This is a genomic window from Actinomadura xylanilytica (genome assembly GCF_030283145.1).
Classification (GTDB): Bacteria; Actinomycetota; Actinomycetes; order Streptosporangiales; family Streptosporangiaceae; genus Spirillospora; species Spirillospora xylanilytica.
Genome location: NZ_JASNWE010000002.1, coordinates 1 through 112,255 on the forward strand (window position 1 = coordinate 1; position 112,255 = coordinate 112,255).

Here is a 112,255-nt window from a genome sequence, read left to right on the forward strand (position 1 = left end):
ATCCCTGCCACCAACCCGAAGGACAGTGGCACGGGGTGGTCCAGCCAACTAATGACCGAACCGATTAAGGCACTGGCTTTTAACACGCTGTTGAGTTCTCAAGAAACGGACACCCACCGCGCTGGACTCGCTTTCGCGTTTCCCGCCCCGGGGCGACTCTTAAACTTTATCAGGTCCTTCCGGCTTGTCAATTCGGCCGGTCTTTCCTGATTCCGCCTTTCCGGTTCCGCTTTCGCGGCGCCTTCCGGGCGGTGGTGCTATTTCATCAGATCCGGCGCGATTGTCAAAATCGGCCCTTTCCGACCCACCACAGCACAGCAGGCACGGCAGAGCCGCGTCGGCTGTATCCTCAGTGGTTTCCCCGCAGGCCGGCCGCCTTTCGGCGTCCCGCTCCCTGTGGGGCGAAGAGAACAGTATGCCCGAGCGGGGTCGGCGTCAAACTGGTCGGTGCACCCGGGCGCGGCGCGCCGCCGGTTCCGGGTTGTTCGGGCGAACTGCGGGCCCGCTACCTCGGCTTTTACCGCGAAGTATCCGTTCTGGCGGGGTCAGGGCTTGGCCAGGTATCCGCCGAGGAACAGGATTCCCTCGGCCAGCACCAAGCCGAAGGCAGCGACCGTGAGCAGCGCGTCCAGGCGTTGCGGGCGGCTCCGCAGCCGGGGCGTCGACCACGCGGTCAGCACCGCCACCGCGGCCAGGAACGCGACGGGTGCGGAGAGCGCCACGGTGTTCTCGAAGTCGGCGGCGCACCCGGCGTCGCGCGCATCGGACTCGCCGCAGAACGCGGCCTCGCCCCAGCCCCCGTAGGCGGAGAACCCCCAGAGCGCGGCCAGTGCACCGTTCGCGATCGTGGGAACGGCCGGTGAGATCCACCAGCCGTTCGGACGTCCGGGCATGGCCTGCACGCTCGGAACGTACCTCGGGACCGTGCCGCCTTAAAGCCCCTTGCGCGTTGCGGTGGTGTCACTGGGGGGGCCGGAGCGAGACGAGGAGCGGGCCGCGCAGAGCCGGGCGGATCAGGTGATCTCTTTGGACTCGTGGAGGCTCAGGTCCATGACGATCGCCGTCATGACCGCCATCGTGCGCAGCGGTTCGGGTACGGGGTCGGCGATCTGCACGGCGTACTTGTCCGCGGTCGTCAGGAGGTGGGTGGCGACGCCGGCGAACTTCTTGCGCACGTGCGCGACGGCCTCGCCGGCCGTGTCGTTCACCGTGAAGTTGTTCCGGGCGAGGTCCACCCGCACCTCGCCGAGAGCGTTCCCCTTCGCGCCGAGGATCAGGTAGTGGCGGCCGATCCGCTCGGTGCGGAACGTGCCGACGAGCTCGTCCTCCGGGGTGCGGACCTCGGTGAGCGAGCGTCCGGTCTGCTTGTCCACGATCATCAGCGGGGTGCCCTCGGGGGTGGTCAGCAGCACCGCCCGGGCGTGCAGGTCGGACTTCCCGGGGAAGAGCGTCTGCAACCTCTCGGCACGGGTGTGGTCACCGGTCTCGGCGGCGACCGCGAGCAGCGTGCCGTCCCCGTCCATGACCTTGTACCGGGATTTGGCGAACGGCCCCCTGCGCGGCTGCTCGACTCTCAGCACCGGGGAGTTGAATGGTTCGCTCACGTGTCCTCCTGCCTGATCGGCCACGCTCACGGCCGCCTCTGATGTCCATTGGTCGCGCCGCCCCCTTCGTGGCGGTACGACGCTCAACCGGCGATCCTGCCAAGCTCTGCCGGGGAGCGGAAGGTTCCCTGCCATGCCGCGAGGCCGAAATCATCTGACGGCCGGGTGACACCCTCGCGCCGGAAGCGGAAGGTTCACGCCCCCGCGCCCTTCAGGGGCCGTGCGCGGCCGAGCGAGGCCGTGGGCACGACAAGAGGGGCGGCCCTGTACGGGACCGCCCCTCTGTGTCGTACGACGTTATGGACCTGCTCAGAAGTCCATGCCGCCGCCGTCCGGCATGCCGCCGGCCGGCGCGGGGTTCTTCTCGGGCTTCTCGGCGATGACGGCCTCGGTGGTGAGGAACAGCGCCGCGATCGACGACGCGTTCTGCAGCGCCGAGCGGGTCACCTTGGCCGGGTCGAGGATGCCCGCCTCGAACATGTTGACGTACTCGCCGGTCGCGGCGTTGAGGCCCTCACCCGGAGTCAGGTTGCGGACCTTCTCCACCACGACGCCGCCCTCGAGACCGGCGTTGACCGCGATCTGCTTGAGCGGCTCCTCCAGCGCCCGCTTGACGATGGTGGCACCGGTGGCCTCGTCGCCCGACAGCTCCAGCTTGTCGAACGCCTTGGTACCGGCCTGGAGCAGCGCCACGCCGCCGCCGGGGACGATGCCCTCTTCCACAGCCGCCTTGGCGTTGCGGACGGCGTCCTCGATGCGGTGCTTGCGCTCCTTGAGCTCCACCTCGGTCGCGGCGCCGGCCTTGATGACGGCCACGCCGCCGGCCAGCTTCGCGAGGCGCTCCTGGAGCTTCTCGCGGTCGTAGTCGGAGTCGGTGCTGTCGATCTCGGTACGGATCTGGTTGACCCGGCCCGCGATCTCGTTGGCGTCACCGGCGCCGTCGACGATCGTGGTCTCGTCCTTGGCGATGACGACCTTGCGGGCCCGGCCCAGCATGTCCAGGGTCGTGTTCTCCAGCTTCAGACCCACGTCCTCGCTGATGACCTGGCCGCCGGTCAGGGTCGCGATGTCGCCCAGCATCGCCTTGCGACGGTCGCCGAAGCCCGGCGCCTTCACCGCGACGGACTTGAAGATGCCGCGGATCTTGTTGACGACCAGGGTGGCCAGGGCCTCGCCCTCGACGTCCTCGGCGATGATCAGCAGCGGCTTGCCGGACTGCATGACCGACTCGAGGATCGGCAGCAGGTCCTTGTTCGCCGACACCTTGCCCTGGTTGATCAGGATGTAGGGGTCCTCCAGGACCGCTTCCATCCGCTCGGGGTCGGTGACGAAGTAGTGCGAGATGTAGCCCTTGTCGAAGCGCATCCCCTCGGTGAGCTCGAGCTCCAGACCGAAGGTCTGGCTCTCCTCGACCGTGATGACGCCTTCCTTGCCGACCTTGTCCATCGCTTCGGCGATCATCTCGCCGATCTGCGGGTCGCCCGCGGAGATGGAGGCCGTGGAGGCGATCTGCTCCTTGGTCTCCACGTCCTTGGCGAGCTTGGACAGCTCCTCGCTGACGCGCTCGACGGCCGACTCGATGCCGCGCTTGAGCGACATCGGGTTGGCGCCGGCCGCGACGTTGCGCAGACCCTCGCGCACGAGCGCCTGGGCCAGCACGGTCGCGGTGGTGGTGCCGTCACCCGCGACGTCGTCGGTCTTCTTCGCTACTTCCTTGACCAGCTCGGCGCCGATCTTCTCCCACGGGTCCTCGAGCTCGATCTCCTTGGCGATCGACACACCGTCGTTGGTGATCGTGGGGGCGCCCCACTTCTTCTCCAACACGACGTTGCGGCCCTTGGGCCCGAGGGTCACCTTTACGGCGTCTGCGAGCTGGTTCATGCCGCGCTCGAGACCGCGACGGGCCTCTTCGTCGAACGCGATCATCTTTGCAGCCATAGGCTCCAGTCCTCCCGGAACAAGGTGGCTAGAAGGATCGAGCCGACGCCCGCGACGGACGGCCCCTGCCGACGGCTGCCATTCCGCCGCCGAACTGAGGCCTCATCGCCTCGACCCAGACTGTGGGATTGTCACTCTCCACAGTAGAGTGCCAACCGTTTTTTAGCACTCTACATGCTCGAGTGCAAGCGCCGTACATCCTCACCCGACAGGGTGTCGTCCACCTGGCGATACTCGCTCTGACCAGGGGCGTTGTCACTCGAAGCCCGCTCAGGGGCCGCGCCCGCACTCCGCCGCGCGACGTGGCGCGACGCCGTCCTCCACTGTTCACGGAACGTTCGCGGACCGCTGAAAGGGCCGGAGGGGGCGGTTCGTGGGAGCCGGGCCCGGCCTAGGGAAGCCGGACCCGTTCACGGTCTCGGCTCAGACGGCCCGGACCGCGTCGGCCTGCGGGCCCCGGTCGCTCTGGGTGATCTCGAACTCGACCCGCTGCCCCTGGTCGAGGCTGCGGTACCCGTCCATCTGGATCGCGGAGTGGTGGACGAACACGTCCCGCCCACCGTCCACCGCGATGAAGCCGTAGCCCTTGTCCGCGTTGAACCATTTGACTGTGCCCTGCGCCATACCTGAACCTGCCGCTCGCCCGTGGCCCGTGGACCACGGTGGTGCCTTCGGGCCCCACCCCTTCTACCGCGGGGCCCGCCGACCACTTGCGCGTCTCCATGACCCTTCGGGAGAGGGCCGCGGCGGGGTCGACCCGGCGTGATCGGGGTCGACGATATTCAACTCCCGACGCGGGCGACAGTCCCTGGGAGGGAGGACCGGTCGGCCGGTAGCGGTCACCCTGAGCAGCCTGGACGCGAGGGAGGACCTCGGCCCCGAGGCGCCTCGGAACGCACTCCATGGACGACCTCGTACTCGCTCCATCCAGGACAAAGCCCCCTCCCCGCCGGCAACTCGTGCGGCGGGAAGGGGGCTGGGCCCGGATCGGTCCCGGTCAGCCGCCGGCGACCGCGGGGATGATCGAGATCTGCGCGCCCTCGGGGGTCGCGGTGTCCAGCCCCTCGGCGAACCGCACGTCCTCGTCGCCCACGTACACGTTCACGAACCGGCGGATCTTGCCGTTGTCGTCGAGGATGCGGGCGGAGATGCCGGAGTACCCGGCCTCCAGGTCGGCGACGACCGCGCGCAGCGTCGCGCCCTCGGCCTTCACCTCCGCCTGGCCGTCGGTGTAGGTCCGCAGGATCGTCGGGATCCGCACAGACACGCTCATGGGTGGCTCCTCACATGCTCTGGTCGTTCGGCGCTGGGAAAGGGGAACCGGGAATCGCGCCCTCGCGGGGCGGTCATCGCGGTCCGGCGGGACGGGTCAGACGAGACCGGCGGCGCGGAACGCCTCCAGGGTCGGCGCGATGTCGGCGGTCGGCGCGACCACCGGGGCGACCGCGTCGAGGGTCTTGAGCCCGTCCCCGGAGTTGATGATCACCGTCTCGGCGGCCGGGTCGAGCGCCCCGTTCTCGATCAGCTTGCGCAGGGACGCCACCGTGACGCCGCCCGCGGTCTCGCCGAAGATGCCCTCGGTCTCGGCCAGCAGCCGGATGCCCTCGACCACCTGCTCGTCGGTGACGTCCTCCACCGCGCCGCCCGTCCGGCGCGCGACGTCCAGGACGTACGGGCCGTCGGCCGGGTTCCCGATGGCCAGGGACTTGGCGATGGTGTCCGGCTTGACCGGCCGCACGACGTCGTGCCCCGCCTTGAACGCGGCGGCCACCGGGTCGCAGCCCGCCGCCTGCGCGCCGAAGACCTTGTAGGGACGGTCCTCGACCAGGCCAAGCTTGATCAGCTCCTGGAACGCCTTGTCGATCTTGGTGAGCTGGGAGCCGGACGCGACCGGGATCACGATCTGGTCGGGCAGCCGCCAGCCGAGCTGCTCGGCGATCTCGTACCCGAGCGTCTTGGAGCCCTCGGCGTAGTACGGCCGCACGTTGACGTTGACGAACGCCCAGTCCTCCTGCTCGCCGGCGATCTCGGAGGCGAGCCGGTTGACGTCGTCGTAGTTGCCGTCGACCGTGACGAACGTGCCGCCGTACACGGCCGTCGTGATGATCTTCTGGGACTCCAGGTTGGACGGCACGAACACCGCGCTGCGGATCCCCGCGCGCGCCGCCGCCGCCGCGACCGCGTTGGCCAGGTTGCCGGTGGACGGGCAGGCCAGCACCTTGAAGCCCAGCTCGCGCGCGGCGGCCAGCGCCACCGCGACCACCCGGTCCTTGAACGAGTGCGTCGGGTTGCCGCTGTCGTCCTTCACCCACAGCCGCTGCATGCCGAGCGACTCGGCCAGGTGGTCGGCGCGCACCAGCCGGGTCAGGCCGGGCTCGGTGTTGGGCGTGTCGGCGATGTTCTCCGGAACGGGCAGCAGCCCCCGGTAGCGCCAGATGTTGCGCGGCCCGGCCTCGATGTCGGCGCGGGTGATCCCGCCGAAGTCGTAGGCGATCTCCAGGGGCCCGAAACACTCTTCACAGGCGTAGTGCGGGCCGAGATCACGGGTGTGGCCGCATTCGCGGCAGACCAGCCCGGTCGCGGGGCCGAGGTTCGCGGCGGGCGTGCGTTGCGTGCCGGCAGGATCGAGTGCCATGAAGCGAGGCCTTTCCCCATCTTCCCTGCGCCACCTTGGTCGCAGGCCGGAGTTGGCACCATCTCCCGACAGGCCCCGCAGGATCGCGAGTGCACACATGCCGGGTGGTTGCCGGGGCTTCGCAGGGCCGGTCCCTCCACCCCTCTGGATGAGCGGTATTAAGTTAGACGGGCCCACCCGCGAACGGGTTCTTTCGGCTCGTATGGGTGACTTTACCTGACCTGACCGGATGCCAGACAGGTGGGTCCCACCGGTTGAGACGTTACCCGAGGGTGGTCTTGATCACGCGTTCCGCGGCCGGACGGGCCCGCCCGGAACGTGTGTCCAGAACGTCCCGATCCCTCGGGCCCCTTTGATGCGCCTCGGTCTCACTGAGACCCTGCCGGTATGAGCCAAGTGCTGGTGGCGTCCAACCGTGGCCCGGTGTCCTTCTCCCTATCCGACGATGGAGCGCTGACCATGCGGCGCGGCGGTGGCGGCCTGGTCTCCGGACTGGCCGCCGTGACCGGTTCTCCGGAGGGGCCCGGTACGGCCGAGGACGTGCTGTGGGTGTGCGCGGCGCTGAGCGACGGCGACCGTTCGGCCGCCCGCGCGGTCACGGACGGGCGGCTCGACCGGGCCGGGCACGACACCGGCGGCGCGGCCGTACGGATGCTCGACATCCCGGCCGCCACCTTCCAGCGCGCGTACAACGCGGTGGCCAATTCGACGCTGTGGTTCGTCCACCACCTGCTGTACGACACCCCGCGCAGCCCGCACTTCGACGCGCGCGCACGAAGGGACTGGCAGTCCTACGAGGCGTACAACGCGGCGTTCGCCGACGCGCTCGCGCGGGACGCGGCGCAGGGCGCCAAGGCCGCGGTCCAGGACTACCACCTGTCGCTCGCGCCGCGGATGCTCCGCGACCGCCGCCCCGATCTGAAGATCGTGCACTTCTCGCACACCCCCTGGGCCCCGCCGGAGTACTACCGGCTGCTGCCGGACGACATCGGCGAGCAGATCCTGGACGGGATCCTGGGGGCCGACCACGCCGGATTCCTCACCGAGCGGTGGGCGGCCGCGTTCCTCGACTGTTGCGAACACCTTCCGGGCACGAAGGTCGACCGGCTCGCCCAGACGGTCACGCGCGGGGGCCACGTCACCCGGATCGGCGTGCACGGTCTCGGCGTCGACGCGGACGCGCTACGGCGGCGTGCCGCGGAGGAGGACGTCGCCGCTCGCGTGCGGTCACTGCGCGAGCAGGTCGGCGGACGGCAGCTCATCGTCCGCGTGGACCGGACCGAGCTCTCCAAGAACATCGTGCGGGGGCTCGCCGCCTACCGCGAGATGCTCGTCAACCATCCCGAGTGGCGCGGCCGGGTGGTGCACCTGGCGTTCGCGTATCCCTCGCGCTACGACCTGCCGGAGTACCGCGCCTATACGGCGGCGGTGCAGCAGGCCGCCGAGCAGATCATCGACGAGTTCGGCACGCCGGACTGGGACCCGCTGATCCTTCAGGTGAACGACGACTATCCGCGTTCGCTCGCCGCCTACCGGATCGCCGACGTGCTGCTGGTCAACCCGATCCGGGACGGCATGAACCTGATCGCCAAGGAGGGCCCCGTGCTGTCGGACCGGGGCTGCGCCCTGGTGCTGTCGCGCGAGGCGGGCGCGGCGGCCGAGCTCGCCGAGGACGCGCTGATGGTCAACCCGTACGACGTGTCGCAGACCGCCGAGGCCCTGCACCGGGCGCTCCTCATGCCCCCCGGCACGCGAGAGGAGCGCTGCCGCCGCCTGGCGGTCGCCGCGACCGCGCTCCCCCCGCAGCAGTGGTTCGCCGACCAGCTCGCCGCACTGGACTGACCAGGCCCGCCGCCCCGCCCTCGACAATCCGGGCGGCCGTCCGGCCCGGGGCGGATTCGGTCAGCTCGATGCGGACGGGAGGGCCCGGGTAGAGGCAGGAGGGTCCAGGTGGAGGCGGCACTCGACGGGACCCGGTTCGCGGCGGCGTTGCAGGCGATCGCGGATCTCGGCCTTGCGCCGTGCCAGCCGGCGATGCGTGACGGTCGTGGTGAACCGGGTGAACTGGGCGGCGGACGGACGGGGCGCGCCGCTCGGCTCGTACCCGTAGTCGGTGAGACGGCCGCCGAACGCCGCCTCGGCCAGGCCGAGTTCCCAGGGCTCCAGACGGTCCGTCCAGGAGCCGACGCGTCCGGCGGTGACCGCGTCGTGAGTGAGCTTGTGCCACTTCTTCCGCGTCGGGACGGTGCGCTGGGCAAGGGCCTGCGGTTCGGTCATCGCCGGGTCGAACTCCTCACCGAGGAACGCGCAGAGGCCGGTCAGTTCCTTGGCGGGGTCGGCGACGAGCCGTTCGTACTGCACTTCGTAGTAGGCGCCGGGGCCCAGCCGCGCCGCGTTCCGCCTGCCCGCGTCGATCGCCTCGCGCCAGTAGGACACGGCGTGGTGCACGTCGTGCTTGAACCAGGGCATCTCCTTGAGGGACGCGACGCAGTCACGTCCGTCCCGGATGAGATGCACGAACTGCGCCTGAGGGAACAGCCGCAGCAGCGGAACGACGTGCTGGGAGTAGCTGGGCCGCTTGTCTCCCCAGCGCGGCTTGCCGGTCTTCCGCGCGTACGCCCGGAAGACGATGCCGAGCGCGGAGCCCAGGGTGGGCGGCCCGGCGACGATCTCGTCGACCACCTCGGCGGCGTCGAGGCCGAGCTCGCGGAACTTGGTCGCCTTGCGGCCGGTGATCCACTCCGCCAGCGCCCGTCTGTTGTCGGTGTCCTGGAGGTCACCGAAGTCGCACCTGGCCGTATAGGCCGGGAGCAGGAAGCGCGTCTCGGCGGGGACCGCGATCCGGCGATGCGAGTGCAGCATCAACTGGAGCAGGGTCGTGCCCGAGCGCGGGCAGCCGATGACGAAGAACGGCCGGTTGGAGTCCGCGGGCAGACCTGGCGACATGTCCGGATACTGGCCACCGCCCCCGCCGCCCAACCCCGGCCCGGCCGCACTCTTGCCCAGCCGTTACCGAGCTTTGACGGCCCCTGACCTGCGCGTTCGCCCGATGCACGGCGAGCGTCCGCAGATCGCACCCGGCACCGGGCAGCGGTGGGCGGGCGCCGGGCAGCGGGCACCGGCGGGCGGCGCCGCGGATGAGTGCCCGCAGGCGAGTGCCCGCGGGCGGGGCCGGCCACCAACGGGTGGCCGGCCGCCGTCCGGTCAGGTGTAGGACTCCCCCAGGGTCTGGCGCACCTGCTTGCGCGCCTCGTGGATCCGCGACTTGACGGTGCCGAGCGGCAGCTTGAGCTGCTCGGCGATCTCCGCGTACTCCAGCTGGGAGACGTCGCGCAGCACCAGGGCCTGGATCAGGTCGGGCTTGCGCGCCTCCAGGTCCTCCATCGCGTCCAGGATGTCGACCCGGGAACCCGCGATGACGCTCGTCCGGCGCGGGTCGGGGCGCTGCTGTGGGAGCTCGCCCGCCTGCTCGACCGACCGCCGCTTGAGCGACCGGTAGGTGGACCGCGCCGAGTTGGAGACCACGACATGCAGCCAGGTGCTGAACCTGGACCGCCCCTCGAAGCGGTGAATGTTCCGCGCGACCTGCAACAACGCGTCCTGGCACGCCTCCTCGGCATCCTGCCGGCAGGGCAGGAACCGGGAGCTGTGCCGCAACACGTCCGGCTCGATCTTGCGGAGCAGTTCGTTGAGGGCAGCCTGATCCCCCTGAGCGGCCTTGACGGCCAGCTCCTCGGTCCTTTCATCGAATGCCATCGCCGCGCCTCTTGCTCGTCCGCACACACACCCCGTTTGTTGGGCATGATACGGGAGTGTCCTTTCCACCAACTGTCGGCCGTTACCGAATCGATCGCGTCCTGGGTTCCGGGGCGTTCGCGTCTGTGTGGCTCGGGCACGACGACGCCCTCGACTCCCAAGTCGCGATCAAGGTGCTGTCCGGGAGCCTCCTCGACGACCTCGACGTGCGCAATCGCTTCCTCGAGGAGGCCCGCATCCTGCGCCGGGCCGACTCCGCGAGGCTGGTGCGGGTCCACGATATCGGCGAGCTGCCGGACGGCCGCCCGTATTTCGTGATGTCGTACGCCGACCGCGGCACGCTCGCGGACCGGATGAACGAACGGCCACTTCCGGTCAATACCGCACTGGCCCTCGCCGAGGAGATCGCGCACGGCGTCGAGGTGATCAACACCCTCGGGGTGATCCACCGCGATCTCAAGCCGTCCAACGTGCTGTTCCAGTCCGCGCCGGACGGCGGCGAGCGGCTCCTCATCGCCGACCTCGGCCTCGCCAAGGCCCTCGCGCACGCCTCCGGCGCGTTCACGCTGCCGGTCGGCACGCCCGGATACATGTCGCCCGAGCAGGCGCGCTTCGGCGGCGGGCTCGACGTCCGCGCCGACGTGTACGGGCTGGGCGCGCTGAGCTATCACATGCTCACCGGCCGCGCCCCTGGCCCGGTCCCGGTCAGGACCCCGCCCAGCGAGCTGCGCGACGATCTGCCGCCCGCGCTCGACCAGGTGATCCTCCGGGCGCTGGAGGTGGAGCGCGAGCGGCGCTGGCCGACCGCCTCGGCGTTCGCCGAGGCCCTCGCCGCCCTGCGGCCCGACACCCCGCCCGCCCCCGCTCCCGCACCTGATCCGATGTCCGCCCCCGCTCCGTACAACCCGGTGTCCGGGTCCGACCCGGACGCGACCGTGATGGACAGGCCCCAGCCGGGCCCCGCCTCGGCCCCGCCGTCGCACACGGCCCAGGGCCCGCCGTCGCACGGCCCACCGCCGCCGCTGCCGGCGCCGCCGTCCGGTCCCGGTCCCGGGTCGTCGGAGTTCCCGACCCAGCTGGACGAGCCCGTCCCGGGGAACGACCGCACTTCGGAGATGCACACCCCTCCCGCGCAGCAGCCCTCCGACAGCGGGGAATCGACGATCATCGACCAGCCCAGCCCGGCCCATTACCCGGGTGCGCACGACGCCACCGAGCCCGGCGGAGACCAGACGGTCGGGTTGCCGACGCCCCCGCCGCCGCCTCCGGGCGGAGGCCGGGAGCCGGTCGACAACAAGACGGCGGTCTTCCCACTGCCCCCGTCCCAGCAACCACAGCAGCCCCAAGCCCCGCAGCCGCAGCCGCAGCCGCCGCTCGGAGGGAACGGCCCCGGCGCGACCGGGCCCGGTGGTCCGGGTGGACCGGCAGGGCCCGGCGTTGGGCAGCCGCCGTATCCGGCGCACCAGAGTCCGCCGCCCACCGGCTTCCAGCCCCCTCCGCCCGGACCTGGCGGAGGGGCCGCGGCCCGGTCCGGAGGCCCGGGAGGGCAGGGCGGCGGGGAGAAGCCGAAGAAGTTCCTGACGCCGCTGATCATCACCGCGGTGGTGCTGGCGGTCGCCCTGGCCGGCGGGCTCGCGCTCGGCACGCTGTTCTCCAAGGACGACGGCGGTGGGGGCGGGGGGGAGAAGCTGCCCGCCGTCCCGGCCGACTTCGCACCCGTCTCCGACCAGGCGGGCAAGATCAAGGTGTCGGCGCCCAAGGCGTGGCCGGCTCAGCAGGCGCAGACCTGGAAGCCCTCCTCCGTGGGGCTGAAGGCCGACCCGACCATCCGGCCGGTGCTGCGTGCGACGCCGAGCGTCCCCGGTTTCCTCGGCGACGGGAAGAGCCCCGGCGTTTTCATCGGCATGACCACCGATCTGACCGCCGGGCAGCTCCCCCCACCCTTGGCCGCCAAGCACAGGGGCTGCACGCCGGCGACTCCGGAGAACTACACCTCCCCCGACAAGGCCCTGTCCGGCACGATCACCCGCTACACCGGCTGCACCAGGGGCACCCCCTCGGTCACCGAGGTCGGGCTGAAGGACAAGACCGGGAAGTTCGGCGCCTGGGTCCGGGTCAAGGAGACCGACGACCGGAACCTGACCAAGGCCATCCTCAACACCCTCAAGCTCACCGCTCCCTGACCCACCCCTCCCGTCCGTCCACGCAGGGGGGGTGGTGTCCCCCACGTGGACGGACGGATCAGCCGCGCCCCACCGTCTCCTTTAATTCATCGTTCGGTGAAATCCAGGTCGATGCCATCAAGAGTTGCATCGCGACCGTCTTCCGATATATCGTTAATGCATCGCAACCGATCACTAGACAAGGAGACTGCGATGCGCGACCACCCTCACCCGAGGCGCGGAGGATTCCGCGCCCCCGAGGAACGACAGCGGCGCGGCGACCCGTTCGGGCCCTGGGGATCCGGTCCCGGCTTCGGCCCGGGCCGTCCCGGAGAGCGCGGCGGGCACGGACGCGGCGGACGCGGCCGGCGCACCCGGCGCGGCAACGTGCGGGCCGCCCTGCTGGCGCTGCTCGCCGAACGTCCGATGCACGGCTACGAGATGATCCGGGAGCTCGACAACCGCACCGGCGGCGTCTGGCGGCCCAGCCCCGGCTCGGTCTACCCGACGCTCCAGATGCTGGAGGACGAGGGCCGGGTCAGCAGCGAGGAGCAGGGCGGCAAGCGGCTGTTCGCGCTCACCGACAGCGGACGCGAGGAGACCGACGCCCAGACCACCGCCCCCTGGGACGAGGTCACCGAGGCCGCCGGCGAGAACGTCCTGCGCGGACGCGAGGCGGTCGGCCAGCTCATGGGCGCGCTGCACCAGGTCATGGCCGTCGGCAGCGAGACGCAGAAGGCGCGCGCTCTGGACGTCGTCAACGACGCCCGCCGCCGCCTGTACGGGATCCTCGCCGATGACCCCGAGGCGGAGTGACCCACCCCGGCGGACGCCCGCACTCCGGGCGTCCGCCGACCCCGCCGGTACGCGGTGACCGGTATGCGGTGACCGGTATGCGGGCGATCATGACGGCGGTCGTCATCGACGGCCGGCGCGCGAAGCTCCCGTCAGCGCGGGAAGGGAGCCTCCTTGGCCAGATGGTCGGCCATGTAGAGCTGCTTCCACACGTACAGGTGCAGGTCACGTCGGGCGACCTGCTTGTCGACCGGCACCGCGACGGTGGCCCGCACCAGGTACGAGGCGCCCGGCGGCATGAACTTGTCGCCGCCGTCCCCCGAGACCAGGGCCGCACCCGCCAGCCTGCGCACCACGTCGCTCTTGATGGGCGGCGTGCACATGTCCTCGGGCACGCCCGCCTGGGGCATGCACCTCCCGCGCGCACGCGCGGACACGAGGCTTCGCTTGAGGAACACGTCCCCCGGGAAGTCGAGCAGGACCTGCCGGTCCGACGGGTTGCTCAGCACGTACTCGACATAGGCGCCCGCCGCTCCTGACGACTGCGCCGACGACTGCGGGGCCGTGACGCCGCCGCCCGTCCCGCCGGTCACCGCCTCGATCCGGTACTTGGAGCCGTCGGCCGTCCCGACGACCACGGGCTTCCCCCTGCGGGGCAGCGGTGCGCCCGCCGCCCGGCCGGCCGGGGCGCCCGTCTGCGCGCTGACCGGCGCGCCCCCGGCGTTGTCGTCCCCCGACGCGGGGAGCAGGAGCAGCCCGCCCGCGACCGCCGCGGCGAGGCCGAGGACCCCGGCGGCGATCAGCCCGTTGCGGCGCCCCGCGCGCTCGCGCTCGCGGCGTTCGCGGTTGCGCGAGCTGCGGGACCCCAGCCGCACCTCGACGCCGCTGGTCTCCCGCACGCCTATCGGCCCGGTCGTCGTGGACGGGGACGGGGCCGCGCCCGTCCCGTACGGCGCTCCGGACCGATCCGGCGGCCGGTCGAACGGCCCGGTCCCGGGTCCCCCGGTCCCGTGTCCCCCGTACTCGTCGGGCCTGCGTGGGATGTCTGGCTCTCTCTCCACCGTGAACGCTCCCCGTTCTCAGTACCCGGTCCCCCGCGAAGCACCGAGTCGCCACATTCCCCACATTTTGGCGCAATTGACTGTCAAGTCCACACATGACCCCGGAGTCTCTCCGAAACCCACAATCCCCGCGTCCCCGTTTGTCACCCGCGAGAGTGGCGCGACGCCGCGCGGAGACCCGCGGGCCGGGGCGGGGTCAGGCCGGCGGGTCGAGGAGGGTGCCGAGGAACGCCACCACCCCGGCCGGGCCGTCGACGATCACGTCGGCGCGGTCGGCGAGCGCGGTCACCTCGGCGGACCCGCTGCACACCTTCACGCCCGGTACGCCCCGCGCGCGGAACCCGTCGACGGCGTCGTAGGCCGCCAGATCGCCCAGATCGTCGCCGGCGAACAGCACCGCGCCCGGAAGACCGGCAGGGGCGCCGGGGGCGGCGCGGCGGGCGTCGACGAAGGAGCGCAGAGCCATGCCCTTGTCCATCCCGGGCGGACGCAGTTCCAGCACCAGCCGTCCGGGCTCCACGGCGAGCCCGGTGCGCTCGGCGAGCGCGGCGAGGAGCCCGCGCAGCCGTTCGAGCGCCACCTCGGGTTCGGCGCAGCGGCGGGTGTGGACCGCGAGCGCCTGCCCCTTGTCCTCGACGAAGACCTCGGGGGGCGCCCCGGCGGCCTCCAGCACACCGGGCAGCTTGGCCCGCGCCTCCGCGACGCCCGGAGGCGGCTCGGGGACGGTCAGCACGCCCGACTCCCAGCGTTCGAGCCCGTACTGCCCGAGGACGACGAGCCCGTCGATGCCGGCGAAGCCCCCGTACTCCACCGCCAAGGCGGCGGGCCGGCCGGTGACGATCACCAGCGCGCCGACCAGCGGGACCAGCCGGGCCAGCGCCGCCGCCGCCGCGGGATGGGCACGGGCCGCGGCCGGATCGTCGACGATCGGCGCCAGCGTGCCGTCGAAGTCGAAGCCGAGCACGGCCGCGGCGGGGTCGGCGCGGATCGCGTCCAGGCCGTCGGTACCGGCGGCCGTCACACTTCGGGGAGAGTTCACACCGGCAATGGTGGCCGGTTCAGGGCCGGAGGCCGAGTCGGCGCGCGGCACGCTGCCGCTGCCGCTGCGTGCGCATCCGGCGGAGGCGCTTGACCAGCATCGGGTCGTGCGCGAGCGCCTCGGGCCGGTCGATCAGGAGGGTGAGGAGCTGGTAGTACCGCGTCGCCGACATGTCGAACAGTTCGCGGATCGCCTGCTCCTTGGCCCCGGCGTACTTCCACCACTGCCGCTCGAAGGCGAGGATCTGGCGGTCACGCTCGGACAGGAGGCCGGAGGGGAAGGCGCCATCGTCTTCCAGGTCCCCGTCCGGGCCTTCCTTCGGCCCCTCGTTCAGACCCTCGCTCGGGCCCTCGCTCGGGCCTTCGTTCACCGGTTGGAGCGCTGAGCCATCGTCCATGCTTCCGTCCTGTTGGGGGCCGGCACCGGGGGCGTTCGCCTCGCGCATGAGGTCCCCTCTGTGGTTACTAGTCCCGGGTCGTCCGGGTTCGGCCGGTGCCATGCTACGCGTCCCCACCGACAAGTTCCGGTGGTTCCGGCGGAACGACAGACCCCTCGCCGGACCGGGCCGCAAACCGCGCTCCGGTGCACCACGACCGCGCCGACCTGCGGACCATCACACACTGTCACAGCACTCGACCGGAGCCCCCGGCCGCACATCCGCCGCTCGCGTCACGCTCCGGACCACCGGGGCGACGTCGTCCCGGCCGTCCCACCCAGTGCGCCTGGACGGGTTCGGAACGGCGCGTCCGGGGTGCCGGATCACCCCAGGTGGGGCACCCTGGAAGGGAGTCGGAACCAAAACACATGCATGCTACATGCGTTAAAGTGTGTACATTGCAACATACCGTCCGGTATCCGAGATGACCGGCAGCGAACGGGAGACCTGTGCATGGTGACGGAGACCTCCTCCACGGAACGGCCCCCGGGAACCGACCCCGCCCCGCGCGCGGCGTCCGACACGTCCGGACGGTCCGGCAGGTCCGTGGAGCCCGGTGACCTCTCCGACCCGTTGATCAACGACATCGCCGTCGCGCTCTTCCACGTCCGGCGGGTGTGGGGCAAGCCCGACCTGATGAAGCGGATCCGCGCGCAGACCTCCAGCGGTCCCGGCGGGCAGCCGCTCCAGGTCTCCAACCTCATGGTGGTGCACGCCGTCGCCGCGCTGACCGTCGCCTGCGCGGCGGAGGCCGCCGGCGAGGTCACCGTCGGCGCCGTCGCCGAGCGGCTGGAGATCGACCCCTCGACCGCCAGCCGCCTCGTCGGGCACGCGATCGACGCCGGGCTGATCTCACGCCGTCCCTCCCCGAACGACGCCCGCCGCGCCAACCTCGGGCTGACCGACGCCGGACGGCGGGTCAAGCGGGTCGCCGAGCGGTACCGCCGCGCCTACATCGCCGAGCTCATGTCGGGCTGGACCACCGAGGAGCGCGCCGACTTCGCCCGCCTCTTCACCCGCTTCGCGGACGCCGCCGCCCAGGCCCCCATGGAACTGGACGGCGTCGACAAGATCTTCGAAGAGGCCGAGGCCGACTGACCGGCCGCGCGGCGGCCCGCGCGGGCCGCCGCGCGGACCGGCCCGGACGGACGGGCCGTGGGCCGACGCGCGTCAGCCGCCGTGCCGCAGCCCCGACATGCGCATGTGGTACTCGTCCTCGTCGATCTCTCCACGGGCGAAGCGCTCGGCGAGGATGGTCAGCGCGCTGCTCATCGGGTCCGTCGCCGACGCGGCCCCGGCGGTCGCCGCGCCGCCCGGCCCGTTCGTCCTCCGGCGCACCAGATAGAACCCGAGCCCGATCACGGCCAGCCAGAACAGCCCGAACGTGATGGGGAAGACCGGCCAGAAGGCGGGCGCGTCCCCGCCGTCGTGCCAGCCCGGGTGAGCCTGTGCGGCCTGCACCACTGATGTCGTCATCATGGTCATCGACCTCCTGGTTGCGGATGAGTCAATGCTCGGCGACGGGTCCGGGGGCCGTCATCGTACGGCCGGAGGCTCCCGCGCTACGCCGGACGGAGTAGCGGACGCGACGCGATCACCACCAGGGCGGACGGAAGTCGTCGTCCTCAGACGGGCGCGGACGCCTGGTCACGTGCCCCAGAGCGTCGTCCTGCAACGGATCGGCCGGGGGGAGCGCGCCACGGGACGGTCTCCCACCGACACCTCCCGGAGGCGCGCCCAGCGGCGGAGACGCCGGAAGGGCGCCCGTGGGCCGCTCATCCGCAGGAGGGAGGACCGGCGGGGGCCGGCGGTCATCGGGCGGCTCCTGCGGCGGTGGCGGCGCGGTCGGGAGGCCGGACGTGTCGCCGTTCTCCTGTTGGCCCGATTCCTCCAGAGCGCTCCGCCGGAACCTCTCCCACTCTTCGTCATCGAACGCGCCGCCGTCCTCAAGCGCGTTCCCGTTGAGGCCGCCGCTCCCGTTCAGCCCGTTGAGGCCGCCGCTCCCATCGAACGCGCCGTGCCCGTTGAGGCCGCCACTGCCGTTGAGCGCGCCGTTGCCGTTGAGGCCGCCGCTCCCCTCGGGCACGCCGTTTCCATAGGACGCGTCGCCTTGGCCGAACGGGCCGCTCCCATTGAGCGCGTTGAGCGCGCCACCGCCGTTGAGCGCGCCACCGCCGTTGAGCGTGCCGCTGCTGTGCTCGGAGGCGCGGTCGGCGATCGGAGTGCCCGGGGAGTCGGTCGAGTCGCTCGTCGCGAGGAGGCCGTCCACGCCCAAGGGGTCGTTCGTGTCGAGCGGGCTGAGCGGCTGGCGCGACTCACGGCCGTTGACGCGGTCGTCACGGTTGAACCAGGTGTTGTCGGCTGGACCCGCACCGTCAGGCTCGCTGCCGTTCACCTGGTCGGCGAGGCCGGTGTCCTCCGGTGCGCGGTGTGCCCCGACACCGTCGCCGGAGGCGTCCTCGCGGCCGTAGGGGGACGGGGAGGCATAGTGCTTCCCGTTCGGGAACTCCCCGGCTCCCAGCGGACCGCCAACGCCGTTGAGCTCAGGCGCGGACGTCTCGTCCGGACTGGCGGGCGGGGCCGCGTGCCGTGCGGGAGGCGGAGGGTCTGTGGGAAAGGACCCTCCGGAGGACGCGTCGGTGCTCTGCCAGAGGGGCGCGTTCACCGGTGACATGGCCGCGATCGACTCGCGCGGCCTGGGCGGCAGGGCGCCGTACTCCGGGAGAGCGGCTTCGGGCTCGGGCTCGTCCTCCTCATCGGGCCGCCGCCGCTGGAGCCAGCCGAGGAGCAGGCCGATCGCCACCAGCACGCCGCCGCCCGCGAGGACCGCGATCAGCAGCAGGTGGGAGTCGTCCTCGGAGGCCGGGGCGGACGCGGGGGCCGGAGTCGCCTTCTTCGCGACGGCGCCGGGCCCGTGCGCCACCTTGTTGATCTTGTTCGCGGCGGTCACGGCGCGGACCGCGTCGAGCGGTCCGGTGCAGGTGTCGGAGCCGGTCGGCCGGCGGCGGGCAGGTGAGCCCTGGACGAGCGCCTGCCGGACCTCGTCGGGCGTCAGCTCGGTGTAGCGGGACCGGATCAGCGCGACGACCCCCGCGACCATCGCGGACGCGGGACTGGTGCCCGTACCGACGACGTAGCCGTTGCTGGCGTCGGCGCTGACGACCTCCACGCCGGGCGCGCACACCGCGACGTAGGGCCGCCGGTTGCTGTCCTTCCAGAGCCGCATCCGGCGGTCGAGGGCGCCGACGGCGATGACCCCGGGATAGGCGGCGGGGAAGTTCTTGCGGTTGGCGCCCGAACCGTCGTTGCCCGCCGACGCGATCAGCACCACGCCCTTGCTCAGCGCGTACTTGATCGCGGCGGCCTCGGTCGAGCTGCCGTCGTAGAACTGCTTCCCGCCGCCGAGCGACATGTTGATGACGGTCGCGCCGTGGTCGACGGCGTACCGGATGCCCTGCGCGACCGCGTCCCGGTTGCGTCCGACCTGGCCGCCGTTCTGCCGCAGCGGGTCGTCGTTCTCCCACGTCACCCGGATCGACAGGACGCGGCTTTGCGGCGCCACCCCGATGACGCCGCGCTGGAGGCCGGGGCCGTTGCCGTGGCCGGCGATGATGCTCGCCATGGAGGTGCCGTGCAGGCCCCAGTACCGTCCGCCGGGACGCCGGGTCCCGCCGGTGAGGTCCGGGCCGGTGATGACGCGCCCGGAAAGGTCGGGGTGGCGCTTGTCGACCCCGGTGTCGAGGACCGCGACCGTCACCCCGGAGCCCTTGGACCACTTCCAGGCGCGGGGGACGCGCATCGCGTCGAGATGCCACTCGCGGGCGCGGATCTGGTCGGTCGGCGCCGCCAGCAGCGCTCCGGCCGCCGCGCCCCGCACGGCGCGCTCCCTCGGCGGCGGCCCGTCCGGGACCATCGCGGCGGGCACCGCGACGGCGGCGGTCAGGGTGAGCGCGGTGAGCGCCGCGGCGACGCGCGAGGCGGAGCGGGACGGCCTGCGGACGCCGAACCGGGACGCCGGGGACGGGGACGGCACCTGGGCGCCGAAGCCGGCCGGCGTACGGGCAGGCCGCGAACGGCCTCGGCCGGCATGGGACACGCCGCCGCACCTCCTCCCGGCAGTCGGCCGTGGTCGGTCCGGGCCGCTCCCCCGCCGGCGTGCCGCCCACGGAGAACGCGAGCAGCCCGTCCGTCCCGGCGGACCCTCCGGGCCCGGCTCCTCGACCCGCCCCACCCAACCCGTGGGGCGCGGCCAACATTGTGCCACGCGATCCCGCCACGGCTCGGTCACTCGTCCCATTCGGGGACGGGATGGGACAGCGCGCCCGCCCGCGCGCGTCCGGGCGGAACCCGCGCGCGTCCGGGCGGAACACCGACGGGTCCCCTCTCCGGCCCGGAGAGGGGACCCGCACGGACACCGCTCAGTGGGAGCCGACCCCCGTCAGCGAACGGACCTTCAGGTCGTCGTACCGGCTGTCGCCGGCGTCCGCCCGTCCGACCAGGGCGCCGATGACGGCGCAGAGGAAGCCGATCGGGATCGACACGATCCCGGGGTTCTCCAGGGGGAACAGGTGGAAGTCGACGCCCCGCGGGAACAGCGACAGGCTCGCGCCGGTGACCGGGTCGACCTTGCCGGACACCACCGGCGACAGGACGACCAGCACCAGCGAGCTGATCAGCCCGCCGTAGATGCCGGAGACGATCCCCGCGCTGTTGAACCGCTTCCAGAACAGGGTCAGCACGATCGCCGGCAGGTTGGCCGCCGCCGCCATCGCGAACGCCAGCGCGACCAGGAACGCCACGTTGAGGTTCTTGGTGATCACCGCGAGCACGATCGCGAGGGTGCCGACGAGGAACGTCGAGAAGCGGGCCACTCCCATCTCCTGCGACTCCCGCGACCGGCCGAACATCAGCACCTGGCCGAAGTAGTCGTGCGCCAGCGAGGTGGAGGACGCCAGCACCAGCCCGGACACGACCGCGAGGATCGTGGCGAACGCGACGGCGGCGATGAAGGCCAGCAGGATGTCGCCGCCGAACTGCCCGCCGACGTGCTCGCCGAGGGACTGCGCGAGCTGCGGCGCCGCGGTGTTGCCCGCCGGGTCCTGGGCGACGATCGCGTCCCGTCCGACCAGGGCGGCGGCGCCGAAGCCGAGCGCGAGCGTCATCAGGTAGAACACCCCGACCAGCCCGATCGCCCAGGACACCGACTTACGGGCGGCCCGCGCGTCGGGCACGGTGTAGAACCGGGTGACGATGTGCGGCAGGCCCGCGGTGCCGAGCACCAGCGCGAGCGCCAGGCTGACGAAGTCGAGCTTGTTGACCATCGTCTGGTACGGGTCGCCGGCGACCTCCCGCCCGTAGTGCAGGCCGGGTTCGAGGAACTCCCGGCCCTTGCCGCTGGCGTCGGCCGCGGCACCGAGCATGGAGCTGACGTTGAACCCGAAGCGGGCCAGCACCAGCACGGTCAGCACCAGCGCGCCGGCCATCAGCAGCACGGCCTTGATGATCTGCACCCAGGTGGTGGCCTTCATCCCGCCGAACATCACATAGAAGATCATCAGGGTGCCCACCACGATGATCGTCACGACCTGCGCGGTACCCGCCGACATCCCAAGGAACGCCTGCCCGCGGTGGATGCCGAGCAGCAGTGAGACCAGCGCGCCCGCCCCGACCATCTGCGCCAGCAGGTAGAACACCGAGACGGTGACGGTGGAGATGACGGCGGCCGTGCGGACCGGCGCCTGCTCCCGGACCCGGTGCGCCAGCACGTCGGCCATCGTGAACCGGCCCGCGTTGCGCATCAGCTCCACCAGCAGCAGCGTGAGCAGCCACGCCACCAGGAAGCCGATGGAGTAGAGGAATCCGTCGTACCCGGACAGCGCGATGATGCCGGCGATGCCGAGGAACGACGCCGCCGACATGTAGTCGCCGGCGAGCGCGATCCCGTTCTGCGGGCCGGAGAACATCCGGCCGCCGGCGTAGAAGTCGTCGGCGCTCTTGGTGTTGGCCCGCGCCCAGACGGTGATGCCGAGCGTGATCAGGATGAACGCGATGAACAACCCGAACGTGAGGATCCGTCCGTCCGGGCTGCCGTGCCCCTTTCCCAGGGCGGTGACGACCGCGCTCATCCGAGCCCGCCCAGGTCCGGCCGGACCCCGGCGCCCGGCCAGGAGTCGCGCCGCTCGGCCGCCGCCCCCGGCCCCTGCTCCGGCGCCTGCCCGTGGACGGGCCACCGCTGCGTGTCGAGATCGCCCGCCGTCCGCGGCACCGGCGCGGCGCCGCCCGCGGCCACGGCCCGGAGCTCGGCCGCCAGCGGATCGAGGGTCTGGCGCGCGAACGCGGCGTAGGCCCAAGCCAGCAGGAACGTCGAGACGATCTGGAGCACCCCCAGCAGGATCGCCACGTTGACGTTCCCGGCCACCGGCCGGGCCATGAACCCCCGAGCAAACGCAGAAAGACCTACATATAGGAAATACCACCCCAGAAATGAGGTGGCGATCGCCAGAGCAAGCCGATGCGACTTCTTCTTGAGCAGCTGGAATCTCTCATCGCGCGCGAGAGGCGCATAATGTCCGGGAGGAACCCTTTTCCCCCGATCGGTCCCCTGACGCGGCGATGGCTTCGAGTCCCAGACCATAGGGCCCTCCCCTGACTCGCCGTAACTCTGTGTAGTGATTACACTCCACTATGAGATCAAAGAACCCTGCCCGGCCGTGGCCACTTGGCGAGAATGCATGAAATTCCGTGCCGCCGGACAGTACGAAAAGGCACTGATTTCCCGGCCATTACGACACCTCCCGATTATCGAATATCCGCGCCGATGCACCGCGTCCCGGCCGATTCCGCCGAAACATCGGCGAACGACGCCCACCGCCGCCTGATGTCCGGTTCCACGGGCCCCATCCCCGACGACCCCCAGGCCGCCTCCCCTGCCCCCCGGTCACCGTCACCACCGACCCGCCGCACGGCGGTAAAGTGATGCCCATCGGCACCCAGTGCCGCAGGCCCCTGTAGCTCAGTTGGCCAGAGCAGCCGCCTTGTAAGCGGCAGGTCGCCGGTTCGAATCCGGCCGGGGGCTCAGGACGATCGCGGCCATCTGCTTCTCGTCGAGTAGGTGGCGGCGGTATCCCAGACCTCGTCGTTCACCGCGTCGGGACGGTCGGCCGGCCGCGTGGCGGCCTCGGCCAGCGCGAGCGCCGCCCGCTCCTCGTCGGTGAAGTACGGGGCCTCCCGCCAGGCGGCGGGCTGGACCGTGGGCATCCTCGTCGAGCGGATGGCGGAGGGCGGCACCGAGTTCGACACCGCGTTCGCCATGCCCGTGGGTGAATGGTGCGAGCCGGGCGGGCCGTCCGGCGCGGTGGCCTACGGGGTGACGATGTCGAAGTTGTGGTCGACGTCGTCGAGGAGGCCCATCAGGGTGGTGAGCGCCCCGCTGTCGCCGTCGGACCGGATGCCGCCGAGGTCTCCGGTGGCGACCAGGCCGAGCAGTTGCGGCTTGGTCAGGGTCAGGACGAGGTCGGCCGAGGTGCCGTCGTGGGAGCGGGTCTGGGTGAGGACGCCGTTGGCGAGGCTGAGGCGGACCTCTTCCTTGAGGTCGGTGAAGTTCCAGTCGATGGTCAGGCGGGTGTCCCAGGCCCGCGGCGCGTCGATGCGGATGGCGATGGAGTCGAAGACCTGGTCGATTCCGAGGGCCCGCACGACGTCGGGTGAGGCGCTGTCGAGGCTGATGGAGGGCTTGTTGCCGCGGAGCTCGGCCGCGCCCTGGAGATAGAAGTTGCGCCAGGTTCCGTTCTCGCTGCCGTGCCCGAGCTTGTCGTAGACGCCGGCGAGCATCTCGCGCGCCTCGGTGCTGCCGGGATCGGCGAACACGACGTAGTTGAGGAGCTGCGTCGCCCAGCGCATCTCGCCGGCGTCCACGGCGGCCCTGGCCTTGGGCAGGATCGCGTCGGCGCCCCCCATGATCTCCACGTGCCTGGCGGCCGACTCCGCGGGCGGCAGCTCCCACAGGTGGGCCGGGTTGCCGTCGAACCAGCCCATATAGCGCTGGTAGATCGCCTTGACGTTGTGCGAGACCGACCCGTAGTAGCCGTGGGTGTGCCAGGCGCGTTCCAGCGCGGGCGGCATCTGGATCATCTCGGCGATCTCGACGCCGGTGTACCCCTGGTTGAGCATCCGCAGCGTCTGGTCGTGCAGGTAGGCGTACAGATCGCGCTGCTCGGACAGGAACCCGGTGAGCTCGGCGGTGCCCCAGGTCGGCCAGTGGTGCGAGGCGAACAGCACGTCGGCGCCGGCGGCGAACAACTCGATCGCCTCGGTGAGGTAGCGCGCCCACAGGTGCGGGTCGCGCACCAGCGCGCCGCGCAGCGTCAGCACGTTGTGCAGGTTGTGGGTGGCGTTCTCGGCCATGCAGAGGGCGCGCCGGTCGGGAAAGGCGAAGTTCATCTCCGACGGAGCCTCGGTGCCGGGGGTGAGCTGGAAGACGATCCGGACGCCGTCCACCACCTCCTCCTGCCCGGTCTCGGTGATCGGCAGGTTGGGCTCGATCAGCGAGATGGTGCCGGTGGAGGTGGTCTGGCCGAGGCCCGCGCCGATGTGACCGTCCGGCCCCTTGGGCAGCTCCGCCCCGTACATGAAGACCGCCCGGCGGTTCATGGCGGCGCCGGCATAGACGTTCTCGGCGACGGCGTTCTCCAGGAACCCCGCTGGAGCGATGATCGGGATGACCGCGCCGTCGGGCACCACGCCGCGCACCCCGCCGAAGTGGTCGGCGTGCGAGTGGCTGTAGATGACCGCCGTGACGGCGCGGTCGCCCCGGTGCTCGCGATAGAGCGCGAGCGCGGCCTCCGCGCACTCGCCGGACAGCAGCGGGTCCACGACGATGACGCCGGTGTCGCCCTCGATGAAGGAGATGTTGGACAGGTCGAACCCGCGCACCTGGTAGACACCCGCGGCCACCTGGTACAGGCCGTGTTTGGCGGTCAGCTGCGACTGCCGCCACAGACTGGGGTTCGCGGTGTCCGGGCACGCGCCGTCCAAGAACGTGTAGGCGTCGAAGTTCCAGACCGTCCGCCCCGAGGCGTCCGTGATCGTCGACTGCGACGTGGTGCCGAGGTAGCCCTTGTCGGCGTTCTCGAAATCGGTCCGGTCCTCGAACGACGGCATGGCGTCCACGGCATCTCCTCGCCTGCTCACGATCTTCGCTCCCCCTACCTGCCCACCCGCCGGCAAGGCCGGCGCTATCTGGTGATCAAGAAACCCGGAGGCGACCGCGAAATACGGGAGGCAGGCCAGCCATGGCGAAGCGGGGCCGAGGGGTGGCCTCGGCCCCGCTTCGGGGGTCATCTCAGGTGATCAGCGATCGATCAGTGGAAGCTGAAGGACGCCGAGTCGACGGTCGCGGTGCCCGGGCACAGGAAGCTGCCCGAGGTCTTGGAGGCCGTGAACGGGCCGCCGGTGTAGGTCCGGGTCGTCCCCTGGCGGGCGAGCGAGAGGTTGCTCACGGAGTAGCCGCAGTTGAGGCCGCTCACGGTGGCGGTGACCCCGACCGACGGGGAGGTGGCGGTGCCGGCGGTGTCGTTGAAGGTGACCGTCGGGGAGTTGCTGAGGCCGACGGTGACGCCGCCGCCGCAGCTCGCGCTGATCGTGGTGTGGTCGACCGTCAGGGTGTTCGGGGGGGTGTTGCTGGTGGTCGCGTTGGTCCACGTGCAGGTCGTGCCGACCGCGGTGACGGAGCCGTCGACCTTGCCGGCTGCGGCGTAGGCGGGGGCTACCATGAGGCCGGTGGTGGTGAGGGCGGCGAGTCCTACGATCAGGCTGGCGGTTCTCATGCGGGGGGGTCCTTCCTCCTCGGACACTACGGCGGTCCTTCCGCCGTCGTCCGACGCGGCGCCGGTCTTCGCGGCGGGCTGGGTGGGAGCCCGGTGCCGGGTCGAACGTGAATCTCTCTCATAGTCACCGGATCGCCCGGCGGATGCCCCGTCCGATCAGGACAGGTTTAATCGCCGACCGCACCGTCCGCAGCGGCAGACGTGCGCGCCGTCGCCCGGACCCTCCGGTTCGAGGGCGTCGCGCAGCTCCCGGCGGCCGTTCACCTCGAGCTTCCGCATGGCGTTGGTCAGGTGGTACTTGACCGTCCGGTCCGAGATGCACAGGTCCGCGGCGATGTCCCGGTTCGTGTGGCCCGAGGCCGCCAGGTCGGCGATCTCCCGTTCCCTCGGGGACAGCCGGTTGCCGTAGCCCGGCCGGCCTCGCCGGTGCGGGACGGGCAGGCCGGTCTCCCGCATCAGCTCCTTCACCCGGTCGGCGTCCCAGGTGAGGCCGAGACCGGTGAACGTGCTCCAGGTGTCGCGCAGCAGGCCCGCGTCCGGTGCCTGCCCGGCGGAGATCCGGGAGCGCGCCTCGGCCGCGCAGGCATGGGCCGCCATCCGGGGGTCGGGCAACGCGGCGTATCCGCGGCGGGCGGACTCGTAGCCCTTCCACGCCAGGGCCATGTCGCCGTCCCGCTCGTTCAGCCGCGCCTCGGCGAAGACGAGCGCGGCGCGGGCGAGCGGCACGTCCCGGTCCGCCAGGGCACCGCGGTACCAGGGCAGCGCCGCGGACAGCAGATCGAGCGGAGCGAAGGGCAGCAGCGGTGCCGCCAGGACCCAGACCTGCTTGCGCGCCACCTCCTCCAGGACCCGGCCGGCCAGTGCGTGCCCGAGGCGCCGGCGGCCCGCCGTGAGCGCCACCCGGTTGACGTCCGCGGCGGCGTGGGCCGCGATGGCGAGCTCACCGATCCCGAGCGCGTCCTCGGCCACCGCCCGCAGCGCGCGCCGCGCGTCGTCCAGCCGGCCCTGGCCGGTGCGGACCTGCGCCGGCAGCAGCCGCGAGGCCGGCGGCCCGTCCGACGGAGGCTCACCGGCCGGAGGCTCATCGGCGGGGCCGCGCGCCTGCCTTGTGAAGCCGGTGTCGCCCATCGCCCAGCGGGCCCTCGCCGCAGTGGCCCGGAGCCGCGCGTCATAGGACCGCACGCCCGCGGCCAGCCCCCGCTCGACCAGTTCCAGGCTGCGCGGGTAGTGCCCGAGGTGCAGCGCCGCCTCGGCCAGGTCCGCCAGCCCCCGGACGAGGCGGACGTCCACGTCCGGCCGTCCGCCGCGAGCGGGCAGGGCGGCGACCGCGGCCCACGCCTCGGGGCTGCCGATCGTGAGGAGCAGGTGCGCGGCGGTGGTCAGCACGACCGCCCGAGCCATCGGATCGCCGGTTCGGGAGAGCGCCGTGCGGGCCCGTTCCAGGGAGGCCATCTGCGCGGGCAGGTCCCGGCCGGGCTGCCTGTTCGGCGTCGCGAGGAGGGCGTGCGCGATCGCCTGGAGGTCGGGGCGCGGAGCGAGATCTTCGAGCGCGGCGCACAGCGCGGCGGCGGTGTCGCGGGCCTCCCCGCCGGTCCCGGCGGACTCCAGCGCGAGCCAGGCCCGGAGCAGGAGCAGCTCGCCCCGCTGTACGGGAGAGGCGCCACGTTCGAGCGCCGCCGCTAACAGCGAGGCGGTCTCCGTGTTCCGTCCGCTGTCGCCCGGCCCGGTGCGTTCGGGCCCGGTGTCGGGGAGCGCGGTGTCAGCAAGCGCGGCGTCGGGGAGCGCGGTGTCGGCGAGCGTGGCCCAGCCGAGCTCGATCGCCAGCTCCGGCCACCGCTCCGGCGCGACCGCGTCCGACTGGAGGATCTCGCGCAGGTGGGTTCGAGCGGTCCCGAAGGAACCGGTGGCGGCGGCGACCGCGGCGACGGCCTCGGCGCTGGCCGCCCACCCGCGGACGTCGCCGGCCCGCCGGTGATGGTCGACCGCCTGCTCGACCATGCCGCGGCGGATCAGCTCCCGCGCCGCGGTGCCGTGCAGTTCGCGCCGCCGGTAGCCGGGAATGGACGCGTACAGGGCGATCCGGGCCAGTTCGTGGCGCGGTCTCACGGTGCCGCCGTCCTCACGGAGGAGCCCACGGCGGACCGCGTCCGCAAGCGCGGCGGCCGTCTCCTCGCCGCCCGTCCCGGCGACCGCGGCCACCAGGTCGGGTTCGGCCGGTCCGGCCAGCACGGCCGCGGCCTCCAGCACGGCGCCGCCGGTGGCGCCGAGGCTCCCGGCCAGCGCGACGATCTCCGCGGCGACCGCCTTCGGCGCCACGGCCCCGGCCTCCCCTCCCCCGACGAGGGCCCAGGCGCCGTCCAACGGACGGAGCAGGCCGAGGTCCCGGAGCAGCAGCGCGTCCTCGTGTACCGCGCGCGGTACGCCGCCGCTGCGCTCGTGAAGCCGTTCCGCCAGTTCAGGGGGGACGGCCGCCGTCCTGCCCAGGCTGTCGGCCGCCAGCCGTCCGGCGGCGGGCACCGACAGCGGCGCGAGCTGGATCCGGTCGGCGGCCGGCCCCGGCTCCGGCGGGTCCGCCGGGAACCCGCGGGTGAGCACCACCGACAGCTCCGGCGGCGGCCGGGCACTGATCATCCGGAGCAGTTCGACCGTGGCCTCGTCGGCCCACTGGAGATCCTCCAGTACCAGCACGGTCGGGCCGAGCTTGCCGAGCAGCTCGGCGGCGGCGCGCACCAGCCGGTGCCGGAGCAGCCGCGGTTCGCCCGGCGCCACGGGCGGCGGCGGCGGCAGGATGCCGGCCAGTTCGGGAAGCACCGTGCGCAGCACCCCGGTCAGCGGGCTGAGGCCCTGTGCGGGTGGGCGGCTCACGGCGGCGAGGGCCTCGATCACCGGTCCCAGCGGGCACGGCGCCCGCGCGGGGACGGCGTACCCGAGCAGCCGCCGCCGCCCGGCGAGCGCCCGGTCGGCGAGCGCCTCGCGCACCAGCCGGGTCTTCCCGGCGCCCGGCTCGCCCTCCACCACCACGACCGCGGGCGGACGGGCGAGTGCCGCCACCAGCGATGCCAGGTCGCGCTCGCGCTCGACCAGCGGCGGTTCCTGTGGCGGCATGACGGGCGACCTCCTGCCACTCGCCGGGATTTTCACACGGCGGCATCGCGCTGCCTAGCTCCCGTTCACGCCACTGTGACTAAGTGCCATGCCGCCCACCTGGCAGGAGCGAGAGTTGACACCATCTGGTTGACCGCACCACAGAACCGGTAAAAATCTGAGGCGGATGGGATGCGGCTGTTCGGAACGCTGCTCGCGGGGCCCGGCCCTTCCCAGGAAGAGATCGACCGCAGCATGCGCACGCTGCGCGCGGGATGCCCCGGACCCAGCGCGAGCCGGTCCCGGCAGCGGTGCCGCCGTCGTTGAATCTGGCTAAATCCTTCCTTCTCCGATCGCCTGTTGATGCAGGTCAGCCCTCTACGGAATCGTTGGCGACCAATGACGGAGACGAAGGGAGGCGCTGCATGACAGCGACACGGAAGATCGTGGCCGGGCTGTTCATCTCGCTTGACGGAGTGGTGGAGGCGCCGGAGAGCTGGCACTTCCCCTATCTGAACGAGGAGATGCAGGCGGCCGTCGGCGAGATGCACGCCGCGGCCGACACCCTGCTGCTGGGACGGGTGACCTATGAGTCCTTCGCCTCGGTCTGGCCGCACCAGACCGGTGAGCTGGCCGATCAGCTGAACGGCATCCCCAAACTGGTCGCCTCGACCACCCTGGGCGAACCCGAGTGGCAGAACTCGACCCTGCTGGACGGCGACGTCACCGGCGCCCTGGCCGAACTCAAGCGGCAGCCGGGCAAGAACATCCAGCTCTCCGGCAGCATCACCCTGACCCGGACGCTGCTGCACGCGGGCCTCATCGACGAGCTCCGCCTGATGGTCCACCCGATCGTGCTGGGCTCCGGGCAGCGGCTCTTCACCGAGGGCACCGGCCGGGTGCCGCTCAAGCTCACCGGATCCACCACGTTCAGCACCGGCGTGATCGACCTGGCCTACCGGCCGGCCTGAATCCACCCACTTCACAAGAACGGAACATCCATGCACGACGTTGAGACGAAGACGCTCCAAGTTCCCGGAGCGCAACTGCACTACGAGGTCCGCGGATCGGGGCCGCTGCTGCTGATGATCCCGGGCGCGCCCGCCGACGCGGGGGCGCTGGCCGGCCTGGCCGCGCTGCTGTCCGACCGGTACACCGTCGTCAGCTATGACCAGCGCGGGCTGTCCCGCAGCAGCCTGACGGGACCGCCCGAGGACCAGAGCGTCGCGGTCTTCAGCGAGGACGCCCACCGCCTCCTGGCGGTCCTGGGCGACGAGCCCGCCTACGTGCTGGGCAACAGCGGCGGCGCTCTCACCGCCCTGGACCTGGCGGCCCGCCACCCCGAGCAGGTGCGCGCCCTGGTCGTGCACGAGCCGCCGATCCCGGAGATCCTGCCCGACCCCGCGCACTGGCGGGCGAAGTTCCAGGAGGTCCGCGACACCTACACCGGTGAGGGCGTGGGGGCCGCGATGCAGAAGTTCATCGCCACCATCGAGGGAGACGGCGCCGCTCCCCCGGCGATGCCGGACCCTTCCCAGATGCCCCCCGAGGCGCTGGAGATGATGGGCCGGATCCAGGGGAACCTCGACTACTTCCTCGCCCACATGCTGGTGCCGGTGCTGCGCTTCGAGCCCGACGTCGCCGCGCTGCGCTCCGGCTCCGCGCCGATCGTCGTCGGCGTGGGTGCCGGTTCGCCCGAAGGCGTCCCCCTCCTGTCCGCCCTGGCGCTCGCCAAGCGTCTCGGCACCAAGGCGGTCGAGTTCCCCGGCGATCACCAGGGCCTGGCCTTCGACGCCGCCACCAGCGCCGAGATCGTCCATGACGCCTTCACCCGGACCGCCTGAGCGGAGGAGCGGCGGTCCAGCCCCGGACGCGACGTGAAGCGTCCCCACCCGGCCCGGCGTCCCCGAGCGCTCTGAGCGGAGCGCCGGGACGCCGGGGCGCGGGGCGATGACGGGCCGCGTCCAGCGCCTCATACCGGGCGCACCGCCCGGGCCGGCCGGAACACACGGACTCGGCAACGCGCCGACGAGCACGAGAGGACCACCATGCCAACGATCGATGACTACACCACTGGGCTCGACGGGACGCTCCAGGCGATCGCCGAGGGGCTCCGCGGCATCCTGGACGACGTCCTGCCGCACGCCGAGGGGAAGGTCTGGCACGGGCATCCGGTCTGGCTGGCGGACCGCCGCCCGGTCGCGGGGTTCAAGGCCCATCCCCGCTACGTGACCTTCATGATCTGGAACGCGGGCCCGATCACCGACCCGTCCGGGACCCTCACGCCCGGCCCGCGCATGGCGACGGTGCAGCTCGCCGCGGTCGAGGACCTCGACGCGGCGCGGGTGCGCGACTGGCTCGTCCAGGCGGTCGGATCCGGGGCGGACGGCGCGGCGCCGGACGCGGCGACCTCCAGCACGCGGGGGCCTTCGCGGATGTGAGGCTCTTGTGGTGTTCAGGCCAGGACGGCCGGCTTGAGCACCGCCTCACACCACGGGCGGAAGCCGGTGGGGGTGCTGGAGGCGGATCATGCGGATCGGCGCCGCGTCCCCGCCGGCCAGCGTCCGGGAGAGGGTGAGCGCGGCGGTGCGGACGGCCGGCGCGACCTGGCCGGTGCGCATCCGGCCGCTCCATCCCGACACCGAGAGCGCCCCGACGGCCAGCCCCTCGGTGTCCAGCACCGGGCAGGCGACGCAGACGATGCCCGCCCCGGACTCCTCGCGGTCGTAGGCCACCCCGTCACGGCGGATCCGGGCCAGCTCGCGGGCCATCAGCGCCGGTGCGGAGACCGCCCGTCCGGTGAGCCTCGGCAGTCCGGCGGCCAGCAGTTCCTCGGCCAGCGGCGGCGGCGAGCAGGCCAGGATCGCCTTGCCGACCCCGGTGGCCAGTGCGGGCAGCCGCCCGCCGACGCTGGACGGCAGCGCCGGGCCGCCCGCCGTGGGCAGGATCTCGACGTAGACGACCTCGTGCCCCTCCAGCACCGCCAGGTGGACGGTCTGCCGGGTGGCCTCGCGCAGGTCCGACATCAGCGGGAGCGCCGCCTCGCGCAGCACCCGCTGCCTCGGCACCCGCTGGCCGATCTCGAACAGCCGCAGCCCGAGCCGCACCCGTCCGCCCGCGTCTTCGAGGAGCCCGGTGCCCACCAGTTCGTGCGCGAGCCGGTGCACGGTGGAGCGGGGCAGCCCGGTGCGGCGGGCGATCTCGGCGGGGCCGAGCGCGTCGTCCTCGACCCGGAACGCGCCGAGGACCGCCGCGATGCGGCCGGACATCGATCCGTCGCCGGCTCCTCTCGGATGCATGCGTCCAACGTATCCGCCGGTCGGAACGGGCCCGTTCGGAGAGGCCGTCCCGTCTTGCGGGACGGCGGCCTTGTCGCACGGCCGGATCCGGCCCGACAGTGGCCCCATGGACCTGACCCTGGAGGTGGCATGAGCGGACGGCTGAGCGCGGCGATCGTCGGGCCGGGCAACATCGGCACCGATCTGCTGATCAAGCTGCTGCGCAGCGAGACGATCGAGGTCCACTCGATGGTCGGGGTGGATCCGGCGTCCGAGGGGCTGGCGCGCGCCCGCGAGCTCGGCGTGCGGACCAGCGCCGACGGCGTCGGCTGGCTGCTGTCCCGGGACGACCTGCCGGACCTGGTCTTCGAGGCCACGTCCGCGCGGGCGCACCTGGCGAACGCGCCGCGCTACGAGGCGGCGGGCGTCCAGGCGCTGGACCTGACGCCGGCGGCGATCGGGCCGTTCGTCTGCCCGCCGGTCAACCTGGACACCCTGGCGGACGTGCCGAACCTCAACCTGATCACCTGCGGCGGGCAGGCGACCATCCCGATCGTGCACGCGGTCTCGTCGGTGGTCCCGGTGCGCTACGCCGAGATCGTCGCCTCGATCGCGTCCCGCTCGGCGGGGCCGGGCACCCGCGCCAACATCGACGAGTTCACCCAGACCACGGCCCGCGCGATCGAGCGGGTCGGCGGCGCCGGCCGGGGCAAGGCGATCATCATCCTGAACCCGGTGGACCCGCCGATGATCATGCGGGACACGGTGTACTGCGCCATCCCGGCGGACGCCGACACCGCCGCGATCACCGCGTCGGTGCACGCGATGGCCGCCGCGGTCGCCGCGTACGTGCCCGGCTACGCGCTGCGCGCCGAGCCGCAGTTCGACGAGCCGCGCGAGGACTGGGGCGGCAGCGCCCGGGTCGCGGTGTTCCTGGAGGTGCGCGGCAACGGCGACCATCTCCCGCCGTGGGCGGGCAACCTCGACATCATGACGGCCGCTGCCGCCCGGGTGGGCGAGCAGCTCGCGCTGCGGAAGGTGACCTCATGACCCCGGCCCCTGCCCCTGCCCTCGGCGGCGAGCGCGTGCGGATCACCGACTCCACGCTGCGCGACGGCAGCCACGCGATGGCGCACCGGTTCACCGAGGAGCAGGTGCGCGGCGTGGTGCACGCGCTCGACGGCTCCGGGGTGGAGGTCATCGAGGTCACCCACGGGGACGGCCTCGGCGGCTCCTCGTTCAACTACGGGTTCTCGCTGGAGGACGAGCTCAAGCTGATCGCCGCCGCCGTGGACGAGGCGGAGCACGCCGAGATCGCGGTGCTGCTGCTGCCCGGCCTCGGCACCGTCCAGGACCTCGCCAGGGCGCACGGCGCGGGCGCGTCCGTGGCGCGCATCGCCACGCACTGCACCGAGGCGGACGTGTCCCTCCAGCACTTCGCGGCGGCCCGCGACCTCGGCATGGAGACCGTCGGGTTCCTGATGCTGTCGCACCGGATCGGCCCCGCCGAGCTGGCCCGGCAGGCCCGGATCATGGTGGACGGCGGCGCCCAGTGCGTCTACGTGGTCGACTCGGCGGGCGCGCTGCTGCTCGGCGACGCGCAGGCCCGGGTCGGCGCGCTGGTGGCGGAGATCGGCGCCGACGCGCAGGTCGGGTTCCACGGCCACCAGAACCTGTCGCTCGGCGTGGCCAACTCGGTGCTGGCCGCCCAGAACGGCGCCCGGCAGATCGACGGGGCGCTGTGCGCGCTCGGCGCGGGCGCGGGGAACGCGCCCACCGAGGTGGTCGCGGCGACGTTCGAGCGGCTGGGCATCACCACGGGCGTGGACGTCCAGGGCGTGCTGGCCGCCGCGCAGGACGTGGTCAGGCCGTTCGTGCCGCGGCTGCCGTCCATGGACCGGGGCGCCATCACGCAGGGGTACGCCGGGGTCTACTCCAGCTTCCTGCTGCATGCCGAGCGGGCCGCCCTGCGGTACGGCGTCGCGGCCCACGACATCCTCCAGCGGGTCGGCGAGGCCGGGTACGTCGGCGGCCAGGAGGACATGATCATCGATGTCGCGCTCCAGCTCGTCCGGGAGCGGGACCGGGCGGAGGCAGTGCGGCGCCGCTGATCCGTCCTAGGATCTGCGGACATGACGGACATGCGGGACGCGGTTCCGAGCGGGCTCGATCCGCTGACGTGCGCGCCCGGCGTGCTGCGCGGGCTCGTCCGGCAGCCCGATCCGGCGGTGCGGCGGGCCGGGCTCGTCGGCCTCGCCGAGCGTCTCGGCGCCGAGCGGGACGAGGACCGGGCCGAGCTGCCCGGTTTCGCGGAGTGCCTGCCGGGCTTCGTCGACGCCTCGCCCGAGGCGGCGCTCGCCCTGGCCCGGCTGCATCTCCGGCTGCGCGCGCACGTCCGGGAGCCGCCGCGGTGGCGGGCCGCTGAGGGCCTGCCCGCCCGGGTGCGGGTCGCCTGGCTGAGCGCCGAGATCGCCGGACGGCCCGCGACCGTCCGGGACGAACCGGCGGGCGAGGCGCTCTGCCAGGCCGTCCACGGGCTCGGCGCGGCCGATGTGGACGATCCCGAGGCCCTCGCGCGCGAGCTGGCGGACCGGCCCGAACCGGCGCTCCACGCCGAGGCGCTGCGGATCACCCGCGAGGCCGTGCACGCCGCCCTGCTGGCCTCGTCCCGCGCCCGCGCGCTGGTGCTGCGGATCGCCACCGACTCCCCCGGTACGGGCGCGGGCGTGGCCGCGCTCCGCGAACTCGCCGAGCCCTGGGCGGCGCTGGACCCGCTGCCGGAGGGGCCGCTGAACCGCTTCCTGAACACGACGGGCGACGCGGCGGCGGCCGACGCGGCCGTCGAGGTCGCCGCCCGGCAGGGGCATCAGCGCCTGCTCCGCGATGTGGCCGCGGGCGCCGGTCGGGCGCCGGCGCTGCGGCGGCGCGCTCTGGAGCTGCTCGGGGACCTCGCGGGACGCGACGACATCGGCGATCTGATCGCGATCGCCGCCGGGGACCCCCTCCTGCTCGCCGGGCCCGCCGCCCGCTGCCTGCGCCGGCTGCACCGGCGCGGGCACTTCCCGGTGGACGGGGACGTCCCGGCGATCGTGCGGCTGGCCCTCGCCGACCACACGGTCCGTCCGGACGAGGTCGCCACCGTCCTGTTCACCTGCCGAAGGGCGGCGCTCGCGGAGCTGACGGCGGCGGCGGTCGGCGATCCGAGCTGGCCAAGGCGGCTCGACCTGCTGGTCGCGCTGGCCGCGCAGGGCGCCGCCGACCTCCCGGCCGGGGACGCGGTCACCGGCCTGCTGCGCACCGCCGCCGATCCGGCGCCGTTCCTGCGGGCGATCCGCGCGCTGCGCCATACGGCCGCCGAAGAGCAGGTCATCGAGGCGCTGCCGCGTTCGCCTGCGGCGGCCCTGGACGCCCTGGAGGCCGTGGGCGGGGCCCGCACGGTCGCGGCGCTGCGCGAGGGGCTGGGCCTGGACGGGCCATCCGGCGTCGTCCCCCATCTGCGGCCGTTCCGGCATCGGGCGCTGGAGCTGGTGTGGCACCTCACGGGCGACGCCGACGCGCGGCGCTCGCTCCTGGTCCGGCTCCACCCGCGCGCCCTGCCCCGCCGGATCGCCGCCGACCTCGGCGGCCCGGACGAAGCGGAGCTCTCGCTGCTCCGCGCCGCGCTCGACCCCGCCGACCCGGCCGCGGCGCTCCGCACGCTCGCGCGCCACGGCGGTCCCGGGACGGTGCCGGCGATCGCCGACCTGCTGCTGCGCGTCGTGTCCGACCTCGCGGCCGCCTCGGCGCCGAGCGCACCGAGCCGGCCCGGTGGCGAGTCCGCCGAACCCGCCGTCCCGGACGAGGTCGTGAGCGCCGTCCGCGACCTGGGCGGACGGCTGCACGAGCGCGGCAAGATCCGGCCCCGCTGCCTGCTGGACGCCGCGGGGGCGCGGGAGGCCGGTGACGCCCTCGTCGCGGACCTCGTCCTGGACCTGCTGGACCGTCCCGGCCTCACCGCGGCCGAGACGGCGATCCTGCTCGGCGTCCTGTCCCGGACCGCGTCCCGCGGGGTGCGGGCGCGGGTGCACCCGCTGCTGCGGCATCGCGACCGGCACGTCCGCAAGCACGTGATCGCGCTGCTCGCCCGTGACACGGACGGCGCGGACGCGCAGGCACTGTCGGCGAGCCTGGTCCCGCTCACCGCCGCCCCCGACGCGCAGACCGCGCGCCAGGCGCTGCTCGCGCTCGGGCACGCCCGCGCGCGCTGGGCGGCGGCGGCCGTCGCGGCGTGCCTGGACCATCCCAACATGAACGTCAAGAAGACCGCGGCGGCGGCGCTGGCGCGCGCGGGCGGGCCGGTGGCGGTGCCGAGGCTGCTGTTCTGGCTCGGCGCGCACGACAACCCGGGCCTACGCGCGGCGCTCGTCGAGGCGCTGCGGGCGATCCTCGGCGACGCGTACGCGGCCACGATCGTCGCGGCGGCCGAACGCGCCGCCGACGACCGCGCCCGCACGCTGCTGCTGCGAGGTCTGGACGGGGTGGTGTCGGCGCGCGCGGTCGGGGCCCTGGCCGATCAGGGATCACCGGCCGGGACCGCCCTGCTCGCGCTCGTCCCCGACGGGTGGGTCCGCCTCGGCTCGGGCACGGTCACCGACCTCGCCGACCGGTTCGCGGCCCACGGCATCGTCCCGCCGCCCGCCGCCGCTCCGGAGCCGGACGCCGACCTCGCACTGCTGGCCGCGCGGGGCTGGAACGCCGACGCCGCGTGGCGTCTCGCCGAACGCTTCGGCACGTCCGGCACGTCCGGCACGTCCGATGAGCTCGCCGGTCTTGATCGGCTGCGGGGGTCGCTGGCGCGCTGGCTGGAGCTGGCCGACGCGCGACCGGCCGGGCGCGACCCGCTCCTGCGCTTCACGTTGCGGCTGTGTCCGGCGCCCTGGTCGGACGGCGAGCTGGAGACGTTCGCCCGGTCCGGACGGCTGCTGGCCGCCGCGCTTCCCGGGGTCGGCGCTCCTCTCCTGCCCTTGCTGGAGAAGGTCGCCCCCCTGCTGCCCGCGTCCGAGGCGCTTGAGACCGCCGAGCGGGTCCGCGCCCTGCCGCCGGGCATCGCGGGAGGCCGGTCCTCGCTCGCGCTGCTGCGCCGCTGCCGGGCGGTGCTGACCCGCGCCGACCTCGACCGCGCCCTCGCCGCGGCCCGCGCGAGCGCGGAACCCGTACGGGACGTGCTGCACGAGGCGTTCGAGGCGACGGACTCCGCTCCCCCCGGCGAAGAGGCGCGCGCGTGGCGGACGTCCCTCGAAGCAGCCGCCCGCGGCCTCGCCGATCTCGCACGGTTCCGGGCGGCGGACGACGCGCCCTCCGCGCCCGGTTCACGCGACCGGCTCAACGCGCTGATCGACGTCTTCCCCGCCGCCGCCCAGGACGTCGGCGCCGCGCTCCTCGACTGGATGACCGACCTCCAGCCCGTCGACGCGCCGCCCTGGACCCTCACCGAGAACGCCCGCCCCGCCCCCCGCCCGCGCGCCCCGCGCCCCGGCGATCTCGACCAGCCGCGCTCGACGGCGCAGCGCGAACGCCTCCTGGCGATGCTGGACGACCCCGTCCAGGGCCGCCGCGACGCCGCCGCCCAGGCCCTGCTCGGCTGGCCCGAACCGGAGATCCGCCACGCGCTCCTCCGCGCCTACCTGCACGGCCGCGTCGATCTCTCCGTCACCGCTCCACTCGCGTCCGCCCTGACGGGCCTGGACGATGCGGCCGACCCCGAACGGTTCGCCGCCGTGACGGCCCATCTCGCCCCTCCATGCCTGACGCCCTTCATCCCCGGGCTGCTGCGCTGGTGGGAGCACGGCACACCCGGGACCCGCGCGGCGGCGCGGCAGGTACTGCGCCGCGCCGCGCCCGACCTCGTGGCGGAAGCCCTGTCCGAGCGCGTCGAAGCCGGAGCGTGGGGCCTGCTCGACCTCGTCGCCAACGTCTCGCTGCTCCGCACCCCCGCGCTGACGCGGACGCGCCGGCGCCTGCGCGCCGAGGGGCGCGGCGATCTCGCCGACAGGATCCACCTGGTGGACGGCCCGCTCCGCCACCCCGACGCCGGACGGCGCGACTCCGCCGCCCTCACCGCGCTCCGCACCCGCGTGCACGCCCCGCAGGCCCGCACGCCGTCCCGCGCCGAACTGCTCCGGCTCGCCCGCACGGGCGGAACGGAGCAGATCCGCCGGGCCCTGTCGCTGCTGGCCGAGCCGTTCACCGACGCCCCCGCGCCGGGACGGCCCCCGGCCCGCGACTTCGAGCTCGAGGAGCTGCTCGCCGAGTCGCTCGGCCACCCCGAGGCCCGGGTCCGGCTGCACGCGCACCGGCTCTCCCGCAAGGTGCTGGCGCGGCCCGCCTACCTGGAGCAGACGGCGCGGCTGCTGGACGACCGGCAGCCCGACATCGCCCGCGCGGCGATCAGGACCCTGGCGCACGCGGGATGGGCGCCCGCGATCCCCGCCCTGGTGGGGCTGCTCGCCCACCCCCGTCCCACCGTCCGCAGGACCGCGGCCGACGGGCTCGCGCGGATCGGGGCGCCGGCCGTCCCCGCCCTGACGCACGCCGCCGGACGCGCCCGCCCCGACCGGCGGCGCGTCTACACCGCCGTCCTGGAGAAGATCACCTGATGGTGGACGGGACGATCCTGGTGTTCGGGCACCGGCCGAGCGGCTCCAGCCGGGCGCTGCTGAAGGCCGCCGCGGACCGCGGGATCGGCGCCGTCCAGCTCACCGGCCCGGAGCCGCCCGCCGACCTGATCGGCTGCGGCGCGCACCTGTACTCGGGACTGCTGCTCGCCGACGCCCTGGCGTCCGCGCTCGGCATCACCCTGCTGGAGGCCGCCCCCGGCTGGCTGGCGGACCTGCCCGAGCCCCTGCGCGGGCGCGACATCGTCCTCGTCCCGATCGCGGAGGCGTACGGCCTGCACCGTCCGGTGTTCGTGAAGTCCCCCAACGACAAGCGCGTCCGGGCGGGCCTCTACGCCGACGGCGCCCACCTGCCGGGTCCGGACGCCGTCGATCCGGAGACCCTGGTCCTGGTGGCCGACCCCGTCTCGTTCGCCGCCGAGTTCCGGCTGCACGTCCTGGACGGAGCGGTGCACGCCGGCAGCCAGTACGCGTCCAACGGGAGCCTCGCCCTCGCGCCGCTCGACGGCCATCCGCACCACGGCGCGGTCCTCGGCTTCGCCCGCGAGGTGCTGGCCGCCTGCGCCGCCACGCTGCCGAGCGCGATCGTCGTCGACGTCGGCCTCACCGTGGACGCGCAGGGCACCGAACGGTGGGCCGTGGTCGAGGCGAACGGCGCGTGGGGCAGCGGCTGCTACGCGGCGGACCCCCAGCGTGCCCTGGACGTCGTGCTCCGCGCCTCCGGCACGGCCGAGACGCTCAGCCGGCACGACCTGCGGTTCGCGAGGACCTGATGGAGACGACGCTCCCCCTGGCCCTGCACGCCCACCTCCCCAGCTGGCATCACTGGCGCCGGGTGCTCACCACCACCGTCGACGCCACCGGCCGTGCACACTGGCTGCTGGGCGAACGACCGCGAACGCCCGAGCCGTACAGCGCGCTGCTGGTCACCGTGGCCGACGGCTCCGTCCACGAAACCGAGCTGCACGGCTTAGCGGCCCGTTCCCCCGTCCTGGACGCGCTGCCAGAAGGCGGGTTCGTCATCGCCGACAAGAACTTCCCGGTCGGCTGGGACGCGCGAGACGCGTCCGGGCGCGACGTCCAAGCCCAGATCTTCACCCCCCGGGGCCGTCCGACCCACCGCTTCTCCCTGGGCGGGGAACTGGGGTGCCTGCACACCGACCAGAACGGCGCCATCTGGGTCGGCTACTCCGACGACACCGCGTACGCCTACACCTCCGCGGGCGCCGCCGGCCTGGCCCGCTGGGACATCGGCGGCACCCGCCAGTGGACGCACGCCGCAAAGCCCGCCGATCCGAGCCGGGAGAACGACCGGTCCTACTGCGACGTCCTGAACGTGGATCAAGACTCCACCTGGGCTTTCTCCGCGGACCTCGGCCTGCTGGGAATCCACGCCGACGCAGTGACCGAACGCCACATCTCGGCCGGGATCCGCGCTCTGGCGGTACACGACGAAACCCTCGCCCACTGCGACGGCACCGGCCGGCTGACGTTGTGCACCCTGACCCGCGACCGCGCCGAACCCGTCGGAGCGTACGGCCTCACCCGCCCGGACGGCTCGCCCCTGGGGAGCGACCGAGCCGTCGGCCACGGCCCGAACTTGTACGTCCACGACGGTGTCGCCTGGTACGTCCTCGAGCTCTGAGCCGGCACGGGCCGCCAGAGGCACTGGATTGCGCAACCCACGAGTTGCACTCAACAGGGGTCACATGCAACTCTGTGGTTGCACATTCTGACGACGATCAATGGAGTCCACTCATGAGCAACGACCGGATCGAACGCGAAACCTTGATCGAGGCTCCCCTGGAGCGGGTCTGGACGCTGGTGGCCCAGCCCGGCTTCTGGGCGGCCGACACGGCGAACCTGCCCGGCACGGTGGCCGAGGAAGGCGCGTCGATGGTGGCGAAGAGCGCCGAGTACGGCGACTTCCCGGTACGCGTGGAGAAGGTCGAGCCGCAGACGTACCTGGCGTACCGCTGGGCCAGCGCGTTCCCCGGAGAGGAGCTCCGCGCGGACAACAGCACCCTCGTGGAGTTCACGCTGATCCCGGAGGGCGACGCGACGCGGCTCCGCGTCGTGGAGAGCGGCTTCGCGACCCTGCCCGGCTCCGAGGACCTGCGCGGCCAGGCGGTGAAGGACAACACGGGCGGCTGGGGCCTGGCGCTCGACGCGCTCAAGAACCGCGCCCTACAGCCGTCCACGTGACCGACGGCCACCACGCCGCCGCCGCCGGGACGGCCGACGGCGTTCTCGCCGCGCTGGCCGACCCGACGCGGCGCAAGGTGCTCGATCTGCTCGCCGAACAGGGCGAGGCCACCGCCACGACGCTCGCCGAACGGCTCCCCGTCTCGCGGCAGGCGGTCGTCAAGCACCTCGCGGTACTGGACGCCGCCGGCCTGGTTTCCGGCAACCGGGTCGGCCGCGAGGCGCGGTACACCGTGCGGCCCGCGGCACTGGACGCGACGGCGCGGTGGATGGCCACGGTCGCGGCCGACTGGGACCGGCGGCTGGCCGACATCAAGCGCGCCGCCGAGACGGCCGAACGGGATGCGCGTTCGCAACGACCCGACTGAAAGGAAGCACGTCATGGACACGACGGCACTTCGCAGCGTCTATGAGAAGCTGCTCGACGTGGCGGCCACCCCCGACCTCGGCGACGCCGCCGACGGAGGATGGAACGCCGATCAGGTCCTGGCCCATCTCCTCAGCGTCGACGCCGCGATCGCGGCCGTCGCTCTAGGCGTCGTCGCGGGCTCGCGCCCCACCTTCGACAACCGGATCTCCCAGAACACCTGGAATCTCGACCGGATCATCGCCGAGCACGCGGGCACGGCCGAGCTGATCGACCACGTCCGGAGCCAGGCCGCCGTCCTCTGCGACATCGCCGATCAGCTCAGCAGGGAGGCCGCCTCGGTCCTGGTGCCGACGATCCTGCTGTCCAACGACGCGCTCGTGATGGACCGGCCGGTTCCGCTGGCCGTCCTCATCGACGGCCTCGCCGAGTCCCACGTGCCGGACCACACCCAGCAGCTCCTCGACCTCCGCGCCCCCCTCCAAGGCCACACCGACTGACCGCCCCCTCATCACCCGCCGGTCCGGCCAGCGTCCCCAACCACCAGACAGCCGAGCAACCGCCGGAACCACCCGCCCCGAGACTGCCGCACATGCCTTCCAGTCGACTTCGTGGACGCTGCGTTCCGGGCCGGTCGCGGGGATGGCCTCAACCGGACGTCCGCGCCAGCAGGAACGAACCCGAGCGGGCGGGCGCCGACCTCCTCCAGGATGCGGCCGAGTGCCGCCGGAGTCGGCGCCTCCATCAGACGATCATCCCCGGACCGGTCCCGCACAACCGCCCACCACTGCCCGCTGACGTTCCCCCGCCATACCAACGCTCCTGGGAACCGCCGTCGCAATTCGGCCGCGACCCGGTCCGGCCGGATCTCGGCGGCCATGGCGGTCACCGTCCTGACTCCGCCGTGCCGGACCGCTTGCCCAGGTATCCGAGGATGAACACGGCCGCGTTGATGATCTCGTCCGCAGGCGCGATCGGCTCCCGCCACGACGTGAAGAACCACCACCGCCCATCGTCACTCGACCGAGGCGCACACATGATCACGTCCCCAGCCATCCGTCCCCTCCCGCAACACCCCGCCGCCTGAGGATCGACCACCCGAAGCCCAGCCTCGATCAACTCCACCTCGAACCGCCGCGCACCCAAATGCGCGCCCAGAGCCGCAAGCCGGGCGTCCCGAGTCCTACGATCTGCCATGGGTCCGACCTCCGTTGTCGGATCAAGGCCCGGAACCGCCGGTGTTACAGCACCGGCCCGGGGCCGCCCTATCTCTGTGCGACGAGGCGACTCCCTCACACCGAGTCGCATCACCGGAATGCCGTGACCAGCATCACAGCCTCAACTACAGTCGGCCATGAACCGGTGACACCCCCGCATCCCTCTGCTTCAGTCGACCGTCAACCGCGAGGCATGGGGCATCACCCACTCGCCATGGTTGAGATGGAAGGCCGTTCGATGCCCAGACGCAGGGACGTGAAGCCCGATTCCCTTCGGAGCCACTTCGGAGCCAAGCTCCGCCGTCGCAGGGAGGCTCTCGACTTCACCCTTGAACGCCTCGGTGACGAGATGGGCTACACGCCCCAGTGGATTCACAAGATGGAGACCACGGACAAGGCCGTCCCACAGAAGTTCGCTGAGGACGCCGCGACCTATTTCGATGACCCCGAGTTCGTCGAGATCCGTGACGTGATCCAACGCGCCGGACGCCGCGCGTACCTGCCGCCCGGCTTCCCCCAGTTCATCGAACTGGAGGACGAAGCGACGTCCGTCAGGGCCTACGTCGTGCAGGTCATACCTGGACTCCTCCAAGCGGAGAGCTACGCCCGTGCCGTGATGAGCGCCGGGCAGACGCCGGAGGCGCTGGACGAGATCGTCGCGGCACGCATGGAGCGGAAACCCATCCTCACCAGGGTTCCGCTCACCCAGTTCCAGTTCGTGATCAACGAAGCCGCACTCCGCGTCCCCGTCGGGGGTGACGAGGTGATGCGTGAGCAGATCCAACGCCTGATCGACATGGCCGGACTGCCGAACGTTCAGATCCGGGTGCTTCCCTTCTCCTCGGTCACGTACGCGGCGCTGGACGGCCTGTTCACCATCCTCGGGTTCCAGGACGGGGCAGAGTCGGTCTACATTGAAGGACCTGAGCTGGCTCAGGTGATCGAGGATCCCGAAGTGATCGCGAGGTGCGTTGTACGGTTCGGGATCATCATGGGCGAAGCACTCCCGAGGGCCGCTTCACTCGATCTACTCGGGCAGTATCTGAAGGAGCACACGTGATCAAGCCGGATCTCTCCACCGCGCACTGGCGCAAAAGCAGCCGCAGCGGTCAAGGCGGGCAGGACTGCGTAGAGGTCGCCGATCTCTCCTCCATCGTCGCGGTGCGCGACTCCAAGAACCCCGACGGTCCCAAGCTCGCGCTCGGCCGGGCGGCGTTCACGTCGCTCATCGCGACCATTCGCACCGGCGCACACGACCTCTGAACTCCCGGCACCGAAGTCCCCCGGTCCTCGCTCGGCTCGTCGGCGGGTCCGGGGGACGGGCGGTTGTGCGACTCGCGTGTATCCGACCGGATATGTTCGCTCGGTGAGCGCTGACACCCGGACCGTCTCCGTCGTTTTCGACATGGAGACCCGCGACCCCGATGACGCACTGACCTTGTGCCTGCTCGCCACCCACCCCCAGGTCCGGCTCGCGGCCGTTACCGTGAACCCCGGCACCGGCGCCCAGCTCGCCGTCGTACGCGAGGTGCTGCACCGGCTCGGCGTGAGTGTCCCGGTCGGTGCCCGCCACGTCCGCAGCCCCGCCGATGCGGTCTCGGCCTTCCATGACGAGTGGCTCGGCCGGCTCCCGCCCGCCGGTTCCGACGGCGTCGCCCACGAGATCCTCGCCGCCGCCCTCACCGCCGACCCCGACACCGTCCTTCTCACCGGTGCGCCGCTGCACAACCTGCGCCATCTCCTGCGCCACCATCCCGGCCTGACGATCTCCCGCTGGGTCGCCCAGGGCGGTTTCGCCGGTGACAACCTCGTCCCGCCCGAGGGCCGCCTGCCGAAGTTCGCCGGCCGCACCGAGTGCGAGTCCTTCAACTTCGGCGGGGACAAGAAGGCCGCCCTCGCCGCGCTGGCCTCCGAACGCGTCGCCCACCGCGATCTCGTCTCCAAGAACGTCACCCACGGCATCGTCTGGGACGCCGCCCTTCAGGCCCGCCTCCTCGCCGCCCCCGGCCTGTCCCCCGGCACCGTTCTCGCCCGCGAGGGCATGGCGCTCTACCTCTCTCACCGTCCTGAGGGCAAGCTCCTGCATGACCCCCTCGCCGCCTGCGCGGTCCTGGACCGCGACGCCTTCACCTGGGCGCCGGTCGAGGTCACCTACGGTCGCGGCCAATGGGGTGCCCGGCCCGCCGCAGGCAGTGGCACGTTCATCTCGATCGCGGTCGACTGGCCGCGCGCGGCGGACGTGCTGTTCGGCACGGGCAGTAGCTGATCGAGCCGCTTCGGCGACACCACTCCGTCCGGCCCGCTGCTGCATGTGTGTTGCAACAGCGCTAGCGTTGCGGACATGCAGGGGGATTCGGCCACCGCGCGGCGCGTCGTCGTGGAGATCTATGTGCTGCGCGCCGTGGCGGACGGGCGGCTGGCGTACCGGCGGCTGACGGGGGCGCTCGGCAGGGCCGAGGATCCCGACTCCGCGGCGCGGCGGCTGGCGGGCGTCGGGGAGACGGTTCCGCTGGTGCACTCGACGAGCTGGCGGTGCGCGGCGGACGGCGGGGTGGTGCTGACGTACGCGGTGGCGCCCGACCCTGAGCCGGCGCGGCCCGCGACGCCGCTCGGGCCGTCCGCCCAGGTCGCGCGGGGGGAGCGGGCCGACCGTCCGGCGCCGGACGCGGTCGGGCCCGACCAGGTCGCCGCGCACGCCGCCAGGCACCTGGCGTTCCTGGCCGAGCACGACGACGTGGCGCGGGCGGCGCTGACCGGCGACCCGCTCCTCGCCGAGGCGGTGGCGCGGCACGCGCCGGGGATGGCCGGACGCCTCTGAGGGGTGGCCGGACGGCGCTCCGGATGATGTCGTGGGGTATGCCGCGGCAGCTGATGGTGATCATGGGGTCCGGCGAGACGAGCCCGACCATGGTGAGCGTGCACAAGGACGTCGCCCGGCGGGCGGGTCCGGCGCGGGCCGTCCTGCTCGACACCCCGTACGGCTTCCAGGAGAACGCCGCCGACATCTCGGCGCGGGCGTGCGACTACTTCGCGCGGAGCGTGGGCCTGCGGGTCCGGGTCGCGCCGGACCTGGACGGGGACCGGGGGGCGGCGGTGCTGCGGCGGGCCGAGTGGATCTTCTCGGGGCCGGGCAGCCCCACGTACGCGCTGGACCGCTGGCGGGGAACGGCACGGACCGCGCTGCACGATCACGCGCGGGCCGGGAGCGCGGCACTGGTGTTCGCCTCGGCCGCGGCCTGCACGCTCGGCCGGTTCTGCGTGCCGGTGTACGAGATCTACAAGGTGGGCGCGGCACCGCGCTGGGCCCCCGGCCTGGACCTGATGAGCGTGTACGGGCTGGACGTGGCGGTGATCCCGCACTACGACAACGCCGAGGGCGGCACCCACGACACGCGCTACTCCTACCTGGGCGAGCGCCGCCTGGCGGCGATGGAGCGGGAGCTGCCGGACGGCGTGGCGGTGCTCGGGATCGACGAGCACACCGCGATCGTCATCGACGGTGGCCGGGTGGAGATCCGGGGACGCGGGACGGTGACCGTGCGGCGGCGGGGCGAGAGCATCGTCCTGCCCACGGGCGACACCCTGGGCCTGGACGAGTTGCGCGCGCTGGCGAAGGGCGGCGCCGCCGCGCGGCCCCGGCCGCGTCCGGCGAGCCCGGCGGCCGAGGAGGTGAGCCTCCGCGATCTCGTCCTGGACGCCCGGCACCGCTTCGACGAGGCGGCCGGGCCGGACGAGGCGGCGGCGCGGGCCGAGGCCGTCCTTCGGATCGAGGCGGCGGTGACCGAGTGGGCGGCCGACACCGAGGAGGACGAGGGCACCGAGTGGGCCCGCACGATCATGCGCGGCCTGATCGTGCGGCTCGGTACGGCCGCGGACCGGCCCGGCAGGCTGGCCGGGGCCGTCCCGGCGCTGATCGAGGTGCGGGACGAGCTGCGCCGCGCGGGCCTCTACCCGCTGGCCGACCGGCTGCGGACGGCCCTCGCCGAGGGCGGGGTGGAACTGCGGGACACCCCCGGCGGGACCGTCTGGGACACCGGCGGGTCAACGCCGGGCGGGTAGGCGTCAGCCGCGCAGGCGGGCGACCTCGTACAGCGAGATGCCGGCGGCGACGCCGGCGTTGAGGGACTCGGCGGCGCCCGGCATCGGGATGGTGACCAGCAGGTCGCAGGTGTCGGCGACCAGCCGGCCCAGGCCCTTGCCCTCGGACCCGACGACCAGCACGAACGGCCCCGCGGCGACCTCGATGTCGGCGACCGCGACGCCGCCGCCCGAGTCGAGCCCGGCCACGAAGCATCCGGCCTTCTGGTACGCCTTGAGCTGCCGGGCGAGGTTGGTGGCCTGCGCGACCGGCACGGTGGCCAGGGTTCCGGCCGAGCTCTTCCACGCGCCCGCGGTCACCCCGGCGGCGCGCCGCTCGGGCACGACCACCCCGGTGGCGCCGAACGCGGCGGCCGATCGGACGATCGCGCCGAGGTTGCGCGGGTCGGTGATCCCGTCGACCGCGACGATCAGCGGGGCCCTGCCCTTGACCAGGTCGTCGGGGTGGGCGTAGCGGTACGGCCGGACCTGGAGCGCGATGCCCTGGTGGACGCTGCCGTCGGTGAGCCGGTCGAGCTCGCTCTTGCCGGTCTCCATCAGCGGGATCCTGCGGTCGGCGGCGAGCTGGATCGACTCGCGGACCCGCTCGTCGCCGCTGGTCATCACGTACAGCGCGGTGCCGGGGACGCCGGCGCGCAGCGCCTCGACCACCGCGTTGCGGCCGGTGATCAGCTCCGGGGCCTCGCCGTTGGCGCGGCGGGCTCCGGCGGGACGGCCGGTCGCGCCGGGACGGGCGGCGCCCGCGCCCTCCGGCCGCGCGCCCGGACCGACGGTCGGGGTGCCGGTCCGGCGGGAGTTCTTCACCGCGCGGGCCTTCTGCCGCTTGCCGTGCCAGTGCCGGTCCTCGGCCTTGGGCGTCGGCCCCTTGCCCTTGTTCTTGGCCATGATCGGTATTGCCCCTCGCGACGTTTGCGGCTCGCTCGCCCGCATGGCTGCCGGGGCGGCTCGGCTCGACCCGGGCGGCACCTCGGCGAACGCCCCGGAACACTTGATTTTATGCGCCTCCCGGACCGGAACGCGCCCGCCGGCCGCCGGTCAGGGGCGCTTGAGCTCCCAGCGCGGACCGTTCGGGGTGTCCTCCACGACGATCCCGGCCTCGGTGAGCCGGTCGCGGATCGCGTCGGCGGCGTCGTAGTCCTTGCGGGCCCGGGCCGCCTGCCGCTGCTCCAGCGCCACCCCGAGCAGGGCGTCGACCACCGGGCTCAGGTCGTCGCCGCCGGAACCGGCCCACTGCGCGGCGAACGGGTCGAGCCCGAGCACGTCGGTCATCGCCCGCACCGCGGCCAGGTGCTCGCGCACGGCGGCCTCGTCGCCGGTGGCCAGCGCGCTGTTGCCCGCGCGGACGGTCTCGTGCACGATCGCGAGCGCGTGCGGCACCCCGAGATCGTCGTCGAGCGCGGACCCGAACGCGGCGGGCGGCTCGGCGGCGGGCTCGCCGGCGCCGACGAGCTCGGCCGCCCGGTGCGCGAACCCCTCGATGCGCTGGTAGGCCGACACGGCCTCGGCCAGCGCGTCATCGGTGTAGTCCATCAGCGACCGGTAGTGCGCCGAGGCCAGGTAGTAGCGGATCTCGGCGGGACGGGCCCTGCCGAGCAGGTCGGGCAGCAGCACCACGTTGCCGACGGATTTGCTCATCTTCTCGCCGTCGACCGTGAGCAGCCCGTTGTGCAGCCAGTAGCGGGCGAACCCGTCACCGGCGGCGCGCGACTGGGCGATCTCGTTCTCGTGGTGCGGGAAGATCAGGTCGACGCCGCCGCCGTGGATGTCGAACACCGGCCCGAGGTACCGGGTCGCCATCGCCGAGCACTCCAGGTGCCAGCCGGGCCGGCCGTCGCCCCACGGCGTCTCCCAGTACGGCTCGCCCGGTTTGGCGCCCTTCCACAGCGCGAAGTCGCGCGGGTCGCGCTTGCAGTCCTCGTTGGGGGTGTCCTGCTCGGAGCGCATGTTGTCGAGCTTCTGGTTGGACAGCGAGCCGTAGTGCTCGGCCCAGGACCGCACGTCGAAGTAGACGTCGCCGCCGGACGCGTAGGCGTGCCCCTTCTCGATCAGCCGCCGGATCAGCACGATCATCTCGGGCACGTGCCCGGTGGCGCGCGGCTCGATCGTGGGCGGCAGGCAGCCGAGCAGGTCGTAGCCCTGGGTGAAGACCCGCTGGTTGCTCTCGGCCACCGCGAACCACGGGACGCCCCCGGCCGCCGCCACCGCGATGATCTTGTCGTCGACGTCGGTGATGTTGCGCGCGAACGTGACCTCGTAGCCGCTGCGCCGCAGCCAGCGCAGCAGCACGTCGTAGATGACGCCCGAGCGGAGGTGCCCGATGTGCGGCGCGGCCTGCGGCGTGGCCCCGCACACGTACATCCCCACGCGGCCCTCTTCAAGGGGCTCGAACGTACGGACGGCGCGGGTGCTGGTGTCGTAAAAGCGCAGGCTCACCGGCCCAGGCTATTGGATCGCCGTGCACCCGCGCGGCTCTCCGGCCCCATCAGGACACCGATCGCGCTGCGGAGCCGGCCGACCTCGAATTCGAGCGCCCCATCCCCGCCCGGCCGCACGGTCCCGTCCGTCTGGGGCGGCCCCGCGCCGTCCCCGCCCGGCCGCACGGTGCCACGCCCCGCGCCGTCGCCGGCCTGCCGCACGGTGGCGGGCGGACGCGCGCTGAGGCCGTCGGCCAGGTCGTCGGCCTCGCGGCCCAGCCACCGCAGCGACGCGTCCGGCCGCACGGTCCCGGTGACCAGTTCGGAGAGGCGGCCGGTCGCGCTCCCGATCGTCCAGACGAGCGGCATGGACGAGGCGGCGCCGGGTTCGGCCGTCCGGTCGGCGGCGGCGTCGCGGAGCGCCATCGCCCGCACCGCGAGATCGGCGCGCCAGGCGCGCGGGTCCGGGGACCGCGCCGCCTCGGCGAGGCCGCGCAGCGACCGGACGGCCGCGCGGGTCCAGGGGTCCTCGCGCCGTCCGGGCCAGGTGAGCGCGATGATCACGGCGATCACGCAGCCGCCGAGGAGGTTGTCGACCAGCCGGTCGCCGAAGAACGTCCGGGACTCGCCCATCGCCGCGTACAGCAGCCCCACCGCGGTGGCCACGAACAGCGTCGTCCAGCCGTAGTTCACCACGCCGAGCAGCAGCGCGGGCAGCAGCAGCACCAGGCCCAGCACGCCCTGCACCCCTTGCAGGTCGGCCGTCCACGGGACCAGCACCCCGGCCAGGGCGACTCCGGCGAACGTCCCGGCCAGCCGGTGCCCGAGCCGGCCGCGGACCCGGCCGGGCGGCGTCTGGAGGATCATCACGGCGGCGAAGACGATCCAGTAGATCTGCCCGAGCCGCAGCAGCCCTCCGGCCAGCCCCGCCAGGAAGCAGGCCGCGCCCAGCACGACCGCCCGCCGCGCGACCGGATCGGCGAGGGTCAGCCCGCCGCGGAGCCGTTCCCGGCGGGACGGCAGGATCAGGCTCTGGTCCCGGGGCAGCTCCGCCCCCTGCCGATGCCGCACCACCTCGGCGGCGGCCAGCACGTCGTTGAGATCCCGCACCAGGGCGACGTGCGCCGGTCCGGCCCGCACCGGCGTCGCCAGCCGGCCGGGCAGCGGCCGGTCATCCGCGGGCCCCAGCCCGGACGCCAGGGCCGCGGCCTGCCGTGCGGCCTCGCCCAGGGCGGGCCGCTCGTCCGGACCCGCCGACCGGGCGGTCCGTCCGGCCTCCGACAGCGCCCTGGGCACCGACACCGCCAGCAGCAGCGCGGCCCGGCTCGCCTCGCCGTCGTCGTAGGGCAGCGCGGACGCCTTGACGCGCGACGCGAACGTCTGGAACTGGGCCAGTGCCGCCTCCACCTGCCCGTCGATCTCGGGCTCTCCCCGCGCCGCGTCCGCGAGCGCGCCGGCCAGGGTGCCCAGCGCCCGCGCCGCGCCGAGCGCCAGCGGCCTCCGCGGGTCCGGCGGCGCGATCGACGCGGTGGCCAGCAGGAGGACGGGAAGGGACAGCGCGATCGAGGCGCCCCGCGCCCAGGGCGACCCGCCGTCCAGCGGATGCGCCGCCGAATAGGCGTAGGCGGTCAGCAGCGGCAGTTGCAGCGTCGCGGCCTGACTTCCGAGCCGCGGGGCGAACCCCAGCACCAGCCCGCAGATCCCGAGCCCGGCGGCCAGCGGCCAGGTGGTGCCCGCCACCGCCGCGCCGGCCACGCTGAGCGCCGCCGCCAGCAGCGTCCCGGCCGTGATGATCCGCATCCGGGTGCCGAGCGGACCGGCCGGCTGGTAGAGCGCCAGGAAGATCGCCGGCAGCGCGGCGTAGCCCGCCGTGGCGCCGAGGCCGAGCAGCGCCAGCAGCGCCTGCGAGGTGATCAGCGCCACCAGCAGCCGCGCCCACGTCCGCACGATCGCCGGCGCGTACGGGCGGATCCGCTGCCGGACCGGCGTCACCGCTGCCCCCCTGAGTCACCGGGGCGGCGGAACGCGCCGACGATGATCGAGATGGCCGAGGTGACGATGACCAGGTCGAAGACGATCTGCACCATGGTGACCGCCCGCGCGATCTGCCCCCGCGCGGTGATGTCGCCGTAGCCGACCGTGCCCAGCGTGGTCACCGAGAAGTACAGGGCGTCCAGGCGCGTCCGGATCCCGTTGAACTCCTCGTCCAGCAAGTAGTACGCGGCGGCGAAGAACGCCACGACGACGGTCACCAGGGTGAGGAGCAGCGCGACCTGCTCGGCCATGGACCGGTCCCGCTCAACGGCCCGGCGAACCTGCCGGGTGACCAGCAGAAGCATGATCACGAGCCCGAGGGCGAGCAGTGCCAGCCGGAGGACCGCGCGCTCGTCCGAGATCTCGCCCGCTCGCAGCGGGACGACGAAGTAGATCCCGACGACCACCACGACCGAGCCCGCGGCGCGGAGCCACGCCAGCGCCCGCCCGTGCCCGCGAGCCGTATGTCCCCGTGCCGTATGTCCCCGTGCCGTGCGTTTCCGTGCCGTGCGTTTCCGCACTGGTGCCCGCGGCCGTCCGGCCCGGCCGCCGTCCCCCTGGTGCCCCGTGTCGTCCCCCGCCACCTCCGGATCATCCCCGGAAGCGGACGAACTCACTCTTCGCGGTCACCCGGCTCCGCGGCGGACATCTCGGCCGGGACTCAGCGGCGCGGCGGCGGAACGCGCCAAGGCCCGTCGGGCCCGGCCTCCCTCGCCGTGATCTCGCCGCACAGCTCCGCGAACGCGAACGCGTCCGGCGTGCGGACGGCCATGGCGGCGAGCCCCGGCATCCCGCCGTGCGGCTGGACGGTCACCATGCCGTTCTCGATGAGGACCTCGCGGACGGCGGGCCAGGCCACCCGCTCGCCCTCCTTCCCGACACCGTCCCGGTCGACGGAGAACGCCCCGAACCGCACGGTCTCCCCCGCCTCGACCGCCTCCAGCGCACGCGGGACCAGCCGGCGGGTCACCTCGGCGGCGACGGTCTCGCCCAGCGCCCGCACGTCCGGCAGCTCGTCGCCGAACGCGAGGACCCGGCCGTCCTCTCCGGCGACGGCCGTGACCCGCCAGCGGGTCCGGGCGCGCGCCGCGGGCCGCACTCCGGAGACGGTGACGGAGGCCAGATCGTCCCAGCCGTACGCGAGCGTTCCGCCCGGCTCGTCCACCACCAGCCCGCCGGTGAACAGGTGGACGACCACGCGCCCGGCAGGCAGCCCGCCTCTACGCAGCGACCGTCCCGCCGCGCCCGCGAAGACGGCGGCCGTCAGCACCGCCGCGACCCCGGGAGCCGAGCGCCGCTCGGCCAGGCAGACGGCGGCCACGAGCACGAACACCACGGTGGCCAGGACGAGCCCGGCCAGCCGCGCCGCCGCGCGCCGGAGGCCGGGCCGGGCGTCGAAGGCCCGGACCGGCTCGCCGAGCCCCCGCGTCCCGGCCCGCTCCAGCACCGACCCGGACACCTGCTGCGATAAAGACACGAATATCCGCCTACCCCACTACCGGACCGAAAAATCACCGATAGCGACCACTACTCGGCGGTACGCGCCCACGTCCACGCGTACCCGGGGTCCTCGCAGCGCCGCGCGGCGGCGCCGAGCCCGAGCGGCCGGAACGTGTCGATCATGACGGCCAGCTCGGTCGTCGCCGTGTGCCCCGCCCGGACCGCCTCCACCACCGCCTCGACGGCGCCCGGCTGCGGCCCGTGCGTGAAGCCGGACGGATGCAGCGAAATCGACCCCACGCCGATGCCCGACCCCTTGCGCGCCGAGTAGTCGCCGCCCACATAGAACATCATCTCGTCGGAATCCACATTGTGGTGGTTGTAGGGGATCGGCACGGCCTCCTCGTGAAAGTCGAGCGGACGTGGGCAGAACGAGCAGATCACGAACCCGGGGCCCTCGAACGTCTGGTGCACCGGCGGCGGCGCGTGCGTCCGCTTCACGACGGGCTCGAAGTCGTCGATGTTGAAGACGTACGGGTACAGGTGGCCGTCCCAGCCGATCACGTCGAACGGATGGTGCAGGTAGGTCAATCGCGACAGCCCGCCCCGGTTGCGCACCAGCACCGGCACCTCGCCGCCCTCCACCAGCAGGGGCGCGGCCGGCCCGCGCAGGTCGCGCTCGCTGTAGGGGGCCTGCTCCAGGAACTGCCCGTACTGCGACAGGTAGCGCTTCGGCGGCCGGACGTGCCCGCGCGCCTCGATCACCAAGGCCCGCAGCGTCTCCCCCGCACCGCCGGCCGACTCCGCACCACCGGCCGACTCCGCACCACCGGCCGCCCCCGGCCCTCCGCCCTGGGCGGCGACCGGCACCCAGCGGTGGGTCGTCCCCGTCGGGATGACCACGTAGTCGCCCTCGCCGACGTCCAGCGCGCCGTAGCTGGTCTCGACCCGGGCCGCGCCGGTCTGCACGTACACGACCTCGGCGCCGACCGAGTTGCGGTACAGCTCGCTCGGCCCGGACGCCGCCACGAACGACATCCGCACGTCCTCGTTGCCGAACAGGACCTGCCGTCCGAGCACCATGTCGCCACCGGGTGGGAGGTCCTGCGTGCGGTAGGCGCGGGGTCGCAGGGGATGGTTCGGCGTGAGGTCCGCCGCTCCCGCCGGATCACCGTCCACGCCCTCGCTCTTGATGATCGCGGTGGGCGCGTGCCGGTGGTACAGCAGGCTGGAGTCGGAGGAGAAGCCCTCCTCCCCCATCAGCTCCTCCGCGTAGAGCCCGCCGTCCGGACGGCGGAACTGAACATGACGCTTCCGCGGGACCTCGCCCACGACCCGGTAGTACGGCATCGCTGCCTCCCAGTGGCGACCGCCTTCGTCTCTACCACCGTACGGCCCCCCGTCCGCGCCCGGCGGGCACGGGCGATCCCCGGATGATCCTCCCGAATACAGGGTGATCAACCTGAAGATCCGGGTAACCCTCTCTTCGGCCGGCCGACCTCCCGTGGAGCTTCCCGCCCCGCACCGGCCACGACCCGCAGGCCCACTCCCCGAGACGAGTCGCCATGTCGTCCGATCGCCCCTCCCCGCCCGGAGACGCCCGCCACTCCCCCGCGCAGCGGCGGCTGCTGCACGCGCTCGCCGGGCTGGCCGTCGCCGCGCTGGCGGGCGGCGCGTTCGCGCTGACCTACGACCTGCTGCGCGACCTGGCCGTGGAGGGACGGGCGGACCGCCGCTGGGCCCCGGTCTACCCGGCGATGGCCGACGCGCTCACCGTGCTGACGCTGCTGGCCCTGGTGGTCGCCCGCCAGGCCCGCTGGTGGACCCGGTGGCTGCGCTGGACGCTGCTGCTGGCCCTGGTCGCCGGGACCGCCGCGCTCAGCGTGCAGCACACCGTGCGGGGACCGGACTCCCTCCCGGACGCGCCGCTGAGGGCGGGCGTGGCCGTGGCCCCGCACGTGATGCTGGTGATCGCGATCTGGCTGTGGCTGACGATGGTCAAGCAGCTCCGCGCCCCGCGTCCGACCCCGGCGCCGCCGCCGGAGGCGCCGTCCGGTCTCCGACGGCGCCGCGAGCGCGAGCACGTCAAGACGCTCAAGCCGCTGCCGGTCGCCTCCCTCCAGCCGGGACGCGCCCCCGAGGCCCTGGAGGCCCCCGAGACCGGCGGACGTGCGAGCGACCACCGTTCCGATCTCTTCATGCCCCTGATGCTGGACGAAGAGGGCGACGACGGGACCGAAGGGAAGAAGGACGCCGGTCTCGGGATCCTGGATGGGGACCCGCCGTCGAGGACGTTCCGAAGCTCGCCCGTCCCGCCCGCCGAATAACGCCCGCGAAATCACATCACCGGGTGACGCGCGGAGAATTACACCGGTGAAATAACACCCATGGCATCGGGCCCGTTCCCGGCCGGAAAGTAAAAGATCCAAAAAGGCCGGCGCCGCCGACACAAAGGCGGCGGCGCGGGCGCGGAGACCAACGGGAAAGGCGGTCAGCGGTGCTGCTGGAGTACCAGGGCGTTCGCGATGGCGGCCAGTCCCTCGCCGCGGCCGGTCAGGCCGAGCCCGTCGGTCGTCGTGGCGGAGACGCTGACGGGCGCGCCGCCGAGGGCCTCGCCGAGCGCCTTCTCCGCCTCGGCGCGGCGCTTGCCGATCTTGGGACGGTTGCCGATGACCTGGACGGCGACGTTGCCGATGACGAAGCCCGCCTCGTCCACCAGGCGGGCGACCTCGCGCAGCAGCTCCGCGCCGGACGCGCCGGACCAGCGCGGGTCGGCGGTGCCGAAGACGGCGCCGAGATCGCCGAGCCCGCAGGCCGACAGCAGCGCGTCGCACGCGGCGTGCGCCGCCACGTCGCCGTCGGAGTGCCCGTCCAGCCCGGTGCCCTCACCGGGCCAGTGCAGGCCGGCGACGTGCAGCGGGCGGTCGTGGGAAGCGAACGGGTGGACGTCGGTGCCGACGCCCACCCGTGGAATCCGTTCGCTCAACTCAGCTGGCCAGAACCTCGTCGAGGAGGGCCTCGGCCTTGTCCTCGTTGGTCTTCTCGGCCAGCGCGAGCTCGCTGACCAGTATCTGCCGGGCCTTGGCCAGCATCCGCTTCTCGCCGGCGGACAGCCCGCGCTCCTTGTCGCGACGCCAGAGGTCGCGAACGACCTCGGCGACCTTGTTGACATCGCCAGAGGCGAGCTTCTCAAGGTTGGCCTTGTAACGACGCGACCAGTTGGTGGGCTCCTCGGTGTAGGGTGCGCGCAGCACCTCGAACACCTTCTCCAGACCTTCCTGGCCGACCACGTCGCGGACACCCACGTCCTCAACGTTCTCGACCGGGACCTGCACTGTCAGGTCGCCCTTGTCGACCTTCAAGACCAGATAGGTCTTTTCCTCACCCTTGATGGTGCGAGTCTCGATGGCCTCGATCCGAGCAGCCCCATGGTGGGGGTAGACGACGGTGTCGCCGACCTGGAAAGTCATGTGACAAGTACCCCTTCCGCTACGCCAAGGATAGCACGGAACCGGCGGTGGCCGTACCGGCGTTAACGACATATCCGCAGGTCAACCCCCTTATTGGGGTCTTGACAAAGCCCTTTAATGGTGCATTACGGACCCGTTCGGCGCACTCCGCGCGGGTCCCGGACACCCCCGCCGCAGGCGATCACGGTTCCTCCGGTCCGCCTCTACCGGAACCGGGGAAGCGGCCCATACTGGAGGTGAACAGGCCGGGCCGCGTGGGTACGAAGCGCCCGGAAGGGTCCGAAAAGGGCGTGCCGGAGGCGGAGGACGACCGGCCGGCTCGACGGATTCGAGGATGGTGAGGTGCGGCGTGAGGCCAGACGGCGACCCCGAGCCCGACGATTACGGGCTGCCCCGCGTGGACGTCGTGGTGCCCGACGACGCCCGCGAGCTCGACCGCGACATCCTCGCCTACCACCGCGAGCGGCGCCAGCGGCGGAGGCGCGCGCGGATCCGGCGGCTGGTGCGCCCGGCGACCCGGTACGGCCTGGCCATCCCGATCATCACCGGCGCGCTGCTGATCGCCCTGGTCAGCGGCGCCATGCTCACCGCCTTCGGGCCCCGGCCCACGCCCCGTCCGACCGTCTCGCTGCTGGCCCCGCACCCGGTGGCGAGCCCCGGCCAGGTCAACGGCACGCTGCCCGCCGGCGAGGTGTTCCTGACCACCGGCACGTCCAGAAAGACCCCGCTGACCGATCTACGCCCCGCCGTGTTCGCGATCGTCCCGCCCACCTACAAGTGCGACGACCTGGTGGCCGAGCTGGCGGCCCGAACCCAGGACGCCAAGCTCAACTTCTGGCTCGTCGCCGACCCGCGCGCGGCGAGCGGGCACGCGGGCCTGAAGGTCAAGCGGCTGACCGCGTGCGCGGGCACCGCCCACGCGGGGGCGCCGCAGATCATCGAGGACCCCTCCGCACTGCTGGCCGGCGCCTACGCGCCCGCACCCGGCTCGGCCGGCCCGTCCGGCTCGGCGGGCGCGGAGCTCACGGCGGTGTTCGTCCGCCCCGACGGCGTGGTCACCGACGTGGTCCGCGCGCCGCGGGCCGGGCCCGAGCTCACCGCCAAGGTCAAGTCACTCGAAACCGGCTGATCGCGGACGGAACGGCACTCGGCGGGCGCTCGTCCCGCCGGGCCGGCCGGGCGCGGACCACCCCCGGGGACGGGGTGGCGCCCCGGCCTCGCTACGCTTCCCCTGGCGTTTCTCGCGCCGCCCCCAGAACCCTTCCAACGCCCCCTCGCGAGGAGATCGTCGCCGTGATCCGAAACAGCCGCCGAGTGGCCGTGCTCGCCATCGCGGGAGCCGTCGCCATGGTGCCGGTGCTCTCCGGCTGCGGCGCCGGCAGCGAGCCCCAGACCGCCGCGCCCACCCAGCTCACCGAAGGCGTCAACGTCACCGTCCCCAAGGACGCGGCGGCGGCGAAGATCGACGTCCGCAACATGTTCCTGCTGGGCCCGCGGCCCGACATGGCCTTCGGCCAGGGCGCCTCGGTGCCGCTCTACGCCACGGTCATCAACCAGGTCAAGGGCACGCAGGACCGGTTGGTGAACGTCAGCTCGCCCGACTTCGCCCAGGTGAAGATCACCGGCGGTGCCGTGGCGCTGCCGCCCGCCAAGCCGTCCGGTGAGGGCAGCGCGGTCCGGCTGATCGGCCAGGCCGCCCCGGCGACGCCTGCGGCCGGTGCGGGCAAGGCGACCGGCAAGCCCGGCGACAAGCCCACCGGCAAGCCGTCCAGCACGCCCTCGTCCAAGCCGTCCGGCGAGAACAGCGCCGCGCCGGGCGCGGAGGCCACCGGTGCGGCCTCCCCGGCCGCGACGCCGTCCGGCACCGCCACTCCGTCCGGTACGGCCACGCCGTCCGGTACGGCCACGCCGTCCGGTACGGCCACGCCGCCCGCCGCCGACGCGTCAGGGGCCGCTCAGCCGGCCACCCCGGCCGCCCCGCCCGCCGCGGACGGCAAGGCGCCGCTCGTGGTGCTGACCGGGCTCACCAAGCAGCTCCTCGGCGGCGAGACGCTGACCGTGCGGCTCCAGTTCGAGCGGGCCGGCAGCGTCGAGGTCACGGTCCCGGTCATCGCGCAGCAGGGCGAGTACGCGGGCTACGCCGCGGTCTCCGCCGGCAGCCCGGCTCCCGGCGCCTCCGCCGCGCCCGGCACCGAAGGCGGTACCGAGGGCGGCGAGCACGGGTCCGCCGCGCCAGCCAGCACCGGCACGGACGAGCCGACCACGTCCTCCCCGGCCCAGCCCGCGTCCCCGGCCGCGGAGGCCGGCGCCGGTCACTGACCGGCACCAGCGACGACCGAACGGCCCGTACGGCAGCACGCCGTACGGGCCGTTCGCGTTTACCCCGGTCTAGGGCTCGAACTTGTAGCCCAGGCCGCGGACGGTGACGATGTACCGCGGCGTGGACGGGGCCGACTCGATCTTGGCGCGGAGTCGCTTGACGTGGACGTCCAGGGTCTTGGTGTCGCCGACGTAGTCGGCCCCCCAGACCCGGTCGATGAGCTGCATGCGGGTCAGTACCCGGCCCGCGTTGCGCAGCAGCACCTCCAGCAGCTCGAACTCCTTGAGCGGAAGCTGGACCTGCTCGCCGGCCACGCTGACCACGTGCCGCTCGACGTCCATCCGGACCGGGCCGGCCTCCAGCGTCGCCGGGGCCAGCTCCTCGACCTCGCCCTGCCGGCGCAGCACCGCGCGCATCCGGGCGATCAGCTCGCGGGTGGAGAACGGCTTGGTGACGTAGTCGTCGGCGCCGAGCTCCAGCCCGACGACCTTGTCGACCTCGCTGTCCTTGGCGGTCAGCATGATCACCGGGACGTTGGACCTGGTCCGCAGCTCCCGGCACACCTCGGTGCCGGGCAGCCCGGGGAGCATCAGGTCGAGCAGGACCAGGTCGGCGCCGTTGCGCTCGAAGATGTCCAGCGCGTCGGGGCCGGTCGCCGCGACGGCGACCTCGAAGCCCTCCTTGCGCAGGTTGTACGACAGTGCGTCGCTGAACGACTCCTCGTCTTCCACGACGAGCACGCGGGTCACGGTGTTGCCTCCCGGGCGGTCTGGTGCGGTGCGGCCCCAGCGGCGGAGCGGCGCGGGTCCCTCATGATGCTCATGGCGCTGCCCTTCAGAGATTCGGTGGGGTCGGGCGGACGATGGGGGGCCCGCCGTCGGCGTGCACGCGGGCCTCGGTCGCCGCGTCGGACGCGGCGGAGCCCGCGGCGGACGCGCCGGCGGCCTGGGACGGGGCGTCGTGGCCGGACGGGTTGAGCAGCGGCAGCCGGATCGTGAACGTCGATCCCGCGCCCTCCTTGCTCCACACCGTCACCTCGCCCCCGTGCTTGGTGGTGACGTGCTTGACGATGGCGAGGCCGAGCCCGGTGCCGCCGGTCTGGCGGGACCGCGCCGGATCGACCCGGTAGAACCGCTCGAAGATCCGCTCCACCTCACCGGCGGGGATGCCGATGCCCTGGTCGGTGACGTTGACCTCGACGTGCCGGTCGTCGCACTGCCGGGTGGCCACCACCACCCGGGTGTGCTCGGGGCTGTAGGCGATGGCGTTGTCGACCAGGTTGCGCAGGGCCTGGACCAGCAGCTCCGCGTCGCCGCGGACCCTCAGCCCGTCCGTCCCGCCGGTGGTCAGCTCGATGTCCTTGGACGTCGCCTTGATCTGGGAGCGGTCGAGCGCCTCGGCCACCACCTCGTCGAGCTCGACCGGCCGCAGCTCGGGCAGCGGCTCGTCGCCCTGGATCCGCGACAGCGTCATCAGGTCCTGGACGAGGTGGTTCAGCCGGACCGACTCGATCTGCATCCGCCCCGCGAAGCGGCGGACCGCCTCGGGGTCGTCGGCGGCGCCCTCGACCGTCTCGGCCAGCAGCGACAGCGCGCCGACCGGGGTCTTCAGCTCGTGGCTCACGTTGGCCACGAAGTCGCGCCGGATCGCCTCGACCCGGCGCATCTCGGTCAGGTCCTCCGCCAGCACCAGCACCAGCCCGTGCGTGCCGAGCGGCGCGACCCGCACCGCGAACCAGCGGGCGCCCGCGCGGCCACGGGCGCGGGACATGCCGACCTGGATCTCGGTCTCCCGGATCTCGCCGTCGCGGCGGACCAGCCTGGCCATCGCCAGCACCTCGTCCACCACCAGCCGGTCGCCGCTCACCACGCCGAACGCGCGGGCCGCCGAGCTGGCGCGCAGCACCCGGTCCTCGGCGTCCACCACGACGGCCGAGGAGCGCAGCACGCTCAGCACCGACGCGACTCCCGGGGGCAGCCCTCCCGGGGGCGCCGCCGGTGCCGACACCCGCTGGGCCCGCTCGCTCACGCGTACCGCCAATCCAGTAGCCAGCCCGATCGCGAGCCCGGCAAGCCCGGTCAGAGCTGCGACAATCTCGACCTCCACACTCCGGATCGTAAGCGTCGCCCAGGCCCTTTCCCCACCATCGGGGTGCCCGACCTGGTCTCGTTCGTCCAAAGTTCACCTCGTTATCCGGGCCGGTTCACGCGGGCCGGGCAGGCTGTTGCGTGGACGAGTCCGTCCCCCCGGCCCGGCCGGCCCCCGCCCACGCACCAAGGGATCTCAATTGCGCGACGCCTACCACGAGGAGCTCGACTCCCTCACCGACAAGCTGGTGGAGATGACCCGGCTGGTCCGCTCCGCGATGGCCCGCGCGGTGACCGCGCTGCTGGACGCCGACCTGCGGCTCTCGGAGGAGGTGATCGGCGGCGACGAGCACGTCAACAAGATCGACGCCCAGATCGAGGAGAGCGTCTTCGACCTGATGGCCCGGCAGCAGCCCGTCGCCGGCGACCTGCGCACGCTGATCACCGCGCTCCGGATGTCCGGCGACCTGGAGCGGATGGGCGATCTGGCGGTGCACATCGCCAAGACCGCCCGCCGCCGGCACCCCGAGACGGCCGTCCCGCCCGAGCTCCAGGCAATCGTGCTGGAGATGGGCCAGATCGCCGAGCGGATGATCGCCAAGACCGGCAGCGTGATCGCGTCCCAGGACGTCGAGATGGGCCTGGAGCTCGACGCCGACGATGACCAGATGGACCGCCTGCACCGCAAGCTGTTCGATCTCCTGCTGTCGCCCAAGTGGAAGCACGGCGTCGAGCCCGCCGTCGACATCACCCTGGCGGGCCGCTACTTCGAGCGGTTCGCCGACCACGCCGTCCACGTCGCCGAGAACGTCGTGTACCTGGTCACCGGCCAGCGCCCCGAAGAGATCACCGAGCTGCCCTGACCCTGGCCGGGGTCAGCCCTCCTCGGGAGCCAGCTCCGCGAACACCACCTTCCCCCCACCGTCCAGCGGCCTCACACCCCAGCGCCGCATCGACGGCGGCGAGTGGAGCACCGGAGAGACCCTGCCTCCGATGGCGGTGCTCGCGGAACGCTATGAGGTGAGCCGGAACGTGGTGGCCCGGGCGGTCGGGAAGCTGGCAAAGGAGGGACGGCTGGGAGCCCTACGGCACCGGGCCCGGGGCGTGGATCGACGTGATCGAGGCGCTGGGACACGGGCCGCTGGAGTGGCTCGAGCGGCGCCGGGTGCGGATGCCGTCCTCGGACGAGACGAAGCTGCTGCTCATCCCCGCGGACCTTCCGGTCTGGGAGATCGTCCGGATCGCCTACAGCGCCAAGGACGAGAAGGCCGTGGACGTCACGCAGGTCATCATCCCGGGCGACCGCATGGAGGAGGTGTCGCGGCTCCAGCGTGACGACTCCGCCCGCTGGCCGCACACCTCTGACGGGCCGGACGGGCCACGGGTGGCACCGCTCGAATAGCGCGAGGCCCGCCGCATGGACGCGGCGGGCCTTTCGAGCGCGGGGCATCAGTAGTGATAGCGGGCTTGAAGGATGATCAGTTCATCGTCGCGCGGGAGGTAGACGAGCCGGTGCTCCTCAGTGATCCTGCGGGACCAGGCTCCCTGAAGAGCGTGCCTGAGCGGTTCGGGTTTGCCGATACCCGCGTAAGGATCACGCAGGGTGTCGTCAACGAGCCGGTTGATCCGCTTCAGGATCTGCCGGTCGGCGGAAAGCCAGGAGGTGTAGTCCTCCCACCCCTCCGGCGTGAAGGACAGTTTCACAGGCGTTCGTCGTCGACGAGCTCATGGGTCTCGTGACGGCCTTCCAGCGCATGCTGGTACGAGGCGATGAGGCGGCGCATGTTGGCCGGGGAACGCAGCAGGTGCGCCGTCTCCTCCAACGCCTCGTATTCGGCGGCGGGTACGAGGAAGGCGCGGTTGTGCTTGGAGACGATCTCTACGGGTGCACCGTCGTCGTTGACCTCGTCGATGAGAGGGAACAGCCGACGCCGGGCTTCGCTCGCGGTGATGGACACCGGAAACCTCCACTCAGTCTGGTACCAAATATCGTACCACTATCGCCTGTGAGTCCACCGTCACGGCCATGTCGCGCCGGGAGCCCCGGCCGCCGTCTGGCGGCCGGGGCTCCTGCGTGGGGTTACTTGCGGCGGGAGCCGCGGGGCTGCTTGGCGGACTTGCCGGACGGCGCGGCGGCGGGCTTGGCCGGGGCGGCGCCCTGGTTCTTGACGGCCTCGATGGCGGCCTTGGCCGCGGCCGGGTCGAGGTACTCGCCGCCGCGCTTGAGCGGGGCGAAGTCGTCGTCGAGCTCGTACACCAGCGGGATGCCGGTGGGGATGTTGAGGCCGGTGATCGCCGAGTCGGAGACGTCGTCGAGGTGCTTGACCATGGCGCGCAGGGAGTTGCCGTGCGCGGCGACCAGGACGGTCTTGCCGGCGGCCAGGTCGGGGACGATCGCGTCGTACCAGTAGGGCAGCAGCCGGTCGACCACGTCGGCGAGGCACTCGGTGCGCGGGATCAGCTCGGACGGCAGACCCGCGTAGCGCATGTCGTTGACCTGCGACAGCGGGTCGTCGTCCTTGATCGGCGGCGGCGGGGTGTCGTAGGAGCGGCGCCAGGTCGTGAACTGCTCTTCGCCGAACTCGTCGCGGGTCTGCGCCTTGTTCTTGCCCTGGAGCGCGCCGTAGTGGCGCTCGTTGAGCCGCCACGAGCGCTGGACCGGGATCCACAGCAGGTCGGCCACGTCCAGCGCGATGTTGGCGGTTCGGACGGCGCGCTTCAGCAGCGAGGTGTGCAGCACGTCGGGGGTGATGTCCGCGTCGAGCAGCAGGTCACCGCCCTTGGTGGCCTCGCTCTCGCCTTTCGCCGAAAGGTCGACGTCCACCCAGCCGGTGAACAGCCCTTCCGCGTTCCACACGCTTTCGCCATGCCGGAGCAATACCAGGGTCGCCATGGGAGCAGAGCCTATCGGCCGCGTATCCGGACCGGAGTGGTGGCCGGTCAGGAACGGTTGGCGGGGTCGGCGAACGAGGCGAACGCCTGGAGGTTGGCCAGGCTCTCGCCGCGCTTGACCCGCCAGTCCCACTCGCGCTGGATGGAGGACTTGAAGCCGCGTTCGAGGGCCTTGTCGAAGTTCTCGTCGGAGTAGGTCAGCACGCAACCGAGCAGCCGGTCGATCTCGTCGGGGCTGATCGAGGCGAGCGGGACCCTGCCGACCAGGTGGACGTCGCCGATCTCGTCGAGGGTGAAGGCGACCCCGTACATGCGGCCGTTGCGCTCCAGCAGGAACCGGTAGAAGTCGGCGTGGTTCTCGTCGGGGCGGCGGCAGAAGAACGCCTCGACGTGCAGGCTGTGGTCGCCGACGATCAGCCAGGTCATGGTGGCGAGCTTGTGCCGGCCGGGCAGCTTCACGAAGAAGGCGTGCTCGCGCGGGACGTCGTACTCCAGGCCGGCGTCCTTGAGGGTCTCCTCGATGATCCCGGCCAGTTCGGCCTGGGTGGCGGCGGTCACGCGGGCACCTCCGCGGTGAGGACGGGCGGCTGGCGGCGGGGTGCCCGGAGCTGGTCCATGGCTCCGGTATACACCTCCAGCAGGCGATCGACCGTCGCATCCCACCCGAGGCCCTGGGCGTGGCGGACGGCGCCGCGGGCCAGCCTGGCGCGCAGCGCGGGTTCGGCGTGGAGGCGGCGCAGGACGGCGGCGTAGTCGTCGGGGTCGTGGCCGTGGATCAGCGTCCCGGACCGGCCGTCGTCCACGGCGGTGCAGAGCCCGCCGACGGCGGCGGCGACGACGGGGGTGCCGCACGCCTGCGACTCGACGGCGACGAGGCCGAACGACTCGTTGTGCGAGGGGACGACGGTGACGTCGGCGGCCCGGTACCAGTCGGCCAGGACGGGCTGGGGGCTCGGCGGCTCGAACCGGACGACGTCGGCGATGCCGAGTTCGGCGGCCAGCGCCTGGAGCCCCTCGGGACGGCACCGGCCGCTGCCGCTCGGCCCGCCGACCACGGCGACGACCAGCTTGGCGCGCAGCGACGGGTCGTCCGCGAGCATGCGGGCGGCGGCGCGGAGCAGGACGTCGGGGGCCTTCAGCGGCTGGATCCGGCCGACGAACAGCAGCACGTACGCGTCGCTCGGCAGCCCGAGGCGGTGCCGCGCCGAGCCGACGCGGTGCGGGAGGGGGTCCGCGCCCAGGGCGAGCCGCGGCGGTTCGGGGTGGAACAGCCCGAGGTCGACGCCGGGGCTGACGGTCGCGACCCGTCCGGGGTCGGCGTCGTAGAGGTCGATCAGCTCGCGCGCCTCCTTGCCGGTGTTGGCGACGATCTGGTCGGCGGACCGGACGACCTGCTCCTCGCCGAGGACGCGTTCCCGCGGCTCGGGCTTGTCGCCGCCCGCCAGCGCGGCGTTCTTGACCTTGGCCATCGTGTGCATGGAGTGGACGAGCGGGACGCCCCAGCGCTGCTTGGCGGCCCAGCCCGCCTGCCCGGAAAGCCAGTAATGGGTGTGCAGAAGGTCGTAATGGCCAGGGTCGTAGGACGCCTCGGCACGCAGCACCCCGGAGGTGAATCCGCAGAGCTGGCGGGGCAGCTCGGACTTGTCGAGCTCCTCGAACGGCCCGGCGACGACGTTGCGCACCAGCACGCCGGGGGCGAGCTCGACCACGGGCGGGAGGGCGCGCGAGGTGGCGCGGGTGAAGATGTCGACCTCGATCCCGCGTGCCGCCAGCCGCCTGGCCACCTCGACGATGTAGACGTTCATCCCGCCCGCGTCGCCCGTTCCCGGTTGATCAAGGGGGGACGTGTGAACACTGATCGTCGCAACCCGGCTGATACGACGTGGCACGGGACACCACCTCCGGTAGTGCAACCTATCCATGACGTTCGGTGTTCCCGCCCCCCGGGCACCCCGCCGGACGCCTGGAGGACGACCCTCGGGGCATGCGGGCGGCGGGGGCGGCCTGGGCCCGCGGGCGCCCGCCTGGAAGGCTGGCCGCATGCGGAAGACGGCTGTAGTGACGGGCGCGAGCAGCGGCATCGGAGCCGCGACGGCCAGGCGGCTGGCGGCCGAGGGGTTCCATGTGGTGCTCGCGGCGCGGCGGCGGGACCGGCTGGACGAGCTCGCGGAGGAGATCGCCCGGGACGTCCCGGGGGCGGGCCGGATGGTCCCGGTCACCCTGGACGTGACCTCGCAGGAATCGGTGGACGCCCTGGCCGCGGCGGTCGACGGGTGCCATGTGCTGGTCAACAACGCGGGCGGCGCGGTGGGCCTGGAGGCCGTCGCCGACGCCGATCCGGCCGACTGGCAGGCGATGTACGACACCAACGTGCTGGGGCTGCTGCGGGTGACCAAGGCCCTGCTGCCCAAGCTGATCGCCGGCGGCGCCGGCCATGTGGTCAACATCACCTCGCTGGCCGCGCACGACCCGTACGAGGGCGGCGCCGGCTACAACGCGGCCAAGCACGCCGCGTACGCGGTGAACGAGGTCATGCGGCTGGAACTGGTGGCCGAGCCGGTGCGGATCACCGAGATCGCGCCGGGCCTGGTGAAGACCGAGGAGTTCTCCCTCGTCCGGTTCAAGGGGGACGCGGAGAAGGCCGAGCGGCCCTACCAGGGCGTCCCCGAGCCGCTCGTCGCCGACGACATCGCCGACTGCGTCGCCTGGGCGGTGACCCGGCCGCCGCACGTCAACATCGACCGGATCGACGTCCAGCCGCGCGTCCAGGCCGCACCGCACAAGCTGCACCGCGAGTGACCTTCCGGGCACACTCCGTGTCCGAAATGCCGTTGTACGGTCAGCGGCGCTCCGATCGGGTATCCCCCTGAGCAGGGAGTTCACCGAGGGGAACGGCCTCGGCGATCCGCTCGGGGGGACGGAGCAACGACATGATCGGGAGCCGCCAGCAGGCTTTCGTGCTGAATCTGGACGCACCGGAGGCCGGTCTCGCCAGGGTGGGCGGGAAGGGCGCCTCGCTGGCGCGGCTCGCGCGCGCGGGCCTGCCGGTTCCGGCGGGGTTCCACGTCACCACGGAGGCGTACCGCAACTTCGTCGAGCACGCGGGGCTGCGCGAGGAGATCCTCGCGGCCGTCGCGGGCGTCGATCCGGATCGGCCCGAGACCTCCGCGGAGGCGTCGCGGCGGATCGGCGCGCTGTTCGCCCGGCACGACCCGTCCGTGCACGTCGCGGGGCCGATCCGGTGGTCCTACGCGGGGCTCGGCGACCGCGACCAGCCCGTCGCGGTGCGGTCGTCGGCGCCGGACGAGGACCTGGCGGACGAGTCGTCGGCCGGGCAGTTCGGCACCCTCCTCGGCGTGCGGGGCGAGGCGGCGGTGCTGGACGCGGTCCGCGAGTGCTGGGCCTCGCTGTGGTCGGCGCGCGCCATCGCCTACCGCGCCGACAACGGCGTCGACCACGCGGAGGCGTCCATCGCGGTGACGGTGCAGGCGATGGTCCCGGCCGACTCCGCCGGGCTGATGTACACGGTCGCGCCGGTGAGCGGCGCCGCCGACCAGCTCGTGATCAACGCGGCCTGGGGGCTCGGCGACGCCGTGACCGGCGGCCGGGTCACCTCGGACGCGGTGGTGCTGGACAAGGCGTCCGGCAAGGTCATCGGGCAGCGGATCGCGGCCAAGTCGACGATGTCGGTGCTGACCGCGCACGGCGTCCGGGACGAGCCGGTGCCGTCCGGGTGGCGGGACCGGCGCGTCCTGACCCCGGAGGCCGCGGCGGAGCTCGCCCGGCTCGGCGTCCAGATCGAGGAGCTGTACGGGCGGCCGATGGAAGTGGAGTGGGCCCGGCACGAGCAGCGCCCCTGCGTCCTCCAGACCCGTCCGATCAGCGGCCTCGGCCCGCTCGCCCCCGACACGCGCACCGAGGTGTGGAACGACAGCATCGGCCACGACTACCTGTGGACGAACAGCGACCTCGGCGAGGCCGTCCCGGACGTGATGACGCCCTGCACCTGGTCGCTGGTCGAGATGTTCATGCACGGGGCGATGGAGTCGGCTTCCCTCCCCGGGCACCGCGCCTACGGCAACATCGGCGGCCGGTTCTACATGAACCTCAGCATGGCCACCACGCTCGCCACCGCGTTCGGCACCAGGGCGAGGCTCGACGGCCTGGAAGAGGTCTTCGGGAAGCTGCCGCCGGGGGTCCGGATCCCGCTCGTACCGATCTCGAGGGGACGGGTGATCCGCGAGCTGGTGCCCAGGATGGCCGCCGTGCAGCTCCGGGCCCGCAGGAACCAGAGGCGGCTGCCCGGATTCCTCGATGCGGCCCCGGGCCGCTGCCTCGCCCTCCACGAGCGGATCGCCGACGCGTCCGACCCCAGGGACCTGCTGCACCTGTGGCGGGAGGGGATCCTGCCCCTGTTCGTCGAGGCGTGCCACATGCTGGAGGCCGCCGGACGGCAGGGCGGCGCCGACCTCGTCGGTGTGCGCCGCCGGCTGGAGCGGCTCGTCGGCGAGCACGACGCCGCCGCCATGCTCACCGGGCTGCGGCACCCGAGCCACCGGGCGGCCGGCCTCGGCCCCGTGACCGGCCTCGCCCAGCTCGCCCGCGGCGAGATCGACGAGCGCGCCTACACGCGGGACTGGGGGCACCGCGGGCCGCACGAGTTCGAGGTGTCGATGCCCCGTCCGGCCGAGGACCCGCGCTGGGCGGCCCGGCAGCTCATGTCCGCGCGCGACGACGGCCTCGAGGCCGCTGAGCTCGTCGAACGGCAGCAGGCCGCGAGCCGCGCCGCCTGGCGCCGGTTCGAGGCGCACCACCCGCGCCAGGTGGCCGCCATGCGCCGCCGGGTCGGGCGGTACGCGCAGGCCGTCCACGACCGCGAGGCCGCCCGCTCGGAGGTCGTCCGCGTCTTCTGGGTGCTGCGCGCGTTCGTGCTGCGCGCCGGTGCGCTGACCGAGCAGGGCGACGGGCTGTTCTTCCTGACCGGCGACGAGATCCTCGGCGTGCTCGGCGAGGACGACCGCCCGCTGCGGAAGATCCCGGTACGGCGCCGGACGTACGAGCGCTACCGGACGCTGCCCCCCTACCCGGCGCTGATCCGCGGCCCGTTCGACCCGTTCGCCTGGGCCAGGGACCCCGATCGCCGCACCGACTACTACGACGCCGCCCGGCCCACCACGGGCGCGACCCCCGTCCGGGAGTGGGAGGAGGGCGACGAGGGCGCGGTCGTCACCGGCTTCCCGGGCGCGCCGGGGATCGTGGAGGGCGTCGTGCGGGTGCTGTCCTCGCCCGAGGACGGCGACCGGCTGCGTCCCGGCGAGATCCTGGTGACGGCGGTGACCAACATCGGCTGGACGCCGCTGTTCCCCCGCGCCGCCGCCCTCGTGACCGACGTCGGCGCGCCGCTCTCGCACGCCGCGATCGTCGCCCGCGAGCTGGGCGTCCCGGCGGTCGTCGGCTGCGGCGACGCCACCATGCTGCTGCGCACCGGCGACCACGTCCGGGTGGACGGCGAGCGCGGCAAGATCACGGTCGTCGCGGATCGACCGCATCCCACGCCAGCGTCACCTCGCCCAGCCGCCAGCGGGACCGCCCGCCGTACGGAGGACGGGTGAGCACCGGGTAGGTCCGGGCCAGCAGCGACACCGCCTCGATCCACCGCGCCCGCGGGCCGAACGCCGACTGCGGCGCGGCGACCGCCCAGCACCGGTCGAAGTCGGCCAGCAGCCCGTGCACCCGCTCGCCCGGCACGTTGCGGTGGATCAGCGTCTTGGGCAGCCGTTCGGCCAGGTCGGACGGCTGCCCGAGCGATCCGAGCCGGGCCGCGAACGTGATCGTCCTGGGTTCGCACCGGCCCGCCGCCGCGCGGGTGCCCGCGGAGTGGGCCGCGCGGGCGGCGCCGAGGGTGACCCACACGGCGCGGCGCCCGATCTCGTCGCAGGTGCCCTCGACCAGGACCCCGCCGGGGTCGATCCGCGAGCACAGCCCGTCCCACGCCCGCCAGGCCTCGTCCTCGCCGTACTGGCGGAGCACGTTGAACGCCCTGACCAGCACCGGCGGACGGTCCACCGGAAGCTCGAACCCGCCCCGCCGGAACGACAGCCCCTCCAGGGGCCCGGCCGCCTCGAGGTAGGCCAGCCCGGCCGCCACCCGTTCGGGCTCGATCTCGATGCCGACGACCTCCAGCCCCGGCGAGACGGGCCGCAGCCGCCGGTACAGCTCGACCGTGGTCACGGGCGACGCCCCGTACCCGAGATCGACGGCGAGCGGCCGTTCCACGGCGCGCAGCGGCCCGGTCTGGGTGGCGGCGATCCAGCGGTCGACCCTGCGCAGCCGGTTGGGTGCGGTGGTACCGCGGGTCACCGCCCCTTGGGGCTTCTGCGTCCGGGCCACCCCGCCATTGTCCCGCCCCGCGGCAGGCGCCGCGCACCGCCCGGGAGGCCGGGCGGACCCTGCGATAAGTAATTGGTTACGGTGCTCCCGAGGTCCCGTCCCCCCGAAGGAGCGCCGATGCCGCGATTCGACCTGGCGACCCTGCACGAGGCCATCGCGGCCGAGATCCCCGACCGGGAGTGCGTGGTCTGGCGGGACCGCAGGCTGACATGGCGGCAGGTCACCGAGCGCAGCAGGCGGCTCGCGCACCTCCTGCACGGCCACGGGCTCGGCCGGCGCGCCGAGACCGCCGCGCCCTGGGAGTCGCCGCACGACCACCTGGCCCTCTACCTGCACAACGGGCCCGAGTACCTGGAGGGCCTGCTCGGCGCCCACAAGGCCCGGATGGCCCCGTTCAACGTCAACTACCGCTACGTCGACGGCGAGCTCGCCCACCTCTTCGCGGACGCCCGGCCCCGCGCGATCGTCTACCACGCGCGCTTCGCCGCCACGATCGGACGGGTGGCACCGGCGCTCGACCGGCCGCTGCTGCTCCAGGTGGCCGACGAGTCCGGCGCCGCCCTGCTGCCGGGCGCGCTGGACTACGAGGCCGCGCTCGCCACGGCGTCCGCCGCCCCCCTCGACGCCGTCCGGCCGGACGCCGGCGACCTGCACATCCTCTACACCGGCGGCACCACCGGCCTGCCCAAGGGCGTGCTGTGGCGCATCGGCGACCTGGTGCTCGGCCCGCTCGGGCTGCGCCGCCGCGACGGCACCCCCTTCGGCTCCCTGCGCGAAGTGGTCGAGAAGGCCGCCGCCGGGGCCCGCCACAAGGTCCTGGTCGGGCCCCCGCTGATGCACGGCGCCGGGACGTGGTCGGCCCTCGGCGGCTGGTGCGGCGGCGCCTGCGTGGTCTTCCCGGACCGGGTCGACGGCCTCGACGCCGCAGACCTCCTGGCCACCGCCGAACGCGAACGCGTGACCCGGATCCCCCTGGTCGGCGACGCGTTCGCCCGCCCGCTCCTCGAACGGCTGGAGGCCGTCCCGCACGACCTGGGCGCCCTGCGCAGCATGGTCAACTCGGCCGCCGGCATCAGCCCGGACGTGCAGCGGCGGCTGAACGACCTCCTCCCCCACGTCCGGATCACCGATGTGCTCGGCTCCTCCGAGACCGGCTTCCAGGTCCTCCGCCAGGCGCCCGCCGCGCGCGGGCCGCTCCCCGGCTCCTACGCCCCGGCGGCGGGCGCGGCCGTGCTCAGCGCCGACCGCGCCCGCCGGCTCGCCCCGGGCGAGGACGAACTGGGCTGGCTGGCCAAGGCCGGCTCGATCCCGCTCGGCTACCTCGGCGACCCCGGCCGGACCGCCGACACCTTCCGCACCGTCGACGGCGAGCGCCTGGTCGTCGCGGGCGACCGCGCCCGGCTGCTGGCCGACGGCACCATCGAGGTGCACGGCCGGGAGGCGACCACCATCAACACCGGCGGCGAGAAGGTGTTCGCCGAAGAGGTCGAGACGGTGCTGCGGGACCTCCCTGGCATCGCCGACGCGCTCGTGGTCGGCCGCCCGAGCGAGCGCTGGGGCACCGAGATCGTCGCCGTGCTCCGCACCGCCGCCCCCGACCCGTCCACCCCCGGACCATCCGACCCCGGCCCGTCCGACGAGGAGCTGCGCGCCGGCTGCGCCGCCCGGCTGGCCCGCTACAAGATCCCCAAGACCTTCCTGCGCACCGCCGACGGCCTCCGGCTGCCCAACGGGAAACCCGACTACGCCGCCGCGCGCGCCCTGTCCCACGCCCCGTCCGAGCCGAACTAGATTCGGCTCAGGTCTGTACGCGCCCCTCGTGAACGGGAGATCCTGCCCCCATGCCCGACCTGAACAGCCTGCTCGCGGACCTGACGGCCGAGGGCGAGTCCCTGGACGCGCTCGTGGCGCCGCTCCCCGCCGTGCGCTGGGCCGCGCCGACCCCGGCCGAAGGGTGGACGATCGCCCACCAGATCGCCCACCTCGCGTGGACGGACCGGCAGTCGACCGTGGCGGCCACCGACTCCGCGGCGTTCGCCGGGATCCTGGCCGGCGCGCTCGAGCCCGGCTACGTCGATCGGGGGGCCGCGGAGGGCGCCGCCGAGGAGCCGGCGAGGCTCCTGGACCGCTGGCGCTCCGGCCGCGCCCGGATCGCCGGGGCGCTCGCCGCCGTGCCCGCGGGGACCCGGCTCCCCTGGTTCGGGCCGCCGATGAGCGCCGCGTCCATGGCCACCGCGCGGCTCATGGAGACCTGGGCGCACGGACAGGACATCGCCGACACGCTCGACGTCCACCGCGAACCCACCCACCGGCTCCGGCACGTGGCCCACATCGGCGTGCGGGCCCGCGACTTCGCGTTCCACAACCGCGGGCTGACGCCGCCCACCGCCGAGTTCCGCGTCGCACTGACCGCCCCGTCCGGCGACGCGTGGACCTGGGGCCCGCCGGACGCCGAGCAGTCGGTGACCGCGCCGGCCCTGGACTTCTGCCTGCTGGTCACCCGCCGCAGGCACCCCGGCGACCTGTCGGTGACCGCCACCGGACCGGACGCGGCCCGCTGGCTGGAGGTGGCCCAGGCGTTCGCCGGCCCGCCGGGCACGGGCCGCGCCGCCATGAGAGCTTGACCACTGTTCTCCCTGATCAGGTTCGTCTCCGGGCGAGCTGGACAGGTCACACCCATGACAGTTCTTATCGCCTACGACGGATCCGATGACGCCCGTTCCGCCATCGAGTACGCCGGACGGCACATCAAGCCCGAACCCGTCGTGGTCCTCACCGTCTGGGAGCCGCTGATCTCCCAGCTCGCCTGGGCCCCGCTGATCGCCGCGGCCCCCGTCACCGCCGAGCAGGGCGGCGACCAGTTCGCCGAGGAGCAGCAGGCGGTGGCCCTCGCCAAGCAGGGCGCCGAGCTGGCCGCCGCCGCCGGGCTGGCCGACGTCACGCCCCGCGCCGTCCGCACCAACGGCCCGGTGTGGGCCACCATCGTCGACGCCGCCGAAGAGCTGGACGTGTCCCTCCTGGTCACCGGCTCCCGCGGCCTCGCCGGCGCCCGCTCGGTCATCCTCGGCAGCGTCTCCACCCGCGTCCTCCACCATGTGCACCGCCCCACCCTGGTGGTCCCGCCCGCCAAGCCCCGCAAGGACTGACCGGGGCTCAGGCCGAGACGGCGTGCTCGAAGGCGGTGTAGGCGTCCTCGGTGAACAGGACGAAGCGCACCTCGGTGATCTTGCTGGTGGTCGAGCGGACGGTCCGGACCGCGATCCGGGCGGCGTCGTCGACGGGCCAGCCGTAGATCCCGGCCGACACCGCGGGGAACGCGATGGAGGTGATGCCGAGCTCGTCCGCGACCCGGAGTGACTCCCGGTAGCACGAGGCCAGCAGGCCGGAGCGGTCCTCGGTGGTGGAGTGGACCGGGCCGACGGTGTGGATGACCCACCGGGCGGGCAGCGCCCCTCCCGTGGTCGCGACCGCCTGGCCGACCGGCAGCCCGCCGCCGTAGTGGGACGCGCGCAGCCTGCGGCAGTCGTCGAGGATCGCCGGGCCGCCCTTGCGGTGGATGGCGCCGTCGACGCCGCCACCGCCCAGCAGCGAGGAGTTGGCGGCGTTCACCACCGCGTCCACCCGCTCCTCGGTGATGTCCCCGCGAACCAGAGTGATCTCCATGCCGTACCCTCCCGCACCGAAGAGAAGGACCGTACCGTGGGTCGGACTCATCGTGGAGGCTGCGGGGAGAGACGGGTCCGCCGGTTCATGGCCGAACACCACGACGGGGGCCGGCCGAGTTCGGCCGACCCCCTTCGCGTGGTCATCCGCGGCGCGCGGTGAGAGCGCCGGGCTCAGTCCTCGTCGACGGAGTCGGCGAGGACCTTCCCGCTGGCCGGGTCGAGCTTCAGCTCGTGCTCGGCGCCGTTCTGGACCACCTCGACCTCCCAGGAGCCGTCGTCGAACTCGACGGAGGTGACGGTGCCCGGGGTCTTCTCCAGAGCCAGGCCCGCCGCCTGCGCCGCGGTGGTCTTGGCGGCCTTGAGCGCCTCGGCCTCCGCCGCCGCCTCCTTGGCATCGCCGTCGTCGGACTTGGCGTCGCCCTTCTCGGCGCCCTTGCCGTCGCTCTTCTCGTCGCCCTTGTCCGGGCGGGGCACCTCGTTGCTGATCACCTTGCCGTCATTGGCGTCGAGGGTCACCTCGCGCCAGGTGCCGTCGGCCGTCAGGACGTCGGCCTCCCAGACGGTGCGGCCCTTCTCGTCGTCCAGTTCCAGCTCCTCGATCACGCCCGGCGCCGCCTTCTGCACGGCGTCCGCGGCCTGCACCGCGGTGACGCTGGCCTTGGCCGGGGCGTCCTTGTCCCCGTCGCCGTTCGGGCCCGCCGCGAACGCCGCGGCGCCTCCGCCCGCCACCACACCGGCGGCGACCACCGAAACCAGCAGTCCGCGCTTGGACAGCACCTTCGAGAGTCCGGGCTTCATCGCTACCTCCTGTTCGGCGGACCCTGGTGGCCCGTCCGAGAACCACACTGGGCGGAGATCCTGTAGCGATCCTGAAGCGACCTGAAGACCGCTTCAGGGTCGTCTGACAGCCTGGGGGCATGCGCCTGCTGATCGTGGAGGACGAGCGACGCCTGGCATTGTCCCTGGCCAGGGGCCTCATGGCCGAGGGATTCGCGGTGGACGTCGTCCACGACGGGGTCACCGGCCTCGACCATGCCGTGGTCCACGACTACGACCTGATCCTGCTCGACATCATGCTGCCCGGCCTGAACGGCTACCGGGTCTGCGCGGAGCTGCGGGCCCGGGGCGACGACACGCCGATCCTGATGCTCACCGCCAAGGACGGCGAGTACGACGAGGCCGAGGGCCTCGACACCGGGGCCGACGACTACCTGACGAAGCCGTTCTCCTACATGGTGCTGCTGGCCCGCGTCCGCGCCCTGCTGCGTCGCCGCACCCGTGGGGGCGCGCCGGCGATCGTGCTCGGCGACCTCACCATCGACCCCGGGGCCCGGAAGGTCCTGCGCGGCGACGTCGAGGTCGAGCTGACCGCCAAGGAGTTCGCCGTCCTGGAGCAGCTCGCCGTGAACGCGGGCCTGGTGGTCTCCAAGACGCAGATCATCGAGCACGTGTGGGACTTCGCCTACGAGGGCGATCCCAACATCGTCGAGGTGTACGTCAGCGCCCTGCGCCGGAAGCTGGACGCGCCGTTCGGCCGCAAGTCGATCGGCACGGTGCGGGGACTCGGCTACCGCCTCGCCGCGGACGGCGGCACGGACGAGCGCCCGGACCGCGGCCCGGACGGTCGCGCCGGGCCGGGTGGCCGATGAACAGGTGGTTCGGCTCCGTACGGGCCCGGACGACGGTGGGCGCCACCGTGGTCGTGGCGATCGCGCTGGTCGTGGCCGGGCTGGCGGTCGTGCTCCTGCTCCGCGCCAACCTCGGCGAGCAGGCGGACCTGCGGGCCGAGGTGGCCGCCCGCGAGGTCGCCGGGCAGCTCGCGTCCGGCACGCCGTACAGCGCGCTCGACCTGCCCGATGACGAGGACCATCCGGTGCAGGTGATCGGGTCCGGCGGGCGGCTCCGGGCGGCCAGTGAAGACCTCAAGGCGATCAGCGGAACGGGGAGCGGCGCCGTACGGTCCGCACCGTCGCCGTCGACGACCTCCGACGACGACGGCGACGACCGGGACGGCGACGCCCCCGGGCGCGGCGAGATCTCCTCCCATCCCGGCTACTCGACGGGGACGGCGACCGTGGACGGCCGCACTGGGGAGTACCGCTTCGCGGCCCTGCGGGTCACCACCCCCGCGGGCGAGACGGTGACCGTGTACGCGGGCGCCGACCTGGAGTCGGCGCACGCGGCGGTCGGCACGGTCACCAGGGCGATGCTCATCGGGCTCCCCCTCCTGCTGGCCGTGGTCGCCGGCGTGACATGGCTGGTCACCCGGCGCGCGCTGCGTCCCGTGGCGGCGATCCGGACGGAGCTGGCCGAGATCACCGCCGCCGGCGACCTGGCCCGCCGCGTGCCGGAACCGAGGACCCGGGACGAGGTCGCCCATCTGGCGGCCACCACCAACGCCACCCTGTCCGCGCTGGAACGCTCTGTGGCGCGGCAGCGCGGGTTCGTCGCGGACGCCTCGCACGAGCTGCGCAGCCCCATCGCGTCGCTGCGCACGCAGTTGGAGGTGGCCGCCGCGCACCCGGAGCTGCTGGATCTGGACGGGCTGGTCGACGACGTCGTCCGCCTCCAGCATCTGGCCGCCGACCTGCTGCTCCTGGCCCGCCTTGACGCGGGGGACCGGCCGCTGGCCGGGGAGCCGGTCTCCCTGGCCGAGCTGGTCCGCGAGGAGGCGGACCGACGCGCGGGCGCGCGAGTGCCGGTCGAGACCGACGTCGCGGCCTCCCCGCGTGTCGTGGGCAGCCGCGGGCGGCTGTCCCGCGTTCTGGGCAACCTGCTCGACAACGCGCAGCGACACGCCGCCACTGTCGTCCGGATCACGCTGGCGCAGGAGAACGGGCAGGCGGTGGTGCGGGTCACCGACGACGGGCCGGGCGTCCCGGCGGCCGACAGGGAACGGATCTTCGAGCGGTTCGTCCGTCTCGACGACGCCCGGAGCCGGGATGAGGGCGGCGCGGGACTGGGACTCGCCATTGCACGTGACCTGGTACGCGCCCACGGCGGTACGCTCGTGTCGGGCGAGACCCCGGAGGGCGGCGCGCTCTTCGAGGTCCGGCTGCCCATCGAACGAATCGGCTGAAACAGAGCAGAGCATCGTCCGCCGTCGTTTCGGCCGCCGCGAAGGGGCACCGACTCCCCTGGCCGGGCGTGACCTGGCGAGAGTCCTTGCCTATCCTGCCGTCGAGACGACCACAATGGCGTGAAAGTCGTGGAGGTACCCCCTTGAAGATTCTCGTCGCCGGCGCGACCGGCGTTGTCGGCCGCCGGCTGATCCCGTTGCTCGTCCAGGCGGGCCACGAGGTCGCCGGGACGACCCGACACGCCGACCGCGCCCGATCCGTCAGTGAACAGCACGCCACGCCGGTCGTGGTGGACGTGCTCGACGCGGACGCCGTCCGCGCGGCGGTCGGGACCGAGCGGCCGGACGTCGTGATCCACCAGCTCACCGACCTCACCGGGGAGGATTTCAACGCCAACTCGCGGCTGCGCATCGCGGGCACCCGCAACCTCGTCGACGCCGCGAAGGCGGCGGGCGTCGAGACGATGATCGCCCAGAGCATCGCGTGGGTGTACCTCCCGGGCGACACGCCCGCGGTGGAGTCCGACCCGCTCGACCCGTCGCTGCTCCCGTACGCGGGCGTGGCCGGGCTGGAGGAGGCGGTCGCCGAGATGCCGCGCGGGGTGGTGCTGCGGTACGGGGCGCTGTACGGACCCGACACCTGGTACGCGAAGGACGGCGCCATGGCCGAGCGGGTGCGCGCGGGGAGCCTGCGCCCGAGCCCTTCCTGGACGTCGTTCGTCCACGTCGACGACGCTGCCGCCGCCGCGCTCGCGGCGCTCGACTGGCCCGCGGGGGCGGTCAACATCGTCGACAACGAGCCGGCGACCACGGCCGAGTGGCTGCCGCTCTACAGCGCGGCGCTGGGTGCTCCGTCGCCGGGCCCGGCGGCACGGCACGCCGCCGCCACGAGCCGTCCGGCGTCCAACGCCAAGGCGCTGAGCCTCGGCTGGAAGCCGCGGGTCCCGTCCTGGCGCACCGGTTTCGCCGAGATCGGCTGAGCCGCCGGAGGAGCCTGAGAACCGATCTGAGCGGGGGTTGGACCCGGCGGGGGCCGGGATGGCGGGGCGGATCCGGCAGGGGCCGGGGCCGAGCTGCGAGTGGGCCTGGGCGGAGCCGAGGGCGCACGGTGGTCGGCGCACGGTGGTCGGCGGGCGGCGGGCGGCGGGCGGCCGGTCTCAGCCGAACTGGAACGAGCGCTTGGCCAAACCGAACCAGTAGCCGTCGATGACGGTGCTGCGGCCGGCGGGGGCGTCGGCGTCAGCGCCGAGCGTGACGAACAACGGGGCGAAGTGCTCTGTGCGGGGATGCGCGATGCGCGCCGCAGGGGCCTTCACACGGAAATCGAGCAGCGAGTCGACGTCGCCAGAGGCGACCGCGCGGTCCGTCCATGCGTCGAACTCGGCGGACCAGGCGGGCGGCGGGGCGTCCGGACCAGAGCCCATCTCCCGCAGGTTGTGCGTGGTGAATCCGCTGCCGACGATGAGCACGCCCTGGTCGCGCAGTGGCGCCAGGCTGCGTCCCACCTCGAAGAGCCGTGCGGGATCGAGGGTCGGCATCGACATCTATAGTACTGGAATGTCGGCGTCCGGATACATCTCCACCAGTGGCACGTACGCGCCGTGGTCGAGGCCGCGCTGCTCCTCCTGGTGGACGTCCGGCAGCAGCTTGTGCACGTCCGCGGCCAGTTCGGGCGCGCCGGGGGCCTCGTAGCGGACGTCGTAGTAGTGCTGCGGGAAGCCCCAGAAGTCGTACACCAGCGGGACCGTCCGGGTCGCGCCGATGGTCAGCGGCGCCTCTTCCCAGTGCGCCGACACCATGAGGATCGCCTTCGGCCGGGGCAGCCGGGCCGACCAGCGGGAGAGCTGGCCGGTCCACACCGGGTCGTCGGCCAGCGGCGGAGCGCCGTGGCTGAGGTAGAGCGCGGGCATCCTGGCCATGTCGTCCCCCTGGGGCGGTCATTTGAGCGTTCAAGTATCACCTTAGAGGCAAGATATTGAATCTTCAAGTCTTGAGGGTTCAAGTGTTTGGATTAGGCTGGGGGCATGACCGAGACGCGGTGGCTCGACGCCGATGAGCAGCAGACCTGGCGCGCCTTCCTGTGGACCTCGCGCCTGCTCAACGAGGCGCTGGACCGCCAGCTCTACCGCGATTCGGGCATCCCGCACGCCTACTACATGATCCTGGCGATGCTGTCGGAGGCGCCGGGCCGGTCACTGACCATGACCGAGCTGGCCGCGATCGTGCACTCCTCCGCCAGCCGCCTCTCCCACGCGGTCAACCGGCTGGAGGAGGCCGGCTGGGTCCGGCGGGCCAAGCACACGGGCGATCGCCGCACGACGGTCGCCGAGCTGACCGACGCCGGCTTCGACGTCCTGGCCGCCGCCGCACCCGGGCATGTCACCGAGGTGCGGCGCCGGCTCTTCGACCCGCTCTCCCGCGAGCAGGTGGCCGAACTCCGGGAGACCCTCCACACCCTGCTGGCCGCGCTGGACACCGAAAGCGACAGCCCTTGCGCCCGTACGGGCGACCTGTCCCAGGAGGGGTGACCGAACCCCGGTTCCGCACGCCTTTCAGTGGCCGGGCCGGTTCAAGAGGCGAAAAGGACCTCATGGGAGTCGGCGTCGGGATGGGCGGCGACCAGGAGGCGGGTGGCCTCTTCGACCAACGCGTCCCGGACGGGGCCGGACAGCGGTGAGAACGGGTCGACGCGCAGGGTGGCCGCGCGGCGCTTCTTCTCCATCTTCCACATGCCGTGGACGAAGCCGTCCACCAGGAACGTCGCGCGGATGATGCCGTTGATGGTGAAGACCCGCTTGCGGTGCTCATCGGTGATGATGCGGGACCGGTCGCTGTGCGAGAGCAGCAGGTTGTCGAAGTCGGGGACGAACCGGACGGGCGCGGGTGTTCCGGGGTCGGGGCGCGGCGCGTCCGGCAGGTCGTACAGCACCCTGCCGTTCTCGTCCGCGAACGTGCACAGCCTGGCCCCGAGGCGGTCGAAGACCTCGCCTAGGCGGGTGAGCCCGGACCACTGCTGCGCGTCCTGCACGGTCGCCGGCCCGAACGCGGCCAGGTAGCGGAGCACGAGTTCATCGGCGGACAGCCCCGGGAGGGCGGGACCGAGCCAGGTCCCCAGAGTGGTGTGGCGGGCGGCGCCGGACGAGCCCCAGATGCCACGCGGCGGTACCTGGATGAGGTGCAGCGTGCAACGGACGCCCCAGGCGAGCAGCTCGGTGTCGTGGTCCGGCCACCGTTCGGCGAGCAGTGCCCTTAGCTCCTTGTCCGTTCGCGGCTCGTCCTCTAGGAATGCGCGGGCGTCGGCGGTAACGGCGGCGAAATCCACCTCGGCGAGTGGCGCACCGGTCGAGCTTCTGAGGACGCGGTCTAGCACCGCCTGTGTCAGCGGACGCAGTGCGCGCGCGTCGCGGGCGCTGACCAGGTGCAGTGTTCCGCGCATCAGCACGATGCGCACGGCCAGTCGATCGCGCATGAGGCCGGCCAGCTCGTCGAACGCGAAGTCCTCCAGGCGGCTCCAGAGCCCGATGTACGGGGGGTTGGGCGCCTGCGACTGCATGCCGACGAGATGCTCGATCGTGTCGAGCGCGGACGCGCGGTGCCGCCGCAGCAGCCTCTGCCGTTCCAGCAGAGCGCGGTTGAGCGCCCGCCGGTCGAGGACGGTCGTGGGCCGGTCAGTCGTCATAGCGTCCTCGGAGTTCCTGCCAGGTGGGCGGTGGGCCTGGGAGCTCCCCGCCGTCCGGCATGTGCAGAGCGTCGAGGATCAGGGCCAGGTAGCGGTGCTGCAACAGGTTCATCCGCTCGTCGTCGCCGACGCGGATGGTGTGCAGGTGCTCGAGCAGGACGGAGATGTCGCCGACCTGGACGCCCGCGCGCAGGGCGCCCGCCTCCCGGGTCCGGTCGAGCAGCCGCTGGGTGGCCGCGTGGATCTCCCGGCCCTTGCGGCCCATCTCCTCGGTGACCGGGAAGCTCCCGGCGAGCCTGCTGGTCAGCGATCCGGCGCCGATGTCCAGGCAGCGGCACATGAAGCCACTGAAGGAGTCCCACGGATCGCCCTCGGCGTCGAGGGCCTCCTGGACCACGGCGAGGTAGCGGTCCATGCCCTCGTCGGCGAGCCGCTGGAGCAGATCCTCCTTGCTCTTGTAGCGGCGGTAGAGGGCGCTGATCCCGACGCCCGCGCGCTCGGCGACGGCCGAGATCGGGGCGCCCGGGTCGGCGGTGAACACCGCCCGTGCCGCGTCTCGGATCAGGTCGTCGTTGCGTGCCGCCTGAGCCTTGCGCCCGCTCATGGGCGCCTGCGCGCTGGTGACCATGCCCGCAAGTATAGGGGAACGAAGGGTTCCGTTCTACTTTATGGGAGCACCCGGCACCGGCGGCGGGCGCCGCATTGACGTGCGCGCCACCGTCCCTCATCATGAACGCACGTTCATGAACGTACGTTCACCTGGAGGCCATCCCATGGCGGAGATCGTCAACACCGCGCAGTCCGAGGCGTGGAACGGCTATGAGGGACAGCACTGGGCCGCCCACTCCGACCGGTTCGACGCCGTGAACAGCGGCTTCAACGAGCGGCTCCTGAACTCCGCCGCGATCGGCGAGCGGGACAGGGTGCTCGACGTCGGCTGCGGCAACGGGCAGCTCACCCGGCTCGCCGCGCGCCGCGCGCCGCGCGGGCGGACCCTCGGCGTGGACCTGTCCGAGCCGATGCTCACCCGGGCGCGGGACCTCGCGGTGCGCGAGAACGTCCCGAACGTGTCGTTCGAGCGGGGCGACGCGCAGATCCACCCGTTCGAGGACGGCGGGTTCGAGGTCGCCCTGAGCCGGTTCGGGATCATGTTCTTCGCCGACCCGGTCGCCGCGTTCGCCAACATCGGCCGGGCCCTGGTCCCGGGCGGCCGGCTGGCCTTCGCCTGCATGGCCGAGCTGGACGGCACCGACCTCGGCACCGTCCTCGCCGCGATGTCCCCCCACCTGACCCGCCCGCAGGGCGACGGCACCAGCCCCACCTCGTTCGCCGACCCCGGGCACGTCCGGGAGGTCCTCGGCGCCGCCGGGTTCGGCGACATCTCCTGCGAGCACGCCGAGGCCGACCAGGTGTGGGGACGCGACGTCGCGGACGCGGCGGAGTTCCTCGGCGCCTGGGGGCCGGTCAAGTACCGCCTCGGGCTGGTCGGTGCCGACGCGGCGCGGCGGGCGCGGGCGGCGCTCACCGACGCGCTGCGCGCCTTCGACGGCTCCGCCGGCGTCCGCACCCGGGGCACGGCCTGGCTGGTCACCGCCCGGGCCGCCGGGGCGACGGCGCCGTCCGCCTCCACCTCGGCGTGAGCACGGCATCGGGCGGGGCCGCGGCTCATTACGATGCCGGGTGATGTCACCAAGAAAAGCCGCGGCACTGCGCGACGGCGGAGACCTGACCCTGCGCGAGCACCTGATCGCCACCGCCGAGCGCCTGCTCGGCGAGCGCGGGAGCGCCGGCCTCACCGTGCGCGTCATCGCGCGGGAGGCCGGCGTGGCGGACGGCGTGCTCTACAACCACTTCGCCGACAAGGAGGAGCTGCTGGCGGTCGCCCTGCGCGCGCACGTCAAGGCCGTCGAGCGGACGCTGCCCGCACTGCCCGAACCAGGTGGCGGGACGGTCGAGGCCAACCTGCGCGTCCACATCGAGCACGGGTTGGCGATGCACCGCGCCATCCTGCCCGCCCTCACCGGGATGCTCGCGCAGCCGAACGTCCTTGCGCGGTTCGCGGCACTGAACGAGCCGGACGACTGGCGGGACCGGCTGGCCGCCTACCTGCGCGCCGAGGCGGAGCTGGGGCGGCTCGCCCCCGGCGCACGGGTGGACGCCGCGACCTCGATGATCGTCGGCGTCTGCCACGAGGCGGTGCTGTCGACGCTGTTCCAGGGGACGGCCGAGCCGCCCCCGTCCAAGGACGTCGACGACCTGGTCGCCGCCGTCCTGGACGGCATCGGCCCGAGCCGCACCTGACCGGCCCGTGCGCCTCAGCGCTTCGGCTGCGGCAGCAGGTCGGCGTGCCGGACGGTGTAGCCGCCCTTGGTCACCGGGGCGAACGCGGCGGGGGCCATGCAGGAGCCGACCGTGCTCTCGACCGGCTTGCCCTGCGCGTTCTCGGTGATGTTGCCGACGACCCAGGAGAGCCCGACCCGGTCGTGGTGCCGTCCGCCGTCCTGGACGCTGAACCCGAGCCGCTTGCCGACCCAGTCGGCCAGCGGCCCGTCCGCGCGGGTGACCTTCGCGGTGAACGCCGCGTTGCCCGGGCTGGTCGAGAGGCAGTCGACCTCGGCCTCGGCCCGGAGGATCTGCTTCAGCGCGACCACGTAGTGCGAGATCTTCACCGTCCCGCGCGCGTCGGTGGGCAGCCCGTGCGGCACGTTCAGCTCGGGGAGCGGCCGGCTGTAGGGCGCGGCGTGCGCGTCGAAGGTGAACGAGCGGACGTCGTGGTCGGGCGCGAAGGTGAGGCGGAACTCCGCCGACCCCGTCACGCTCGCGGTCTTCGGCTCGCCGGCGGGCGCGGCCGGCGGCGCCGCGGACGCGGCGGTGGCACCGACAGTGACGGCGCTGATGGTGGCGGCGGTCAGGGCCAGGATCGAGATCTTCGTCTTGGTGCTGGGCATCGTCGTTCTCCCCTGTCGCATGTCATCCGGACCGCGGCCCGGCCCGATGTATCGATCATGCGATCCGCGCCCCCAGGCCCGCCTCCCCCGCGAAGGCCGGACGTGTCCCCCGCGCGGCGCCACCGCCTCCTTCTCCGGGACGAGCCGTCCTCAGGTGGTCATGCCCATCGCGGAGCGGACCTCGGCGAGGGTGCGTTCGGCCACATCGCACGCCCGGTCGTTCCCGTCTGCGAGGACGCGGCGCAGGTGGGCCCGATCGGCGACGAGTGCGGCGCGCCGGGCCCGCAGGGGACGCAAGAACTCGTTGACCGCCTCGATGACCAGGCGCTTAAGCGCCGCCGACCCGCCGTCGCCGACCTCCGCGGCCACCTCGTGCGGGTCGCGGTCCTGGCAGAGCGCGGCGAGCAGCACCAGGTTGGACACCCCCGGACGGGTCTCCGGCTCGTAGGTGATGCGGCGGTCCGCATCGGTGCGGGCCCGGGTGAGCAGCCGCGCGGTCTCGTCGGCGGTGGCCGAGAGCGCGATGGCGTTGCCCCGGCTCTTGCTCATCTTCTGGCCGTCGCCGCCCAGCAGGTTCGGCGCCCGCGTCAGCAGCGCGTCGGGCACCGGGAAGACCTTCCCGTAGCGCTCGTTGAAGCGCCGCGCGATGGTCCGGGTGACCTCCTGGTGCGGGAGCTGGTCCTTGCCGACCGGCACCAGGTCGGCCTTGCAGAACAGGATGTCGGCGGCCTGGTGCACGGGGTAGGTGAACATCAGGCCGCTGACCGAGGACTGCCGCGACGCCCCGATCTCGTCCTTGACCGTGGGGTTGCGGCCCAGCTCGGCGACCGAGACCAGGGACAGGAACGGCAGCATGAGCTGGTTGAGCGCGGGGACGGCGCTGTGCCGGAAGATCGTCGCCGGGCCGGGGTCGACGCCGGCCGCCAGGTAGTCGGCGACCAGGCCCTCGACGTGCTCGTCCAGCCGGTCGGCGACGTCCCGGTCGGTGAGCACCTGGTAGTCGGCGACGAGCACGAAGAGCTCGACGCCCGCGCGCTGGAGCCGGACCCGGTTGGCGACCGTCCCGAAGTAGTGGCCGAGGTGGAGCGGGCCGGTGGGACGGTCGCCGGTCAGGATCCGGAATCCGGCCGGGTCCGCCGCTATGCGCTCTTCGAGTTCGAGGCTGCGGCGCTCGGCGGCACGCAGCGTCTCGCCCTCGGATACGGGGGTGGTGGTCGTGGTGTCCATGGGGTCTTCTCCTCGTCGTGGTCGAGGCCGTCCGGCCGGACGGGCCCCGCCACCGAAAAGAAGAAGGGCCGTCCGGATGGACGGCCCTGGCATGCGCGGTGTCGGCCGTCCTAGGACGGCCGCCAGCTCTGGCACGCGATGCGATGCATGCCGCCACGCTACCCGACCGGGCGATACGGGTGCCACTAGATAATCCAGAACGGGATCATATTGCTACCCTGAGGTATGACCTCCTTGACGCCCGCCCGCACCGAGCCGGACCTGTCCTTCCTCCTCGACCACACCGGCCATGTCCTGCGCACGCAGATGTCGGCGGCGCTCTCCGAGATCGGGCTGACCCCGCGCATGCACTGCGTCCTGGTGCACGCACTGGAGGAGGAGCGAACCCAGATCCAGCTCGCCGAGATCGGCGACATGGACAAGACCACGATGGTGGTCACGGTCGACGCACTGGAGAAGGCCGGGCTCGCCGAGCGCCGCCCGTCCGACACCGACCGGCGGGCCCGGATCATCGCGGTCACCGAGGAGGGCGCGCGGCTCGCCGAGCGCAGCCAGAAGATCGTCGACGGGGTGCACCAGCGCGCGCTCAGCGCCCTGCCCGAAGACGAGCGGAGCGTGCTCGTCCGGGCGATGCACCGGCTGGTCAGCGGCTATCTCGCCACCCCGGAAGAGGTCGCGCAGCCGGTCCGGAGGGCACGCCAGAGCGCCAAGTAGATCCACACTGGATCGTCTACAACAAAATCATCTGTTACTGTCTCTCCCGTTCGCCCATGAACAGGAGAGACAGTGTCCGTCACCCCATCCACCGCGCCTCCCGGCTCCCGGTCCCGCACGCTCGCGCTCATCGTGCTCTGCGCCGGGATGCTGATGATCATCCTGGACGGCAGCATCGTCACCGTGGCGCTGCCCGCCATCCAGCGCGACCTCGGCTTCTCCCCCTCCGGCCTGACCTGGACGGTCAACGCCTACGTCATCGCGTTCGGCGGGCTGCTGCTGCTCTCCGGACGGCTCGGCGACCTGCTCGGCCGCCGGCGGATGTTCATCGCCGGGCTGACGGTGTTCACGCTCGCCTCGCTGCTGTGCGGGGTGGCGGCGAACCCGGCGATGCTGATCGCCGCCCGCTTCGTCCAAGGCACCGGCGGCGCGATGGCCTCCGCGGTCGGCCTCGGCATGATCGTCACCCTGTTCACCGAGCCGGGCGAACGGGCCAGGGCGATCGCCGTCTACGCGTTCACCGGCTCGGCCGGCGCGTCCATCGGGCAGGTGCTCGGCGGCGTGCTGACCGACGCGCTGAGCTGGCACTGGATCTTCTTCATCAACCTGCCGCTCGGCGTCGCCGCCGTGCTGCTCGCACTGCGCGCCCTGGAGGCCGACCGCGGCGCCGGGCTCGCCAAGGGCGCCGACGCGCTCGGCGCGCTGCTGGTCACCGCCGGGGTCATGCTCGGGGTGTACGCGATCGTCCAGGCCGAAGGGCACGGCTGGACCTCGGGCCGCACGCTCGGCCTCGGCGCGCTGTCGCTCGCACTGCTCGCCGCGTTCACTGGCCGCCAGGCCACCGCCGCGAATCCGCTGATGCCGCTGCGGGTCCTGCGGTCGCGCAACGTCTGGGGCGCCAATCTGATCCAGATGCTGATGCTGGCCGCGTTGTTCAGCTTCCAGATCCTCGTCGCGCTCTACATGCAGAACGTGCTGGGCTATGGCGCCACCAAGACGGGCCTGGCGCTGCTGCCGGCGGCGCTGACCATCGGGGCGCTGTCGCTCGGGCTCGCCGCCCGGCTCGCCGCCCGGTTCGGCGAGCGCGCGATCCTGCTGACCGGCCTGATCCTGCTGCTGGCCGGGCGGCTGCTGCTCACCCGGGTCCCGGTGGACGGCACGTACGCGCTCGACCTGCTGCCGGTGATGCTGCTGACCGGCGGGGGCGGGCTGGCCATGCCCGCGCTCACCTCGCTCGGCATGTCCGGCGCCGGCCCGGCGGACGCGGGGGTCGCCTCCGGCCTGTTCAACACCGGCCAGCAGATCGGCGCGGCGCTCGGCGTCGCCGCGCTGACCACGCTGGCCGCCACCCGCACCGACCACCTGCTGGCCGGCGGGAGCGACCGTCCGGCCGCCCTGACCGATGGCTACCGGCTGGCGTTCGAGATCGGCGCCGGGCTGATGGTCGCCGCGATCGCCCTCACCATCATCGTGCTGCGCCGCCCCGCGCCCCCCACCCCCACACCCGCCTCCCCGGCAGGCGCCGCCGTCACCGATGGCACCGCCCCGGCCGAGCAGGCCGGAACATCCGCCACCAGCTGAGATCCAACAGTTCACAACACCAGGAGTACGAGATGAGCAACGACCAAGGCCCCGGCCGCGGCCCCGGCCCCAAGCCCCTCGCCGACGCCCACCTGGCCAGGATGCTGGGCGAGCATCAGTTCGGGGCCCTGACCACGAACAAGCAGAACGGCCACCCGCACGTCTCGACCGTCATCTACGCCTGGGATCCGGACGAACGAATCGTCCGGATCTCGACGACCGCCGACCGCGCCAAGGTGCGTCAGCTGAGGAACGACCCGCGCGCCGCACTGTACGTCTCCAGCGACGACCACATGGCGTTCGCGGTGGCCGAGGGCGCCGCGGAACTCTCCGAGATCAGCGAGAGGCCCGGCGACGCGGCCGGTCTGGAGATGCTCGCGATGACCCCAGGGTTCGACGACCCTGGCGACGAACGCGTCTTCCTGGAGCGGATGGTCGAAGACCGCCGGTTGGTGATCCGCATCCGGGTGGCACGCCTCTACGGAACGGCACTGACCCCAGACTGACCCGTCCGCCATCGATGCCGAGGTTCAAGTGATCCCGCCTCAGCCGTCACGCGGGCGCGCGATGAAGCGCCCGCCCAGACCCGGTTAGGTACGAACCGCTAGGCGAGTGCCGTGGGCCGGGACTGCACTAATGGGGCAGCGCGTAGAGGAGGACGGGGAGGCCGGCGATGACGGGGACGGCGACGATGGCGGCGAAGCGGGTCGAGCGCCGTACCGGCTTGGGCTCCAGCAGCCGGTTGACCCGGGCCATCACCGGGATGTCGTCGCGGGAGGCGACTCCGAGGGTGCCGGACGGGGCCGCGGCCGGGCGGGCCGCGGCGAAGCGCAGCAGCGCGGTGGCGAGCTCGCGCGGCGGCCGGTTCCGCCGGGCCCGGTCGTCGGCGGCCATCTCGATCAGCAGCTCGACCGCGTCGAGGCACCGTCCGACCAGCCGGAACTGGGGGAACACCTGGCGGAGCGAGGCGAACGGGAGCAGGACCAGGTCGTGCCGCTCGCGGGCGTGCGCGCGCTCGTGCGCGAGGACGGCGGCCAGTTCGGCGGAGTCGAGCAGTTCGAGGGTGCCGGCGCTGACCACGACCTTGGACGAGCGCACTCCCGGCACGCAGTACGCCGCGGCGGCCGGGTGGTCGAGGACCAGCGTGCCGGGCACCGCGGAGTCGTGGCGGGAGACCAGCGCGAGCAGGGCGCGGTGCCGGTGCCGGGCCCGGACGACCCGGACGACCGCGTACATCAGCATCGCCAGCAGCACGGCGGTGAGGCTGACCGCGGCGAGCAGCGCGGCCATGTGGGCGGCGTCGAGCCGTCCGGCCTGGTCGCCGAGCAGGCCGGGGAGGCCGCCCGCGATGCCCTTGCGGTAGGGCAGCAGGGCCAGCCCGAGCAGCGTGCCGATGGTGGCGATGCCCCAGCCCAGCCCGAGCGACTGCCAGAGGACGATCCCGGTTCGGGGGGTGCGCCAGGTCCACCGTGCCTTCGACAGCAGGTGCGCCCCGCCGATGGTCCCCAGCGAGATCAGTGCGAGCAGGGCGGTGCCCGTCATGCCGGTGGCTCCTTGCCGGCGAGGCCGCCGCCCATGAGGCCGGCCAGGGCCTGCCGGATGACGTCGGCCTCGTCCTGCGAGACAGAGCGGACGAAGTGGGCGAGCGCGGCGTCGCGGTCTCCGGTCTCGTTCAGGGCGCCGAGCATGAGCTCGGTCACGTAGCCCTCGCGGCTCGCGACCGGATCGTAGCGCCAGGCCCGCCCGTCACGCTCGCGTTCGAGGTAGCCCTTCTTCGCGAGCCGGTCGAGCACGGTCATCACGGTGGTGTGGGCGAGGTCGCGGTCGTGCGCGAGCGCGCGGCTCACGTCGCGGGCGGTGGCCGGCTCCAGGCCGGCGTCCTCCCGCGCCCAGAGGATCTCCATGACCGTGCGTTCAAGCTCTCCCAAACCCTTCACGTCAGCCAGGTTAGCCGACTATGAGGCATATCACCACGTCGAGTAGTACTACTGCCAGGAGTACTACAGCTCGTAGTACTACATTCGGTCGTATGAGCACCGTCGCGCTCCTCGCCGACGCGGTCACCGCCGCGTCCCCACTCGCCGACGCGGCAGGTCACGCCGCGTCCCCTCTCGCGGACGCCGCCCACGGCGCCGCCTCACCGGCCGACTTCATGGCCGCGCGCCAGCAGATGGCCTTCACCCTGGGCTTCCACATCGTGCTGGCCTCCATCGGCATCGGCCTGCCCGCGATCACCCTGCTCGCCGAATGGCGCGCGCTGCGCACCGGCGACCCGGTCTACGCCGAGCTCGCCCGGCGCTGGATGAAGGCCGCCGGGGTGCTGTTCGCCGTCGGCGCGGTGTCGGGCACCGTGCTGTCGTTCGAGATGGGCACGCTGTGGCCCGGCTTCATGGACAAGTACGGGCAGGTCTTCGGCGCCGCGTTCGCCCTGGAGGGGATCGCCTTCTTCATCGAGGCGATCTTCATGGGGATCTACCTGTACGGCTGGGACCGGCTGTCCCCCCGCGTGCACTTCCTCACCGGGATCCCGGTCGTGATCGCCGGACTGCTGTCGGCCTCGTTCGTCCTCACCGTCAACTCCTGGATGAACCAGCCCCGCGGCTTCAAGCTCGTCGACGGCGAGGTCACCGACGTGAACCCGCTCGCCGCGATGTTCAACCCGGCCACCCCCGTCCAGGCGGTGCACCTGATCCTCGCCTCCCTGATGGTCTGCGGGTTCATCGTGGCCTCGGTGTACGCGGTGGCGCTGCTGCGCGACCACCGGGCCGGACGGGTCGACCGCTACCACCGCCTCGGCTTCGCCATCCCGTTCTCGCTCGGCGCGGTCTGCGCCCCCCTCCAGGTGGTGGTCGGCGACTGGGCGATCCGGTTCGTCGCCGACAACCAGCCGGCCAAGTTCGCCGCGATGGAGGGTGTGGAGCACACCGAGGCCGGGGTGCCGTTCCGGTTCGCGGTCTTCGAGATCCCGAACGCGCTGTCGATGATGCTGAAGTTCGACGCGCACGCCACGCTGCGCGGCATGGACTCGATCCCGGCGGACGTCCGGCCGCCCGCCGAGGTGGTCAAGACCTCGTTCGAGATCATGATCGCGCTCGGGATGGCGCTGCTCGCGCTGGCCGCCTGGTGGGCGCTGTCCTGGTGGCTGCGGCGCCGCGCCGCCGGCCGGACCGGCGACCTGAACGGCCGCCGCGAGCTGCCCTGGAAGCCCTGGTTCCTGCGCGCCGCGACGCTCACCGGCGTCGCCGCCGCGATCGCCATGGAGGCGGGCTGGACCACCACCGAGGTCGGCCGCCAGCCCTGGATCGTGTACGGCGTGATGCGCACCGAGGAGGCCGTCAACCCGAGCCCCGGGCTGCGCTGGGGCCTGTACATCGTCGTCGGCGTCTACGCCGTGCTCGCCGCCGCGACGATCAGCGTTCTGCGCCGCATGCGCCGCCGCCCGGAACCGGCCCTGCCCGGCGGTGGCACCCCGGCACCGCCGGCCGCGCCGGAGCCCCCGTCCACCAGCGGCCCGGCCTCAGGCTCCGGCGGCCCGGACGCCGTTCCCGGCTCCGATTCCGACGATGCCGACTCCGACTCCGACTCCGACTCCAGGGTGGGGAGCCACCGATGAGCTACGCCGACGCCGCGCTCGGGCTGATCCTGCTGGGCCTGTCCGCCTACCTGCTGTTCGGCGGCGCCGACTTCGGCGCCGGGCTGTGGCACCTGCTGACCCGGCGGCGCGCCGACAAGGACGTCATCGAGCACGCCATGGGGCCGCTGTGGGAGGCCAACCACGTCTGGCTGGTCTTCGTGATGGTGATGTCGTGGACCGCGTTCCCCCCGGTCTTCGCCGACATCATGTCCGCGCACTGGGTGCCGCTGTCGCTGGCCGCCCTCGGCATCGTCGCGCGGGGCAGCACGTTCGTGTTCAGCAAGGCCGACCCGGACCAGCCCTGGTACCCGTGGATCTTCGGGCTCTCCTCAATCGTCACGCCGTACTGCCTCGGCTCGGTGGCCGCCGTCGTCGCCACCGGCGGCACGACCTGGCTGAGCCTGAGCGGGGTGTACGGCGGGGTGCTCACCACCGCGCTGTGCGCCTACCTGGCCGCCGTCTACCTGATCTGGGACGCGCGGCGGCTCGCCGGCTATGAGATCTCCATGCACTTCCGCGGCTACGCGCTGGTCTCCGGTGCCGCCGTCGGGCTGCTCGCGCTGCCCGGCGCCGCCGCGCTCGGGGTGCGGTCGCCGCTGATCCTGCTGTCGACCGCGGCCGGGCTGGCGTCCCTGGTGATGATCGCGCGCCGCGCCTACCTGGCGGTGCGGGTGACCGGCGCGCTCGCGGTCGTGGCCGTGCTGTGGGGCGCCGCCGGGATGGCCGGACTCGACCTCGACGCCGCCGCCGCGCAGGACACGGTGCTCCAGGTGGTGTTCGTCGCCCTCGGGGCGGGCGCGCTGGTCCTCGTCCCGTCGATGGCGTGGCTGTTCGTGCTGTTCCAGCGCGCGGACGCGGACGGCGTGGGCGGCACCGTCAGCGGCCACCGAACGGGATGACCAAGAAGACGACGGCGATGACGGAGACCGCTGACACGATCGACCGGGTCTTCGCCTTCTCGGACGCGGCCCGCGCGGCCCGGTGGGCCGCGGCTCCTCAGTCGGAGAGCTTGATCCGGAGGCGGCGGAAGCCCCGCCCCTTGTTCTCGACCTTCGCCACCGTGATGCGGCCGACCTGGCGGGTGGAGGCCACGTGGGTGCCGCCGTCGGCCTGGGTGTCGAGGCCGGCGATGTCGACGATCCGCACGTCCTCGACCTCGGGCGGCACCAGGTTGGTGGCGGTGCGGATGATGTCGGGGATCGCGAACGCCTCGGCACGGGGCAGCGTCCGGACGTCGATCCGGCGGTCGGACTCGACCTCCAGGTTGCACGCGTCCTCGACGGCCTGCTTGAAGCCGGGCGGCACCTCGGGCAGGTCGAAGTCCATCCGGGCCGACAGGGGCTCCATGTTGCCGCCGGTCACCAGGCAGCCGTAGTCGCGGAACACCACGCCGCAGAGAAGGTGCAGGCCGGAGTGGGTGCGCATCAGCGCGGTGCGGCGGTCGTCCTGCACCGCGCCGCGCACCGCGGTGCCCACCGGCGGGACGGGGTCGCCCTCGGCCGGGACCAGCACGAGATCATCGGTCTTGCGGATCCCGGCGACACGGGTCTGCACGCCCTGCCACAGCAGCACCCCGTGGTCTGGCGGTTGCCCCCCGCCACCCGGATAAAATGCGGACTTGTCGAGGATGATCCCCTCGGGTCCCGCGTCGAGCACGACGGCGTCCCATTCGCGTAGCGACTGGTCGTCGAGCTCTAGCCGGGCGGTGCGTCCATGGTGATGGGTCCCCACGCTCATGCCCCTCACCTTAGGGTCCGCACGGCCGGGTGCCCTCGATCTTGTTCGTTTGCCGTGTGCGTGTAGAGAGGGCTCCCCCCGTTGCCCCGACTGTTCTCCTCCGCTGTCGCCGTGCTGCTGGTGCTGGCCCTCTGCGTGGCGTCCGCGGCGCCCATACGCGGGGGCCACAGCACCGCCCTGGCCGAACCCGTCCGCCGCGCGCCGGTGGTGTTCGCGCTCGGTGACAGCTACACGATGGGCATCCGCGGGATCACGCCCGAACGCGCCTACGCCGCCGAGGCGGCCCGGACGCTCGGCTGGCAGATCGTGCTCGCCGGGCACGCGGGCACCGGCTTCGTGGGGACGGGCCTCACCCGCAAGACGTTCGGGACGCTCTTCAACGAGCAGCTCGCCTGGCGTCCCGCCCCCGACATGGTGCTGATCTCCGGCGGCCACAACGACGTGTGGTATCCGCCGGAACTCGTCGCGCAGCGGGCGCGCGAGCTGCTGAACACCGCCCGGCACCGCTGGCCGGGGGCGCAGCTCCTGCTGATAGGGCCGATGTGGGGCGGAGACCCCGGGCCGAAGGCGCTCAGGGTGCGCGACGTGCTGCGCGAGGCGGCGTCCGGGCTGGGGGTCCCGTTCATCGACCCGCTCGCCGAACGGTGGATCACCGGCAGCGTGCGCAGGCAGACCGGCAACGCGGCGCGCTTCATCCGGGCGGACGGCACGCACCCGAACCCGGCCGGCAACCTGTTCATCGCGGGCCGCCTCGTCTCCGACCTGCGGACGCTCGGGCTGACCCGGCCGGTGCTCGGCCGGACGAAGGTCACCTTCCGGCCGGGCCCGTCACCCGCGCCGGCCGCGACGCCGCCTCTGGACGCCGGCCGCCAGGGCGGTCACGGCACCGGCCGCCAGGGCGAGGGCATCGGCGCCGAGGGCACCGGACGCGAGCGCGGCACCGGCCGTTCAGGGGGCGGACGCCCAGGCGAAGGACGCTGAGGCGAAGGACGCTGAGGCGAAGGACGCTGAGGCGAAGGACGCTGAGGCGAAGGACTCAGGCGGCGGTCACCAGGGGCCGTAGGGGCCCATGTTGGACCGCCCGCCGCCCCCACGCTTCTTCTTGTACGGGGCGACCGCGGGCCGGACGTCGGCCAGGTACACCGCGGCGGCGATGAACGCGGCGACGGGCAGGATGCCGAGCAGCAGCGACACGGGCCGCACGCCCAGCATCGCCGGCGCGGCCGTGTAGGCGCCGCCGACGACCGCCGCCACGATCAGGATGATCGTCCAGAGCTTCTTGGTCTGCTTGCCCGCCGCGGCGTAGGCGTCGGCGGACACCGTCAGCCCGTCGACCAGCGCCCAGGCCTCCATCACGAAAGCGATGACCAGAAGAAGCCAGAAAAAGTAGTCGAGGATGCCGAAGTCGGCCACCGGTGATCAGCGCTCCTGCCTGTCTCGGACGGCGACTCCTTGTCGCGCACCAGGGATCTCCGCCCCAACCCTATGCGGGCCGTCCAGTCCGGCGCCGGAAGCACCGTCCGCCGGAGAGACGTCGGGGCCCGGCCGGGGGTTCCCGGCCGGGCCCCGGTCTGCGGGCGGGACCGTCCGCGAGGGCGGGGCGCCCCGGCGGAGCGGACGGCTCAGGCGCCGCTCTTCTTCGTGCGACCGGCGGCGGGCTTGCGCGCGGCGGGCTTGCCCGCGTCGCCGGCGGTGACCGCGGCGACGTCCTCGGCCGACCCGGCGACCTCGGCGGCACCGCGGTGCACGACGCCCTTGCCGCGCTCGGCGAGCTCGTCGATGAATCCGACGGTACGGCTGCCGAAGTGGGTCACGTACGCCACCGCGGCGCCCGGCAGGTCCTTGGCGTCGACCCGGTCCTGGAGCTTGGTGACGTTCTCGCGCGCCTCGCCGCGGTACCGGTCGACGTTCTTGCGGGCCTCGGCCCGGTACCGGTCGACGGTCCCGCGCACCTGGTCGCGGTACTTGTCGAGGTTGCCGCGGACCTCGTCCTGGTACTTGGTGGCCGTCTCGCGCGCCCTGGTCACCTGCTCGGGGACCTCGCGGAGCTTCTCGACGGCGAGGTCGCCCGCGCCCGCCACGGTGTAGACGGCCTTGTTCTCGCGGAGATTGCCTGCCAGAGTCATCCGGTTTCATCCTCTCTCATCAGTACGGGTGCGGTCGTGTCATGGGGTCCGTCCTCGCCGAGCAGGCCGGTCGCCTCGTTCTCCTTGCGGAAGGAGGCGTAGATGTCGAACATCACCTGCTTCTGCCGCTCGGTGAGGAGCAGGTCGGCCCGGAGCGCGGCCTCCACATCGGTGTCGGCCTCGCGTTCCTCGAGGATCCCGGCCTGGATGTAGAGCGCCTCCGCCGAGATCCGCAGCCCCTTGGCGATCTGCTGGAGGATCTCGGCGCTCGGCTTGCGCAGGCCGCGCTCGACCTGGCTCAGGTAGGGATTGGAGATCCCCGAGACGTCCGCGAGCTGACGCAGCGAGATCTTCGCCCGGGTGCGCTGCTCGCGGATGTACTCGCCGATCGAGCCGACCTTCGAACCAGCCATGTCTCCACCTTGCGTCACGGTGCTTGCAATTGCAAGCACGCTTGCTAGCACTCGGCGGTGATACCCCTCACACGCCGGCGAGCCGCCTCGGCGGCCGTCGCATCGCCACGCTAGCCGCCGTCCGGGACCTGTGGACGGCCTCGGCGGACGGGGTCAGCGGACGGCTTCGGCGGGGACGGTCCAGGTATTGCAGACCGCCAGTGCCCGTCCCTTGAAGCCCTTGACCACCCAGCCGGAGTAGCTGCGTCCGGACCCGTGGTCGCGCTGCTCCGGCGGCAGCCGCTCGTCGCCGCGGCCCCGGACGTCGGCGATCATCGCGGCGTACTGCGCGCGGGTCATCGGCAGCGTCGTCCGCTCGGCGCCGAGGAACGCGCCCGCGAAGCACTGCGCCTGGAGCTCGATGCGGCGGCTGCCCTCGGCGCGGGCCAGGGCGTCGGCGCGCTCCATCTCGGCGTGCGCGTACAGCAGGATCCCGGCGCGGTCCTGGACGTGGTGGCCGTACTCGTGCGCGATCACCCGCGCGAACACCGCGAAGTGCGACAGCGGCTCGCCGCCCGAGGTCTCCACGACGTGCCGCAATCCCACGTACATCGTGTTGTTGGCCGGGCAGTAGAACGCCGACGCCCCCGGGCTCGGGTACGAGCCGCAGGGGCTGCGGCCCGACCCCTCCCAGAAGACGCGCTTGGGCGGGGCGAACCTTGTCTGCGCCTTGCCGAACTGCCCCTGCCACGAGGCGTCCAGGCAGTCGCTCAGCGCGTCCATGAACCGCCGCATGGACGCCGAGCCGGGGGCGATCGCCGGAAGGTGGCACTTCACCGGGATCAGCGCCCCGGTCTTGTACAGCTTGTTGTCGGTGGCGCTCGCCTTGCTGGGGACGCCCTTGGCGGCGTCGCCGCCCCGCGACCCGATCCGGCCCTCGCCGCCGAACGCCGCGAATCCGAGCACGATGAGCACGACCAGCGCGGCCACCCCGCCGAGCACCGCCGCCACCAGTCCGCCCGCGGTGCGGCGCGGCGGGCGCCGGGGCGGGACGTAGCCGTAGCGCTGAGCGGACTCCTGACCAGGCAGGTCGTACGGCGGCGCGGGCGCCGGGGCCAGAGGGGGGTGTCGACCTGCCATAGCGAAGAATCATCGCATGCGATGCCGCTACCATTTGCGGCCATGTCTGGTCTTGCGGCGTTGTGTCGTCTGCGGCGGGCCGCCACGTCGGTGGCGATCGCCGCGGTCCTCCCCTTGGCCGCCCCCGCCGCGGCGTCCGCCGCGGCCTCCCCGGCGGCGCCCGTGGCCTCCGGGTCCGAGGAGCAGGTGCTCAAGGACGACGTCGCCATCAAGGTCGGCCCCGGCGGCGTCGCGCACGTGCGCGAGACGATCACGTACCGGTTCTCCGGGCAGGACGGCTTCAGCCGGACCTTCGTCACCAGGGAGCACCAGAGCGTCACCGAGGACCGCCTCTACAGGATCGACGGCGCCAGGGCGTCCAGCCCCGACGGCGGCCCCACCCGGGTGTCCATCTCCGAGTCGGGCACCCGCACCACGCTGAAGGTGACCGGCGCCGCCGAGCTGACCGGCAGCCGCACCGTCGTCCTGGACTACGAGCTGCGCGGCGCGATCACCCCGATGGGCGCGGCCGAGGAGCTGCGCTGGACGGCGGTCGGCGGCTGGAAGGTGCCGGTGACCGAGGCCCGCGCCGTCGTCGACGGCGGCGCGGTGATCCGCGACATCAACTGCTTCGCGGGACCGATCGACAGCACCATCGGCTGCACGCAGTACTACACCAACCACACCCGCACCCAGGGGATCTTCAGCCAGCAGCAGATGCTGCCCGGCGAGTACCTCACCGTCGTCGCCGGCCTGCCCGCCGGGACGACCAAGGGCGAGCCGATCTACGAGCGGCGGCACACCGTGGCGACCGCGTTCGCGGTGAACGCCGTCACCGGCGCGGCGCTGCTCGGCGTACTGGTGCTGCTGGCCGGCGGGCTCATCGCGCTGTACCTGCTGCGCGGGCGCGATGCCCGGGTGGTCGGCCGGAAGGCCGTCGAGGGCGACCAGGCCCCGCTCGCCGGCACCGAGTTCGAGCCGCCGAACGGCGTGCGTCCCGGCCAGATCGGCACCCTCGTCGACGAGCAGGCCGACGTGATCGACGTGACGGCGAGCATCGTCGACCTGGCCGTCCGCGGCCACCTGCTGATCGAGGAGGAGGACCGCGCGGTCACCGGCCGGCTCGACTGGACGCTGCGCGGGCTGGACCGTCCGGCGGGCGACCTGCTGCCGTACGAGCGGATCCTGTTGGACGCCCTGCTCACCGCCCCGGACGGCAGCGCGCGCGGCGCGGTCAAGCTGTCGGAGCTCGGCGGGACGTTCTCCACCCGGCTCGCGCAGGTCCGGTCGGCGATGTACGCCGACGTCGTCCAGCAGGGCTGGTTCGCCCGCCGTCCCGACACGGTGCGCTCCCGGTGGACCGTCGCGGGGCTCGCGCTGACCGTGCTCGGCGTCGCCGGGACCGTCGCGCTCGCGCTGACCACCGAGTACGCCCTGGTCGGCCTCGCGGTGATCATCGCGGGCGCGGCGCTCGCGTACGGCGGCCAGTACATGCCGGCCAAGACCGCGCGCGGCGCGACGGTGCTCGCGCACACCATCGGCTTCCGGGCCTTCCTCGGGCGCGGCGCCCTGCCCGAGGACGCCTTCGGCGGGCTCGCCTCGCGGCAGCGCATCGCGCTGTTCTCCCGGTTCCTCCCGTACGCGGTGGTGTTCGGCCTGGTCGCCGAGTGGGCCGAGACCGTCAAGGACGCGGGCGAGCGGGCCGAGGGCGCCGACAACCTCTACTGGTACGAGGGCCCGGCCGAATGGGACCTGTCGAAGTTCGCCGAGTCGATGCGGACGTTCACGCTGGCCACGTCCGGCTCCATCTCCCAGTCCCGCGGTCTCTGACCCCGCGCCGGGCCGCCCGCCGGGCGGTCCGTTCCCGCCCCTGCCCCGCCCCCTGCTAGGGCACATCTCGGCCAATTGGTAAGATGTCTGACATCTTACCGAGGAGGTCGCGTGGCTTTGAGTCCCGTCCGGGGCGGCTCGACCGTCGACGCCGTGCTCGACCAGTTGCAGGCCGAGGTCAGCGGCGGCTCGTGGCGGGTGGGCGACCGGATCCCCGCCGAGCTCGACCTGGCGGCCCGGCTCGGGGTCAGCAGGCCGGCGGTCCGCGAGGCGATCCGGGCGCTGTCCCATGTCGGCGTGCTGGAGGTGCGCCGGGGCGACGGCACGTACGTGCTCAGCAGCGCCGACCCGCGTCCGCTGCTGCGGGACGTCGGCCGCGGGACGCTGCGGGACGTCTTCGAGGTGCAGCTCGCCTACGACGTCCAGGCCGCGCGCCTCGCCGCGCGCCGCCGCACGGACGCCGACCTGGAGCGCCTCGAAGGGCTGCTCGCCGCCCGCGACGCGGCCCTGGAGGCCGACGCGTTCGGCGCGGCCGACGCCCGCTTCCACGTGGGCGTCGCCGAGGCCGGCCACAACCCGGTGCTGATCGAGGCGTGCCGCTACTTCCTGGACCACCTGCGCGACTCGATGCGCACGATCCGGCTCGACCACGAGGTCCCCGAGGCCGGTCCGGCGGCGCACCGCGCGGTGCTCGACGCGATCATCGCCCGGGACGGCGAGGCCGCGGCGCGCGCCGCGGCGGCCGTGGTCGAGCCGACGCTCGCGGCCCTCGAGGCCCTGGTCGGGCCGGGCGAGGCGGACGGGGAGGGGCGGTGAGCGCCCGCCGCACCGTGCTGGCCGGCCAGCTCGCGCTGATCGTCCTGGTCGCGCTCAACCTGCGGCCCGCGATCACCGCGGTCGGCCCGCTGCTCACCGAGATCCGCGGCGACTTCCACCTGTCCGGCACGGCGGCGGGCGCCCTCACCACGCTGCCGCTGCTGTTCTTCGGCTCGTACGGGCTGCTGGCGGCGTTCCTGCGGCGCGCGCCGCGGCCCGAGACGCTGCTGGTGATCGGGATGGCGCTGCTGGTCACCGGGCTGCTGCTGCGCCTGCTGGACGCCCCGTTCTTCCTGTTCGCCGGGTCGCTGGTCGCCGGCGTCGCGATCAGCATCGGCAACATCGCGATGCCGGCCCTCATCAAGCGGGACCATCCGGGCCACATCACGACGGTGACCGCGATCTACACGATCGCCGTCACGATCGGCGCGGCGGTCTCGTCCGGCATCGCGGTGCCGGTCGAGGACGCGCTGGACAGCTCGTGGCGGCTGCCGCTGTCGCTGCTGGTGATCCCCGCGGCGCTGGCGGGCGTGGCGGCGCTGCCCCGGGCCGTGCGGAGCTCCCGCTCGGCGAAGGCCGCTCCGGCCGGGGCGCCGGGCCGCGACTCCCGGCACGTGGCCGCGCTGGTCTGGAGGTCCGGGCTGGCGTGGCAGATCACCCTCTTCATGGGCATCCAGTCGCTGCTGGCGTACGTGGTGATCGGGTGGTTGCCGACGATCTGCCAGGACCGCGGGCTCAGCGAGGCGGCGTCGGGGTACGCGCTGGCCTCGGTCAGCCTGCTCCAGGCGCTCGGCTCGCTGGCGGTGCCGGTCTTCGGCCGCTGGATGCGCGACCAGCGCCCGCTGGTGATCGCGACGGTGCTGCTGTGCCTGGCCGGTTTCGCCGGGGTCGCCTGGGCGCCGATCGGGTCGGTGTGGGTGTGGACCGTCGTGCTCGGCATCGGGCAGGGCATCGGATTCGCCACGGCGCTGTCGTTCCTCGGACTCCGCGCGCACGACGCCCAGGTCGCGGCGCATCTCTCCGGGATGGCCCAGGGCGTCGGCTACGCGCTCGCGGCGGTCGGCCCACTCGTCCTCGGCGCACTGCGCGACGCCACCGGCGGATGGACCGTTCCGGTGACCGTGGTGCTGGTGATCGCCGTTCTGCTCGGCGTCCCCGGCCTGGCGGCGGGCCGCGACCGGACGCTCGGCGCCCCCGGTCCGGCGGCCGAACCGGCCCCCGAGACGGTCGCGAACTGACATTCCCCGCCCGCGTTCCCCCATGGCGCCGCCAACACCGCGGGGGGACGTTCATGTCGCGGTCAATCCGCCATAACGCCCGATACCCGATTCGCCATGAATGGCGACATGAGTCGCTGGTGTCGTCGTTCGCGGTGTTCCAGGGGTTCGTATATTGGACTTGTCACCAGCGGATTCCGATTCGGGAGGTGGGGACATGGCGGCGACGATCCTGGCCGACGCCTCGATGCTCGGCCACAACCTGCCCTACTGGCTCGGGCCCGCGATCATCACGATCTCCATGGTGGTCTGGCTGGGGCTGACGCTCTCGGCCGCCATCCGCAAGATCCATCCTGAGCGCCGGCACGACCAGTCGCCGCACCGCGGCCCGATCGAGGGCGGCCTGTACCAATACAGGCCCGGCATGTATTCGCACAGTTATCCGCCGCATTTCTTCGACCCGGCCAACAAGGCCATGGCCGAGAGGGCACACGCCGAGACCGCCGTCCTCAGGAGGACGGTGACCGGGAAGACGGTCGCGGGCAGACTGGCGCTCACGAAGACGCCCGCCACGGACGCGCCCACGCCCAAGGCCGGCGTCCCGCACCCGGGCTTCCCGAAGCTGGGGACCCCGAACACGGGCACCCCGAACGAGACCTCCGCGAACCGGGATGCACAAGACGCGCCCCCGTCGAGAGCGGACGCACCGGACAGCAGGCGCCGTCGCGACTGACCCGTCGCGACCGACCCGCCTGCCGCCTGCCGCCGCCCGACCCCCGCCTGCCACCTCCCGACTCCCGCCTGCCGTTCGGCGCCTCACTCCCTCAGCGGTCGAACACCCCTGGGGCCGGACGGATGGCACCGACCGTCGCGTCACCGCCGTGCAGCTCGACGGCCGACAGCTCGTCCAGGACGGCGGTGTCCACGCCGGGCGCCCCGGCCACGCCGAGGGCCCGCAGCAGCGCGACGGTGACCGGGGTGCGGGCCCGCATCGCCCCGTCGTCGATCTTGACGGCGCCCGCGCGGCCGTCGGCGAGCGCGAACGCGTCCACGCCCTCCGCGCCGCACTTGACCAGCAGCCCGGGGACCGCGTCCATCAGCCGCCGCTCCTCGCGGCGGGTGCCCGAGGTCCACTGCGGATGGGTCCGCATCGCGTCGGCGACGCGGCGCTCGGGCGTGCCGGGCGCGGCCAGCACCAGCGCCCGAAAGGCCCGCGCGACGCCCGTCGTGGAGATCGCGAACAGCGGGGCGCCGCAGCCGTCGACGCCCACCGCGACGGGCTGCTCACCGGACAGGTCCGCCACGACCGCGCGGACGGCGGCCTGGAGCGGATGGTCGGCGTCCAGGTAGGAGCCCGTCGGCCAGCCCGCCGCGACGCAGGCGGCGAGCATGGCCGCGTGCTTGCCCGAGCAGTTCATCCGCAGCCGGGACCGGCCGCCGCCGTTGCGGGCCACCTCCAGGTAGGCGTCCGGGTCCAGCGGCCACTGCGCCGGGCAGCGCAGCGCGTCCGCGCCCAGCCCGGCGCCGGCGAGGATCTTCTCGACGCCCTCCACGTGGAAGTCCTCGCCCGAGTGGCTGCCCGCGGCGAGCGCCAGCTCCGCGCCGTCCAGGTCCAGGCCGGACCTGAGCATCGCGACGGCCTGCATCGGCTTGTTGGCCGACCTCGGGAAGATCGCCTCCTCCGGCGTCCCCACCCGCACCACCGTCGAGCCGTCGGCGGCGAGCCCGGCGGCGGTGCCCCGGTGCCATGACTCCACGAAACCGGAGCGCTCCACCTCCACCAGCACCGGATTGATCTCCACCACGGCCTCCCGGTTCCCCGCTCCGATGATCACTCTCACCGGAAAGGTACCCAACCCGGGCGCATCCGCCCCCGCCCCGTTCCTTCGGGGCTCCGAGGCCGGGCGGCCGGGTCAGCGCGGGCGGACGCCGAGAAGCGCGCGGGCCTCGGCGGCGGACATCGGCGGACGCTGGGCCAGCTCCGCCGCGGCCGACGCCCGTTCGACGAGCTCGACGTTGGCGGTCACCGGCCGCCCCTTGGACAGCGTCAGCGTGTCCTCCATCCCGACCCGCAGGTGCCCGCCCGCCGACAGCGCCGCGAACATGACCGGCAGCGCCGTGCGGCCGACGCCCGTCGCCGACCACGTCGCCCCCTCCGGCAGCGCCGCGACCGCCGCGACCAGCGACCGCGCGTCGCCCGGCATCCCGCCCGGCACCCCCATCACCAGGTCGCAGTGCACGTGCCCGCCGTACGGGAGGCCGTACTTGTCGAGCAGCCGGTGCAGCGCCGTCACCTGCCCGAGGTCGAACAGCTCGAACTCCGGCACGATCTCCATCTCCTGGGTGCGCCGGTACAGCTCCACCATGAACGGCCACGGGTTCATGAACACCTCGTCGCCGAAGTTGACCGTGCCGCAGGTCAGCGAGCAGCCGTCCGGCGCCGCCTCCAGCACCCGCAGCCGGTCCTCGTACGGATCGGTGACCGCCCCTCCCGTCGACAGCTGGACGATCAGCCCGGTGCCGGACCGCAGCGCCTGCACCGTGTCGCGCAGCAGGAACAGGTCGAGCGTGGGCTTGGCGTCGTCGTCGCGGACGTGCACGTGGATGACGGCCGCCCCGGCCGCCTCGCACTCCTTGGCCGTCTGGACCAGTTCATCAAGGGTGACGGGCAGGGCCGGAACATCCGCCTTCGCGGACTCCGCACCGGTGGGCGCCACCGTGATGAGCGTCGTTGCTCCCATAGGCGGCAGAATGCATGGCATGAGGGCCGTAGTCCAGAGGGCGAGCCAGGCGAGCGTGACCGTTGACGATCTCATCGTCGGGGAGATCGAGGGTCCGGGCCTCCTGGTCCTGGTCGGGGTGACGCACGACGACACCCCGCAGCAGGCCCGGAGGCTGGCCGCCAAGCTGTGGGGGCTGCGCGTCCTGGAGGGCGAGCGGTCCTGCTCCGACCTGAACGCCCCGCTGCTGGTCGTCAGCCAGTTCACCCTGTACGGGGACGCGCGCAAGGGCCGCCGGCCCACCTGGACCGCCGCCGCGCCCGGCCCGGTCGCCGAGCCGCTGGTCAACGCGGTCGTCACCGAGCTGCGCGCGCTCGGCGCCAAGGTCGAGACGGGGGTCTTCGGCGCCGACATGAAGGTCGCCCTGGTCAACGACGGTCCGATCACCGTCATCCTGGACCTCTGACCGGCGGGGCGGCGGGGCGGCTGGGGAGCGGTGATCCTCAGCGGGCGAGGCCGTAGACCATCCCGATGATCGTGACCACGGTCCCGGCGGCGGCCAGCAGGATCATCACGCGGTCGGCCTGGGCGAGCCGTCCGCGGACCTCCGGGGAGAACACCACCACACCCGTCTCACGCTCACGGCCGCCACCGCCGGCGGCACCGCCCTCTCGGACGCCGCCGCGCGGAGGGTTCTGCGCCTCCGGCCCGGAGCGGCCGAGCCGCTTGCGGGCGACGCCCTGGAGGCCGAACAGCCGCCACAGCCCGTCGCCCTTCATCAGCTGATGCCGGGGCGTGCACGCGAACAGCCGTCCCCGGACGGGCTCGCGGCAGGAGAACCCCTGCCGCGTCGTCACCCGGCAGATCGTCGGCACCAGCAGGAACTCGTACAGGCACCAGAACAGCAGCACGATCAGCGCCAGCCGCCAGGAGTGCAGCAGCCACGCCGCCACGGCGACCGCCGCGAGCACGCCCCACCACACCAGTGCGGACTCCCTGCGCCGGCGGCGGCGCCGGCCCGTCGCGCTCTTCTTCGCGAGCGGCGGTTCCCTGTCCCCCAGGTTCGCGACCATCGGTAAGGAACCCACCTCCCCGGACGGCGGCCGACGGGAATCGTCCACGCCAGACGAGTTTGCCCGGACGGTAGGGGTTTTACGCCCGTTTTGCGGCTTGACGGCCGAGATTGATGTTGGCGTTGCGGCCCGTCTCCGGCGACACCACGACCTCCTGCGCCGCCGCGACCCCGCCGGCCAGCAGCTCGGCGTCGACCGGGACGTTCCGCTTGACCAGGGCCAGCGCGACCGGGCCGAGCTCGTGGTGCCGGGCCGCCGACCCGACGAACCCGACCGTCCGGCCGCCGGGGATCTCCACCGGGTCGCCGTGCGCGGGCAGGCGGTCGACGCTGCCGTCCAGGTGCAGGAAGACCAGGCGGCGCGGCGGGCGGCCCAGGTTGTGCACGCGGGCGACGGTCTCCTGCCCCCGGTAGCAGCCCTTGGCCAGGTGCACCGCGGTGTCGGTCCAGCCCGTCTCGTGCGGGATCGTCCGGTGGTCGGTGTCGAACCCGAGCCGGGGCCGGTGCGCGGCGATCCGCAGCGCCTCGTACGCCCAGAGCCCGGCCGGGCGGACGTCGCCGGACGCGGGCACCGCGGCCAGCGCCGACCGGTCGATGATCTGCGCGGTGCCCGCGACGTCGGGCAGGGCCAGCACGCCCGGCGCCGGCTCCAGGCCGGACGTCACCACGGCGTACCGGTCGCTCACGTCGGCGACCTCCACGCGCAGCATGAACCGCATCCGGTCGAGGAAGTCGGTCAGCGCCGGGGCGGTGCCGGGCTCGACATGCGCCCAGACCGCCTCGCCGTCGTCGATCATCTGGAGATGGTGCTCGATGTGCCCGTTCGCGCTGAGCAGCAGCGCCTCGGTCGCCTCGAACGGCTTGAGCCCGCTCAGATGCTGGCTGAGGAGGCTGTGCAGCCAGCTCAGCCGGTCGGGGCCCGAGACGCGCACGACGCCGCGGTTGCTCCGGTCGACGAACGCGGTGCCCGCTTCAAGAGCGCGCTGTTCTTGGGACGGCTCGCCGTAGTGCGCGGCGACCTCCTGGTCGGGCGCGTCGGCTGCGACGGCCCCGGGCAACTGCAACAACGGGCTCTCCATGAACCCAGACTATGTCGCCCCCGCGGGCCCCTGGAGCCGCCGGAGCGGCCGAAGATCACGGATGGCAGTTCTTGCAGAGCCCGTAGACGGTGAGGTGGTGCACGTCGGTCTGGAACCCGAAGTCGGCCGCCAGCCGCTCGGCCAGCCCGGCCGCCGCCCTGGGGTCGACGTCGTTGACCGTGCCGCAGTCGCGGCACACCAGATGGATGTGCTCGGCCTCGGCCGCCAGGTGGTAGTTGGGCGGACCGTGCCCGAGATGGGCGTGCTTGACCAGCCCGAGCTCCTCAAGGAGCTCCAGCGTGCGGTACACGGTGGAGATGTTGACGCCGCGGGCGGTGCGCTGCACCTCGGTGCAGATCTCCTCGGGGGTCCCGTGCTCGAGGTCGGTCACCGCTTCGAGCACCAACTGACGCTGCGGGGTGACCCGGTACCCCTTGGCCCGCAGTTCCTCCTGCCACGACTCGACCATGTCCAGAGTCTATGTGCCGGAGGTCACGGGATGGGTTCACCGCAAATTCGTTTGCCTCACTCAGGAGGGCTCGCATAGCGTGCTGGTACGCGCGAAAGGAGGTGGTCCAGGAAATGATTTATTCTGGGACTCGCGAGGTGGCTGTCCGCTAGTCGCCGTTTCGCCTCGGAGCCGCCGCCCCCGGGCGGTGGCCGCCGGTCGCAACGGTGACCGGCGAATACCAGGCAGTTACCCGATCCCCGGACCGATGGGCCAGTCCCGTCCGTCTCCCGCCACCCGGTGGGAAGGTCCGGGGATCGTTCCATGTCCGGACCCTCCCGAGCCGTCCGTGCCGGGGGCGGGACGGGGCGGGGTCAGCCGACGCGCTTGAGCTGCGCCGACAGGTGCGACTGGAGCTTCTGCCCCATCGCGGCCATGTCGTAGGCCCAGCCCAGGTCCTCCCCGATCAGCCCGTACAGCCGGGTGCCGCCGGTGACCTCCTTGGCGGACTCGGTCCGCGCGACCACGTCGGTCTGGAGCTCGACCCGGTTGAAGGCCGCGTTCCCCTGGTAGATCTCGGTGATCCCGGTCGGGTGCGCCAGCATCACCTCGACCTGGTGGTCGGGCCGGGGCCGCCAGTATCCGCTCTCGGTCGCCAGCGGACGGCCGAGCGAGCCGTCCTCCTCCAGCATCCAGGTGCGGCTAGCGTAGATCAGGAACGGCTTCCCGATGTGAGTGAACGACATCTCCTGGCCGAAGCGGAAGTCCTCGATGGTGGGATAGCCGCCGACGCCGGCGCCCTCCCAGGCTCCGAGGAGGAACTTCAGGGGCTCAAGGTCCGGGTGCAGCTCAGGCTCCATGGGCAACGAGCGTAGCGCCTATCTCAGCCTGCCCAGCCGCACGATCAGCAGGATCGCCGCGACCACCACCAGCCCGAGCGCCAGGACCAGGACTCCCGCGTTCACCATGCCGCTCACGACACGCGATGCTACGCCCGGCCGCCGTCCCGCCGGCGCCGACGCGCCCGCGCCGCCCCCCGCGGTGCCGCGCCGCACCCGACGGGCCCGCCGGCCGCGGCTAGAGTTCCCGGTATGGCGAGATCTCTGGTGATCAAGGCGACGGCGGGCGCGGACGGCGCGGAGCGGTGCAACCAGGCGTTCACGGTCGCGGCGGCGGGCGTGGCGAGCGGCGTGCCGGTGTCCCTCTGGCTGACCGGCGAGTCCGCCTGGTACGCGCTGCCCGGCAAGGCCGAGGAGCTGGAGCTCCCGCACGCCACCCCCCTGGACGACCTGCTCGGCGTGGTCCTCGCGGGCGGCCGGGTGACGGTCTGCACCCAGTGCGCGGCGCGCCGCGGCATCGAGCCGGACGACGTGATCCCCGGCGTGCGGATCGCGGGCGCCCCGACGTTCGTCGAGGAGGCCACCGAGGAAGGCGCCCAGGCCCTGGTCTACTGATCCGGGCGGTCGCCGGAGCCGGCCGGCCGAACCGGCACGAACCCGTTCACCCGGTCCCCGAGGATCACCCCGGGTCCCGGCGAGACGGTGGACCCGGCAGGGCCGTCCGGGGCCGGGCGGCCGGACTCGGCGGTCCTGGCGGGCTCGGTGGCGCCGTCCGGCTCGGTGGCCTCGCGGCGCCGGCGCTTGGCCAGTTCGTCGATGCGCCGGTTCAGCTCCTCGTCCTCGGCGGTCGCGGTGGCCTCGTCCACCCGGTCCAGGTCCTGGAGCTCGTTGCGGGTCCGCTGCTGCACCTTCTTCAGGCCGACGTGCTTCTTGCGCGCCTCCCGGGCCTTGAGCAGGTCGAGTTCCGCGTCGTGCAGCTCGCGGTCGACGGCCAGGCGGGACGACACCAGCCGGTCGTAGGTCGTGGTGCCGCCCATCAGCTTGGTGAGGATCGGCAGCAGCTCCAGGGCCACCAGGAGCAGCCGCACCAGCCACTGCGCGGCGCCGACCACCAGGTTCTTCCCCGAGAGCCGGTCGAGGCCGTCGATCTCCTCCAGGACGCCGATCCGGCCGGTGATGGCGGGCTTGGCGGCGACCCTCGCCCGGATCTGGCGGGTGATCTCGGCGCCGTACTCGTCGATCGCCTGCCCCGACGCCTGGCTGAGCCGGTCGACCTCCTGGTTCAAGGCGCTGAGCTGGCGCTGCTGCTCGTCGATCCGGCTGTCGGTGCGGAAGCGGTCGGCCTCCCTGCGGTTCTGGCGGCAGCTCGGCCCCACGCCGAACCGGCCGCTGAGCCCGCTGCCCCGTCCGCCGTTGCACTCCCTCCGCGCGATGTCCTCCTTCTTGACGAGCTGCGCCGAGAGGTCCTTGACGCGCGCTTGCAGGGCGTCCCGGTTCCCGACGGTCTTCTGGAGCTTCTCCCGGTCGCCCTCCGGGGAGTTGACGATCGTGAGGCGGTACTCCCGGCACTTCTTCGCGTCGACCTTCGAGCCGTCCTTCGGGTTGCACGCCTGGAGCCGGCTCTCGTACGTCAGCAGCTCCGCGGCCCGCGCGTCCCGGACCTCGCGGTGGATCTCCGACTCGAAGATCCGCAGCAGCAGCGGCTCGGCGATGACGCAGCCGACCAGGATCGCGAGCAGCGCGCGGGGCAGGTAGATCCCCAGCTTGGACGCGTGGAGCGCGCCGTGCGTGCTGGAGACCAGCCAGGCGTCGAAGCTGAAGATCACCCAGCCCCAGAAGGCGGCGACCGGGACCAGCAGGATCCACGGGGCTCCGAGCGCCTTGGTCAGGAACAGCAGCATCGACAGCGCGGCGAGGCAGCCGGTGTTCAGGACGATCGCGCCGAGCCTGCTGTAGCGGGCCCGCTCCTCGGGGACCCAGTCGAGGATCTCCTCCCGCACGCCGATCCGCCGCCTCAGCCACCGTCCCAGGTCCCGCACGGGCGGCACCGGCCGGAACGGCAGGGCCGGAGGAGGCTGCAAGACCGGCGGCGGAGGCTCCGGGGTGAGCGGGGGCTCCGGGGTGAGCGGCAGCTCCGGCGGGGGCTCGTTAGTCACCGTCTTCTTCCCTCACGTCGTCGGCGAATTCCGCGGACGCGGCCCGGGGCAGCTCGGCGACCTCCTCAGGCGCCTGGGCGGCCGTGACCGTCGTCGGGACGGGGCCGCCGGAGACGCCGTACCGCCCGTTCCCCGCCGACTCATCCACGAGGCGTCCGATGAGCCGCTCCACGTCGACGTGGATCTCGTCGAGATGCCCGTGCCGCGCGACCTCCTTCAGGACGTCGAGCCGGACGCCCAGCGCGTAGCGGCGGTCGGCCTGGTCGAGTTCCTCGGCGCGGCGGACGTCCTCGCGCGCCTCCTGCCGCAGCGTCTCCTGTTCGGCCTGCTCGCGCTCCTTGGCCGCCTCGAGCTCGCCCTGGAGCTCACGGGTCGTCAGTTCGCCCTTGGAGTGCGCGAACAGCGCGGCCTTGAGCGGGTCGGTGCCGATGGACGCGTACACCTCGGCGGTCTCCTCCTGCGCGAACGCGCGCGCCTGCCGGGCGAGGCCCTGCTCGCTGAGCTGCCGCTGCCGGTCCAGCGCCTGCTCGAGTTCCTGCCGCTGCCGCTCGTACAGCAGGCGCTGCTGCTCGAAGCGCATCTGCTGCTCCTCGGTCAGCCGCTGGTAGTCGGCCCGCATCTGGTCGAGGGCCTGGTCGTTCTCGGTGCGCACCCGGTCGCGCTCGGTCTCGTGGGCCGCCCGGGTCAGCTCCACGGTGTGGCCGTGCTGATGGCCGCGGAGCGTCCGGTGCAGCTCGACCAGCTCGCCCGGGGTGAGCACCTCGACGCTCGCCATCGCGATGGTCATGCCCGGGATGTTGGGCGGCTTGAGCTCGGTGTAGGCCTCGATCTGCGCCTTCACGTCCCGGCGGACGGTGTTGATCGCGGTCAGCGGGTGGTCGAGCCCGAGCTCGAAGATGCGGTGGTGGCTGCGCAGGTAGCCGAGCAGCGCGATGGTGGCCTCGTGCCCGTCCCGCACCACCGTCTCGGCGTCCTGGACCGTGCACAGGAACTGGACCTGGACGGTGAACTCGCCCGCCTCGGCCGACGGGATCGCCAGCTCGACCATGACGGGCGTGTTCCGCGTCATGTCGACCAGGCTGACGTGGGACGCGTTGACGACCTGCTCGTCCCTCAGCCCGCGGTAGCCGTTGTCCAGGACGAACCGTCCGTCGACGCGGAAGACGAGCACCTGGTGCGCGTCCACCCGCGGCAGGTCGCCGTCCGCCCGGCCGCGCCCGCCGAACCCGAACGGGCCCCGTTTGGGCGCCTCCGCCAGGACGCGCTGTTCGATGATCGGGTACGAGCTGCTGACTTTCACGCCGGCTCTCCTGATTCGGTCTGGTCGGTGCGGGGCTCGGCCCGGTCCAGGGCCGCGAGCAGCACCTCGGTGAGTACCTTCGAGCGCGTCCGGCGGTTCCGCGCGCTGAGCGCGATGTGGCCGAGGTCCTTGCGCAGCAGCTCCCGCTCGTGCGGCGGGAGGCGCTCGGCGAGCGCGCCGCCGAGCGCCCGGACCACCGCGATGTCCGATGCCGGGCCGGCCGATGCCGGTCTCTGGAACGTGCCGTCCGGCGCCGTTCCCCCAGGCGTTCCGTACGAGTGGCGGGCCCGGCGTTCGAGCGCGCCCAGCACCTCCCACAGGGCCAGCAGCGCGTCGTGGCGGCAGGGCCGGTGCCGCAGCGCGGCGGCCCAGACCGCGGCGGCGGCGGGCAGCCGGTCGGGACGCTCGGCGAGGAAGATCGCGATGCTGGGCACACCGGTCTGCGGCGCCCGCACCGACAGCACCTGGACGGCCGCCGCGAGGGCGAGCTTGTACCTGCGGCGGTCCGCGCCGGTCGGGGCGAGGCCGCGCACCTTGGCGTCCAGCAGCAGCAGCACCTTCCCCGCGCCCTCCCCGTGCGAGGCGAGGGTGGCGAACAGCTGCGCCATGGCGGCCGTCGCCTCCGGGCTGAGGTCGGTGTCCTGGACGATCAGCTGCCACAGGCGGCGCAGCGCCTCGTCCGGGTACCGCACGCCGAGCTGCCCGGAGAACGCGAGGGCTCCGGCCCGGCGCTGCCGAGGCGTCCCGTAGCCGACCCAACTGGTCGCCGCGCCGAGCGCGACCGGCGCGAGGGTCTCGTCCAGGCACATGAACCAGAGCGTCAGGACCGCCGTCTCCTGGTGCAGGGGCAGCCGCCCGCCGTCCGCCCAGCGCGCGAGGTAGCCCGTCTCCACCTCGTCGAAGGACTCGAAGGAGAGCAGGGCCAGCCCCTTCGCGACCACGACGTGCGTGCCGGGATCGCCGGCGACCTCGTCCAGCCACTCGCCGGCCGCGTCCCAGAAGGCGCCGTCGAACCGGTCCCACAGCTCGGCGAGGACGAACCGGTGCTGGACGGGGTTCTTGAACGCCAGGAACCGGCGCGGCGTCCCGCCGCCGCTGTGGCGCTGGAGCTTCAGCAGGCCGCCGGGGGTGATCCGCCCGCTCCGCCGCTGCGGCAGGGCGTCCGCCGCGGGCTGGAACGGCTCGGCGGCCGGTGCGGGCTCGACGGCCGTCCCCGTGGCGGCGCCCGCCTGGACGGGCGCGGACCCGGGCGCGGAGCCGGCGGGGTGGGGCGGCGGCACGGGAACGTGGCCTTCGAGGACGCGCTCGAACCCCGCGGCGTACGCCTCGAACTCCCGCTCCCCGACGCCCAGTACGAACGCCAGCACGGTGATCTCCACGACCTCCCTGCGGGTGGGCTCCCCGTCGAACCACGCGGCGACCTGGCGGCGCGCGGCGACCCTGAACGCCTCCCCGGCCATGGCCTCGACGGCGCCGTCGCCGACGCCGCCCGCGCTGCCGGCCACCGCCAGAACATCTTTGGCGAACCGGACGAGGTCGGTCATCGTCCAGACCTCGGGGACGGCCTCGACGGCCTGGACGAGGACGGCCTCGTCCACGGACGCACCGAGCCGGGCGCGCAGGACCCGCTCGGGATGGGGCGGCTCCCAGCGGACGGTCCGCACCGCGCCCGCCCCCGTCCCGGCGTCGCGCACGGCGGTGGTCGTCACCACCAGGTAGGCCCCCGCCTCGCGGACCTGCCCGGACACCCGCTGCCAGTCGAAGGCCGCGACCCGCGCCTGCCGGCCGCCGCCGCCCTGGCCGCGCGGGCCCGGCTCGAAGTGGTCGAGCACCACGTACCCGGCGCCCCGGTTGTAGGTGCGGGAGGCGAGCGTCTCCAGCGTCGCGGTCGGGGACAGCGCCCACAGCCCCTCGCCCGTCGAGTCCCGGAGGAGGGAGATCGCCGCCGCCCGCTTGCCGGTCCCCTCGGGGCCCGCGAGGACGACGACCCCCTCGGACCGGAGGGCGTGCAGAGCCTCGTCGTAGCAGGCCGGGGCCACGTAGTGGTCCAGCGCCTCGGCGATCTCGGGGACGCTCACGCTCCCGGTGACCGGACGCTGCGCGGCGGCCATCGCGAGTCCCCTGGCCGCGCCGTCGCCCTCCCCGAGGCCGGCTCCGAACGTGGAGCCGTTGGCGATGACCTCGGAGAAGAAGGCGTTGATGACGGCGATGCCGGGACGTTCCGAGGTGTCCTGACCGTTCTGCTTGTCCTGCTTGTTCTCCGGGCGCGGCTTGTCCGTGTGCGCCGGATCTTCGGCATCGGTCTCGGCTTGGGATTCGGCGTTGGGGGCTGCTTCGGCGGCGGGCTCGCGTGGCGCCTGCGCCGCCTCCTGCGGATCTGCGTCTTCGGAGTCACGCTCCTGCATGGGCACTCACCGGAAGCTGTTTCCGAAGGTGGCGCCATGCGCATGCACGGTCCCGTGGAACTGGTTCTGCACACCCGGTGCCGGAGAGGGCACCCGTCCGCTACCGGCGCCGCCCTCGCTACCAGCGCCACCCTCGCCCGCGGTGTCGCCCCCGGTATCGCGTCCGTTTTGTGCTCCGCCATCGTCCTGGACGTCCAGTCCAAGGTCGTGTGCGTGAACGTCGGCGCCCGGAACCCGGATCCACGCGGATTCCACGAACTCCTTGTTACGGACCGGCACCTTGCGGAAGTCGGCCGCCGCCAGGGACGTATGGCGCTGCACCACCGTCTCGTCGTAGACGCGGCCGGACAGCACCACCGCCAGTGGGCCGCCGGTCGCGGCGAGCGCCGCCCTTAGAGGGCGGCTATCGACCAGTCGGCTCACCGCGACGATGCCCTGCCCGGAGAACCCGTTGGACGCGGGCATGGCGACCCCGAAATGGACGGCCATCCGCAGCCGCAGCCACGCCTCGTCCGTGCGGTCGTGGTTATGCCGCGTCAGCGCCGCGTGCAGTTCGCGGACGAAGTCGTCCACGACGCGCGGCTCGCTCTCCCCTTCGGGGAGCACGGCGAGCTCGCCGTCCCCGGCGCCCTGCCTGATCCAGCCGGCTCTGGAGAGACGCGCCCCCGCGGCCGCCTCGTCCAGCACCTTGAGAAGGCCGTCCTGAATGGCGACCTGCCGCTGGTCGTCGCCGCGGCCGTAGCTCTTCGCGTCGACCGAGACGAGGAGCCGCCGGCCGAAACCCTCACCGTGCTCCAAGATGATCCGCCCTTTCGCCGGTACCGGCACGATCAGAAGAAGGATTCAGTCTCCGCCCGGCCCGCCGCCCGGATACCGCATCAATACGGCGTTCCGCCAAGCGTTCGGATCGGGGGGTGTGATCCTCGCATCGCCGCCTTCCCGCATTCGTGCGGTTTCCCGAAAGTCCGGCGGCGGTTGGATCGGAACCGGCGGCCTCCGGCGGAACCGGCGGCCCCGGGCGAAAGGGAATCCATGGACGACGGTGAACGCGACCTGACCGTGACGCTGGCCCTGCTGAACTCCTTCCAGAACCATGTCCAGCACGCCGACACCAAGGTCAGCACCCTGCTCGCCGTGCACGCCGGCACCGCGCTGGCGGTCGTGGCCGCGCAGGACGGCCCGCTCGACCAGGCGGGCCCGGCGTGGTCGGTCCTGCTGGCGGTGTTCGTGCTCGCCCTCGCGGTGTCCGGATACCACCTGCTCCAGGCGCTGC

At 73.1% G+C, this 112,255-nt stretch carries 109 protein-coding genes, 1 tRNA gene, 1 pseudogene and 1 riboswitch (1 of these 112 cut by a window edge); of the genes and pseudogenes, 51 read left to right on the top strand and 60 right to left on the bottom strand.

From position 1 onward, the window contains the following. The coding region (locus QP090_RS11070) for a hypothetical protein (RefSeq protein WP_285938637.1) at positions 1–210 on the top strand (210 nt) is incomplete at its 5' end. Between the two features lie 335 nt (positions 211–545). Here the strand turns inward: QP090_RS11070 and QP090_RS11075 are convergent. The 6 genes from QP090_RS11075 to thrC all read right to left on the bottom strand — a co-directional run bounded on the left by QP090_RS11075 (position 546) and on the right by thrC (position 6,177). Continuing rightward, positions 546–893, bottom strand: a complete 348-nt coding sequence (locus tag QP090_RS11075) for a hypothetical protein (RefSeq protein ID WP_285938638.1) — start codon at positions 891–893, stop codon at positions 546–548. Positions 894–1,013: 120 nt separating this feature from the next. After that, on the bottom strand, positions 1,014–1,604 hold the full coding sequence (locus tag QP090_RS11080) for a phospholipid scramblase-related protein (RefSeq protein ID WP_285938639.1): 591 nt from the start codon (positions 1,602–1,604) through the stop codon (positions 1,014–1,016). Between the two features lie 309 nt (positions 1,605–1,913). Then, positions 1,914–3,542, bottom strand: coding sequence for a chaperonin GroEL (gene groL, locus QP090_RS11085; RefSeq protein ID WP_285938640.1), 1,629 nt, complete (start codon positions 3,540–3,542; stop codon positions 1,914–1,916). A gap of 423 nt (positions 3,543–3,965) precedes the next feature. Further along, positions 3,966–4,166, bottom strand: a complete 201-nt coding sequence (locus tag QP090_RS11090) for a cold-shock protein (RefSeq protein WP_285938641.1) — start codon at positions 4,164–4,166, stop codon at positions 3,966–3,968. A gap of 373 nt (positions 4,167–4,539) precedes the next feature. Continuing rightward, entirely contained in the window at positions 4,540–4,815 is a 276-nt protein-coding gene (locus QP090_RS11095; protein WP_285938642.1) for a MoaD/ThiS family protein, read from the bottom strand. A 96-nt stretch (positions 4,816–4,911) separates the two neighbouring features. Further along, positions 4,912–6,177: a threonine synthase gene (gene thrC / locus QP090_RS11100; RefSeq protein ID WP_285938643.1), complete on the bottom strand. Its 1,266-nt coding sequence runs from the start codon at positions 6,175–6,177 to the stop codon at positions 4,912–4,914. A 13-nt stretch (positions 6,178–6,190) separates the two neighbouring features. Further along, positions 6,191–6,332: riboswitch (SAM riboswitch) on the bottom strand. A gap of 232 nt (positions 6,333–6,564) precedes the next feature. On the opposite strand from thrC, the gene QP090_RS11105 reads away from it, so the two are divergent. Beyond that, positions 6,565–8,019: an alpha,alpha-trehalose-phosphate synthase (UDP-forming) gene (locus QP090_RS11105; protein ID WP_285938644.1), complete on the top strand. Its 1,455-nt coding sequence runs from the start codon at positions 6,565–6,567 to the stop codon at positions 8,017–8,019. A gap of 60 nt (positions 8,020–8,079) precedes the next feature. On the opposite strand, the gene QP090_RS11110 is transcribed toward QP090_RS11105, so the two are convergent. Continuing rightward, positions 8,080–9,123: a sulfotransferase family protein gene (locus QP090_RS11110; protein WP_285938645.1), complete on the bottom strand. Its 1,044-nt coding sequence runs from the start codon at positions 9,121–9,123 to the stop codon at positions 8,080–8,082. 258 nt (positions 9,124–9,381) lie between these two features. Continuing rightward, positions 9,382–9,933 carry an RNA polymerase sigma factor gene (locus tag QP090_RS11115; RefSeq protein WP_160820460.1) on the bottom strand — a complete coding sequence of 184 codons (552 nt, stop codon included), beginning with the start codon at positions 9,931–9,933 and terminating at the stop codon, positions 9,382–9,384. Positions 9,934–9,989: 56 nt separating this feature from the next. Between QP090_RS11115 and QP090_RS11120 the strand changes: the two genes are divergently transcribed. Beyond that, positions 9,990–12,116, top strand: coding sequence for a serine/threonine-protein kinase (locus QP090_RS11120; RefSeq protein WP_285938646.1), 2,127 nt, complete (start codon positions 9,990–9,992; stop codon positions 12,114–12,116). Positions 12,117–12,308: 192 nt separating this feature from the next. Further along, complete coding sequence (locus tag QP090_RS11125; protein ID WP_285938647.1) at positions 12,309–12,911, top strand: PadR family transcriptional regulator; 603 nt, start codon at positions 12,309–12,311, stop codon at positions 12,909–12,911. Positions 12,912–13,042: 131 nt separating this feature from the next. Here the strand turns inward: QP090_RS11125 and QP090_RS11130 are convergent, their stop codons facing one another. The 3 genes from QP090_RS11130 to QP090_RS11140 form a co-directional block, all read right to left on the bottom strand. Continuing rightward, positions 13,043–13,951, bottom strand: coding sequence for a hypothetical protein (locus QP090_RS11130; RefSeq protein ID WP_285938648.1), 909 nt, complete (start codon positions 13,949–13,951; stop codon positions 13,043–13,045). 196 nt (positions 13,952–14,147) lie between these two features. Then, positions 14,148–14,990, bottom strand: a complete 843-nt coding sequence (gene otsB / locus QP090_RS11135; protein ID WP_285938649.1) for a trehalose-phosphatase — start codon at positions 14,988–14,990, stop codon at positions 14,148–14,150. A 19-nt stretch (positions 14,991–15,009) separates the two neighbouring features. Next, complete coding sequence (locus QP090_RS11140; protein WP_285940061.1) at positions 15,010–15,288, bottom strand: DUF3263 domain-containing protein; 279 nt, start codon at positions 15,286–15,288, stop codon at positions 15,010–15,012. 591 nt (positions 15,289–15,879) lie between these two features. On the opposite strand from QP090_RS11140, the gene QP090_RS11145 reads away from it, so the two are divergent. Further along, positions 15,880–16,524 (top strand): MarR family winged helix-turn-helix transcriptional regulator, encoded by a 645-nt coding sequence (locus QP090_RS11145; protein ID WP_285938650.1) that lies wholly within the window; start codon positions 15,880–15,882, stop codon positions 16,522–16,524. 72 nt (positions 16,525–16,596) lie between these two features. Here the strand turns inward: QP090_RS11145 and QP090_RS11150 are convergent, their stop codons facing one another. The 4 genes from QP090_RS11150 to QP090_RS11165 form a co-directional block, all read right to left on the bottom strand. Beyond that, positions 16,597–16,911: an SHOCT domain-containing protein gene (locus tag QP090_RS11150; RefSeq protein ID WP_285938651.1), complete on the bottom strand. Its 315-nt coding sequence runs from the start codon at positions 16,909–16,911 to the stop codon at positions 16,597–16,599. Between the two features lie 109 nt (positions 16,912–17,020). Continuing rightward, positions 17,021–19,522: a S8 family peptidase gene (locus QP090_RS11155; RefSeq protein WP_285938652.1), complete on the bottom strand. Its 2,502-nt coding sequence runs from the start codon at positions 19,520–19,522 to the stop codon at positions 17,021–17,023. A gap of 322 nt (positions 19,523–19,844) precedes the next feature. Next, a complete protein-coding gene (locus tag QP090_RS11160) occupies positions 19,845–21,551 on the bottom strand; it encodes a solute symporter family protein (RefSeq protein WP_285938653.1) in 1,707 nt (568 codons plus the stop codon). Further along, complete coding sequence (locus QP090_RS11165) at positions 21,548–22,060, bottom strand: DUF485 domain-containing protein (RefSeq protein WP_285938654.1); 513 nt, start codon at positions 22,058–22,060, stop codon at positions 21,548–21,550. Before QP090_RS11165 ends, QP090_RS11160 begins: the two co-directional genes overlap by 4 nt. A gap of 367 nt (positions 22,061–22,427) precedes the next feature. On the opposite strand from QP090_RS11165, the gene QP090_RS11170 reads away from it, so the two are divergent. Further along, positions 22,428–22,501: transfer RNA gene (locus QP090_RS11170), tRNA-Thr, on the top strand. Here the strand turns inward: QP090_RS11170 and QP090_RS11175 are convergent. From QP090_RS11175 to QP090_RS11190, 4 genes are all read right to left on the bottom strand, one after another. Continuing rightward, positions 22,501–22,737: a hypothetical protein gene (locus QP090_RS11175; protein ID WP_349666485.1), complete on the bottom strand. Its 237-nt coding sequence runs from the start codon at positions 22,735–22,737 to the stop codon at positions 22,501–22,503. The two genes, QP090_RS11170 and QP090_RS11175, sit on opposite strands and share 1 nt — an antisense overlap. A 48-nt stretch (positions 22,738–22,785) precedes the next feature. Then, positions 22,786–24,585: an alkyl/aryl-sulfatase gene (locus QP090_RS11180; RefSeq protein ID WP_285940062.1), complete on the bottom strand. Its 1,800-nt coding sequence runs from the start codon at positions 24,583–24,585 to the stop codon at positions 22,786–22,788. Between the two features lie 200 nt (positions 24,586–24,785). Beyond that, complete coding sequence (locus QP090_RS11185) at positions 24,786–25,250, bottom strand: hypothetical protein (protein WP_285938655.1); 465 nt, start codon at positions 25,248–25,250, stop codon at positions 24,786–24,788. Between the two features lie 156 nt (positions 25,251–25,406). Next, positions 25,407–28,355, bottom strand: coding sequence for a helix-turn-helix transcriptional regulator (locus QP090_RS11190; RefSeq protein WP_285938657.1), 2,949 nt, complete (start codon positions 28,353–28,355; stop codon positions 25,407–25,409). A 404-nt stretch (positions 28,356–28,759) separates the two neighbouring features. Between QP090_RS11190 and QP090_RS11195 the strand changes: the two genes are divergently transcribed. From QP090_RS11195 to QP090_RS11205, 3 genes are all read left to right on the top strand, one after another. Next, positions 28,760–29,305, top strand: coding sequence for a dihydrofolate reductase family protein (locus tag QP090_RS11195; RefSeq protein ID WP_285938658.1), 546 nt, complete (start codon positions 28,760–28,762; stop codon positions 29,303–29,305). Positions 29,306–29,335: 30 nt separating this feature from the next. Next, positions 29,336–30,178, top strand: a complete 843-nt coding sequence (locus QP090_RS11200; protein WP_285938659.1) for an alpha/beta fold hydrolase — start codon at positions 29,336–29,338, stop codon at positions 30,176–30,178. 204 nt (positions 30,179–30,382) lie between these two features. Next, positions 30,383–30,775 carry a DUF1801 domain-containing protein gene (locus QP090_RS11205; protein WP_285938661.1) on the top strand — a complete coding sequence of 131 codons (393 nt, stop codon included), beginning with the start codon at positions 30,383–30,385 and terminating at the stop codon, positions 30,773–30,775. A 45-nt stretch (positions 30,776–30,820) separates the two neighbouring features. Here QP090_RS11205 and QP090_RS11210 read toward each other — a convergent pair whose 3' ends face one another. After that, complete coding sequence (locus tag QP090_RS11210) at positions 30,821–31,633, bottom strand: IclR family transcriptional regulator (RefSeq protein ID WP_285938663.1); 813 nt, start codon at positions 31,631–31,633, stop codon at positions 30,821–30,823. Positions 31,634–31,762: 129 nt separating this feature from the next. Between QP090_RS11210 and QP090_RS11215 the strand changes: the two genes are divergently transcribed. The 13 genes from QP090_RS11215 (at position 31,763) to QP090_RS11275 (ending at position 46,113) form a co-directional block, all read left to right on the top strand. Continuing rightward, a complete protein-coding gene (locus tag QP090_RS11215) occupies positions 31,763–32,662 on the top strand; it encodes an acetaldehyde dehydrogenase (acetylating) (RefSeq protein WP_285938665.1) in 900 nt (299 codons plus the stop codon). After that, positions 32,659–33,723: a 4-hydroxy-2-oxovalerate aldolase gene (gene dmpG / locus QP090_RS11220; protein WP_285938667.1), complete on the top strand. Its 1,065-nt coding sequence runs from the start codon at positions 32,659–32,661 to the stop codon at positions 33,721–33,723. The genes QP090_RS11215 and dmpG overlap by 4 nt, the downstream gene beginning before the upstream one ends. A gap of 21 nt (positions 33,724–33,744) precedes the next feature. Beyond that, entirely contained in the window at positions 33,745–38,247 is a 4,503-nt protein-coding gene (locus QP090_RS11225; protein WP_285938668.1) for a HEAT repeat domain-containing protein, read from the top strand. Beyond that, on the top strand, positions 38,247–39,038 hold the full coding sequence (locus tag QP090_RS11230; RefSeq protein ID WP_285938669.1) for an ATP-grasp domain-containing protein: 792 nt from the start codon (positions 38,247–38,249) through the stop codon (positions 39,036–39,038). Before QP090_RS11225 ends, QP090_RS11230 begins: the two co-directional genes overlap by 1 nt. Further along, positions 39,038–39,910 carry a hypothetical protein gene (locus QP090_RS11235; RefSeq protein ID WP_285938671.1) on the top strand — a complete coding sequence of 291 codons (873 nt, stop codon included), beginning with the start codon at positions 39,038–39,040 and terminating at the stop codon, positions 39,908–39,910. The genes QP090_RS11230 and QP090_RS11235 overlap by 1 nt, the downstream gene beginning before the upstream one ends. Before the next feature lie 113 nt (positions 39,911–40,023). Then, the gene (locus QP090_RS11240; RefSeq protein WP_285938673.1) at positions 40,024–40,470 is read left to right on the top strand and encodes an SRPBCC domain-containing protein; all 447 of its coding nucleotides are present in this window, start codon (positions 40,024–40,026) and stop codon (positions 40,468–40,470) included. Beyond that, on the top strand, positions 40,467–40,838 hold the full coding sequence (locus QP090_RS11245; protein ID WP_285938674.1) for an ArsR/SmtB family transcription factor: 372 nt from the start codon (positions 40,467–40,469) through the stop codon (positions 40,836–40,838). Before QP090_RS11240 ends, QP090_RS11245 begins: the two co-directional genes overlap by 4 nt. A 13-nt stretch (positions 40,839–40,851) precedes the next feature. After that, a complete protein-coding gene (locus QP090_RS11250) occupies positions 40,852–41,337 on the top strand; it encodes a hypothetical protein (RefSeq protein ID WP_285938676.1) in 486 nt (161 codons plus the stop codon). 931 nt (positions 41,338–42,268) lie between these two features. Then, positions 42,269–43,114 carry a helix-turn-helix domain-containing protein gene (locus QP090_RS11255; protein WP_285938678.1) on the top strand — a complete coding sequence of 282 codons (846 nt, stop codon included), beginning with the start codon at positions 42,269–42,271 and terminating at the stop codon, positions 43,112–43,114. Beyond that, positions 43,111–43,317, top strand: a complete 207-nt coding sequence (locus QP090_RS11260; RefSeq protein WP_285938680.1) for a DUF397 domain-containing protein — start codon at positions 43,111–43,113, stop codon at positions 43,315–43,317. The genes QP090_RS11255 and QP090_RS11260 overlap by 4 nt, the downstream gene beginning before the upstream one ends. Before the next feature lie 103 nt (positions 43,318–43,420). After that, positions 43,421–44,320 (top strand): nucleoside hydrolase, encoded by a 900-nt coding sequence (locus QP090_RS11265; RefSeq protein ID WP_285938682.1) that lies wholly within the window; start codon positions 43,421–43,423, stop codon positions 44,318–44,320. 75 nt (positions 44,321–44,395) lie between these two features. Then, the gene (locus QP090_RS11270) at positions 44,396–44,872 is read left to right on the top strand and encodes a hypothetical protein (RefSeq protein WP_285938683.1); all 477 of its coding nucleotides are present in this window, start codon (positions 44,396–44,398) and stop codon (positions 44,870–44,872) included. A 38-nt stretch (positions 44,873–44,910) separates the two neighbouring features. After that, a complete protein-coding gene (locus QP090_RS11275; RefSeq protein WP_285938685.1) occupies positions 44,911–46,113 on the top strand; it encodes a hypothetical protein in 1,203 nt (400 codons plus the stop codon). A gap of 3 nt (positions 46,114–46,116) precedes the next feature. On the opposite strand, the gene rlmB is transcribed toward QP090_RS11275, so the two are convergent. The 6 genes from rlmB to QP090_RS11305 form a co-directional block, all read right to left on the bottom strand. Beyond that, positions 46,117–47,037: a 23S rRNA (guanosine(2251)-2'-O)-methyltransferase RlmB gene (gene rlmB / locus QP090_RS11280; protein ID WP_285938686.1), complete on the bottom strand. Its 921-nt coding sequence runs from the start codon at positions 47,035–47,037 to the stop codon at positions 46,117–46,119. A gap of 150 nt (positions 47,038–47,187) precedes the next feature. Beyond that, positions 47,188–48,585 carry a cysteine--tRNA ligase gene (gene cysS / locus QP090_RS11285; RefSeq protein WP_285938687.1) on the bottom strand — a complete coding sequence of 466 codons (1,398 nt, stop codon included), beginning with the start codon at positions 48,583–48,585 and terminating at the stop codon, positions 47,188–47,190. Further along, entirely contained in the window at positions 48,582–50,558 is a 1,977-nt protein-coding gene (locus QP090_RS11290) for an FUSC family protein (RefSeq protein ID WP_285938688.1), read from the bottom strand. The genes cysS and QP090_RS11290 overlap by 4 nt, the downstream gene beginning before the upstream one ends. Continuing rightward, entirely contained in the window at positions 50,555–51,010 is a 456-nt protein-coding gene (locus QP090_RS11295; protein WP_285938690.1) for a potassium channel family protein, read from the bottom strand. Before QP090_RS11295 ends, QP090_RS11290 begins: the two co-directional genes overlap by 4 nt. 251 nt (positions 51,011–51,261) lie before the next feature. Further along, positions 51,262–52,077: a DUF6585 family protein gene (locus tag QP090_RS11300; protein ID WP_285938692.1), complete on the bottom strand. Its 816-nt coding sequence runs from the start codon at positions 52,075–52,077 to the stop codon at positions 51,262–51,264. 50 nt (positions 52,078–52,127) lie between these two features. Then, a complete protein-coding gene (locus QP090_RS11305) occupies positions 52,128–53,390 on the bottom strand; it encodes a homogentisate 1,2-dioxygenase (protein WP_285938694.1) in 1,263 nt (420 codons plus the stop codon). A 215-nt stretch (positions 53,391–53,605) separates the two neighbouring features. Here QP090_RS11305 and QP090_RS11310 point away from each other — a divergent pair, with 215 nt between their 5' ends. After that, a complete protein-coding gene (locus QP090_RS11310; protein WP_285938695.1) occupies positions 53,606–54,367 on the top strand; it encodes a DUF2637 domain-containing protein in 762 nt (253 codons plus the stop codon). A gap of 164 nt (positions 54,368–54,531) precedes the next feature. On the opposite strand, the gene ispF is transcribed toward QP090_RS11310, so the two are convergent. Both ispF and QP090_RS11320 read right to left on the bottom strand, forming a co-directional pair. Further along, complete coding sequence (gene ispF, locus QP090_RS11315) at positions 54,532–55,005, bottom strand: 2-C-methyl-D-erythritol 2,4-cyclodiphosphate synthase (RefSeq protein ID WP_285938696.1); 474 nt, start codon at positions 55,003–55,005, stop codon at positions 54,532–54,534. A 22-nt stretch (positions 55,006–55,027) separates the two neighbouring features. Continuing rightward, on the bottom strand, positions 55,028–55,510 hold the full coding sequence (locus tag QP090_RS11320) for a CarD family transcriptional regulator (RefSeq protein WP_067459337.1): 483 nt from the start codon (positions 55,508–55,510) through the stop codon (positions 55,028–55,030). A 349-nt stretch (positions 55,511–55,859) separates the two neighbouring features. Between QP090_RS11320 and QP090_RS11325 the strand changes: the two genes are divergently transcribed. Continuing rightward, entirely contained in the window at positions 55,860–56,639 is a 780-nt protein-coding gene (locus QP090_RS11325) for a hypothetical protein (protein ID WP_285938697.1), read from the top strand. Between the two features lie 164 nt (positions 56,640–56,803). Beyond that, a complete protein-coding gene (locus tag QP090_RS11330; RefSeq protein ID WP_285938698.1) occupies positions 56,804–57,829 on the top strand; it encodes a hypothetical protein in 1,026 nt (341 codons plus the stop codon). A gap of 69 nt (positions 57,830–57,898) precedes the next feature. Here the strand turns inward: QP090_RS11330 and QP090_RS11335 are convergent, their stop codons facing one another. Together QP090_RS11335 and QP090_RS11340 are read right to left on the bottom strand one after the other, a co-directional pair. After that, the gene (locus tag QP090_RS11335) at positions 57,899–58,570 is read right to left on the bottom strand and encodes a winged helix-turn-helix domain-containing protein (RefSeq protein WP_490393315.1); all 672 of its coding nucleotides are present in this window, start codon (positions 58,568–58,570) and stop codon (positions 57,899–57,901) included. Between the two features lie 94 nt (positions 58,571–58,664). Then, on the bottom strand, positions 58,665–59,936 hold the full coding sequence (locus tag QP090_RS11340) for a sensor histidine kinase (RefSeq protein WP_285938702.1): 1,272 nt from the start codon (positions 59,934–59,936) through the stop codon (positions 58,665–58,667). 181 nt (positions 59,937–60,117) lie between these two features. Between QP090_RS11340 and phoU the strand changes: the two genes are divergently transcribed. Together phoU and QP090_RS11350 are read left to right on the top strand one after the other, a co-directional pair. After that, a complete protein-coding gene (phoU, locus tag QP090_RS11345; protein ID WP_285938703.1) occupies positions 60,118–60,780 on the top strand; it encodes a phosphate signaling complex protein PhoU in 663 nt (220 codons plus the stop codon). Between the two features lie 251 nt (positions 60,781–61,031). Further along, complete coding sequence (locus QP090_RS11350; RefSeq protein WP_285940115.1) at positions 61,032–61,319, top strand: UTRA domain-containing protein; 288 nt, start codon at positions 61,032–61,034, stop codon at positions 61,317–61,319. Positions 61,320–61,366: 47 nt separating this feature from the next. On the opposite strand, the gene QP090_RS11355 is transcribed toward QP090_RS11350, so the two are convergent. The 5 genes from QP090_RS11355 to mshA all read right to left on the bottom strand — a co-directional run bounded on the left by QP090_RS11355 (position 61,367) and on the right by mshA (position 64,731). Next, positions 61,367–61,621 carry a Txe/YoeB family addiction module toxin gene (locus QP090_RS11355; RefSeq protein WP_285938704.1) on the bottom strand — a complete coding sequence of 85 codons (255 nt, stop codon included), beginning with the start codon at positions 61,619–61,621 and terminating at the stop codon, positions 61,367–61,369. Next, on the bottom strand, positions 61,618–61,875 hold the full coding sequence (locus QP090_RS11360; protein ID WP_285938705.1) for a type II toxin-antitoxin system Phd/YefM family antitoxin: 258 nt from the start codon (positions 61,873–61,875) through the stop codon (positions 61,618–61,620). The genes QP090_RS11355 and QP090_RS11360 overlap by 4 nt, the downstream gene beginning before the upstream one ends. Positions 61,876–61,997: 122 nt before the next feature. Then, positions 61,998–62,810 (bottom strand): phosphoglyceromutase, encoded by an 813-nt coding sequence (locus QP090_RS11365; protein WP_285938706.1) that lies wholly within the window; start codon positions 62,808–62,810, stop codon positions 61,998–62,000. 47 nt (positions 62,811–62,857) lie between these two features. Continuing rightward, complete coding sequence (locus tag QP090_RS11370) at positions 62,858–63,367, bottom strand: type III secretion system chaperone family protein (RefSeq protein WP_285938707.1); 510 nt, start codon at positions 63,365–63,367, stop codon at positions 62,858–62,860. After that, positions 63,364–64,731, bottom strand: coding sequence for a D-inositol-3-phosphate glycosyltransferase (gene mshA / locus QP090_RS11375; protein ID WP_285938708.1), 1,368 nt, complete (start codon positions 64,729–64,731; stop codon positions 63,364–63,366). Before mshA ends, QP090_RS11370 begins: the two co-directional genes overlap by 4 nt. A 118-nt stretch (positions 64,732–64,849) precedes the next feature. Here mshA and QP090_RS11380 point away from each other — a divergent pair, with 118 nt between their 5' ends. Together QP090_RS11380 and QP090_RS11385 are read left to right on the top strand one after the other, a co-directional pair. Beyond that, on the top strand, positions 64,850–65,608 hold the full coding sequence (locus QP090_RS11380) for an SDR family NAD(P)-dependent oxidoreductase (protein WP_285938709.1): 759 nt from the start codon (positions 64,850–64,852) through the stop codon (positions 65,606–65,608). A 131-nt stretch (positions 65,609–65,739) separates the two neighbouring features. Beyond that, positions 65,740–68,421, top strand: coding sequence for a PEP/pyruvate-binding domain-containing protein (locus QP090_RS11385; protein WP_285938710.1), 2,682 nt, complete (start codon positions 65,740–65,742; stop codon positions 68,419–68,421). Here QP090_RS11385 and QP090_RS11390 read toward each other — a convergent pair. Further along, positions 68,333–69,199, bottom strand: a complete 867-nt coding sequence (locus tag QP090_RS11390) for a class I SAM-dependent methyltransferase (protein WP_285938711.1) — start codon at positions 69,197–69,199, stop codon at positions 68,333–68,335. The two genes, QP090_RS11385 and QP090_RS11390, sit on opposite strands and share 89 nt — an antisense overlap. Positions 69,200–69,316: 117 nt before the next feature. Here QP090_RS11390 and QP090_RS11395 point away from each other — a divergent pair, with 117 nt between their 5' ends. From QP090_RS11395 to QP090_RS11405, 3 genes are read left to right on the top strand one after another with little or no spacing between them, the layout of a single operon-like run. Then, positions 69,317–70,990, top strand: coding sequence for an AMP-binding protein (locus QP090_RS11395; protein ID WP_285938712.1), 1,674 nt, complete (start codon positions 69,317–69,319; stop codon positions 70,988–70,990). 50 nt (positions 70,991–71,040) lie between these two features. Then, positions 71,041–71,823 carry a TIGR03084 family metal-binding protein gene (locus QP090_RS11400; protein WP_285938713.1) on the top strand — a complete coding sequence of 261 codons (783 nt, stop codon included), beginning with the start codon at positions 71,041–71,043 and terminating at the stop codon, positions 71,821–71,823. Positions 71,824–71,877: 54 nt separating this feature from the next. After that, complete coding sequence (locus QP090_RS11405; RefSeq protein ID WP_285938714.1) at positions 71,878–72,345, top strand: universal stress protein; 468 nt, start codon at positions 71,878–71,880, stop codon at positions 72,343–72,345. Between the two features lie 7 nt (positions 72,346–72,352). Here QP090_RS11405 and QP090_RS11410 read toward each other — a convergent pair whose 3' ends face one another. Beyond that, a complete protein-coding gene (locus tag QP090_RS11410; protein WP_285938715.1) occupies positions 72,353–72,862 on the bottom strand; it encodes an O-acetyl-ADP-ribose deacetylase in 510 nt (169 codons plus the stop codon). A gap of 173 nt (positions 72,863–73,035) precedes the next feature. Then, on the bottom strand, positions 73,036–73,662 hold the full coding sequence (locus QP090_RS11415) for a PepSY domain-containing protein (RefSeq protein WP_285938716.1): 627 nt from the start codon (positions 73,660–73,662) through the stop codon (positions 73,036–73,038). Between the two features lie 119 nt (positions 73,663–73,781). Between QP090_RS11415 and QP090_RS11420 the strand changes: the two genes are divergently transcribed. The 3 genes from QP090_RS11420 to QP090_RS11430 all read left to right on the top strand — a co-directional run bounded on the left by QP090_RS11420 (position 73,782) and on the right by QP090_RS11430 (position 76,923). Beyond that, positions 73,782–74,513, top strand: coding sequence for a response regulator transcription factor (locus QP090_RS11420; RefSeq protein ID WP_285938717.1), 732 nt, complete (start codon positions 73,782–73,784; stop codon positions 74,511–74,513). Continuing rightward, positions 74,510–75,943, top strand: coding sequence for a sensor histidine kinase (locus QP090_RS11425; protein WP_285938718.1), 1,434 nt, complete (start codon positions 74,510–74,512; stop codon positions 75,941–75,943). The genes QP090_RS11420 and QP090_RS11425 overlap by 4 nt, the downstream gene beginning before the upstream one ends. A gap of 143 nt (positions 75,944–76,086) precedes the next feature. After that, entirely contained in the window at positions 76,087–76,923 is an 837-nt protein-coding gene (locus QP090_RS11430) for an NAD-dependent epimerase/dehydratase family protein (RefSeq protein WP_285938719.1), read from the top strand. A 177-nt stretch (positions 76,924–77,100) separates the two neighbouring features. On the opposite strand, the pseudogene QP090_RS11435 reads toward QP090_RS11430, so the two are convergent. Next, positions 77,101–77,862: pseudogene (locus QP090_RS11435) on the bottom strand (dioxygenase family protein). A gap of 105 nt (positions 77,863–77,967) precedes the next feature. Between QP090_RS11435 and QP090_RS11440 the strand changes: the two are divergent. After that, on the top strand, positions 77,968–78,471 hold the full coding sequence (locus tag QP090_RS11440; protein WP_285938720.1) for a MarR family winged helix-turn-helix transcriptional regulator: 504 nt from the start codon (positions 77,968–77,970) through the stop codon (positions 78,469–78,471). A gap of 41 nt (positions 78,472–78,512) precedes the next feature. Here the strand turns inward: QP090_RS11440 and QP090_RS11445 are convergent, their stop codons facing one another. Both QP090_RS11445 and QP090_RS11450 read right to left on the bottom strand, forming a co-directional pair. Further along, positions 78,513–79,622 carry a winged helix DNA-binding domain-containing protein gene (locus QP090_RS11445; RefSeq protein ID WP_285938721.1) on the bottom strand — a complete coding sequence of 370 codons (1,110 nt, stop codon included), beginning with the start codon at positions 79,620–79,622 and terminating at the stop codon, positions 78,513–78,515. Then, positions 79,612–80,250 (bottom strand): TetR/AcrR family transcriptional regulator, encoded by a 639-nt coding sequence (locus tag QP090_RS11450; protein WP_285938722.1) that lies wholly within the window; start codon positions 80,248–80,250, stop codon positions 79,612–79,614. Before QP090_RS11450 ends, QP090_RS11445 begins: the two co-directional genes overlap by 11 nt. A gap of 145 nt (positions 80,251–80,395) precedes the next feature. Here QP090_RS11450 and QP090_RS11455 point away from each other — a divergent pair, with 145 nt between their 5' ends. Next, positions 80,396–81,262, top strand: a complete 867-nt coding sequence (locus QP090_RS11455; protein WP_285938723.1) for a class I SAM-dependent methyltransferase — start codon at positions 80,396–80,398, stop codon at positions 81,260–81,262. Between the two features lie 43 nt (positions 81,263–81,305). Continuing rightward, the gene (locus QP090_RS11460; RefSeq protein ID WP_285938724.1) at positions 81,306–81,923 is read left to right on the top strand and encodes a TetR/AcrR family transcriptional regulator; all 618 of its coding nucleotides are present in this window, start codon (positions 81,306–81,308) and stop codon (positions 81,921–81,923) included. A 14-nt stretch (positions 81,924–81,937) separates the two neighbouring features. Here the strand turns inward: QP090_RS11460 and QP090_RS11465 are convergent, their stop codons facing one another. Both QP090_RS11465 and trpS read right to left on the bottom strand, forming a co-directional pair. Then, positions 81,938–82,570, bottom strand: a complete 633-nt coding sequence (locus QP090_RS11465; RefSeq protein WP_285938725.1) for a hypothetical protein — start codon at positions 82,568–82,570, stop codon at positions 81,938–81,940. A 150-nt stretch (positions 82,571–82,720) separates the two neighbouring features. Continuing rightward, a complete protein-coding gene (gene trpS / locus QP090_RS11470; protein ID WP_285938726.1) occupies positions 82,721–83,797 on the bottom strand; it encodes a tryptophan--tRNA ligase in 1,077 nt (358 codons plus the stop codon). Between the two features lie 225 nt (positions 83,798–84,022). Here trpS and QP090_RS11475 point away from each other — a divergent pair, with 225 nt between their 5' ends. The 3 genes from QP090_RS11475 to QP090_RS11485 all read left to right on the top strand — a co-directional run bounded on the left by QP090_RS11475 (position 84,023) and on the right by QP090_RS11485 (position 86,598). Beyond that, positions 84,023–84,511: a MarR family winged helix-turn-helix transcriptional regulator gene (locus QP090_RS11475; RefSeq protein WP_285938727.1), complete on the top strand. Its 489-nt coding sequence runs from the start codon at positions 84,023–84,025 to the stop codon at positions 84,509–84,511. A 72-nt stretch (positions 84,512–84,583) separates the two neighbouring features. Then, complete coding sequence (locus QP090_RS11480; protein WP_285938728.1) at positions 84,584–86,092, top strand: MFS transporter; 1,509 nt, start codon at positions 84,584–84,586, stop codon at positions 86,090–86,092. A gap of 32 nt (positions 86,093–86,124) precedes the next feature. Continuing rightward, positions 86,125–86,598, top strand: coding sequence for a pyridoxamine 5'-phosphate oxidase family protein (locus QP090_RS11485; protein ID WP_285938729.1), 474 nt, complete (start codon positions 86,125–86,127; stop codon positions 86,596–86,598). Between the two features lie 127 nt (positions 86,599–86,725). On the opposite strand, the gene QP090_RS11490 is transcribed toward QP090_RS11485, so the two are convergent. Together QP090_RS11490 and QP090_RS11495 are read right to left on the bottom strand one after the other, a co-directional pair. Further along, positions 86,726–87,634, bottom strand: a complete 909-nt coding sequence (locus QP090_RS11490; protein WP_285938730.1) for a M56 family metallopeptidase — start codon at positions 87,632–87,634, stop codon at positions 86,726–86,728. Continuing rightward, positions 87,631–88,029: a BlaI/MecI/CopY family transcriptional regulator gene (locus tag QP090_RS11495; protein WP_285938731.1), complete on the bottom strand. Its 399-nt coding sequence runs from the start codon at positions 88,027–88,029 to the stop codon at positions 87,631–87,633. Before QP090_RS11495 ends, QP090_RS11490 begins: the two co-directional genes overlap by 4 nt. Before the next feature lie 92 nt (positions 88,030–88,121). Here QP090_RS11495 and QP090_RS11500 point away from each other — a divergent pair, with 92 nt between their 5' ends. After that, positions 88,122–89,705, top strand: a complete 1,584-nt coding sequence (locus QP090_RS11500; RefSeq protein WP_285938732.1) for a cytochrome ubiquinol oxidase subunit I — start codon at positions 88,122–88,124, stop codon at positions 89,703–89,705. Continuing rightward, a complete protein-coding gene (locus QP090_RS11505; RefSeq protein WP_285938733.1) occupies positions 89,702–90,625 on the top strand; it encodes a cytochrome d ubiquinol oxidase subunit II in 924 nt (307 codons plus the stop codon). Before QP090_RS11500 ends, QP090_RS11505 begins: the two co-directional genes overlap by 4 nt. 97 nt (positions 90,626–90,722) lie before the next feature. Here the strand turns inward: QP090_RS11505 and QP090_RS11510 are convergent, their stop codons facing one another. After that, positions 90,723–91,463, bottom strand: a complete 741-nt coding sequence (locus QP090_RS11510) for an alanyl-tRNA editing protein (protein ID WP_285938734.1) — start codon at positions 91,461–91,463, stop codon at positions 90,723–90,725. Between the two features lie 81 nt (positions 91,464–91,544). On the opposite strand from QP090_RS11510, the gene QP090_RS11515 reads away from it, so the two are divergent. Next, positions 91,545–92,444 (top strand): SGNH/GDSL hydrolase family protein, encoded by a 900-nt coding sequence (locus QP090_RS11515; RefSeq protein WP_285938735.1) that lies wholly within the window; start codon positions 91,545–91,547, stop codon positions 92,442–92,444. A 66-nt stretch (positions 92,445–92,510) separates the two neighbouring features. Here the strand turns inward: QP090_RS11515 and QP090_RS11520 are convergent, their stop codons facing one another. The 4 genes from QP090_RS11520 to QP090_RS11535 all read right to left on the bottom strand — a co-directional run bounded on the left by QP090_RS11520 (position 92,511) and on the right by QP090_RS11535 (position 95,121). Further along, positions 92,511–92,876: a DUF2516 family protein gene (locus QP090_RS11520; protein WP_285938736.1), complete on the bottom strand. Its 366-nt coding sequence runs from the start codon at positions 92,874–92,876 to the stop codon at positions 92,511–92,513. Between the two features lie 209 nt (positions 92,877–93,085). Beyond that, positions 93,086–93,589, bottom strand: a complete 504-nt coding sequence (locus QP090_RS11525) for a hypothetical protein (RefSeq protein ID WP_285938737.1) — start codon at positions 93,587–93,589, stop codon at positions 93,086–93,088. Next, positions 93,586–94,002: a helix-turn-helix domain-containing protein gene (locus tag QP090_RS11530; RefSeq protein WP_285938738.1), complete on the bottom strand. Its 417-nt coding sequence runs from the start codon at positions 94,000–94,002 to the stop codon at positions 93,586–93,588. Before QP090_RS11530 ends, QP090_RS11525 begins: the two co-directional genes overlap by 4 nt. Positions 94,003–94,155: 153 nt before the next feature. Continuing rightward, complete coding sequence (locus tag QP090_RS11535) at positions 94,156–95,121, bottom strand: neutral zinc metallopeptidase (protein WP_285938739.1); 966 nt, start codon at positions 95,119–95,121, stop codon at positions 94,156–94,158. A 42-nt stretch (positions 95,122–95,163) separates the two neighbouring features. Here QP090_RS11535 and QP090_RS11540 point away from each other — a divergent pair, with 42 nt between their 5' ends. The 4 genes from QP090_RS11540 (at position 95,164) to QP090_RS11555 (ending at position 99,696) form a co-directional block, all read left to right on the top strand. Beyond that, a complete protein-coding gene (locus QP090_RS11540) occupies positions 95,164–96,930 on the top strand; it encodes a DUF2207 domain-containing protein (protein ID WP_285938740.1) in 1,767 nt (588 codons plus the stop codon). 111 nt (positions 96,931–97,041) lie between these two features. After that, positions 97,042–97,746: a FadR/GntR family transcriptional regulator gene (locus QP090_RS11545; protein WP_285938741.1), complete on the top strand. Its 705-nt coding sequence runs from the start codon at positions 97,042–97,044 to the stop codon at positions 97,744–97,746. Beyond that, a complete protein-coding gene (locus QP090_RS11550) occupies positions 97,743–98,984 on the top strand; it encodes a CynX/NimT family MFS transporter (RefSeq protein WP_285938742.1) in 1,242 nt (413 codons plus the stop codon). The genes QP090_RS11545 and QP090_RS11550 overlap by 4 nt, the downstream gene beginning before the upstream one ends. 196 nt (positions 98,985–99,180) lie before the next feature. After that, a complete protein-coding gene (locus tag QP090_RS11555; RefSeq protein WP_285938743.1) occupies positions 99,181–99,696 on the top strand; it encodes a hypothetical protein in 516 nt (171 codons plus the stop codon). Between the two features lie 91 nt (positions 99,697–99,787). Here QP090_RS11555 and QP090_RS11560 read toward each other — a convergent pair whose 3' ends face one another. Both QP090_RS11560 and QP090_RS11565 read right to left on the bottom strand, forming a co-directional pair. Then, positions 99,788–100,798 carry an asparaginase gene (locus QP090_RS11560; RefSeq protein WP_285938744.1) on the bottom strand — a complete coding sequence of 337 codons (1,011 nt, stop codon included), beginning with the start codon at positions 100,796–100,798 and terminating at the stop codon, positions 99,788–99,790. A gap of 78 nt (positions 100,799–100,876) precedes the next feature. Beyond that, positions 100,877–101,704, bottom strand: coding sequence for a beta-keto acid cleavage family enzyme (locus tag QP090_RS11565; protein WP_285938745.1), 828 nt, complete (start codon positions 101,702–101,704; stop codon positions 100,877–100,879). 19 nt (positions 101,705–101,723) lie between these two features. Between QP090_RS11565 and dtd the strand changes: the two genes are divergently transcribed. Beyond that, complete coding sequence (dtd, locus tag QP090_RS11570; RefSeq protein ID WP_285938746.1) at positions 101,724–102,149, top strand: D-aminoacyl-tRNA deacylase; 426 nt, start codon at positions 101,724–101,726, stop codon at positions 102,147–102,149. A gap of 37 nt (positions 102,150–102,186) precedes the next feature. Here dtd and QP090_RS11575 read toward each other — a convergent pair whose 3' ends face one another. The 4 genes from QP090_RS11575 to QP090_RS11590 form a co-directional block, all read right to left on the bottom strand. Further along, entirely contained in the window at positions 102,187–102,756 is a 570-nt protein-coding gene (locus QP090_RS11575; RefSeq protein ID WP_285938747.1) for a hypothetical protein, read from the bottom strand. Between the two features lie 79 nt (positions 102,757–102,835). After that, positions 102,836–103,834, bottom strand: a complete 999-nt coding sequence (gene ygfZ, locus QP090_RS11580; RefSeq protein ID WP_285938748.1) for a CAF17-like 4Fe-4S cluster assembly/insertion protein YgfZ — start codon at positions 103,832–103,834, stop codon at positions 102,836–102,838. A 55-nt stretch (positions 103,835–103,889) separates the two neighbouring features. Continuing rightward, a complete protein-coding gene (locus QP090_RS11585; RefSeq protein WP_285938749.1) occupies positions 103,890–104,303 on the bottom strand; it encodes a Fur family transcriptional regulator in 414 nt (137 codons plus the stop codon). Between the two features lie 353 nt (positions 104,304–104,656). Beyond that, positions 104,657–105,142: a heme-binding beta-barrel domain-containing protein gene (locus tag QP090_RS11590; RefSeq protein WP_285938750.1), complete on the bottom strand. Its 486-nt coding sequence runs from the start codon at positions 105,140–105,142 to the stop codon at positions 104,657–104,659. Positions 105,143–105,373: 231 nt separating this feature from the next. Here QP090_RS11590 and QP090_RS11595 point away from each other — a divergent pair, with 231 nt between their 5' ends. Then, a complete protein-coding gene (locus tag QP090_RS11595) occupies positions 105,374–105,736 on the top strand; it encodes a DsrE family protein (RefSeq protein WP_285938751.1) in 363 nt (120 codons plus the stop codon). Here the strand turns inward: QP090_RS11595 and QP090_RS11600 are convergent. Genes QP090_RS11600 through QP090_RS11615 form a run of 4 tightly spaced genes read right to left on the bottom strand, consistent with a single transcriptional unit; the run spans position 105,730 to position 111,780 of the window. Continuing rightward, entirely contained in the window at positions 105,730–107,277 is a 1,548-nt protein-coding gene (locus QP090_RS11600; protein ID WP_285938752.1) for a DUF4407 domain-containing protein, read from the bottom strand. The two genes, QP090_RS11595 and QP090_RS11600, sit on opposite strands and share 7 nt — an antisense overlap. Next, on the bottom strand, positions 107,270–108,577 hold the full coding sequence (locus QP090_RS11605) for a hypothetical protein (RefSeq protein ID WP_285938753.1): 1,308 nt from the start codon (positions 108,575–108,577) through the stop codon (positions 107,270–107,272). The genes QP090_RS11600 and QP090_RS11605 overlap by 8 nt, the downstream gene beginning before the upstream one ends. Beyond that, a complete protein-coding gene (locus QP090_RS11610; RefSeq protein ID WP_285938754.1) occupies positions 108,574–110,982 on the bottom strand; it encodes a hypothetical protein in 2,409 nt (802 codons plus the stop codon). Before QP090_RS11610 ends, QP090_RS11605 begins: the two co-directional genes overlap by 4 nt. Positions 110,983–110,988: 6 nt before the next feature. After that, entirely contained in the window at positions 110,989–111,780 is a 792-nt protein-coding gene (locus QP090_RS11615) for a hypothetical protein (RefSeq protein ID WP_285938755.1), read from the bottom strand. A gap of 234 nt (positions 111,781–112,014) precedes the next feature. Between QP090_RS11615 and QP090_RS11620 the strand changes: the two genes are divergently transcribed. Beyond that, on the top strand, positions 112,015–112,255 hold the 5' portion of the coding sequence (locus QP090_RS11620) for a Pycsar system effector family protein (protein WP_285938756.1). Its footprint extends 230 nt past the window's final position; 241 of the gene's 471 nt are visible here — the first part of the coding sequence; its start codon is at positions 112,015–112,017; its stop codon lies off the right edge, out of view.

What these genes read in the sequence shown, in the direction of transcription:
- QP090_RS11235 (WP_285938671.1), top strand. Translation starts at nt 39,038, where the DNA reads ATGGAGACGACGCTCCCCCTGGCCCTGCACGCCCACCTCCCCAGCTGG.
- QP090_RS11125 (WP_285938647.1), top strand. Translation starts at nt 12,309, where the DNA reads ATGCGCGACCACCCTCACCCGAGGCGCGGAGGATTCCGCGCCCCCGAG.
- QP090_RS11230 (WP_285938669.1), top strand. Translation starts at nt 38,247, where the DNA reads ATGGTGGACGGGACGATCCTGGTGTTCGGGCACCGGCCGAGCGGCTCC.
- QP090_RS11385 (WP_285938710.1), top strand. Translation starts at nt 65,740, where the DNA reads ATGATCGGGAGCCGCCAGCAGGCTTTCGTGCTGAATCTGGACGCACCG.
- QP090_RS11225 (WP_285938668.1), top strand. Translation starts at nt 33,745, where the DNA reads ATGACGGACATGCGGGACGCGGTTCCGAGCGGGCTCGATCCGCTGACG.
- QP090_RS11535 (WP_285938739.1), bottom strand. Translation starts at nt 95,121, where the DNA reads ATGGCAGGTCGACACCCCCCTCTGGCCCCGGCGCCCGCGCCGCCGTAC.
- QP090_RS11555 (WP_285938743.1), top strand. Translation starts at nt 99,181, where the DNA reads ATGGCGGCGACGATCCTGGCCGACGCCTCGATGCTCGGCCACAACCTG.
- QP090_RS11455 (WP_285938723.1), top strand. Translation starts at nt 80,396, where the DNA reads ATGGCGGAGATCGTCAACACCGCGCAGTCCGAGGCGTGGAACGGCTAT.
- QP090_RS11415 (WP_285938716.1), bottom strand. Translation starts at nt 73,662, where the DNA reads ATGAAGCCCGGACTCTCGAAGGTGCTGTCCAAGCGCGGACTGCTGGTT.
- QP090_RS11585 (WP_285938749.1), bottom strand. Translation starts at nt 104,303, where the DNA reads ATGGTCGAGTCGTGGCAGGAGGAACTGCGGGCCAAGGGGTACCGGGTC.
- QP090_RS11400 (WP_285938713.1), top strand. Translation starts at nt 71,041, where the DNA reads ATGCCCGACCTGAACAGCCTGCTCGCGGACCTGACGGCCGAGGGCGAG.
- QP090_RS11320 (WP_067459337.1), bottom strand. Translation starts at nt 55,510, where the DNA reads ATGACTTTCCAGGTCGGCGACACCGTCGTCTACCCCCACCATGGGGCT.
- QP090_RS11215 (WP_285938665.1), top strand. Translation starts at nt 31,763, where the DNA reads ATGAGCGGACGGCTGAGCGCGGCGATCGTCGGGCCGGGCAACATCGGC.
- QP090_RS11305 (WP_285938694.1), bottom strand. Translation starts at nt 53,390, where the DNA reads ATGCCGTACTACCGGGTCGTGGGCGAGGTCCCGCGGAAGCGTCATGTT.
- QP090_RS11160 (WP_285938653.1), bottom strand. Translation starts at nt 21,551, where the DNA reads ATGAGCGCGGTCGTCACCGCCCTGGGAAAGGGGCACGGCAGCCCGGAC.
- dmpG (WP_285938667.1), top strand. Translation starts at nt 32,659, where the DNA reads ATGACCCCGGCCCCTGCCCCTGCCCTCGGCGGCGAGCGCGTGCGGATC.
- QP090_RS11460 (WP_285938724.1), top strand. Translation starts at nt 81,306, where the DNA reads ATGTCACCAAGAAAAGCCGCGGCACTGCGCGACGGCGGAGACCTGACC.
- QP090_RS11365 (WP_285938706.1), bottom strand. Translation starts at nt 62,810, where the DNA reads ATGGCGACCCTGGTATTGCTCCGGCATGGCGAAAGCGTGTGGAACGCG.
- dtd (WP_285938746.1), top strand. Translation starts at nt 101,724, where the DNA reads ATGAGGGCCGTAGTCCAGAGGGCGAGCCAGGCGAGCGTGACCGTTGAC.
- QP090_RS11420 (WP_285938717.1), top strand. Translation starts at nt 73,782, where the DNA reads ATGCGCCTGCTGATCGTGGAGGACGAGCGACGCCTGGCATTGTCCCTG.
- QP090_RS11380 (WP_285938709.1), top strand. Translation starts at nt 64,850, where the DNA reads ATGCGGAAGACGGCTGTAGTGACGGGCGCGAGCAGCGGCATCGGAGCC.
- QP090_RS11075 (WP_285938638.1), bottom strand. Translation starts at nt 893, where the DNA reads ATGCCCGGACGTCCGAACGGCTGGTGGATCTCACCGGCCGTTCCCACG.
- QP090_RS11110 (WP_285938645.1), bottom strand. Translation starts at nt 9,123, where the DNA reads ATGTCGCCAGGTCTGCCCGCGGACTCCAACCGGCCGTTCTTCGTCATC.
- QP090_RS11105 (WP_285938644.1), top strand. Translation starts at nt 6,565, where the DNA reads ATGAGCCAAGTGCTGGTGGCGTCCAACCGTGGCCCGGTGTCCTTCTCC.
- QP090_RS11485 (WP_285938729.1), top strand. Translation starts at nt 86,125, where the DNA reads ATGAGCAACGACCAAGGCCCCGGCCGCGGCCCCGGCCCCAAGCCCCTC.
- QP090_RS11505 (WP_285938733.1), top strand. Translation starts at nt 89,702, where the DNA reads ATGAGCTACGCCGACGCCGCGCTCGGGCTGATCCTGCTGGGCCTGTCC.
- QP090_RS11310 (WP_285938695.1), top strand. Translation starts at nt 53,606, where the DNA reads ATGTCGTCCGATCGCCCCTCCCCGCCCGGAGACGCCCGCCACTCCCCC.
- QP090_RS11450 (WP_285938722.1), bottom strand. Translation starts at nt 80,250, where the DNA reads ATGGTCACCAGCGCGCAGGCGCCCATGAGCGGGCGCAAGGCTCAGGCG.
- QP090_RS11410 (WP_285938715.1), bottom strand. Translation starts at nt 72,862, where the DNA reads ATGGAGATCACTCTGGTTCGCGGGGACATCACCGAGGAGCGGGTGGAC.
- QP090_RS11090 (WP_285938641.1), bottom strand. Translation starts at nt 4,166, where the DNA reads ATGGCGCAGGGCACAGTCAAATGGTTCAACGCGGACAAGGGCTACGGC.
- QP090_RS11595 (WP_285938751.1), top strand. Translation starts at nt 105,374, where the DNA reads ATGGCGAGATCTCTGGTGATCAAGGCGACGGCGGGCGCGGACGGCGCG.
- trpS (WP_285938726.1), bottom strand. Translation starts at nt 83,797, where the DNA reads ATGGACACCACGACCACCACCCCCGTATCCGAGGGCGAGACGCTGCGT.
- rlmB (WP_285938686.1), bottom strand. Translation starts at nt 47,037, where the DNA reads ATGGCCAAGAACAAGGGCAAGGGGCCGACGCCCAAGGCCGAGGACCGG.
- QP090_RS11475 (WP_285938727.1), top strand. Translation starts at nt 84,023, where the DNA reads ATGACCTCCTTGACGCCCGCCCGCACCGAGCCGGACCTGTCCTTCCTC.
- QP090_RS11395 (WP_285938712.1), top strand. Translation starts at nt 69,317, where the DNA reads ATGCCGCGATTCGACCTGGCGACCCTGCACGAGGCCATCGCGGCCGAG.
- QP090_RS11195 (WP_285938658.1), top strand. Translation starts at nt 28,760, where the DNA reads ATGACAGCGACACGGAAGATCGTGGCCGGGCTGTTCATCTCGCTTGAC.
- thrC (WP_285938643.1), bottom strand. Translation starts at nt 6,177, where the DNA reads ATGGCACTCGATCCTGCCGGCACGCAACGCACGCCCGCCGCGAACCTC.
- QP090_RS11205 (WP_285938661.1), top strand. Translation starts at nt 30,383, where the DNA reads ATGCCAACGATCGATGACTACACCACTGGGCTCGACGGGACGCTCCAG.
- QP090_RS11405 (WP_285938714.1), top strand. Translation starts at nt 71,878, where the DNA reads ATGACAGTTCTTATCGCCTACGACGGATCCGATGACGCCCGTTCCGCC.
- QP090_RS11540 (WP_285938740.1), top strand. Translation starts at nt 95,164, where the DNA reads ATGTCTGGTCTTGCGGCGTTGTGTCGTCTGCGGCGGGCCGCCACGTCG.
- QP090_RS11150 (WP_285938651.1), bottom strand. Translation starts at nt 16,911, where the DNA reads ATGACCATGATGACGACATCAGTGGTGCAGGCCGCACAGGCTCACCCG.
- QP090_RS11095 (WP_285938642.1), bottom strand. Translation starts at nt 4,815, where the DNA reads ATGAGCGTGTCTGTGCGGATCCCGACGATCCTGCGGACCTACACCGAC.
- mshA (WP_285938708.1), bottom strand. Translation starts at nt 64,731, where the DNA reads ATGGATAGGTTGCACTACCGGAGGTGGTGTCCCGTGCCACGTCGTATC.
- ygfZ (WP_285938748.1), bottom strand. Translation starts at nt 103,834, where the DNA reads ATGGAGAGCCCGTTGTTGCAGTTGCCCGGGGCCGTCGCAGCCGACGCG.
- QP090_RS11440 (WP_285938720.1), top strand. Translation starts at nt 77,968, where the DNA reads ATGACCGAGACGCGGTGGCTCGACGCCGATGAGCAGCAGACCTGGCGC.
- QP090_RS11250 (WP_285938676.1), top strand. Translation starts at nt 40,852, where the DNA reads ATGGACACGACGGCACTTCGCAGCGTCTATGAGAAGCTGCTCGACGTG.
- QP090_RS11175 (WP_349666485.1), bottom strand. Translation starts at nt 22,737, where the DNA reads ATGGCGAACGCGGTGTCGAACTCGGTGCCGCCCTCCGCCATCCGCTCG.
- QP090_RS11185 (WP_285938655.1), bottom strand. Translation starts at nt 25,250, where the DNA reads ATGAGAACCGCCAGCCTGATCGTAGGACTCGCCGCCCTCACCACCACC.
- QP090_RS11270 (WP_285938683.1), top strand. Translation starts at nt 44,396, where the DNA reads ATGCAGGGGGATTCGGCCACCGCGCGGCGCGTCGTCGTGGAGATCTAT.
- QP090_RS11500 (WP_285938732.1), top strand. Translation starts at nt 88,122, where the DNA reads ATGAGCACCGTCGCGCTCCTCGCCGACGCGGTCACCGCCGCGTCCCCA.
- QP090_RS11210 (WP_285938663.1), bottom strand. Translation starts at nt 31,633, where the DNA reads ATGCATCCGAGAGGAGCCGGCGACGGATCGATGTCCGGCCGCATCGCG.
- QP090_RS11565 (WP_285938745.1), bottom strand. Translation starts at nt 101,704, where the DNA reads ATGGGAGCAACGACGCTCATCACGGTGGCGCCCACCGGTGCGGAGTCC.
- QP090_RS11255 (WP_285938678.1), top strand. Translation starts at nt 42,269, where the DNA reads ATGGTTGAGATGGAAGGCCGTTCGATGCCCAGACGCAGGGACGTGAAG.
- QP090_RS11190 (WP_285938657.1), bottom strand. Translation starts at nt 28,355, where the DNA reads ATGCCGCCACAGGAACCGCCGCTGGTCGAGCGCGAGCGCGACCTGGCA.
- QP090_RS11425 (WP_285938718.1), top strand. Translation starts at nt 74,510, where the DNA reads ATGAACAGGTGGTTCGGCTCCGTACGGGCCCGGACGACGGTGGGCGCC.
- QP090_RS11165 (WP_285938654.1), bottom strand. Translation starts at nt 22,060, where the DNA reads ATGGTCTGGGACTCGAAGCCATCGCCGCGTCAGGGGACCGATCGGGGG.
- QP090_RS11115 (WP_160820460.1), bottom strand. Translation starts at nt 9,933, where the DNA reads ATGGCATTCGATGAAAGGACCGAGGAGCTGGCCGTCAAGGCCGCTCAG.
- QP090_RS11530 (WP_285938738.1), bottom strand. Translation starts at nt 94,002, where the DNA reads ATGGCTGGTTCGAAGGTCGGCTCGATCGGCGAGTACATCCGCGAGCAG.
- QP090_RS11510 (WP_285938734.1), bottom strand. Translation starts at nt 91,463, where the DNA reads ATGAGCGTGGGGACCCATCACCATGGACGCACCGCCCGGCTAGAGCTC.
- QP090_RS11490 (WP_285938730.1), bottom strand. Translation starts at nt 87,634, where the DNA reads ATGACGGGCACCGCCCTGCTCGCACTGATCTCGCTGGGGACCATCGGC.
- QP090_RS11575 (WP_285938747.1), bottom strand. Translation starts at nt 102,756, where the DNA reads ATGGTCGCGAACCTGGGGGACAGGGAACCGCCGCTCGCGAAGAAGAGC.
- QP090_RS11200 (WP_285938659.1), top strand. Translation starts at nt 29,336, where the DNA reads ATGCACGACGTTGAGACGAAGACGCTCCAAGTTCCCGGAGCGCAACTG.
- QP090_RS11610 (WP_285938754.1), bottom strand. Translation starts at nt 110,982, where the DNA reads ATGCAGGAGCGTGACTCCGAAGACGCAGATCCGCAGGAGGCGGCGCAG.
- QP090_RS11590 (WP_285938750.1), bottom strand. Translation starts at nt 105,142, where the DNA reads ATGGAGCCTGAGCTGCACCCGGACCTTGAGCCCCTGAAGTTCCTCCTC.
- QP090_RS11240 (WP_285938673.1), top strand. Translation starts at nt 40,024, where the DNA reads ATGAGCAACGACCGGATCGAACGCGAAACCTTGATCGAGGCTCCCCTG.
- QP090_RS11525 (WP_285938737.1), bottom strand. Translation starts at nt 93,589, where the DNA reads ATGACTCTGGCAGGCAATCTCCGCGAGAACAAGGCCGTCTACACCGTG.
- QP090_RS11445 (WP_285938721.1), bottom strand. Translation starts at nt 79,622, where the DNA reads ATGACGACTGACCGGCCCACGACCGTCCTCGACCGGCGGGCGCTCAAC.
- QP090_RS11180 (WP_285940062.1), bottom strand. Translation starts at nt 24,585, where the DNA reads ATGCCGTCGTTCGAGGACCGGACCGATTTCGAGAACGCCGACAAGGGC.
- groL (WP_285938640.1), bottom strand. Translation starts at nt 3,542, where the DNA reads ATGGCTGCAAAGATGATCGCGTTCGACGAAGAGGCCCGTCGCGGTCTC.
- QP090_RS11465 (WP_285938725.1), bottom strand. Translation starts at nt 82,570, where the DNA reads ATGCCCAGCACCAAGACGAAGATCTCGATCCTGGCCCTGACCGCCGCC.
- QP090_RS11275 (WP_285938685.1), top strand. Translation starts at nt 44,911, where the DNA reads ATGCCGCGGCAGCTGATGGTGATCATGGGGTCCGGCGAGACGAGCCCG.
- QP090_RS11145 (WP_285938650.1), top strand. Translation starts at nt 15,880, where the DNA reads ATGGTGACGGAGACCTCCTCCACGGAACGGCCCCCGGGAACCGACCCC.